An 89,665-nucleotide genomic window follows, 5' to 3' on the forward strand; every position below is an offset into this window, starting at 1 on the left:
ATCCAGCAGACATGATGAATCAGATATTCTCGCCGATGGGAATCCCTCGCGATTCCGTCAGGTCAGATTATGCTCTAACCTGACAGGCCGGTCGATCGCGAAATTCTTGGAAGAAATCTTGGCGAATAGAATGCATCGTTGAGATCGGAACCGTTGTTGAAGTGCCACGTTCAACCGACGGGGGACGGCCTTCAACAGGAGAAGTTCATGCGTAACATTCTGATCGCTCTGGCTGCAGTGTCCGCACTGGCGACACCGAACCTCGCGCAATCGGCGACCGCTACGACGACTGGAACGTATATCACCGCCAAGCCTACCGATATTCTGAGCTACAACCTGATCGGGCTTAATATCGTAAATGGCGCGAACGAGACCGTCGGGGAAATCAAGGATCTCCTCATCTCCGATGGCACGCTTGCCGGCTACATCGTTTCGGTGGGCGGCTTCCTCGGCATTGGAGAGCACTACGTGATCGTTTCGCCGGCTGCTGTGAAGGTCAATTACTCCGAGAACGACAAAAAGTGGGCGGCCACCATGGACGCCACCAAGGACCAGCTAAAGGCTGCGCCGGAGTTCAAGTACGAAGGCCGTTGGAGCAAGTAGGCTTTTCCTGCGGCACCGGACGCACATTCTGGACCCTGCGGCTCGATCAGAAAATCCGCATCATGGTTCTCAGTCCAACCTGTCTTTGCGCGGCCGCTCACAGTCATTCCCGGTTGCGAACGAGACACATCGACAAGGAGACCTTTTATGACAACGGCCAAGAAGAAATCATCTGAAAAGAAAAGCGAAGCAATGCGCTTGGCGGAGACGACCGACGTATCGCCGAAGCAGGCTGACGATCTCATTCGCAAGCACGGCGGTGACAAGAAGAAGGTTGAAAAGGAAGCCAAGAATTTCAAGGCCGAAGGATAGGCTCTAGCGCGCACCTTGGCCCACTGCAGCGTCACCTGCGAATGACCGCCTTGATCGCGGCCGCGTGGTTCTCTTCATTTCCATCGAACGCGTTCTTGGCCTGATGGCTGCCTGCAGGAATCCGATCCGAGCCGTGCTTTCCGCTCGCCGGCCTCGTTACACCGGAACACGAAGCACCCAAGCGCGTTTCTGTTCAGCAGCCGGTTGGGCTGTACTGGAGAACTATCACATGAGCTTGGGCACAATCCTTATCATCATCTTGATCCTTGCATTGCTGGGCGGATTCAGCGGCCTGGGAGGCGGTCCGTTCTACGGGACTGGCTATTATGGCGGAGGCGGTCTTGGGCTGTTGCTGATTATCATAATTATCCTCGTGGTCCTGGGCCGCATCTGACCGGCAGCGCCCAGCGGGCGGCATAGGTGGCGAGTGGAAACGCACCCCGGGCGCATGTTTGGCCCGGGGAACAAAGCAGACCACGGAAAGCCGCAACGGGACGCTGGCGGGCCACAAGCGCAAGCCTGGCGGGACGAGGAGAAGTGATGAACAATGAGCTTGTAGAGGCGCCAGTCCCCCGCAAGGGCATGCCAAGTCCCCGGCTAGACGAGGCCGAATTCAAGAGCCGGTACCGGGAGCAATTTTTCGATCCGGCGTTTCAACCGCATGAGGCGGCAATCGATGCACTCGCCGAAGTCGCCTGGCAGGCCTACAGGGAGTCCAGGAAGAGTCCGGTCACCCGCAAGGCAGGCGCGGAATTTGCTGATCCTGATTACGACCTGTCGGTCGAATGGCTTTCCGCGCGTGATGCCATTCGCGATGCCCAGAAAAAATATGAGGACAGGGCGCGAACGCCGACCATCCTCATCGTCAACGGATCGTCGCGCAGTGAGCATACCTGTCCGGGCGAAATGTCGAAAAGCTTCCGGTTGGCCGAAATCGCAAGGTCAACCATCCAAAACGAAGCCCGGCTGGACGCCGAGATTTTGGATTTGTCTCGGCTCGCTTCAGAATATGGCCGCAACATTCACCCGTGCAAGGCATGTTTCTCGACCGCGGCGGCGCTGTGCCATTGGCCTTGTTCATGCTATCCCAATCACTCTCTCGGCCAGACCCAGGACTGGATGAACGACATCTATCCGCTTTGGGTCGCCGCGCACGGTGTCATGGTCATCACGCCAGTGAATTGGTACCAGGTTTCCTCGCCCGTGAAGCTCATGATGGACCGGCTTGTGTGTGCGGACGGAGGCAACCCCGACCCAACGCTCACGCACGGCAAGGATGCTACCGAGGCAAAGAAGGTCGAGATGAGCGGCTGGGACTACCCGCGCCATCTTGCGGGCCGGCTGTTTTCCGTCGTGGTCCACGGCGATGTCGAAGGCGTGGAAAATGTGCGACGGTCATTGTCCGATTGGCTCTGCTTCATGAGACTTTCGCCGGCGGGAGCCTATGCCGAACTTGATCGTTATATCGGCTATTGGAAGCCGTACGCGACCAGCCATCAGGAACTCGATGCCAACGAGGCTGTGCAAGAAGAGGTACGCAATGCCGCGCGAGCCCTCGCCGAGGCCGTCGCGGAGCGCAGGGCCGGCCGACTGAAGCCGATCGGTTCGAACCTCAAAAATCCGCACCCTAAATGACTTGCGGACATCCAGAGCAAATCGGGGCGCCTTTCGTCCGGTGTCCTGCTGCCGCCAGTGCCTTGGGGCACGGTTCTCAAGCAACCAGATCGGTGGCCGCACACCTGCACGAAAACAGGCCATTGAGCCACGCGGCACGCTATCTTGGCTCGTTATTCATGCTCAGATAGGTGGGATCGAATTCGGCGATCCCTGCCAGCCGGTCCCAGTCCGAAATCGTCACCGTGTGATTTGACCAGGCGACGACTTCTAGCCGCTTTAGGGAAGCGATCACCCGGTTCATGTGCACAACAGACAGGCCCAACACATCGGCCATCTCGGCTTGCGAGAGAGGCAGGCTGAAGCTCATGCCCTCAGTACGATTGACCACGCGCAGCCGCACGAAGAGCTCGCAGATCAGATGAGCGAGGTGCGAAGTCTTGGATCGCCGTCCCATCGCCACGATCCACTCGCGGTGGATCGCGCCATCAATGAGCGTGTCCAGCCACAAAAGGCGCGTCAGGTGAGGAGCCCGTTCGGTAAGCATCTTCAGCTTGCTGTGGTCGGCAAAGGCCACGCGGCAAGGCGAAAGGGCGACAATGCCGTGGTCCATGGTTTTTAGGAGAAATGCATGAAGATCGACAAAGTCACCGGTCACCTGCAATGAAGTGAACTGACGTCCGCCGTTCTCCAGCACTTTATAGCGCGCGGCAAAGCCATCCAATATCAAGGTGCTGTAGGCGGGGCGGGATCCGGCCGCAACGATATCCTGGCCGACGGCGAAGTCCCGACCCGTGGACATGATGCCGGCCAGGAGGGTCTTTTCCTCATTGGAAAGGTCGTCATGTTGGCCGAGCTGCAGATAAAGGGGGTCAAGCATCATCTTAGCCTCGATCGAACGCATAGGCCGCTGATGCGGATCGGGCACAACGGATGGGCGGGAGCTGCAAGGCGCCCCTCAGTTAGAGATACCACATTCTTCGAAGCTGCGCGTCTTCAAATGCTTGTCCCAGACGGCGCAGGACGGAGCACGCTCGGTTCGGGCTTACGGGAACTTTTCGGGACGCCCGACGTTCGCGGCACCATGACAATTTTCTATTTTGACGTGGAAGAGAATGGCAACCTGGCGCGAGACCGGCACGGCATTGATTGCGCTGATTTCGATCATGCCAAGAAAGAAGCCATCCGAGCGATTGTGGACATGACGCGCGATGCCTTACCGGGGATCATCACGAACTGCGAGTGACGGTCCGTGATAGGTCCGGAGCCGTAGTGGTTGGAGTTGCGCTTAATTTCGATGCAGGGGGCGCTGATCGGCGGTGATGCGGGAGCAATGTTACGAGACGAAGTGCATGCGCCGACGCTGGTGTCGGCCCGATCCTGCCGGGCCGGTGCCGTATCGTATTCTTGCTATTTATCGCCCTTCGTTTTCAGCGCGTCGCCCAAATCCCGCTTGTCGGGATCCTGCAGGTTTTCGCCGCTGGCATCGCGATCGATATCGGGGTCATCCTTTGCCGGGCGATATCCGCGAGGGCGGTTTTCCGGCGGGCCTTCCCAGCGCGATTTCTCATTCGTGGTGCCTTGCGCAGCGTTACGCGAGCCTGTCATGACCAAGCCTCCTTCGTCGTGGTGTTCGGGCATGTCCTTGAGCTGATCCTTCGTCCATGTCGTGACGGCGTGCACTTCTCCGTCTTCGTCACGCATGAAGTCCAATTGGCTGGCAGGAACAGCGACAGGTTTGGCGCGCCGATGCCCAGAAAGCCGCCGACATCGATGACGATTTCGGTTGCCGGGCCGGTACCATGGACGTGCGAGACGGAACCGATTTTCTCGTCGTTGGGACCGTAAATGGCGGCGTCTTCGAGAATTGTCGGCGTCAATTCGCTGGCGGTGAGCCGGACGTGATTGGTGTGATCCATCGTCATGCCTCCTCACGGGGTTATTTTTCGTAATCCCGTGAATGGTCATCCGTTCCATCCGAAATGCAGGAAACGTTCATCGGTCACCGAGGCCGTTATGAACCAGATGACGTCACGCGCCACACCGTATTGCCGACATCGTCCGCTATGAGCAGTGCGCCGGACTTGTCGATCGCCACACCAACCGGCCGCCCTCTCGCTTCGCCCTTCTCGTTCAGAAAACCCGTGACGACGTCCTGCGCCACTCCATTTGGGTGACCGCCGCTGAACGGCACGAAGACAACCTTGTAGCCATTGAAGCGAGCGCGGTCCCAACTGCCGTGCTCGCCGATGAAGGCGCCCCCGCGATAGGATTGCGGCAGGCTGGTCCCGGTGTAGAAAGCCAGTCCAAGCGGCGCGACATGGGAACTCAACGCGTAGTCGGGCGGAATTGCCTTTGCAACCAGATCCGGCCGCTGCGGCATGACGCGCGGGTCGACATGTTGTCCGTAATAGCTGTAGGGCCAGCCATAGAACGCACCATCCTTCACCGATGTCAGGTAATCCGGAACCAGATTCGGGCCGAGTTCGTCCCGTTCGTTGATGACCGCCCAGAGCGCTCCGCTCTCAGGCTCAAGCGACAGACCATTGGGATTGCGCAGTCCGCTGGCGAAGATACGCGAACGTCCCGTCGCCCGGTCGACTTCCCAGATCGCGGCGCGATCCTTCTCGGCCTGGATGCCGTTTTCGGTGATGTTGCTGTTCGAACCGACGCCGACATAAAGCAGCGAGCCGTCGCGGCTGGCGACCAGGCTTTTCGTCCAATGGTGATCGATCGGTCCGCCCGGCAACTCCGTCACTACCGTCCCCGGCGCTGTGATCTTGGTGTCGCCCGGCTGATAGGGATAACGCAAGATCGCGTCGGTGTCGGCGACGTAGAGATCGTTGCCCACCAGCGCCACGCCGAATGGCGAGTTCAGATGGTCGAGGAATACGCCCTGATACTCCGGCACGCCGTCGCCATTGGCGTCGCGCAATAAGGTGATGCGATTGCTCGGACCGCTGTCGCCGCCCGAGGTCGTTATCGATTCGATCCAGCCCATCACCAGATCCTTTGGCCGTTTGATCGATGGCGCGGGCGGCGCCTTGGATTCCACGACCAGAATGTCGCCATTGGGCAGCACATAAAGCGAGCGCGGGTGCTGAAGCCCCTTGGCCAGCGCCTTGATCTGCAACCCTTGGGCTACGGTTGGTTTCTCGTCGTTCTTCCATCCCACCACGGAGGCAAGATGCATCGGCGGGAACAGATACTGGTTTATGTCAGGCAGTTTCGGGTTCGCACCGATCTGCGTGCTCGGGTCGGTGTTGTCGTCGCTGCAGCCGGCGACACCGAAGGCAGTGGCGCACAGAAGCGCCACCGTCGTCAATCTGAAGGTTCGATCAAAGTGTCTCATCGGCCACTCCTACGTGATGGCGATAGACCAGGGCCCAGCCGAGCCAGCCTGTAACAATCAGGATAAGTACGACCAGTGTCGACAGGATCAGCCCTGTTGGCACGACCGAGGTCCAGGCGTCGCGCGTGTGCACGAGCATGTTGAAGAACGCCAGGATGAGTGCGACGAGATTGCCGGCCATGTGCAGCCAGGCGACCGGTTGTGCCCGTATCTCGCCCTCGCCGATGAAATCGACGAGGCCTGCAATGCCCGCCAGAATGCCGACAATGACACCGACGGTGACAAGCCAGGCCGAGAAGTCGGCCCACATCATCTCTGCCGTCCGCCAGTAGGTTATGTCCGTGAGAAACGTTCCGACGAAGCAGGCTATCGGGATCGTGACCAGCATTGGATGAATTGGATGGCCGGAAATTCTGGCCGTCGATCTCGGGTTTTCCCTGTCCATTTTGGAATTCCTTCCCACCAGCTGGTGCTCGGAAAACAACCAGACGATTGTGAGAAAGTTCCCCTGGGATTTGCCCAGTCACTGGAAGGTGAATGAGGCCACTGGAAGGTGAAATGAGGCCTTGCCGGATCAACGGCTAGCTAGGCTCCTACCCAGTTGGTGGCCTCTTTGAATCGCGCCTGCGTCTGGCTACATATTGCTCGCCGGTCGGGATGGTGGCCGTGGGCGGTAGGATGGCACTTGGCGTGGCTTTACCGGGACATCGGAGAGCGAGTTTCGGATCGGCCTGACAGGTTTTGGTGAAGCAGCAACACGCCGGCGCAACATAGCGGCCGACAATCTCTCAAGCAGTTCTCTAACTTCCATCGGACTCATCTCCTCCCGAGAGAGCCGCCCGCCAGATGTTACTTATCACTTGAAACCGACGCCCGCATTTAATTTTGACATATCGGGCCTTCGGCCGCGTCGCCAGCGTTTTGTCGCTTGCGACAGGGCGAGCGCATCCGTTTCCCGGGCACGCCGCTGCGTTGCGACCATTTGACTTGTTGGAGACTGATGGGGTCAAAAACTTGTGACAGCCGGCGTAGCGCCGGAACCATCCCTATGACGCGCCGTTAGCTCACACGCGCGTTTCAGCAAATTCGGCGAGGGGATGCCGCAGGTTTTTTCCAAGAGCGCCAATGGTGTCGCCCGCTTCGTGATTTGGGCCATATGCGCAGCGTTGCTTCTAGCCATCGTGATCGGCATCGCCATGCCGCGCTCAGGTTTCGTGACCGGCGTGGGCCAGGCCGTGGCTCAACCCATCCCGTTCAGCCACAAGCACCATGTCGGCCAACTCGGACTCGACTGCCGGTACTGTCACAATGACGTCGAGACCTCGTCATCGGCCGGGCTGCCGGCCACCGAAGTCTGCATGACGTGCCATTCGCAGCTGTTCACCAACGCCGATATGCTGGCGCCGGTGCGGGCGAGCCTGGCATCAGGGCATCCGCTCGAATGGCAGCGCGTCAACAGCGTTCCCGACTTCGTTTACTTCAATCATTCGATTCACATCGCCAAGGGCGTCGCCTGCGAGACATGCCATGGCGAGGTCGACGATATGCCGCTGACCGCGCGGGCGCATTCGCTGAGCATGGGCTGGTGCCTCGATTGCCATCGCGATCCCCAGCCTAATCTGCGGCCACCGCAGGACGTGTTCCTGATGCATTGGAAACCGCCTGACGACATCGCGCAGATCAGGCGCTCACTGATCAGCGTGCTCGACATCCACCCCGAAACGATGACGGATTGCTATGTCTGCCATCGCTGATATCAGGCCAATTCCGATCGCCGGGATCGCCGCCTTGCGCGAGCAACTTTCGAACGGCCATGACGTGTGGCGGAGCCCCGACGAGATTGCCCGCACAGCTGAATTCCTGCGCTTCGTCGAAGCCGAATTCCCGGCATTGGCCGACCGCCCCCCAAGCCGCATCAACCGGCGCACGATGCTGAAAGTGATGGGCGCTTCGCTGTCGCTTGCCGGGCTTACCGCCTGCAGCGAGGCGCGGAGCATCGTTCCCTATGTGCGTCAGCCTGAAAATGTCGTTCCCGGCAAGCCACGCTATTATGCAACGACGCTTTCAAGCGACGGCTTCGGCATCGGCGCCGTCGTGGAAAGCCATGAGGGACGCCCGACCAAGGTCGAGGGAAATCCCGACCACCCAGCCTCGCGCGGTGCCACCGATGCCATCATGCAGGCGGCTGTGCTCACCCTGTTTGATCCCGACCGCTCCCGCACGCCGCTGAAAGATGGCGAGCCGGCGGCCTACGGCGACTTCCTCAGGGATATGGCGGCGCTCGCTTCCAGGCTGGCTGGGTCGGGCGGCCTGGGCGCGGCCCTGCTGATGGAAGCAACGACATCGCCGACAGCGAAGGTCCAGGTCGAAGCCCTGCGGGCACAATATCCGCGGTTGAAGATCTTCCGTCACGATCCACTTGCAACGACTGCTGGCGCGCAGGCATCGATGGCACTGTTCGGTAAAGCGTTGATGCCCGTCTACCGTTTCGACCGCGCGGAGACGATCTTCAGCCTCGACGCGGATTTCCTCGGGGAGGGGCCTGGCCGGCTTGCCTATGCGCGCGATTTCGCCGCGCGGCGGCGGGTGCGCGCGCCAAACGACAGCATGAGCCGGCTCTATGCGGTGGAATCGACGCCGACCATCACAGGAGCGGCCGCCGACCATCGTCTCGCAATGCGGCCGAGCGAAATCGAGGCTGTTGCAGCTGCACTGGATGCTGTGCTGGGCGATCAAGCGAATTCGACGCCTTCTATTGTCGATCCTGCATGGATGGCGGCGCTGACGCAGGATTTGCAGGGGGCGGGCGCCAAGGCGCTGGTCGTGCCCGGCGCGCATCAAAGCGCCTTCGCGCATGCCTGCGCTCTTGCAGCCAATGCAAAGCTTGGCTCCCTCGGCAACACGGTGGAATTCATCGAGTCGCCGGATGAGGTTCGCTCCGACGGCGATCTGGCAGCACTCCGCAGCGCGATCGCCGACCACTCGATCGATACGGTGGTGGTGCTCGGCGCAAACCCGTTGCACACCGCGCCGTCCGATCTCGACGTCCATCAATTGTTCTCCGAATTGAAGCTGCTCATCCACTTCGGCCTTTACAGGGACGAAACGGCACTTCATGCCCACTGGCATGTGCCGGCCGCGCATGAGCTGGAAAGCTGGAGCGACAGTCGTGCCTATGATGGCGTCGCCTCGATCGTGCAGCCGCTTATCGAGCCGCTTTTCGGCGGCAAGACCATTCACGAGATTCTCGCTGCTCTCAGTGGCCGCTTCGATGCCGATGCGCTGGCGCTGGTCCGCCAGACCTGGAAAGCCCTCGACGACACCGCCTGGCGCAAGGCCCTGCGCGACGGCCTTGTGCCGGACAGCGCGTCCAAGCCAGTGCCGGTCACAATGGCGCCGGATCTGGGCGGGTTGCAGCACCACCCGGTGACCGCGAACGGCTTCGATATCCGTTTCGTTGCCGATCCATGGCTTCGCGACGGGCGTTACGCCAATGCCTCATGGCTGCAGGAACTACCGCGCCCGCTGACCAAGCTCGTCTGGGGCAATGCCGCCTTGATCTCGCCTGCGAGCGCCGAACGGCTGAAGCTCGAGAACGGTGGGATCATAAACATCGCACGAGGTAGCGCGAACATCGATGCGCCGATCTGGATCACGCCGGGGCATCCGGATGACACGGTGACGCTTTCCCTGGGCTTCGGCCGCAAGGTCGGTTCGGTGGCAGCGCTGGCTCATGGCTACGATGCATTTCAGTTGCGCACGAGCTTTGCGGAATGGGTCGCCACCGGCGCCACGGTAACTCCGCGCGAGAGCAAGGCGGAGCTTATCACCACACAGCACCACCAGGCGATGGAAGGCCGCGCCATCGTCCGGCACGCTTCGCTCGACGGTTTCCGCGAGAACCCGGGCTTTGTCCGTGACGGCGTTCCGCGCGCGCCGACGGAGTCGCTCTACCCCGACTGGAACTATGACGAAGAAGCCTGGGCCATGGCGATCGACCTGTCGGCCTGCATCGGCTGCATGGCCTGCGTATCCGCCTGCCAGTCCGAGAACAACATCGCGACTGTTGGTCCTGACGAATGCGCGCGCGGCCACGAGATGCACTGGCTGCGGATCGATCGTTACTATTCCGGCCCGGTCGATGCGCCTGATGTGTTCTTCCAGCCGGTGCCCTGTATGCATTGCGAGAAAGCGCCGTGCGAGGTGGTCTGTCCAGTCAACGCGACCGTGCACACCCATGACGGCTTGAACGCGCAGATCTACAACAGGTGCATCGGCACGCGCTATTGTTCGCAGAATTGTCCGTACAAGGTGCGGCGCTTCAACTTCCTCGATCATCAATCCTTCGACAAGGACGAGGCCGGCCCCGAGCAGGCCGTGCACAATCCGAATGTCAGCGTGCGCTCGCGCGGCGTGATGGAAAAATGCACCTATTGCGTCCAGCGGATCAGCGCCAGGCGCATCCAGGCACAGATCGAAAACCGCGACATTGCCGATGGCGAGGTCGTGACGGCCTGCCAGCAGGCCTGCCCGACACGAGCCATAAGCTTCGGCGACCAGAACAAGAAGGCCTCCAAGGTCGTCCAGGAGAAGAGCGCGCCGCATAATTATGCGCTGCTCGAAGAGCTCAACACCAGACCGCGCACCACCTATCTCGGCAAGATCAGGAACAGCAACCCCAAGCTTGTTCAGCCGGGCGAGAAGGCCGATGGCTGAGGTGGCCGCCAGGAGCACGGCCGTGCTGCGCGGCCGTCATGATTTTCCCGAAATCAGCGGGCGCATCGGCGCGATCGTGCTGGATGGCCGGCTGCCGCGCCATTTCTGGACAGCGTTCTTCTTCTGCTTTCTCCTGGTGCTCGTCTTCCTTTACTCCATCACCTACCTGATCTCGGTCGGCGTCGGCGCCTATGGCATCGACATCCCTGTCGCCTGGGGCACGATGATCTCGAATTTCGTCTGGTGGATCGGCATCGGTCATGCCGGCACATTGATTTCGGCCGTGCTGCTGTTGCTGCGCCAGCCATGGCGTGCCTCGATCAACCGCTTCGCCGAGGCAATGACGCTGTTTGCGGTCGCCATGGCCGGTCTTTTTCCGATCCTGCATCTGGGACGGCCTTGGTTCTTCTACTGGCTGCTGCCTTTGCCCAACACGCATATGCATTGGCCGCAGTGGCGAAGTCCGCTGGTGTGGGATTTCGCGGCCATCTCTACCTACGCCATCGTCTCTCTGCTCTTCTGGTACATGGGGCTGCTGCCCGACCTTGCCGTGCTGCGCGACAGGGCGAAGTCGCGCGCCGGGCAGCTCTTCTACGGCATACTGGCGCTTGGCTGGCGCGGCTCCGCCTTCCACTGGGCGCGCTATCAGACGGTCTATTTCCTGATGGCGGCATTGGCCACGCCCCTGGTCGTTTCGGTGCATTCGATCGTCGCGCTTGATTTCACCTTCGCCATCACGCCCGGCTATCACTCGACGATCTTCCCGCCCTATTTCGTCGCCGGCGCCTTGCTGTCCGGTTTCGCCATGGTGCTCACCATCGCCATTCCGCTGCGCTGGGCTTTTTCGGTCGAGGACCTTATCACGCTCAAGCACATGGACAATGCCGGCAAGCTGATGATCGCCGCGGGCATGATCGTCATCTACGGCTACGCGTCGGAAGCCTTCTTCGCCTGGTATTCGGGCGAGCCTTACGAGCGCGCGATGATGTGGCAGCGCGCCTTCGGCCCCTACGCGCCGCTGTTCTGGGTGATGTTGGCCTGCAATTGCGGCGCGCTGCAATTGCTCTGGTTCCGGCGCGTGCGCCTCAACATGCCGCTGCTGTTCGCGATCGCGCTGGTCATCAACATCGGCATGTGGCTCGAGCGCTACATCATCGTCGTCACTGGGCCGAGCCGTGATTATCTACCATCGTCATGGGGCGAGCAGTCGTTGACCTGGCTCGATTTCGGCATCCTGTTCGGTTCGGTCGGCACCTTCTTCGCGCTCGTCTTCCTGTTCATCCGCATTCTCCCTGCCATCACCATCTTCGAGGTCGAGGAACTGGCCGAGGAAAAGGGACAGGCGACATGAGCCTGCACGGCATCATCGGGGTGTTCGCCGATCCCGAAGCGCTGATCGAAGCGGCACGCACGATGCGCGCGCGTGGCTACCGGCGCATGGATGCCTTCTCGCCCTTCCCGGTGCGCGGGCTGGCCGAAATACTCGGCATGCCGAAATCGCGCCTGCCCTGGGTCGTTCTTGGCGGCGGGATTCTGGGCGCGGTTTTGGTCTACGCACTGATCCTCTACTCGGTCGAGATCGACTATCCCGTCAATGTCGGCGGCCGGCCGTTGCATTCCTGGCCGGCCTTCACCGTCATCGCCTTCGAGGCTGCGATACTGGGAGCGGCCCTGGCCGGTTTTGTCGGCATGCTGAGCGCCAACCGGCTGCCGCGATACTACCATCCAGTGTTCAACGCCGGCAGCTTCAGCTATGCGCGCGGTGGCAAGTTCTACCTCTTCATCGAGGTCGCCGACCCGAAATTCCGCAAGGGGGTGACCAAAGGCCAACTGACGCGGCTGGGCGCGCAAAGCGTCGAGGAGGTGGAAGCGTGAAGGCGCGGTTCGCCCTGCTTCTGGCTGCCATGCTCATCGCCGGCTGCCGCCAGGATATGGAAGACCAGCCGCGCTACAATCCGCTCGCGAAAAGTGACCAATTCGCCGACGGCATGTCGGCGCGAATGCCGGCCAAGGGGACGGTCGCGCGCGACGCCGATCTCTCGCCGGTGCCCGATACTTTCCCCTATCCGATCACGATGGCGCTGCTGCAACGCGGGCGGCAGCGTTTCGACATCTTCTGTTCGCCTTGCCATGGCCGCACCGGCGACGGCCACGGCATGATCGTCCAGCGCGGTTTTCCGGCGCCGCCTTCCTATCATCAGGACGCCCTGCGCAAAGCGACCGACAGACACATCTACGATGTCATCACGGACGGCTATGGCGCGATGTATTCTTATGCCGCGCGTGTGGCGCCTGCCGATCGCTGGGCGATCGTCGCCTATGTCAGGGCCTTGCAGTATTCGCGGGACGCGCCCGTTGCCGGGCTTCCCGAAAGCCTGCGCGCCCGGCTCGAGGCGGAGGCGGCGCGATGATGCGGCTTGCCGTCGATCGTTACACAGGGTTCGCGCTGGCCGCCGCGGCAGCAGGATTGCTGTCCTGCGTGGCAGAAGGGGTTGCCGATGTCCGGGCGATGCTGGCTGCCTGGCTCACCACGGCACTTTTCCTGATCGGCTTGCCGCTTGGCGCGCTGACCATATTGATGGTGCACGGGCTGACCGGCGGGCGATGGGGCGAGGCGGTCCGCCAGCCGCTGCGCGCGCTGGTGGCGACACTGCCGCTGGGCCTGCTTTTTCTCCTGCCGGTGCTGTTCCGGCTCGACCTCGTCTTTCCCTGGGCAAGCACCGATGGGGCAGCGCTGTCCGAGACGGTGCGCGAGAAACTGGCCTATCTGAACGTCCCGTTTTTCCTGCTGCGTTTCGTGGTCTGTGCCGCGATCTGGCTTTCGTTGGCGTGGCTCGTGCTCGGCTGGACGGCGGAGGACGAAAGCAGCGATCGTCGGGATGCGGGCAAAGGTTGCGCCGTCGGGCTGATTGTCCATGGTGTGGCGGTTACGGTCTTCGCCATCGACTGGATGCTGTCGCTCGAGCCGGAGTTCACCTCGACCATCTATGCCTTCCTGGAAGCAGCCTCGGAAGTCGTGGGCGCCTTCACCCTTGCCATGATCATGCTTGCGGCAAAGCGCGCCATAGAGATCCTGCCTGGCGGCGAGGAGGACGTTGCACTGAGCGAAGACGTTGCCAACATGGCGTTCGGCTTCATGCTGATGTGGGCCTATCTCGCCTTCATGCAGTGGCTGGTGATCTGGGGCGGCGACCTGCCGGAGGAGATCCACTGGTATGTCATCCGCAGCAGTCATGGCTGGCAGTATCTGCTCTGGCTTCTGATCGCGGGTCAGTTCGCCCTGCCGCTGGCCGCTTTCCTTAGCCGGGATGTAAAGCGCAGCCATGCAGGTCTGCTCAGGCTCGCCGGCATCGTGCTTGCCGGCCACTTCATCGATATTTTCTGGCGGATCCGGCCGGCGCTTTTCAATGGCGGTGCGCAGGAGCTTTGGTGCGATCTGGCAGCGATGGCGGGTGCCGGCGGACTCTGGCTGGCGCTGTTGTTCTTCTTGGCTAAGCGACCCGACGTGATCGCTCTCTGGCGGCTGAGGCCTGCACATGGCTAAGGTCGCCCGCCATCCCGAAAACCGCGATGTCTGGCCGCGCGCGCTGCTCTGCTTTGGTGCCGGGCTGCTGTTGTTTTTGGCCGTAGCTGCAATCGCCATCAGGCTCGTCTTCGACACATCGCCATTTTGGCCGTCGCCTGGCGCTGCGACATTGTCCAATCAGGCAAGTCCGGCGTTGCAGCCGGCGCCGGAAAGCGACCTCGCCGGTTTCCGAGCGCAAGAGGATCGGGAATTGCAGGAACTTGGCTGGGTCGATCGCGCCGCCGGCATTGCCCGCATTCCGATCGACGAGGCGATGTCGGCGCTCGTCAGCCATGGCCTGCCCGATTGGGGTCAGCAGGCGGCAACGACCGGCGGCGGCAATTGCCCATTGCTTGCAGAGGGCGTGCCGCGCACGCCGCAGGCGGATCGCTGCCGTGGATCGGCATCGCACAATGGCGGGGCGGTTCCATGAAGGGTTGGCTCGTCGCGCTGGGTCTGCTCATCGCCATGCCGGCCATCGCGGCCGAGCGCCCGAGCTTTGATCCGCAAATCGGCGCGCAACTCGATCTTGGCCGGACGCTTCGCGATGTGGCCGGGAAACAGCGAACGCTCGGCGAAACGCTCGGCGGGCGCCCCGCGCTGCTTATCTTCGGCTATGACAAATGCCCCAATCTTTGCGGCGTCACCCAACAAGCGGTTGCCTCGGACCTGAAGAAGATATCGCTCAGTCCGGCTAGCTACCGAGCGCTGTTCGTCTCCATCGATGCTGCCGAAACAACCGGCGATGCCGCCGACGTGCAGGCCGCGATCGCGCCTGTAGCTGGCGATGGACTGTCTTCGTGGCGGTTCCTCACCAGTGCTGACGGCGCCGGCGCGGCTCTTGCCGCGCAAGCCGGCATTGCCTTCGACCGACGCGCCGGCATCGACCAGTTCGTCCATCCGATCGCCATCATTGCGTTGACGCCGGCAGGCCGCATAGCGCAGGTGCTGCCGGCGCTGACCTTCACGCCCCGCGATCTCGAACTGGCACTGGTCGAGGCGTCCGCGGGCAAGCTTGGCTCGATCGCCGACCATGTCTTTTTGCTTTGTGCCGGCTTCGACGCGTCGAAAGGTCAATACACGCCGGCGATCTGGGCTGCCCTGAAGGTGGCAGGCATCGCGACGGTTCTTGGGCTCGCAATGACGATCCTGCTGCTGATGCGCGGGAGGCGCGCATGAGCTTCGGCATCCCGTTTTTTCCGCAGCAAGCGTCGTCCGCCGCGGGCAGCGTCGATGTGCTGTTCTATACGTTGCTCGCCTTTGCCATCGCGCTTGGTCTCTCGCTCACCTTTCTCGTGGTCGGCTATGCCGTCAAATACCGCGTCGGTTCGCCTGCCGATCGTACCGGGGAGCGAGCGCGCAGCCTGCCACTGGAATTGACCTGGACCGTCGCCAGCCTGGTCATCGCCTTCATCTTTTTCGGCTGGGGCGCCGTGCTGTTTGTCCGCCGCGACCATCCGCCGCCGAATGCCATCGAGATCGCCGGTCTCGGCAAGCAATGGATGTGGGAGTTTCGCCATCCTGGCGGCCAGCGGGAGATCAACGAATTGCACGTGCCGGTCGGCAGAGCCGTGGTGGTGTCCCTGGCATCGCAGGATGTCATCCACTCGTTTTTTGTTCCCGCCTTCAGGGTCAAGCAGGACGCCGTGCCGGGGCGCACCACCCATGTCTGGTTCATCGCCACGGAACCAGGCCGTTACCATCTGTTCTGCGCCCAATATTGCGGCACGCAGCACTCCGAGATGGGCGGCTGGGTGACCGCGATGGCGCCGGAGCAGTATGCCTCCTGGCTGGAGAACCAAGGCGAGGGGGAAACGCTGGCAGCGAGCGGCGAAAAGCTGTTCCGGGCGCTTGGCTGTTCGGGCTGCCACGGCAATTCGAGCAAGGTCAGGGCGCCTTCGCTAGCGGGTATTTTCGGCCGGCCCGTGGCGTTGGCCAACCAGCAGACGGTGATCGCCGACGAACGCTATCTGCGCGATTCCATCCTTGTCCCCAACAAGGAGATCGCCGCCGGCTATGAACCGGTGATGCCGAGTTTCGACGGGTTGGTCGACGAAGGGGAACTGCAGATGCTGCTCGCCTATCTCAAGTCGCTTTCACCTCGGGAGCGGGTAAAAAACGAGGCAGTACGATGAGCGTTTCCGCAGCGGCCGCAAGCTATCTGGGCGAAGGCAGTGGCCCGCGCGCCTGGTTGCTGACGACGGACCACAAGCGGGTGGCCTGGCTCTACCTCGTTTCGCTGACCGCTTTCTTCTTCCTTGGCGGCGCCTTCGCCGTCCTGATCCGCATCGAACTTGCGACGCCGGCCGGCGATCTCGTCTCCGATGATGTCTACAACAGGTTGTTTTCGCTGCACGGCATCATCATGGTCTGGTTCTTCCTGGTGCCGTCGATCCCAGCGACGCTCGGCAATTTCCTGCTGCCGCTGATGATCGGCGCGCGCGATCTTGCCTTCCCGCGCCTCAATCTTGCCAGCTGGTATGTGTTCATTTTTGGCAGCTTCTTCGCCCTGTTCTCCGTCGTTGCCGGCGGCGTCGATACTGGCTGGACCTTCTACACGCCGCTGTCGACGCTCTATGCCAACGGGTTCGTCTCGTCCGCCGCCCTTGGCGTCTTCATCGTCGGGTTTTCGACGATCATGACCGGCATCAATTTCATCGTCACCGTGCACACGCTGCGCGCGCCGGGCCTCACCTGGTTCCGGCTGCCGATCTTCGTCTGGACGATGTATGCGACGGCCCTGGTGATGGTGCTGGCGACGCCGGTCCTTGCCGCGTCGCTGATCCTGATCGTTCTGGAGCGCGTCTTCGGCATCGGCATCTTCAACCCCAGGCTTGGTGGCGATCCGCTGCTGTTTCAGCACCTGTTCTGGTTCTACTCGCATCCGGCGGTCTACATCATGATCCTGCCCGGCATGGGTGTCGTGTCGGAAGTGTTGCCCTGCTTCAGCCGCCGGCCGCTGTTCGGCTACAAGGCGGTCGCCCTGTCCTCAATGGCGATTGCCGTCTTCGGCTTCCTGGTCTGGGGCCATCATATGTTCGTCAGCGGGCAATCGGCCTATGCCGGCGTGGTGTTTTCGTTCCTGTCCTTCTGCGTCGCCATCCCTTCCGCGATCAAGGTTTTCAACTGGAGCCTGACATTGCGCAAGGGTGAGATCAGCTTCGAGACCTCGATGCTCTATGCGCTGTTTTTCCTGGCGCTGTTCACTTTCGGCGGCCTGGCCGGCCTGTTTCTGGCGGCTCTCGCCATCGATGTGCACGTGCACGACACCTACTTCGTCGTCGCCCATTTCCACTACATCATGGTCGGCGGCATGGTGACCGCCTATATGGCCGGCCTGCATTTCTGGTGGCCGAAGCTCACTGGCCGCATGTATTCAGAGACCTGGGGACGCATCGCGGCGACAGTCACGTTTCTCGGCTTCAACCTCACCTTCTTCCCGCAATACATGCTGGGTTTCCTCGGCATGCCGCGGCGCTACCACATCTACCCGCCGGAGTTCCAATTCTGGCACGTGCTGTCGTCGGCGGGCGCCGTGGTGCTGGCTATCGGCTATCTCTTGCCTCTGTTCTATCTCACCTGGTCGCTGTTCCGCGGCGCGCGGGCCCCGGACAATCCATGGCAGGCGACCGGCTTGGAGTGGCAGACGAGTTCGCCGCCGCCGCCGCACAATTTCGAGACGATGCCCGTGGTGACGCGGCCGGCTTACGCCTACGACATGAAGGGGCTGGAGCACGAACGCTTCAGCCCGCATCTGGAGGCGGGCCAGTGAGTAGCCAGACGCAGAGCATCGCCTTCGACAATGCATCTCGCAAGAAGGCAGCCGACACCTTGGCCATGTGGGTGTTCATCGGCTCCGAGGCGATGCTCTTCGGTGCCATTTTCCTGGTTTTTCTCATCGCGCATATGAATTATGGCGCCGCCTTCGCTGCGGCGTCCAAACGTCTGTCATTGCCGCTTGGCACGTTGAACACAGCCATATTGATCACCAGCAGCTTTACCATGGCGTTGGCGCATATGTATTCGGCGGGCGGTCGCTGGCGTGCGGCAATCTGGTCGCTGGCGGCGACCTCTCTGCTCGGACTTGGTTTCCTGGCCGTCAAGGCGGTCGAATACAGCAAGGAGTTCAGCGAGGGGCTGGCGCCAGTTCTCGGCGCGCCGTTCAGCTATAACGGACCGGATCCCGTTCACGCCGAATTCTTCTTCGGCCTCTATTTCGCGATGACCTTCCTGCATGCCCTGCATCTGATTGCGGGCATTCTCGCTATCGCCGGCGTGCTTGCGTTGTGGTCTCATGCCAATCCAGCCGGCAGGGCTCGCCGGATCCAAGCCGTCGGTCTTTACTGGCATTTCGTCGACATCGTCTGGGTCTTCCTGTTTCCGATCCTCTATCTGATCAACCGGGGATGACGGAACGATGGGCGAACTTCGAAAACTTTCCTTTGCTTATGGCGGACTTCTGACCCTGCTGGGACTGACCGTCGGTTCGTCCTTTCTCGATCTCGGCGGGTTCAATTCCGCCATCAACCTCGCAATAGCAGCCGCCAAGACAGCGGTGATCGCGCTGCTGTTCATGCATTTGACAAGCAAAGGTCTTCCGAGGCTCGTCGTCGCGGCTGTCGGGCTGTGGCTGGTAATTCTGTTTGGGCTGACTTTGGTCGGGCAATAGGCGCGAGTATGAGCCGGGACCATATCGGCGGCAACTTCACGCCATCCCGTGCGTTGGGGCTGGAAACGCAGGGATTTGCCCGATGTCACTTACCGCCTTTGCTCTCAACTGCACTTTGAAAAACTCTGGCGACACCGAGAAATCATCGACCGACCGGCTGCTGGCGGATTTGCTGGCGGCGATGGTACCGCACGGCGTGAAGGGCGAGATCGTCCGCGCGCTCGATCATGACATCAAGCCGGGTGTGCTGTCGGACATGGGCAAGGATGACGACTGGCCAAAACTACGCAGGAAGATCATCGATGCCGATATCTTCATTCTTGGCCTGCCGATTTGGCTCGGCCAGCCGTCGAGCGTCGCCAAGCGTGTTCTCGAACGCATGGACGCATTTCTGTCCGAGACCGACAACAGAAGCCGGATGCCGGCAGGCGGCAAGGTGGCGCTGGTTGCGATCGTCGGCAACGAGGATGGCGCACATGCTTGCCATGCTGCTTGTTTCCAGGCGCTGAACGATGTCGGTTTCACGGTCCCCGCCAATGGCGGCATCTATTGGGTTGGTGAGGCGATGGGCGACATCAACTATGTCGACCTGCCGGGGACGCCGGAGGCCGTCGTCGAGATGATCGAGATGGCCGCGTCGAACGCGGCCCATCTGGCCAAGCTGCTCAAGGCCGAAAATTATCCGGGAGTGGCGGCTGAACTCGCCCCGCTCGCGGCGAATGCCGTCCGCAGCGGAAATGGCGGCGCGGCCAGACAAACAGCTCTGGCCGGCCTTGCCCTTCATTCCTCGTCGAACCGCCCTTCCTGGTCACGTCCGATCGCGCGTTCCTCGTCGTCATCCGGCAAGGCTTCATCGCTGTTCTGGTAGGCGTTGTCGTCATCTTCCTCCGGCAACTCGCCGTCCTTCTCGATGTCGGACGGCTCGTCATCATCGTCCGACACGCTGTCGGGAAGAATCTTTGCGCCTTTAATGGCATCCCAGTCCTGTTGCGCGATTGACGGAGCGTCGGTCTGGTCCGTTTCGGCTCGTTTGTCGCGAGGGTCTATCTTCATCCTCCAATCCTGCGCCTTTCGGTGCTTGCCCCGGCGCCTTGCGCCGGGGCAAAATCAGGCATCACGCGGCTTGCTGCAACGCACGCTCATTGACGCCGCCCTCGCCAAGTTCGGTCAAGGCTTCGTCGGTCGCCACCTCCTCTTCCAACGTCTGGTTGAGGAGCTGGACGATATCCTTCTTGCCGAGCTGCTCGGCCCAGGCGATCAGCGTGCCATAGCGGGCGATCTCATAGTGCTCCACGGCCTGTGCGGCGCCCACGAGGCCGGCGTCAAGCGCCGGAGCGCCGCCATAATCCTCGAGGATCTCCGCCCCCTCCTCGAGAATGCCGTCAATGGCCGGGCATGTCTTGCCCCGCGCCGGCTTGTCGAGGAGGTCGAATATCTGCTCGAGACGATCGACCTGGCCCTCGGTTTCCGTCCGGTGCTTTTCGAACGCGGCCGCCACCTCTTCGGCCCCGGCGCCCTTGGCCATTTTCGGCAGCGCTTTCAGTATTTTCTTTTCGGCGTAGTAGATGTCCTTGAGGCCATCGAGGAACAGTGTCTCAAGCCCTTTCGTTTCCGCTTTCGTCGCTCTCTTGGCAGTCGCCATGATTGGTCTCCCATGGATTGTGTTGAGGCCTTCACCTGGCGGGTGAAGTCCTTCGTTAACCTGCGACTGTGCGGGTTGTTCCGGCTCAAATCACAAAGAGACGCAACGGCTGTTAGTCTTCGACGAGAACGCGAGAAGGTCGGGCTGTTTGCTTTCAAACGCCGGGTCGCGTGGCGAATTCTTCGGAGAGAATGCGCAGACCTTCCTCGTATTTGGCGGTCGAGCCGCCCGTTTGGCGGACCTGCCATAGATTGTCGTTGAGGTCCGCCCGTTTGACCGGCAATGCCAATCTGTTCGACGCGGCCCTGCGCACGAAAGCGGCGTCGTCCTCGCCATCCCGTTTCGTCAATGCGTCGACGGCCGAAACAATCGCAGGACTAAAGCCTGCCTCCTCCAGGTGGTGCGGTGTCCAGCCTTCGCCCTTTTCCAGGACATCGTGTAGGTACGCGATGATCTTCTGATCGAGCGTTTCGACCGCATCCGCAACGCGCCTGCAATGTTCGATATACGGCCGCCCGGTCTTGTCGGTCTGCGCCTTGTGCGCTTCCTCGGCGATTTTCGCCGCTCGAAAAAGCATGCTCATCTCTGCCTCCATCAATCGATCTGTTCGAACGTGCACTGCCGCGGGGATTTGTCCGGCCGCCACCGCAACAGCTTGGTTCCATGCCGGAACCGATTGCCGGTGACATGGTCGAACCGGACCTCGACGACAAGTTCCGGCCGCAGCGCCTCCCGCTCGCCGCTGCGCTCCGTACTCCAGCGGCTCGGGCCGCCCGGCGCTTTCCCGGTAAAGCCAGGACCGCCGCGCAGCTTTTCGAGCTTTCTGGTGAGCCCGGCCCGGTCGTCCCTGGCGATCGTCGATGTGAAGCCGACATGGTCGAGCTCGCCTTGGTCATTGTAAAGGCCGAGCAGAAGTGAGCCGACCTCGCTGCTGTTGGTCAGATAGCGGAACCCGCCGACCACGCAGTCGGCCGTGCGCAGCCGTTTCACCTTGACCATTGCGCGTTCGCCCGGTCGGTAGGGCTCAGCGCGCGGTTTTGCGACAACGCCGTCAGTCGAGCCGTGGCTGGTTTCTTGCAGCCAACGCGCGGCGACTGTTGCATCGGTGGTGCAGGGCGACAGCCGCAATGCGGCGCGCGCCGCCCCGGCTATGAAGTCTTGGAGGACAGCGCGTCGCTCTGTCAGCGGATGGTCGAGCAAGATCTTGCCGCCCGGCGCGACCAGAATGTCGAACACGATGAACCGGGCAGGGGTTTCCACGCTCAGTTTGCGGATTCGGCTCTCGGCCGGATGCAAGCGCATTTGCAGCGCGTCGAAGGAAGGACGTCCGTCGATTTCGATCGTGATTTCACCATCGACAACGAAATCGTGGGCTTCGATCTCGCCGAGCATCGCCACCAGCTCCGGAAAATACCGGCCAAGCGGCTTTCCCGATTTCGCGCGCAGATCGACGGTCTCCGCGTTTTTAAAAGCAAGGCAGCGAAAGCCATCCCATTTCGGCTCGTATTGCCAAGCGCCGTTATCGCGTGGAAGCGTATCGGCAGCCTTGGCCTCCATTGGAGGCGTATCCTGAGGCAGGGCAAACAGGTTTTTGACGGCTACTACCATCGCTCTTCCGTGTCGTGGTGCGGCAGATCGATCCCGCAGCAGATCCATCCTAGCCGTTGGCCTGATCCGTAATTGTAATGTGGTGTGAGATCCGAGGGATCATCGAACGTTCCGACATGCAGGGCAATTTCACTCGGCGACGCGTCATAAGCCAATGTGATGGGAGACCCGCAATCGCGGCAAAAACCTCTTTGCGCGATCGGCGATGACCGGCGGTGGAATGGCTTGTCCTTGAGCCACCAAAGGCTGGCCGAGGGCACCCAGCCCAGCACCGCGAAGGCGCTGCCGGTCGCGCGGCGGCACATATCGCAATGGCAGTAATGGACGCGTGGCTGGGATGTGACGCGGTAACGAATGTTGCCGCATAGACATCCCCCACTTCGTTCCGCACCTGTCATTTGGATCCTGCCGTTCCGAGCGTCACTGCAGCTGAACGTCCGACGCAGGATGTGGTTTCGACGAGAGGAACGAGTTCGAACGCATAGCGTTGTCCGGCACCAACCCAAGCTGGAGCGCCGGATTTGAACAGGGTTTTGCTATCGCGCGCAGAGCGACCTGCCGCCAATTTCGTATTGCGCAGGTGGATTGCGGATTTTTTCGAAATCAGTGTGCCTTGATGTCGGCGCCGGGCTTGGCATACGGCCCCTTGGGCGACCGATGTGTCCATCTCTGTGTCGACATGCAGCGGCTGTTCGCGGAACCCTCGCAATGGGCAACGCCGTGGATTTCCCGCGTCCTTCCTCGCATCGTCGAGCTTGTTGAAAGACGAGCTGCCGAGACGATCTTCACCCGTTTCCTGCCGGCCCAAAAACCGGGGCATGGTGTCGGTTCATGGAAACGCTACTATGAACGGTGGGCGTCAATGACGATCGACCACGTCGGCCCCGAAATGATCAAGCTCCTGCCCGAACTGGCGATCCATTGTCCGCCAGCGGTCGTCGTCGACAAGCACGTCTATTCGCCATGGCCGGAGGGCAATCTTCAAGCGCTGCTTTCAAAGCGCCGGATCGATACGCTCGTCGTAACCGGCGGCGAGACGGATGTCTGCGTCCTGGCCACAGTCCTTGGCGCGATCGACATCGGCTATCGCGTCGTGCTGGTAACAGATGCGCTGTGCAGCTCTTCCGATGCGACGCACGATGCGCTCATGACAGTCTATCACCAGAGGTTCGCACAGCAGGTTGAAACCGTCGAGATGGAAACGGTCTTGTCGAGTTGGAGTTGAAACTCCAGGGCCTATGCCGACGCGTCCAGATCGATCAGGCGATGCCGAGTTGATATTCCCCGTTTTGAATTGCCGGTGACGTCGCTGTCAGGACGACGCCGCGATCTCGGAGGCGAAGTCGCGGTAAGACCGCAGGGAGCGTCCCAGGAGCTTGGTGAGGCGTTCGACGTCGCCCGCATTGGGCACCATGCCTTCGGTGATGAAGCGCTCGGCCATCAGGCGCATATCCAGCGCCATCCAACTCGGCATGAACTGGCGAAAGTTCTGCTCGAAGCCGGCGGTATCGTTACCGGGGAAGGCGATCGTGCGGCCTAGCACTTCGGTCCAGATGGCAGCGACGTCTTCGCCGGTCAGCGTGTCGGGACCGACGACGTTGATACGATCGAGTGGGAGCGGCATGGAGGCCTTTTCCCGGCGGACCAGCTCGATCGCCGCAATCTCGCCGACGTCACGTATATCGACCATCGCCAGGCCCTTGCTGCCGATCGGCATTGGGTAAATGCCGTGGCCGGTGATCACGTCCTTGATGGCGACGTCGTTGTTGATGAAGTAGGCTGGGCGCAGGATCGTGGCGTTGAGGCCCATCTGCTCGATCATCCGCTCAACGCCGAACTTACCCGCGAAGTGGGGCACGTTCGCATAGAGGTCACTATGGATCACCGAGAGGTAGACGATCCGCTCGATGCCGGCTTCACGAGCCACGTTGAGGGCAACCAGCGCCTGTGTGAACTCGTCGGCAACCACGCCGTTGACCAGGAACAGCGTCGAGACGCCGGATATCGCACTGCGCAGCGAATCGACGTCGAGCAGATCGCCCCGCACGACGGTGACGCCCGCTGGGACCTTGGCCTTTGCGGGATCGCGGACAAGTGCTCGCACGTCGGCACCGCGCCCGACGAGTTGTGCGACGACTTGGCTGCCGACATTGCCGGTGGCGCCGATGACGAGGATGGTCATGAGACTTCTCCGTGTTGGGTTTGATTGACGTTCTGAATATGAGTGCTCCACCGCTTGCTGTGCTGGAAGGCCTACTGACTGATGCGGTCACACGTTCCCCGGCGCAGGCAATGTTGCTTCCCGGCCGGGGGCGCCCCTCAAGGTAAGAGAATCGGATTTGGACCAATCCTGCGAGTGCTGTAGTCCGCGTGCGCCTGCGCCGCCTCCGCCAGCCGGTAGCGATGAAGCTCGATTTCCCCGAAGATGCCGTCCCTCCACTGATCAAAGACTTCGGTGGCCGCCTGGGCCAGCATTGAGCCTTTCACGATGGCGGCGGCGCTCGCCTGGCCGAGTTTGACGTCGCGCACGGCGAGTGCCTGCTGATCGATGTCCGGAGGGCCTGAAGAAGCGCCGATGGTGAAAATCGCTCCGCCATTCCGAACCGCGCCAGCCGAGGCCGCAAACGTTGCCCTGCCCACGAATTCGTAGACGACGTCGACGCCTTTGGGTGCGATGGCGCGAATGCGGTCAGGAAGGTTGGCTTGATCGGACGCGAGGGCATGATCCGCGTCGGCCGAAATGCGCCCAAGTTTGGCGCTTGAGCCAACGGCGATGACGGTCGCGCCCAACGCTTTGGCCCAGCGCGCGACCAACGAGCCGACGCCACCCGTTGCGCCCTGAACCAGGATCGTGTCGCCCGGCCGCACTTCATGCAGCCTTTTGACGGCCAGCCAGGCCGTTATGCCTTTCGTCAGTAATCCCGCCGCGATTTCGGCAGGCACGTCGTCCGGCAGATGCACAAGAGGCGCGACGTCGATAAGCCGCTCGCTGGCATAGGCACCGGGAGCAAAGAAATAGGCAATTCGATCGCCGACCTTGAAGCCCTCCGTCTCTGGGCCCGTCTGCGCGACAACGCCGGCGGCCTCGACTCCGGGTACGAAGGGTAACTCCGTTCGAAAGGCTCCCGAACGGAACATCGTGTCGATGAAATTCACGCCGATTGCGTCCTGACGAAGCTTGACCTGACCTCGACCCGGGGCACCGACCGCATCCTCCTCGAGAACGAGAACCGACGGGTCTCCAGTGCGGCGTATACGGATTACAGCAGACATGGCGTTTGTCCTTGTGATCTCGATTTCCTATCAAGACAGGTGGCCCAGTTCCCGCAGACCGGTCATCCAGTCCTCGGTGTGCCAGGTGCGAACGATCTTGCCGTTCTCGATTTCGTGGATATCGACAGCTTGGATCTTCAGCGATTGGCCGGTTGCGGGCAGACCGGCAAAAGTCTGGCGCTGCGTTCCAGTGATGGTCGATCGCACGACGACTTTGTTTCCTTCTTGAATAACATCATCGATCTTGATGTCGAAATCGGGGAATGCTTCCACAAGCATCGCCATAGCCGCTTTCGCGGCTTCGGGACCGTGTGGAGTGCCCGGTGGCGAAGGGATGTCGACCCAGCTCGACGCCAGTATGCTCTCAAGCAGTTTTGCATCGTGGCGTGCAAACGCTTGGTACCATTGTGATGCGATGTGTTTCGGGTCGTTGGACAGGGGCGCCGCGCTCGCCTGAGCAGCGAGCAACGACCCTGCGATCAATGCGACAAGAGACCTCATGCCTTCCTTCTTCAGGCTCGCGGGAGCGGAGCGATCGCGCCCAACTGCTGCATGGCGGAGTAGAGGTTGGCGACGCCCCAGTGCTCGGTAATCTTGCCATTGACGACGCGCATCGCATCGACGGTCTCGAAGCTGACCTTCTTGCCGGTGCCGGCGACGCCGAGGAAGTTTCCCCGATGCGTGCCATGATATGTCTTGAAGGTGGTGACCACGTCACCGTCGATGCGCTGCCAATGGATTTCTGGCGTGAAATCCGGGAACGCATCGCGCAAGCGCTTGTAGAGGACGAGGACGCCGGCCTTGTCGCGGGTGCCGCCGGGCTGAGGTGTATGATCGAAGAAGTCGTCCGAAAAAAGTTCATTGAACAGAGCCCAATTCCCTCCGCCTTGCACCTCTTCGGTGTTACGGCGAACGATGTCCTTGGCACTGCGGTTGAGATTATCGGTCACTGGAATCTCCTCGGTTTAGCGTTCAGCGCTGTCACCGGCCACGACGTTTGCGCTGCTGCATGCAACATGCCGGGTCCGTCGATTTTCCGTAATTCGAATAATATCGAGCGATGACTTCGATCCGCTCGATAAGCTGAGCGCTACGAAGCGGTCACGCCGCCTGCCGCTTCAGGGGCTCAGGCCGCTCTGCCACGGCGCCAAAATAAGACGCTGAGGTCTCCCTGTGGACGTGAGATTCGAGGCCGAAGCACGTCACATGCCGGCGGCGTCAATCACCAAACAGCTTTCAGCCTATAGGCGCTATTCCGCGGGCGGGGATCGAAGCAAAGCGATCAGAGCGAGGCAGCCGACCGTGGAAAATCCGATCACGACAAAGCCGTCGATATAAGACAGCAGGTTGGATTGCGTTTGCACGACGCGTGCAAGAAGAGCCGCGGCCCGCGAATTGGCTTCAGCCGGCCCCACCGACCGGGCGGTGACCGCGGCCCTGTATTGGTCGAGCCGTTGGTCGGTGAGGTAGGAGCCAGCGGCTACGTGGAGGCCAATCAGGTTCGAATGGAACTGCTCGCGCACCCTGAGGAACGTTCCAATGAAGGCAACGCCGAGCTCCCCACCGAAGAGCCGGAACGTTTGCAGGAAAGCGCCGAAAGTAAAGGCGTCGCCGCGATAAATGTGTCTGGTGGCGAACCAGATCAGGGATATGAAACCAAGCGACTGGCCAATTGCCTGCACGATCTGGGACGGGAGGAAGTCGTCGCTTGCCCAATCCTGCGTGAGGCCAGTGGCCATGAAACACGCCACGCCGATCAGCACGAAACCCGCCGCGAGGGGAAGCCGGGCGTCGACATGCTTAAGCAGTTTGCCGACCAAGGGGGCAAGCACAAGCTGAGGGGCCGCGATCCATAACAGCACGTCGCCCGTCTGAAGCGATTTGAAGCCCTGCACCGTCGCCAGATATTGCGGAATGATCAGCGCCGTCGAAAGCAGGACAAACCTGAACGCGATCAAAAGCGCGGCCAGGATCGGAATGTTCCCGGATATGACGAAGCGCAGATTGATCAGCGGCTGATCATGGCGAAGCTCATGGATGACGAAGGCGATGACCAGCAGAAATCCGGCCAGGAGGAGCCCGCAAATCAGTCCCGAGTTCAGCCAATCGAGCCGGTTGCCTTGATCGAGCGCGGCATAGAGCAAGCTGAATCCGACACTGCAATAGCCAAGGCCGAACCAGTCGGCTCCGCGCAGGTAGTCGCGATTGATCGGCTCCCGTGGAATGCCAAACCAGACGCATAGCATCATCAGCGGCGTGGCTATGGCGTTCTGCCAGAATATCCACCGCCATGACAGATTCTCGATAAACCAGCCCTCGATCGAGGCTGAAATGTTCAGCGATAATTCGGTGTTCATCGCATAGGCGGCAATGCCGTAGACCGCCAGGTGCGCCGGCAGATTGCGCAGAACGAAGCTGAGCGTCAGTGGAATGAATGTTCCCGAAGCCAGTCCACCCAGAAAATAGAACGTGAGGAAGATGGGCAGGTTCGTGGCGTAAGGAATGAACACCGACAGGAGGGTAAAGACCGCGGTGGCCCCGAGAAGGACGCGCCGCACCCCGAAAGTGCCGCCGAGCCATACCGCGACCGGCCCCATCATCATCTGGCCGACGGTCAGCGCGGTGCTGATCCACGCGCCTTCGTCAACACCGGCGTGGAGGGCACCGCGAATGTCGGCAAGCCCGAAGGTTGTGATACGCCCGGCAAGCGTGGAAATAATCGAGCCGATCAGCACAGCGGGGATACCGATATAAGGCCGGGTGCAAACAGCCGGAGTGGACGATGCATTCCCGTGGGGTGCGAGAGACGGTGAGGTCGAGACCGATCGTGACAAGCCGAAGCTGACGTCCGTCATGGCAGGCCGTCCGCCGCTGCCCGGCCGCCTTCGCTTGTGCCGCCCGTGTCGACAGTCGCGGTCACCGACATCCCCGGACGCAGGAGTTCGAGCTGCGAACTGTCGTGATCGAGGACAATTTTCACCGGAATGCGCTGCACCACCTTGGTGAAATTGCCTGTCGCGTTGTCGGGTGGCAGCAGGCTGAATCTCGATCCGGTGGCGGGTGACCAGCTGTCGACACGGCCCTTTAGAACGACGCCGGGCACGCTGTCGATTGTCACCATTGCCAGCTGCCCGGCGCGGACACGCGTCAATTGCGTCTCCTTGTAGTTCGCCACCACCCACAGGTCGGGAAGTGGCACTATCGAGATCACCTGGGTGCCGATACCGACATATTGTCCAGGCCTTACCTGGCGCAGGCCCACCATTCCGTCGACGGGTGCGAGTATCCTGGTATGACTAAGATTGAAGCGCGCCAGCGCCAAAGCGGCCTGCTGGGCTTTCAGGGTCGCCTCGGCCTGCTGTTGCTGCGTATCGAGCACCTTCAACTGCTGGCGCTGTTGATCGAACTGCGCGTGGTTGAGATCAAGCGTCGCCGTGGCCCGGCTGTAGCTGTTCATCGCCTGCTCCGCGGCTTGATGCGAGACGGCGTCCGTGGTGAGAAGAGACTGATAGCGCTTCGAATCCCGCTCGTAGCGCCACACATCCGATTCTGTTGCGGCGATGGTGGCTTCCGCCTGACGAATGAAGGCCTGTTGCAGGATCTTCTGATTTTCGATGTTGGCGATCGCCGCCTTGCCGGCCTCGACATTCGCTTCGGACTGATCCACCAGCGCGCTGTAGTCATCGTCTTCGATCTGGACGAGAAGGTCGCCCGCCTTCACGCGCTGGAAATCCTTGACCGCAACCGAGCGCACATAGCCGCTCACCCTGGCCGCAAGCGGCGTTATGTCCGATTCAAGATACGCGTCGTCGGTGCTCTGTGTCCTGGCGGAGCCGGTCCAGGCGTTCCAATTCATGGTGAAAAGGAACACCAGGCCTGCGGCCAGCAAGAGGACGGCAATGCGAAGGGGCAGAGTTTTGCTGCTGGCAGGCATTGGCAAGTGGACCATCACCACATTTTCAGGATGATGAACTGATCATTGGTCGAGTCGGTCTTCTCGTGCAGTTTGGCGACTTGCGCGGCAGTGACCGCCGGCACGTGATTGCCCCAGCCATTGCGGACGAAGGCAAGCACGTCTGTTGACCCCGGGGAAATGCCTCTCCGCTCGGGTCGAGGCGGCATGGAGTGGAAATGAGAGGACGGCCTCAGAGCACCGAAAGAAGCCCTCCGTCCACGAAAAGCGCAATGCCGGTGATGTAGCTCGACAGATCCGAGCCCAGGAAGGCGACAGCGTCACCGATCTCGGAGGGTTGACCAAGGCGGCGCAGCGGGGTGCGTTTGCGAAAGCCTTCGGCCGCTTCTGCAATGCCAGGGCTCGTTCGCAGCAGCACCGTGTCGATGGTCCCCGGCGCCACAGCGTTCACGCGGATACCATCGGGGCCGAGCGCATCCGCCAGGGATTTCGCCATCAGGACGACACCACCCTTGCTGGTGGAATACGCGACGGTGATCCCGGCCCCGTTGATTCCGCCCATGCTGGCCATCAGCACGATGCTACCGCGCTTGCCCTTGGCCTTCATCTGACGCGCTGCTGCTTGCGATCCAAACAGCACGCCGTCGAGATTCACCGACATCAGCCGTCGGTAGTCATCCTCCGCCACGTCGGGTCCGTCTGCCTTCAGCGTGATTCCCGCGTTGGCGACCATGACGTCAACGCCGCCGAACGTACCGGCCGCGTCAAGCAACGCATCATTGTCTGCCCGCTTGCTGACGTCGGCTTTCACGAAAAGACTGGACACGCCCAGCTTTTCGATCTCGACCGCGGTTGGCGCGCCACCCTCGCGTGGTGTCTCGGTTACATCGGAGACAATCACGGCCTTTGCGCCGTGTTCTGCCGCCTTGAGGGCAATTGCTCGGCCAATGCCGCTTGAGGCGCCGGTGACGACAACCACCTTGCCCTTCAATATGTCGCTCATACAATTCTCCTGGGTTCCTTGCTTGATAGCCGTTGACTTGCCTTGGAATGCCTTGAAGGCATTGGCTTCCGGATTGGCGGTGAGCTGCTCCTGGAATTTCGCAAATCCGCAACTTCCCAGTGCTCGGCGAGCTTGCCGTCTGCGATTTGGTAGAATTGAAACGCCGCGAAATCGAAGCGGTTACCCGTCGCTTTATACTCGCCGAAATCGTTCACTTGAGTGCCGCTGACCCAGTTCATCACCGCCGCCCGATGAACTTCCAGACGATTGTCGGCTCAGATGAGATACCGAGGATGACGCTCGGATATCTCCAGGATTGTCACAGTCGTCGCTCGCGAACAGCCAGATGAGGTCGCGAGCGACGTTCGACGCCGCATGGCTGCTTGCCGAGCGTGGCGCTCATGTCGCGGTGGGTGTGGATTCATCGCAAGGCACAAATCCGAAGTTCACCCACCCATCGACCCAGATGCTCCCGCCAATTTCTGCAGCTCGGACCCATACCACGCAGAGATGGCGCGGTACTCAGTTCCCTGAGGGGTCTTCCAATCGCGAAACCACTCATCAATCATTGCCCGCGAGGTGTTAGGTATAGCGCCGGCCTGAATTAGACGTCTTATGGCAGTCTCATGAGCTACCTGGGAAAGGCCGCCCACGGCGTCCACGATGAACATCGCCTCATAGCCATCGCGGAGGGCATCGATGATTTGATATGCGAGACAGATTTCCGTCCAGAGTGCTGCGAAGACCAAGCGCTTCCGGCCTGTTTTTTCGACGGCGGAGCGAATATTGACGTCTTCCCACGCGTCCATAGTCGAACGATCGATAGCAGTTGTTCCGGGTAACTCGTCCGCGATGGCCTGAACCGTGGGGCTGTTTACTTTGCCGCCAACTCCCACAGTACTTAGAATTACCGGTACGCCAAATGCCTTCGCGGCCCTGATCAGGAATCTGACATTCAGTTCGATAAGCGCCGAACTCGTTTCAGATCGGACAGCTCTGAGCATTTCGGGTTGGTAGTCAACCAGCAACAGGGCACATTCAGCAAACTTCCATACTCCTTTTGAAGGAGGTTCCTGTGCCTGAGCAAAGGAGGCGGAACTGAGTGATGCTCCAACTGTGACCAGCGATGCTCCAGCCATGGCCCCGGCGCCGCGGAGGATTTCTCGCCTGCTCGTCGACTTGGACATGACGTCATTTTCGTTCATCGATGCGCTCCACAGGGGGATCGGATCATGACCTTGCTCCGGTGTTGGTTGCATCTCTAGGATTTGCCGCAGTTATCGCTCGCGAACAGCCAGATAAGGTCGCGAGCGACGTTCGACGTAATCGACAAGCCATCCGCTCAGGCGATCGATGCTTCCGCCCGCCACCACGATGCGGCGTCCGCTACGCGAACTATTCGAGTTGATCGAACTCGCATGTCAAAACTATGCGGCTGTTCCAGAGCGCCGGCTGCTGACATTCACTCTCCATCCGGCGCGCCATCGTGGCTGCGACCGTCAGGAGGAGGATGGCTCATGGTCGACCCCGCAACGCCCGCGATACCAATGCGCGTCGGCAAATCCGAACGAAATGGGATGACCGACATCGCAGCGCTGATTGGCCGGATTTTTATCAGCGGCGTTTTCATCATCTCGGGCATCGGCAAGATTGGCGCGCCGACTGCAACCATGGCCTTCATCAGTTCCGTCGGTCTGCCGTTTCCGCAGTTGGGGCTAACGATAGGGATCTTGGTCGAGACAGTCGTTACGGCGGCATTTTTGGTCGGCTACCGCACGCGTATGATGGCCGCAATTATTGTAGTCTATTGCTTCGCCACCGCCATCTTCTTCCATAACGCCTGGTCTGATGTGAATCAGTTGATGCATTTTTGGAAAAACATGACCATGGCCGGCGGTTTGATGCAGGTCATAGCCTTCGGCGCGGGTCGCTATAGCCTCGATGCATTTCGCACCTAGAAGTTTGGCGGCGCGACCGGTTCGCCGAACTCAATCGAGGCGAGCCACCTTTGAGGAGGCTAGTTGTTTAGTCACTGCACCCCATGTCGTCGCGAGTATGCTCGTGTCGTAAAACGATGGGAGCGGCGGCGTCAGTCGATGCAAAGGCCGGCAAAGTGCCACCATTCATGCCATGCGATTGGCGCACGAACTGATTGATCAGGAACGACGCGGCGGGACCAGGAGGCATGTCCGTTCGGTGAATCGCAAAGAAGCGATAATGGCCGCCTTTGAAATCCGGCATGTCCAGCAGCACGAGCCTGCCGGAGGCGAGGTCCTCAACGATCATCGGTTCTGGCATCGTACCCCAGCCAATGCCTTCGCGAAGCAGCATGTGTTTGGTGGCAAGATCCGCTACACGCCAAGTTTGGGTGGCTATGACGCCGAGATCCGAACCTGCGGTCAGCGGCGAGCGATCGGTAAGGACCAACTGAACATGATGGCGCCCGGCGCCGACTGCGTTGACGCCCAGTGCCAGCGGATGAGAGGGCGCGGCGACCGGAACAAGGTGAACACAGCCGACACCGATGCGCTCCAGGCCGTCGATTTCGACGTCGGGAGGGCCGCGAACGCCGATCATCGAAGTCCGATCGAGGACGAGTTGGGTCACGGCGCCAAGAGCCTCGGCTCTCAGCCGGAGCGGGACCGTGGGGAACTCATCGTGGAAATTCCTCAGGGCTTCAACCACGCGGGCGGCGGGTAGCATCACGTCCAGGGCGACGTGAACTTCTGATTCGATGCCTTGATGAAGGCCCTTGGCCTTCGCGCGTAATCGGTTGAAGCCCAATGCCACGTCGCGGGCCGCCGTCAGCAACGCGCGGCCATCGCTGGTGAGCTGGGGGCGGCGGGTGGAATCTCGCTCGAAAAGCATGACGCCCAGTTGCGCCTCCAGATTGGTGATTGTGTAACTGATGACGGACGTCGCCCGGTTTAGCTGCCGCGCTGCTCCGGCGAAACTGCCCACGTCGACAACCGCGAGAAACACCCGCAATTGGTCGAAAGTAGGCGTCCCCGGATCAGACATGTCGATTTCCTCCCAACGCACGAATGAGCATTTGCTAATCAATCGGGCAAATACTCGCATTTTGGCGTACAGAGTCAACCGGGCCTGGTTTGCAGGGTCCATAACAAAGCTCGATAAGGAAATGACGAAATGACGCAAGCAATGTCGGGTCCGGCGCGATTGGCCGCGCCCTCGCAATTCAGTTCGCCAAGCACCGAATCGAGGTCATGCTGGCCAACAGCCGCCGCCCCTCCACCCTGACGGATTTGGCCGGCACGAGCGTCAGGCCAGTTGCAGCGAGCGAGGCGATTTCCGCGGGCGTAGTCTTGGCCATTCCGTTTGGGGCAATTCCGCTTGTCACGCAGGGCGGGACTGCGAACGGCGTCGACTGGAGTGGGCGATTGGATCGAGGCCAGCAACGCGGTCGCGAGGTGCCAGCGTTCAAGCCCGCTGACCTACCTCGGGGACGCCTCTGTCCTCGACATCCTGGTTGAAGGGCGGCACCTCCCCCAGGCGGTTCCAGTAACGAGCGGGCTGTGACCGTCTGGGAGTTGGTCCTCGTCTCCCAGCCGGCTGGGAGAATATGCAAAGGCAATATGGACTTACCCGAAACGCGAATTCCATCGATTCAGGGCCGCGCGCCGATCAAGACGGAATTGGCGTCCGAGTGCCGTATCGCCCATTAGGTCGAACCCGTGAACGGCCCCGGGATAGACATGGCATTCTACGGATACTCCCGCTCGCGAAGCGCGCATGACGAAGTTCACACCCTCTTCAAGGAAGAGATCCAGGGCGCCGATGGCCAGGAACAGGGGCGGGAAGTCGTCAAGACTTCTGGTCAGGCTCGGAGAAAAATAGCCCACCCGATCGTCATCTGCCGAATAGGCTCCTTTCATAGCCGACCACCCGAAGCGATTGTCTTGCGCTGTCCAGACAAATCCGCCGGTCGTCGGATTGGGCTGAACGTCGTGGTCGGACCCCGTCCGACAATCAAGCATCGGATAGATCAGCATGGCGCCTGCCGGTAGAAACTCCTTTCGATCGCGTGCCAGAAGTGTCGTCGCTGCGGCCAGTCCCCCGCCAGCGCTGTCTCCCATGATAGTGATCCGTCGCGGGTCCACGCCGAGCGAAGCTGAATTTTCGAAGAGCCAGCGAAGCCCGGCATAGCAATCCTCGATCGGGCCGGGGAATGGCGTCTCTGGTGCCAGCCTGTACTCCACCGACACCACAACCACCGTATTCTCTATCGCCATTTGCCAATTCAGACCGTCGATCGAGGCCGCGGAACCTAAGACATAACCGCCGCCATGAATGTTCAGGATTGCTGGCTTTTGTCCCGCACCAGGCGGCGCATAAATGCGCAGTTGAACAGGAGGCGCTCCGTTCATGCCCGCGGTGACAGCGAGCCGAGGCTGCTCGAGCGCCATGCCCTGTTGCTCGAAGTACTGTTGCGCGGTTGCTCGCGCGTCTGCGAGACTGGCGGCGCTAAGACCGACGCTGGGCCCATTTGCGAGAAACGGACGCAGTTCAGGGTCAACCAGACTCTCTCCGTTCATGTTCAAAAAACCTCTCACTAAGAGGCGCAATGGTAACGTCGCCAATCGCTTCAGCCAGCCCGATAGCATCGAACGCCGTGTTCCATGCTTCCGGCATGTGAGTTGCTTCGCCTTCGAATTCCTGCGGCCGCAGCGGCGAAATCGAGCGACCGACCACCTTTGAACCGCAGATGGGACGGGATTCGCCGCTTCGCTACATGCCTACCGGATAGAACGTCGTCATCGACGGAATCTGGCTGGCATGGGAGGCCTCATCCAAGTCAGTGTCGATCAAGATCCGGCAGCCGAAAGGTAAGATCAGAGGATAGGTAACGGCGGTTTCGTGTGACCTTTGCTGACCGTTCCAGATCGCAGTCGAGGGATTTGACCATGATGGATGATTTCGATGGCAAAGTGGTCTTGGTGACCGGTGCAGGCTCAGGCATCGGACGCGAAGCGGCGTTGGAGTTTGCTGCTCGTGGCGGCTTTGTTTTTGGCGCGGACCTGAACGAGCAAGGCCTTGCAGAGACCCGGCGCCTTATTTTGGGGGCAGGCGGCAGAGCGGAAGTCGGCCGCGTCGATGTATCCTCGGAGGATGATGTTTCGGCCTTTGTCGCGCGCATCGATGCTGAAGCGGGCCGTCTGGACGCCGCTTTCAACAATGCAGGAATTACCGGTGGCGCGCACCGGATCGAGGATTATCCCACGGATGACTTCGACCGCGTTCTACGGATCAACCTCCGAAGCGTCCTTCTCTGCATGAAGCATGAGCTACCGCTGCTGAAGCGGAGCGGCGGCGGTGTCATCTGCAATACGGCTTCGGTCGCCGCGCTTACCGGCCCCGGCGGAATGTGCGCCTACGCAGCATCAAAACACGGCATTCATGGGCTGACACGAGTCGCGGCGATGGAGAACGCCGCACATGGAATTCGAGTGAATGCCCTCGCGCCGGGTTGGACCGAGACGCCGATGGTCATCACCGCAAGTGCTCAGAATCCATCCTTCGCTGCGCAGACGACCAACGCGATTCCCGCCAAGCGAGGCGGTAAGCCAAGCGAAATCGCACAAGCCGCCGTTTGGTTGTGCTCAAGTGCGTCAAGCTACGTATTCGGGCAAATGTTGATCGTTGATGGAGGCATGACCATCGGTGGATTCGAGTTCTAATCTCGAAACTTTGCTCCTTCGAGAATGACACCGAAAAAAGGAGACTGGATGATGCGCGCTGACGTCCACTGTCTCTCGGTTGAGCCGGAGGGCATGACAGACCTGTCTCGGGATTATCAGTCGCTTCTCATAACGACGGGCGGAGACGTCGTTTTGGTGGACGCCCCCGAGCCGCTTGTTCAGGACATCGAGCCCGCCGCAAGTGACGTGACGGACGAGCCGATAAGACACTGATCTACTCTCACGGGCGCCAGTCGGCGCAGTGCGCATAGGAGGCGATGAGTTCGCGGATGCGAGGCGATCTGCGTTTTTTGGGTAATACAAATTGAAAATTTCGCCCTCATGTTTCACAACAGGCCGGTAGACCGGGGATGGTTTTGCAGCCTGCGGGTCGCTCACGGTCCTCGACGCGAGAATTCTAGAGACGTTCAACAATGACCCAGCACGCACAAAACGCTCGAATTCTCATGTACAGCCACGATACGTTCGGGCTCGGCCACTTGCAGCGCTGCCGAACGATCGCGCATTCGCTGGTCGAGGATTTCCGCGGACTTCAGGTGCTTATCATTTCGGGTGCGACTATCGCCGGCGCCTTCGACTACCGCGCCCGTGTCGACTTCGTGAAGATCCCCAGCGTCATCAAACTCCGCAACGGCGAATACACCTCGCTGGAAAAGGATATCGATCTGCATGAGACGCTAAGGATGCGCCAGTCGATCATCCGCCACACAGCCGAGACCTTCCGGCCGGACATCTTCATCGTCGACAAGGAACCGCTCGGCCTGCGCGGCGAGATCGAGGACACGCTGTCCTACCTCAAGACGCGGGGCACCACGCTCGTGCTTGGCCTGCGCGAGGTGATGGATGCGCCGCATCTGCTCGAGGCGGAGTGGGCGCGCAGGGATGTGATGCGCAAGATAGGCCTGTTCTACGACAAGGTCTGGGCCTATGGTCCGCCGGATTTCTATGATCCGCTGACCGGCCTGGACGTGCCGCCGGCTGTCAGGGCAAAGATGAGCTTCGTCGGTTTCCTGCAGCGGAGCCTGCCGCGGAACGAGTTACCCGGCCACCGGCCCGAGGGCGACTATATCCTCGTCACCACCGGTGGCGGTGGTGACGGCGCCGAACTGATCCACGACGTCATCGATGCCTACCAGCAGGATCCGCAATTGCAGCACAGGGCGCTGATCGTGCTTGGCCCCTACATGCCGGCGCGCAAGCGCAACAAACTGCTCAAGAAGGGGTCCAGGATCCCCTACATCAAGATCATCGAGTTCGACAACCGCATGGAAGACTTGATTGCCGGTGCCAAGGCGGTCGTGGCGATGGGCGGTTATAACACCTATTGCGAGATCCTGTCTTTCGACAAGCCGGCGCTGATCGTGCCGCGCGTCGAGCCCCGTGAGGAACAACTGATCCGCGCTCGGCGCGCGGCCGAACTCGGCCTCATCGAGATGCTCTTGCCGGAAGAAGCCAAGGATTCCCAGCGGTTTGCCGATGCACTGATGGTGCTGCCGGACCGGCCCCGCCCATCACAGAGCAATCCGCATCTGACACTGGAAGGGCTGCCCCATATTTCCGCAATCGTCGCGGAACTGCTCGACCGGCGGGCCGGCCATCACCTTTCGGTCATTGAAGGAATGAACTGAGTTGCGATATCGCAAGATCGTCGTGGTTCTGAAGGGCTATCCGCGGCTGTCTGAAACCTTCATCGCGCAGGAACTGCTCGGTCTGGAGCGTGCGGGGTTCGACCTGATACTCGTCGCGCTCAGGCGGCCGACCGACGCAAAACGCCACCCCGTGCATGACGAGATCAAAGCGCCCGTCCATTATCTGCCGGAATATCTGCATGAAGAGCCACTGCGTGTGGCCCGCTCGCTGTTCGCCCATCTGCTGCGGCCGGGCTTCTGGCGCGCGCTCGGATCGCTAGCCACCGATATCCGCCACGACTTTACGCGCAACCGCGCGCGCCGCTTCGGGCAAGCGCTCGTTCTAGCGGCCGAATGGCCGGAAGACGCGGAATGGTTGCATGCGCATTTCGCGCACACGCCGGCATCGGTGACGCGCTATGCCAGCCAGCTTCGCAGCCTGCCATGGAGCTGCTCAGCCCATGCCAAGGACATCTGGACTTCGGCGGACTGGGATCTGGCTGGCAAGCTTTCCTCGGCGCGCTGGACGGTCACCTGCACGAAAACCGGTTTTGACCGTCTGAAAGAACTCGCTAACGGCAAATCGTCGGTGCATCTGAGCTACCATGGGCTCGACCTTGATCGCTTCGGCAGTTTCGGCGAAGCGCGAAAACAGTATGACGGCTCGGCGCCGGACGAACCCGTCATCATTCTGAGTGTCGGGCGCGCCGTTGAAAAGAAAGGTTACGACACCTTGCTGGAGGCTCTTGCTCTCTTGCCTGGCGATTTGTCGTGGCGTTTCGAGCATATCGGCAACGGCGAGGAACTGGAACGGCTCAGGGCGCTGTCGCAGAAGCTCGGACTGGATGGTCGGATCTCCTGGAAAGGCGCGCTTGCGCAGGAGGAGGTGCTCGAGCACTACCGCCGTGCCGACATCTTCGCCCTGGCTTGCAGGATCACCGCAAACGGCGACCGGGACGGTCTGCCGAACGTTCTGGTGGAGGCGGCCAGCCAGGGGCTTGCCTGCGTGTCGACCGATATTTCCGGCGTGCCGGAGCTTTTATCGCCTGACGAAACCGGGCTGCTGGTTCCGACGGAAGATCCAATTGCCCTGGCAAAGGCGCTGGAGCGCCTGATCCGTGATCCCGTGCTGCGCGCCCGCCTCGGCGACGCCGCGGAGCGGCGCGTGCGCGGCAATTTCGATCATATGGCAAGCATTGGACAGCTCAAGGAACTGTTCGAGCGTGAGTGGCGGGCCGCCGATTGAAGCGCGTCTTCCTTTATGTCCAGCACCTGCTCGGTATCGGCCATCTCGCGCGCTCCAGCCGCATCGCGGCGGCTCTGGTCGATGATGGGTTCGACGTAACCGTCGTGACTGGCGGAGCGCCGATCGCGGGGTTTCCGGGACCGGGGATAAAATCTGTAACCCTGCCACCTGTCACCTCCGGTGATAAAGGATTTTCCGGACTGGTCGACCTGCAGGGCAAACCCATCGACGATGATCTCAAGAAGCGGCGTTCAGAGATGCTGCTGCAGGCATTCCGGGATTGCAGGCCTGATATCGTCATTGTCGAGGCGTTTCCCTTTGGACGCCGTCAGATGCGTTTCGAACTCTTGCCGCTGATCGAGGCCATCGTCGCGACGTCGCCCAGACCGTTGCTGGCGACGTCCGTCCGTGACATCCTTCAGGAGCGCGTCAAGCCTGGCCGAAACGAGGAGACAGTCGATCTCGTCAACAGCCATTTCGACCTTGTCATGATCCACGGCGATCCGGCTTTCGCAACCCTCGACAAGACATTTCCGCTGGCTGGGGCGATCAGGGCCGAAGTGGCTTACACAGGGCTCGTCGCCGCGCCGCCGTCGCCCGCGGCCTCCGAGCGCTTCGATATTGTGGTGTCGGTTGGCGGCGGGGCTGCCGGAAAGAGCCTTGTCAGATCCACCGTCGCAGCGGCGCGGAATGCCGAGGACGGTTGGAAATGGTGCCTGATCACCGGCCCAAACCTGCCGAAAGACGAATTCGACGCGATCGCACGCGATGTCACGCCGGACTTGTCCATCTTCCGGTTCCGCGAGGATTTCGCCAGCCTGCTAACCGGCGCCCGCCTGTCAGTCTCGCAGGCGGGTTACAACACGGTCTGCGATGTCCTGCGCGCGGGTTGTCGCTCCCTGCTCGTTCCGTTTGCAGCCGGCGGTGAAACCGAGCAGACGGTTCGCGCCCTGATGCTCGAAGAACTCGGCCTTGCGACGGTGCTGATGGAAAAGGACCTAACGCCTGAAGGTTTGGCGCAAGCGATCGAACAGGCGCTCTTGGCACCGACGCCAACCGCGCATCGTCTCGATCTCGAAGGGGCGCGTCACTCGGCGCAAATCCTGCGCGAGCGGTATCGAACATGGTCCCTGAAAATGGAGCCTGGTTTCGGAAAAGTACACGATGAAACAGGCGATTGGTCCTGACGCGCGTCGCGTGAGATTCGTGCGACGCGCCTCAAGCCCTTGTTTTTATGCGGGTCGTCCCAAAACCGCCACGCACTCTTGGGCGAAATGCATTACATTTTAAACCGTTCCAATCAGCATGAAGCGCGTATAATTTTTTGTCGGTAGTTCGCCGGCGAACCGCACCTCCCGCAGCGCCGCCATTGCTGCGAAGGCTGCAAGTGAAGCCACGCAGTTGATGTGCGTAGGCTCGCTGAAATAATCGTTGGATTGCAGCAGCACATTCGTACCCCGCGGAAGCAGGGTAAGCCATGCGCGCAGATCGGCTATGTGTTCGCAGCTGGTGTTGACTATCAGGTCGGCCTCCCCGGCCGCATAGTCGAGGGCGTACATATCCGCCGTCAACGCCTGGAAACGGTCGCCGGCATCCCGGTTGAGGGTCCGGGCGACTGAAGCGACTTCGGAATCGATGTCGATGCTATCGACCGCCGCGATGTCGAAACGGGCGTCGTTGAAAAGCATTGCCGGCAGTATGCCGTACCATCCACCCACGACCCATACGCGCCCAAACCGGCCACCGCAGCTTTCGAATAGCCTGTCGAGCGCCCACATCTTGCAGGCGACCTGCTTGTGGTTGAAGGCGTTGGCGATATCGGCGTTCGGATGCTTGGTGATGACGCGCGCCAGCCCTGCCACGAGAGGGTGGTTGACATAGGCGGCAATCCCCCGCGTGAGGTCCAGGGCCTGCTCGTGCCCGTCCATGCCGGCATTGCGTGGTTGCGTGACATCCATCATAGTTGTCTTCTATGTTGGGATTTGGGGCGACACAACGCAATCTTGCCTCCAGTAATGCTGTTTGGTTCGCGGACGTGACTGTGCCGCAAGCCGCTTCGCCCTTGGCCGGTGCCGGAGAGAGCCTGTTGCATCTGTTCGGACCATCGGCGTCCGCCGGCGGCAGGACAATCCCCGGGCCTCGCTTGGCGGCGAAGACATCGCCGATAACGCCGCTCGCCAACAGGTGCTTTTACATCCGTCCGTCCAACTGAAGGCCCACAGTCGCATATGGAACCCAGCCTAGCCCGCTATATCTGGACGCACACCAAGAAGCAGCAGGTCTGGATATTGATCATCGTCCTGCTTTCGATGATCCCGTATTTCATGTCCTTTGACTTGCCGAAGCTGATCGTCAACGGCCCGATCCAAGGTCGCGGCTTCGAGCAACCGGGCGCGACACGGTCATTCATGAGGCTACATTATAACCTGCCGTTCATTGGCGACGTTCAGTTCTTCTCCGGTTTTCAGCTCGACCGCAAGGAGACGCTGTTTGCCCTGAGCCTCGTGTTCCTCCTTCTGGTCATCATCAACGGCCTGTTCAAACTTTACATCAACACCTACAAGGGCCGCCTCGGCGAACGCATGCTGCGGCGTATCCGCTTCGATCTGGTCGATCTCGTGCTGCGGTTTCCGCCGCGTTACTTCAAGCGGGTGAAATCCGCCGAAGTGGCGACCATGGTGAAGGACGAGGTGGAGCCGCTGGGCGGCTTCATCGGCGACGCCTTCCTGCAGCCGGTACTGCTGGGCGGCCAGGCACTGACGGCCATGCTGTTCATCATGGTCCAGAACGCCTGGCTCGGAATGATAGCGGTCGTGATCGTGGTGATCCAGATCGTGCTCATCCCGCGAATGCGGCGGCGGCTGATCGTGCTCGGGCGCCGGCGACAGCTGACGGCGCGTGCGCTTTCGGGCCGGGTAGGCGAAATCGTCGACGGCATCGGCGCGGTTCATATCCACGACACATCAAACTACGAGCGCGCCGACATCGCTGCCCGGCTTGGGCTTATCTTCAAGATACGCTTCGATCTTTACCAATGGAAATTCATGGTGAAGTTCCTCAACAATATTCTCGCGCAGTTCACGCCCTTTCTGTTCTACATGATCGGCGGATATCTGGTGATCGAGGGGCGGCTGGATGTCGGCCAGCTCGTGGCGGTGATCAGCGCCTACAAGGACCTGCCCGGACCGATGAAGGAACTGATCGACTGGGATCAGGACCGGCAGGATGTCCAGGTCAAGTATCAGCAGGTCGTTGAACAGTTCACCGTCGAGGGTGTCATTGCGCCGAGAATCGAGGCATTGACGATCGAAGATCCACCTCCGATGACCAGCCCGCTGTCGGCGGTCAGTCTGTCCATGGCGGACGATGGCGGTGCAATGCTCCTCGACCGTATCTCGCTCCAGATCAACCCGGATGAGACGGTGGCGCTGGTCAGTACCGCAACGGGTGGGGCGGAGGCGCTGGCAGAAGCCTTCGCGCGGCTGGACTGGCCGGACGGCGGAAGGGTCGCCTCGGGCGCCGACGACCTGCTTGAACTCCCCGAAGCGGTGACCGGCCGGCGCATGTCCTATGCCTCGTCGGATGTTTTTCTGTTCCAGGCAAGCCTCCGCGACAACCTGCTCTACGGGTTGAAGCATGCGCCGCTGACATCGGTGACCTATGAGGGTACCGCGGCCGACCAGCGCCGCTGGGATATCGAGGAGGCGCGCCGGTCGGGCAATCCGGATATCGATATCCACAGCGACTGGATCGACTATGCTTCCGCCGGCGCCACCGGCCCGCACGACCTCTTTGAATCCGTGCGCCGGGTGCTCGACGCGGTTGTTCTGTCGCGCGACATTCTGGATCTTGGCTTGCGCTCTTCGGCCGACCTCACGCGTCACAAGGGGTTTGCCGGGCGGATCGTGGAACTGCGTGCGACGTTGCGAACCCGGCTGGAACGTGAAGGCCTGAGCGGCCTGGTGGTTCCTTTCGAACCGGGCGCCTACAACAAGGAAGCAACGATCGGTCAAAACCTGCTCTTCGGCGCCGCCGCCGGCCCCGAACTGGCCGACCGGGCTCTTGCGGCCAATCCGTATTTCGCTTCCGTGCTGAGGCAAGCCGGCCTCGACCGCACACTCTACGAAATGGGCATGGAGATCGCCGAGCAGGCGATCGAACTGTTTGCCGACCTGCCGCCCGATCACCAGTTCTTCCAGCAGCTCGCCTTCATGAGCGCCGAAGAGATACCCGCCTACGAAACCTTGCTGCAACGGCTCAAGAACCGTCCCTATGAGACGGTTTCGGAGGCCGACCGCGCCATGATCGTCACCCTGAGCTTTGCCTATATCGAGCCCCGGCACCGCTTCGGCCTGCTGAGCGACGAGATGATGAGCAAGATCGTCGCCGCGCGCAACCTGTTCTATGAAAACCTGCCGCCCGAGTTGCAAAATGCGGTCGAACGGTACGATCCTGCCAAATACATTGCCGCGGCTACCGTCATGGACAATGTCCTGTTCGGCCGTGTGGGCAACAATCATCCCGACGCGCCGGACCGCATACGCTCCATCGTCTATGACATTCTTGACGAACTGGGACTTTATGCCGAACTTTTGAATGTCGGCCTGGACTTCAACGTCGGCTCCGGCGGCAGGCGTCTGACCAGTGGCCAGCGACAAAAGCTCGACGTTGCCCGGGCCCTGCTCAAGCGTCCCGATTTTCTTATTCTCAACCGGCCGCTGTCGGCGCTCGACCAGCGTGTGCAGGACAAGGTGCTGCGAAACGTGATCGAGGAAGCCAGACGCGACGGCCGTTCGCCGGCAATCGTGTGCGTCGTGACGAATCCGGCAATGGCAACGATGTTCGATCGCGTCGTCGTGTTCGACTCGGGTCGTTTGGTGGAAGACGGAACTCACGAGACACTTTTGGCAGGAAACGGTATTTTCAAGGAGCTGCTGTCATAGAGCATTTGCACATTCATATCGTTCCGCCGGTGGGAACTTGCCGCAAGGTCAAGGGATTTAGGTTCTGGCCTGTCGGGCACGCCACCTCCGCAGGGTTGGTTTCGCAATGCGGAAACAGAATTGATTCCATCTGGGTGCCGGTTGATCTAGTCTCGCAGACGTGAATTTGGGAAGGTTGCGACGATGCTGCTCAAGGATGAGGTTGGGATGCTGCAACGCGTCCCCTTGTTCTCCGGCATAGAGCCGACAAAGCTCAAGCTGCTTGCGTTCACATCCGACCGCGTCAGCTACGGCGCCGGCCAGATCCTTTTCCGGCAGGGCGATGAAGGGGACGCCGCCTATGTCATCCTTTCAGGCCGGGCGGATATTCTGGTCGATTCCGACAGCGGGCCGATAAAGGTTGCCGAAATGGTGCCAAATTCGATTGTTGGCGAGATCGCCATATTGTGCAACAGTTCTCGCACTGCCACCGTCAGAGCCGCGAGTCCGCTGGAGGTCCTAAGAATCCGCAAGGATCATTTCCTGAGGCTTATGAAGGAGTACCCGGAAATGACCATCGAGATATTGCGGGTTCTTGCCGATCGCCTAAGCCATACGACCGCGGATCTGATCGACGCACGAAGCGCCAAGTAACGAGTGACGTGCGCTTAATCCTGGCCATCGAGACGGTACTGGCTGCCATCTGCGACTGGACTGCGAAGGGGTAGCATGGACGACGACGTTTTCCTGGTCAGGTTTTGGGGTGTGCGCGGCAGCATTGCGGTATCGGGGCCAGAATTCTCTCGCTATGGCGGCAATACGATCTGCGTTGAGATGCGATGCGGCAAGCATACGCTTCTGTTCGACGCGGGCTCCGGCCTGCGGCCTGCCGGCGGGGTACTTCGGGCGTCGGGCGTGACCGATTTCGACCTGTTCTTCACCCATTGCCACTACGATCACATCATCGGGCTGCCGGCTTTCAAGCCGATATACGACCCGAGCGTCAAGATTACGCTTTGGTCCGGACATCTCGCAGGACGCATGACGACCCGGCAGATGGTCGATGCGTTCATACGGCCGCCGTGGTTTCCGGTGAAGCTCGATATCTGCAAGGCAAGCCTCGACTGCCGCGATTTCGTATCCGGAGACGTGCTTAGGCCGCGCGAAGGGGTGGTGGTGCGGACCGGCAGTCTCACCCACCCGGGCGGCTGCATAGGCTACCGGGTCGAATGGGGCGGCCGCGTCGTGGCGATGATCACGGACACCGAGCATCAGCCGGACAAACTCGACCAGGCGGTGCTCGACCTGATCGAAAATGCCGACCTCGTCATTTACGATTGCACTTACACCGAGGAGGAAATGGAACGCCGCCGCGGCAACGGGCACTCGACATGGCAACAGGGCGTCAAGCTCTGCGAGGCGGCCGGTGCGCGGGGGCTTGCGTTGTTTCATCACGATCCGTCACGCACCGACGAGGAACTGGACGAGATGGAGAAACTGGCCAAGGACAGGTTTGCCGGCGCCTTTGCTGCGCGGGATGGCCAGACGCTTGAATTTCCAGTCTTATCGCACAACGGAAGCTGAGCTATTTTCCTTTGCCGGGGCCGCGCCCGATCAATGTGCTGATCGGAAGCCATGCACAGGCCTCGGCCTGTGCGGTGACTGCGAACAGCCGTTCGAGGAAAAGCCAGGCCGATTCATCATGGGCGAGATGGTGGGTAAGCAGGCCGACCGGTTCGCCGCCGTCGAATGCATGCTGCAATTGCGCGATGATAGCCTGAACCAATAGGCCATGATCGCGGCAACCGCGCGTGCCATGCCAATCCATGATGTCGACATTGCTGTTGACGACCGCCAGCGAAGCCGGCTTCGGCGGCCCATAGACCGACAATGCCGCAAATCCTATCGATCCAAGGTCGGATATCAAGCCGGCGTCGATCCTGTTCCAGGGTGGCACCAGCATCGGAACGGCACGCGCGCCATGCAGGCCGGTTACGCGCGACAGCCCGCGAGCCAGATCATCGAGCACCACCCCGCGTGGCCGATGTGGGCCGAGCTCCTGCTTTTTCTGATTCTCGGGCGCATGATTTCGGTGCGCCCAGCCATGGATGGCGACCGTGGCATGCGGCGTCTTGTCAAGCCGGCCGACAAGCTTCCCGTCGGTCAGGGCCGGAATGACGGCCAGGGTGACCGGAACCGCGAATTCACCGGTGAGGTCGAGCAGCCGATCAAGCGCGGGCGTCGGATCCACGGCGTCATCGTCGCGCAGCCACAACTCTACCTTACGGTCCGCCCGTTGCCGGGACGCCAGTTCTTCCACCAAGGGGTCCCAGATCGAATCGGACATCATGAAACCGGGATCCCCGCAAGAAGTTCGGCCAGACGCGCCGCCGCGGCACCGAGGGAGCGCTCTTCGAGGATGAAACGCCTGGCTTCCGTGGCCATGATGGTTCTTTCGTCGTTGCGGGTCAGGAGCCTTTCAATGGCGGAAGCGAACGCCTTCACATCGCCCGGCGGGATGAGAAATCCGGCCTGGCCATCCCGTACGACCTCCGGCACGCCGGCGATGTCCTGAGCCACCACCGGAAGGCCGGCGGCCTGTGCTTCAAGATAGGCAACGCCATAGGCCTCGCCGAAACCCGGCCAGACGTAAATTCCCCCACTGTAGAGGACATCCGGCACGGCGGCGGGCTCAATCGCGCCAAGCCATTCGATACGGTCGACGGGCAAGCCGGCGAATTGCGCTTTGACCTCTTCACGGGCAGGCCCGTCCCCGACGACCGATAGCGTCCAGGGCAGGTGGCCAATCGAACCGAGCGCTTGCGCCAGCATGCGATAGCTTTCGACTTTGTCGCCCGGGCGCATCATGGCGACGGTGACGAGGCGCGTCGGACAACCCCGTGCCGGCGCTTCCCGGAATACCGATGTGTCGATGAAGGGCGAAAGCATGCCGAGCGCGGCGCCGGGTATCGCATCTGCCAGTCCCTGACGGTCCCTTTGCGTGAAGCAGATGTTCAGCGCCGCCTGTTCGACGGCTCGCGCCACCAACGCTTGCGTGTCGGCCCACAAACCGGCGTTGCGCCGCCTCGAATAGGAAGCTTCCGCTGTCACATAAGGGACAGCAAGGGTCGACGCCAGCTCGGGCCCGATCAGGTCGGGCGCCTTGTAATAGGGATGATAGGAGAACCAGAGATCGGGCCTGCCGTCACGATCCCAAAGCTTTGTCAGCCGCACGGCTTCCTCTCGGGCCTCGATCTTGAACGCATCGAAACTTTTCGGCTCCGGTTCGCGTAGATAGAAGCGTAATTCGGATGCCAGTTCGACGGTATGCCCTCCATGCTCCAGCGCCTTGACCAGCGCCCGTGCCATCTGGCGGTCGCCGGATGCAACGGGATGATTGGGTGACTTCAGCGGCGCGTGGAAGGCAATTCGCATCGCCGGACCCTATCATCGGAAAGCCGGCGCAAGTCAATTTCGAAGCACGATCCACTTCACCTTCAAGCAGTGGAATGTGCTATCTGATGCTCATGGAAACAGCTGCCGCGTCCGACCCGTTTGTCGCTTCTCTGCCGGTCTTCGCGAAGTTCGAAAGCGCTGCCTATACCGACAATTATCGGCCTCTCCCCGATGGCTGGGCTCTGGCCACCGCCGACATCGTCGGCTCGACCAAGGCGATCGAGGCTGGGCGCTATAAAACCGTCAATATGGCCGGCGCCAGCGTCATTTCGGCGCTGCTCAATGCGCTGGGTCGGCAAGACCTTCCCTTTGTCTTCGGCGGCGACGGCGCGCTCGTGGCGTTTCCCGGCTCGGCGCTGGAGATCACCCGCAACGCGCTGGCGGCTGTTCAGAGATGGGTGGCGGACGAACTGGACCTCACCTTGCGTGCCGCAATCGTGCCGATAAAGGATATAAGAGCGCAAGGCCTTGACGTTCGCGTGGCGAGGTTCCAGGCCTCCGAAGCGGTCTTCTATGCCATGTTCGCCGGCGGTGGCGGCAGTTGGGCGGAAACCGAGATGAAAGCAGGGCGCTACCGCATCGATCCCGCGCCGGCCGGCGCTCGGCCCGATCTGACCGGCCTCTCCTGCCGCTGGAACCCGATCGAAGCCCGGCATGGCGAAATCGTCTCGATCATAGCTGTACCGGGGCCGTCGCGCGACTTGCGCGGTTTTCAGCTTCTGGCCTCCGATATCATCGCCCTTACCGGCAGGCAGGAACGCGATGGCCACCCGGTGCCGCCGAACGGGCCGAGCTACAGTTTTCCGCCCGCCGGTCTCGATATCGAGGCGCGGGCGATGGCGCCGGCAGGATGGCGGTGGCTACCGAAGCTGTGGATATTGTTCTTGATGACGCTCACGGCGGTCAGCGATCGATATGGCTGGACGATCGGCAGTTTCGATCCGAAGATCTATAAACGCGACGTGGCCAGCAATTCGGATTTCCGGAAGTTCGACGACGGCTTGAAGATGACGGTCGACGTTGACGCGGATGTGTCGCAACGGATCGAGAACCGGCTGAAACAGGCGGAAGAGGCGGGCATCTGCAACTATGGCCTGCACCGCCAGAAATCGGCCTTGATGACATGCCTCGTCGCCTCGCCGCTGCAGCGCGATCACCTTCATTTCATCGATGGCGCGGCCGGCGGCTATGCGATGGCTGCCGCAAGCCTGAAGGCGAAGGTGCTGGTTTGATGACGGCTTGCGGAAATCGATCTTCCGCAATATGCCTCGGCCATTGTTCTTAGGACGAAGTGAGGTTCTCGGGACCAAGTGAGCCTCTCCATAGGAACGGACAGCCTGTCCGAATTGACGGGAAAGCAGATTTTTGGACGCCTCACAATCGATATATGACCGACTTCTGAACCGGATTTCGACGCGCGCCGCGCAAGTCGGCGTAATCGGACTGGGCTATGTCGGCTTGCCGCTGGCGGTTGCGGTCGCACGCGCCGGCTTCCCGGTTTCCGGTTTCGACATCGAAGCCCGGAAGGTCGAGAGCCTGAACAACGGCCGATCCTACATCGAGGCGGTAACGTCGACAGCCCTTGCCAGCCAGGTGGCGAGCGGACGGTTCCGCGCCACTGCGGATTTTGCCGAGCTGGCCGTCTGCGATGTCATCATCATCTGCGTTCCGACACCGCTGACGAAACACCGTGAGCCGGATCTCTCTTTTGTCAGGAACACGGCAGGCACGATCGCGAAACATCTGCGTCTCGGCCAGATGATCGTGCTGGAATCGACCACCTATCCCGGCACCACCGACGATGTGATCAAGCCGATACTGGAAGAAACCGGCTTGCAGTCGAAGACAGACTTCTTCCTCGGCTTCTCGCCCGAACGCGAGGATCCCGGCAATCGCAGCTTTGAAGTCGCGACGATCCCCAAGGTCGTGGCGGGCGACGGCATGGAAGCGGCGACGCTCGTGCAGGCTTTCTACCAAAGCGTGGTCAAGACCGTCGTTCCGGTTTCCACCACGGCGACCGCCGAGGCGGTCAAGCTGACGGAAAACATCTTCCGCTCGGTCAACATAGCTCTCGTCAACGAGCTGAAAGTCGTGCTCGGCGCGATGGGCATCGACATTTGGGAGGTGATCGAGGCGGCAAAGAGCAAGCCCTTCGGCTACATGCCTTTCTATCCTGGCCCCGGACTTGGCGGGCACTGCGTTCCGATCGATCCGTTCTACCTGACGTGGAAGGCGCGCGAGTACGAACTGCCGACCCGCTTCATCGAGCTGGCGGCAGAGATCAACACGGCCATGCCGCGTCATGTGGTCGATGAACTGGCGAAGGCGCTGGACCGGCGCTGCGGCAAGGCGCTCAGCCGCTCCCGCATTCTCATCATCGGGCTCGCCTATAAGAAGAATGTGCCTGACATCCGTGAAAGTCCCTCATTGCGGCTCATTGAACTCATCGAGGAGTGGGGCGGCAAGGCGGAATTCCACGACCCGCATGTTACCGAGATCCCGACCACACGGGAGCATATGGCGATCAAGGGGCGCCGCTCGGTCGAATTGACAGAGACGGCCTTGAAGGATTTCGATGCTGTCGTCATCGCAACCGACCACGACGCGATCGACTATCAGACGATCGCTGATCATGCCCTTCTGATCGTCGACACACGCAATGTTTTTGGCCGCCTCGCGCTGGCCCGAGAGACGGTGGTGAAAGCCTGAGGGCGTCTTAGCCGGCGAATTTTTTGCCCGATGTCGGGATAGTGATTGCACTCCGCCGGCAGCTTCGCCACATATGCCACGGGATAGGTGCAGTACGCCTGCTCCTGGCCGCAAGGACAGTCATCCGGGAAATTCTTCGCCGCTTTTGCCGCCGTAGTCGGCCCTGTTGACTTCGAGGGTCTTATCTTTGGGTCGTTGGCGGACTGTGATATGGCGGATCAAAGCATAATGGGTTCGTTTTCGACAGGTTTCGAGATAGCATGAGCACAGCACAAGCAGAAATCTCCACTATTCTCATGGATAAGGTTGCCGATTGGCTGACCCAGTCGGCGCTGGCGGGCAACGACCTGGAAACGTTGATAAAAGGCTTTTGCGAACGGCTGGCTGCTGCCGGCCTGCCGTTGAAGCGGGTGCATTTGAGCTTTTCGATGCTTCATCCGCTTTATGACGCGCTTGGCTTCACCTGGCTTCGCGGCCAGGGCATGGAAGTGGAAGGCTTTCGCAACAAGGCCGGCGCGCCGTCCGACAGATTTCTGACCAGCCCATACTATTATCTGCTCAGCAATAAGCTCGAGCATCTGCGACGTCGGCTCGACCCTTCGGTGCCGTCGGAGTTTCCTGTTTTCGATGAACTCAGGCTTATGGGCATCACCGATTACATGGCTTTCGTCCATCCCTTCAGCGGCAACGCCAGTCAGGGCATGCTGGGGTCTTGGTCCACCGACAGTGCCGCGGGCTTCAGCGACAGCATGATTTCGGCGCTGCTGCGCATCCAGAGCCATCTCGCGATCGCAACCAAGATGGCGGTGCTCACCAAGCTCGCCGACAACATGATGACCACTTATCTCGGCGGCGACGCCGGCAGGCGCGTGCTTGACGGTCAGATCAGGCGAGGCGAGGGCGATACAATCCGGGCCGCACTGGTGATGGCCGATATGCGTGGGTCGTCTAGGCTTGCCGAAACCTCGGGCCGCGAAATCTATATTGATACGCTGAACCAATTTTTCGACGCCGTTGCTGCACCTTTCAATCGCAGAGGTGGGCAGATCATGAGTTTCATAGGTGACGGCTTCATTGCCGTCTACCCTTGCGAAAGACACCGCTCGCAGTCCGAGGTCGCCTGCCAAGCCGCTCTTGCGGCCGCGCACAAGGCCTCCGCGCGCATGATGGATCTCAATCTGCGCAGAAAGGAGCGAGGGTTGAGCGACATACAGTTTGGTATCGGCCTGCATATCGGTAATGTGATGTTCGGCAATGTCGGGCTTACCGACCGGCTCACATTCTCTGTCTTCGGCTCGGCTGTAAACGAGGTCCAGCGCCTCCAGACCCTGACCAAGAAATATCCGCACAGCGTTCTCGCCAGCGAAGACTTCGCCGGCTACTGCGGCGCCAACAGTTGGTTGACGCTCGGCAAGGAGCAGTTGCCGGGCATCAAGCATAAGCTGACGGTGCTTGCCCCCGATCTGTCGGGTGCTCTTGCGCTCGATGAGGACGGTGCGCTGGAGACGATTTACGACCGAATGTCGGACGCCGAGCAGGTCATGCTGCTTCATCGCGATGCCGCGCGGGTGTCGACGGGTGACACCAGGAAGATCCAGTAGCCGCACTCTGATCCGAACGCCTTTGGCATGCAGTCCGGTCACGGTTCCGCCAGGGAACTGGCGATCGTTTCGAATCCAAGTTGCTCTAGGCTGGCAATGCGATAGTCTCGTTTACTGGCCCTGCCGCCCGGCAGGCCGCCAGAGTGGGCCTGGTGCGCATGAATTCGGGTGTTGATCTGCTGCGGATCGAAGATGTTGGCATCTCTTTTGCCATTATCGGTGGGCCGTTGCGTGCCGTCAGGCGCGCGAATCTTCGTGTCCTGCCCGGCAGGGTTACCGCGCTTGTGGGCGAGTCAGGTTCCGGAAAATCGGTTCTCAGCCAGGCAGTGATGGGCATTTTGCCGAACACTGCCCATGTTCGCGGCCGTATCCTGTTTTCCGATCCTGAAAAGCCGGGCACGACGCAGGATATCCTGCAGATGTCGCGTGATGGACCCGAAATCCGGGCGTTGAGAGGCAGCCGTATCGGCAAGATCTTTCAGGAGCCGATGACATCGCTGTCGCCGCTGCACACGATCGGCAACCAGGTCAGCGAATCCCTGCAAATTCATACGCCTCTAGCTCGGGCGGAGCGCAAGGCGCGGACCGAGGAAATGCTCAGCCTTGTCGGCTTTCCCAATCCCAAGCGCGCCTACGACATGTATCCCTTTGAACTTTCAGGAGGATTGCGTCAACGCGCCATGATCGCCATGGCTCTTATCTGCAGGCCCGCCCTGTTGATCGCCGATGAGCCGACGACCGCGCTGGACGTCACCATCCAGGCGCAAATCCTGCAATTGCTGCGCGGGCTTCAGACCAAGCTGAACATGGCGATGCTGCTGATCACGCACGACCTCGGCGTGGTCGCCAATGTCGCCGACGAGGTGGTGGTCATGTACCATGGCGAGATCATGGAAGCGGGACCTGTCGAGGCGATATTCCGCCGCCCGGGTCACCCTTACCTGAAGGGTCTGATGGCAGCCGTTCCGCATTTTGACCTGAAGCCCGGCGAAAGACTGAAGGCGCTTCGCGAGGTGCCGGTGAATGTCGGGAACCTGCTCGGCAAGCAGCCGGCGCCGGCATCGAAAGGGCCGGACGACATCCTATTGTCGGTGAGGGACCTGAAAAAGGTCTTCACCATCCGCAAGTCCGGATGGTTCGGCGGGGATCATCAAACCTCTGTTCGCGCCGTGGACGGTGTGAGCTTCGATATCAGGCGGGGAGAGTGCTTGGGTCTGGTCGGCGAAAGCGGCTCCGGCAAAACCACCGTCAGCAAGATTCTCATGCGGGCCGTCACCCCCAGCGGCGGCTCTGTGACCTTCAACGGCCGCAATGGGCCGATCGACGTCTTAAAGGCAGAGGAGGACGCGTTGCGCACACTGCGCGCGAAAATCCAGATGATCTTCCAGGACCCGGTTTCGTCGCTTTCACCCCGCATGACGGTGGAGAACATTTTGAGCGAGCCGCTGGAAATCCATCAACGTGGCAATGCCGCGTCCCGACTCGCCACGGTCAAGAGCCTGATGCAGGCAATCGGGCTCGATCCGCGCTTCATCAAGCGCTATCCGCACAGTTTCTCCGGCGGGCAGCGTCAGCGTATCGGCATCGCGCGCGCGTTGGCGCTGGGGCCTGAACTCCTGATCTGCGACGAGCCGGTTTCGGCGCTCGATGTCTCTGTCCAGGCGCAGATCCTGAACCTTCTGAAGGACCTGCAGAAGGAACTGGGCCTGACCTATCTGTTCATATCCCACAACCTGGCGGTGGTGGACTACATGGCGGACCGCATCGCGGTGATGTGCGGCGGGCGTATCGTCGAGCTTGCGCCGCGCGAAATTCTGCTCAGGAAACCGGTCCACCCCTACACGCGCTCACTGGTCGCCGCGGTGCCTTTCCCCGATCTCGACAGGCCGATGGATTTCAAGACGCTGAAGCTCGGCGGCGCGTCCGACACCAGCGCTTGGGGACCGCAATTCCGCGACGAGGGCGAGGAGAATACGCTGTCGCCGCTCGATCTTGGCGGCGGCCATCTCGTGCTGGCCCGTCGTTCGGCCGATGTCAGCGAGCTGCGCCATTGATCAGCCGGCGCACCGTCCTTGGACTCATGGCTTCGGCGTTTCTGCCGAGCACGTCGCGCGCCGGCGATCTGGAGCCGGAATTTCTTCAGCCCCAGCTGAAGGCCAAGGCGCTGCCGGTACTTGCCGAACGCTTGCCCAAGAGCCCGCGCGCGCTGAATCTCGCCGCGATGGGCCGGCAGCCCGGCCAGTATGGCGGCACGCTGCGCACGATCATCGGTAGCCAGAAAGACATCCGGCTGATGACGATCTATGGATATGCTCGCTTGGTCGGCTATGACGAAAAGCTTGAACTGCAAGCCGACATTCTCGAAAGTTTCAACGTATCGGATGGTCGCGTCTTCACTTTCAAGATACGGGAAGGACATAAATGGTCTGACGGCAGTCTGCTGACGCCGGAGGATTTTCGCTATTGCTGGGAAGATGTCTGGCTGAACAAAGAGCTTTCGCAAGGCGGGCTCCCCCCGGCCCTGATGGCCGACGGCAAGCCGCCACGCTTCGAGATCGTCGATCCGTTAACGGTCCGCTATAGTTGGGACGCGCCCAATCCCGATTTCCTGCCCAAGCTCGCCGCTGCTTCGCCGCTATCGCTTGTCCTGCCGGCCGCCTATCTCAAGCAGTTCCACAGAAAATACCAGGATCCATTCCGGCTAGCCGGCCTGATGAAGGAGAACCGGGCCAAGAAATGGACGCTCCTGCATATCCGGATGTCGCGCCAATATCGCCCGGAGAACCCGGAACTGCCGACGCTCGATCCCTGGCAGAACCGGACGAAGCCGCCGGCTGAGCAGTTCGTCTTCGAGCGAAATCCGTTCTTCCATCGAATGGATGAGAATGGCCGGCAATTGCCCTATATTGACAGGATTGTCATGAATGTCAGTTCGTCGGAGATCATTTCAGCCAAGACCGGTGCGGGCGAGAGCGACCTGCAATGCATGGGAATTGACTTCACCGATTATGCCTTCCTGAGGGATGCGGAGAAGCGCTATCCGGTGAAGATGCATCTCTGGAAACGCACACAGGGCTCGCGGCTGGCGCTGCTGCCCAATCTGAATTGTTCCGACCAGGTGTGGCGTGGCCTTCTTCGTGACGTGCGCGTGCGCCGCGCACTTTCGCTCGCCGTGGACAGGCGCGAGATCAATATGGCCGTGTTCTACGGATTGGCGCAGGAAAGTGCCGATACGGTCTTGCCTGAAAGCCCGCTCTACCGGCCGGAATTCGCGAAGGCCTGGGTCGCCCATGATCCTGACCTGGCCAATGCCCTGCTCGACGAGGTCGGGCTTCAGACGCATGACGATGACGGCCTGCGGATACTTCCCGATGGACGCCCGGCGCAGATCATAGTGGAAACAGCCGGCGAAAGTACGCTGGAAACCGACGCGCTCGAGCTCATCACCGATCACTGGCGCAAGATCGGCATCGCCCTGTTCATCCGGACTTCGCAGCGCGACATATTCCGCAGCCGCGCGCTTGGCGGCCAGATCATGATGTCGATATGGTCGGGCATCGACAATGGCGTGCCGACCGCCGACATGAACCCGTACCAGTTGGCCCCCACCACCGACGACCAGTTGCAATGGCCGCTCTGGGGGGCCCACTACTTGTCTCACGGCACGCTCGGTGAAGCGCCCGATCTTCCAGCTGTGGTCGACTTGATGGCTCTGCTGAAGCGCTGGAACGCATCGACCGAAGCCACGGAACGCGCCGAAATCTGGAATTCGATGCTGTCGATCTACACTGACCAGGTGTTTTCGATCGGCACGGTGAACGGAACGTCTCAGCCGATTCTGGCGTCCTCGCGGCTGCGCAATCTGCCTGACAAGGCGCTCTACGGCTACGACCCGACAGCATATTTCGGTGTCTACATGCCGGATGCATTCTGGCTTGGAGAGTCCTGAGCGTGCTTCGATATATTGTCTGGCGCATCGCCGTAATGGTTCCAACGCTGCTTGTCATATCGGCGCTGGTGTTCACGATCATCGAACTCCCCCCCGGCGACTATTTCGACAGCTACGTTGCCGAGCTTAAGGCTCAAGGCGAAGCGGTGGATTCCGACCGCATCGATATGATGCGGAAGGAATATGGTTTCGACAAGCCGCCGATCGTTCGCTACTTCTACTGGGTAGGCGGGATGCTGCATGGCGATTTCGGTTATTCCTTCGAATATGAGCTGCCGGTTCGCGACGTCGTCGGGGACCGAATGTGGCTCACCGTGCTGGTCTCGTTCGTCACGATCATCTTCACCTGGCTCATCGCCTTTCCGATCGGCATGTACTCCGCCACGCATCAATACAGCTGGGGCGACTACGGCCTGACTTTCTTCGGCCTTCTCGGCCTCGCCATTCCGAACTTCATGTTGGCGCTGATCCTGATGTATTTCGCCAACATCTGGTTCGGCACGTCCATCGGCCATCTTATGGACCAGCAATATCTCGGCGAGCCCATGAGCTGGGCCAAGGCGAAGTCGATCCTCGCCCATCTCTGGATCCCGGTCTTGATCATCGGCACCGGGGGCACGGCCAGCATGATCCGGCGGCTACGCGCCAATCTGCTCGATGAACTACACAAGCAATATGTCGTGACCGCGCGCGCTAAAGGCCTTCATCCCTTCAAGGCGCTGGTCAAATATCCGCTGCGCATGGCGCTCAATTTCTTCATTTCAGACATCGGCTCAATCCTGCCGGCCATCATCTCCGGTGCCGAAATCACGGCGATCGTGCTGTCTTTGGAAACGACCGGGCCGATGCTGATCAAGGCGCTGCAAAGCCAGGACATGTATCTGGCAGGATCGTTCCTGATGTTCCTCGCCTTCCTGACGGTCATCGGCGTTTTGATTTCCGACCTGGCGCTGGCGCTGCTCGATCCACGAATTCGTTTGCAGGGCGGCAGCACCAAATGAACACGCAATCCCCGCTGCCTGCTCCGGGTGCCCCTCTGCAACACTACGTTTCCATAGAGCCCTTTGACCTGCAGTCGGTCGAGGCGATGACTCCGGAGCAGTCGAAGGTCTTTCAGGCGTCGCAGTTGCGGCTGATGTGGTGGAAATTCCGACGGCACCGGCTTGCCCTTATGTCAGGCATATTCCTGGCGGCGCTTTATTTCAGCATACTGATCTGCGAGTTCCTGGCACCCTACAATCTGCACACGCGCAACATGGACTATATCTATTCGCCGCCGCAGCGGGTGCACCTGTTCCACAACGGCCAGTTCATCGGGCCGTTCGTCTACGGCCGCCAGATGATGCTGGACATGGACACGCTCAAGCGGAACTACGTCGACAAACAGGATGATGTTCAGCGGATCCGTTTCTTCTGCAAGGGCGACAGTTACCGGTTCTGGGGCATGATCGAAGGTGACAGGCATTTTGTTTGCCCTGCCGAAAACGGCCAACTCTTTCTGGCCGGCACTGACAGGCTGGGCCGCGATGTGTTCTCGCGCATCATCTATGGCGCACGCATTTCACTGACAATCGGCCTCGTCGGCATCAGTTTCAGCTTCCTGCTCGGCATAGTCATCGGAGGACTGGCCGGCTATCACGGCGGCATCTTCGACCTGATCGTGCAACGGATAATCGAAGTTCTGCAATCGATCCCCAGCATTCCGCTATGGCTGGCTCTGGCGGCGATCATGCCGATAACCTGGAGTCCGATCCTGATCTATTTCGGCATCACCGTCATCCTCGGGCTGCTCCACTGGACCGGACTGGCGCGGGCCGTGCGTTCAAAGCTTCTAGCCTTGCGTGAGGAGGATTACGTTCTGGCCGCGCAGTTGATGGGCGCCAGCAGCAGCCGCATTATCCGGCGGCACCTCATTCCCGGCTTCATATCGCATCTGATCGCGACGGCGACGATCTCCATACCCGGAATGATCCTGGGCGAGACGGCGCTGAGCTTCCTCGGGCTCGGCCTGAGGGCGCCGACAACCAGCTGGGGCATCCTGCTAACCGAGGCGCGCAGCGTCAATGTGATCGCGTTCTATCCATGGCTGCTTTTGCCAATGCTCCCCGTCATTCTCGTCATCCTGGCGTTCAACTTCCTCGGCGACGGCTTGCGGGACGCCGCGGACCCCTACAAGTGACATCGCTATTCCGCCGCGCGCCGCGCCGCCACCCCCACCGGTATGATCCTTGTAGGCAGCCTGTTCGGTTCATTGCAGTGTTCGTCGTTCGCCTCTATATGCGGCGAGGCTCGATCCGGGTTTAATACGTCGCGCCCGGCTTTCACCCGCGAACCGTTCCGGTCGCGGGCATTGCCGATTTTTTGAGCTGGTTCAGGACACACTAACGCATATGAGTCGCCTCGAGAGTTTCATCCGCAGGATGACCGCACAGCGCGACATTCTCGATCAGGTCTGCGCGGAGGTGGCCAAGATCGAGGGTCCCGTGCTCGAACTCGGCTTGGGCAATGGCCGGACGTACCACCACCTGCGCGAGCGCCTGCCCGGACGCCGGATCGTGGCGTTCGACCGCGCGCTAGCCGCGCACTCCAGTTCAATTCCCGAAGCTGAAAACCTCGTGCTCGGCGAAATACGTGAGACGGCGGGCAGGTTCATTGGCATTGACGCCGCTCTTGTCCATGCCGACATCGGCACCGGCTATCAAGATCGCGATGCGGTGACCGCTACCTGGCTTCCCGATCTGACCGCACGCCTGCTTCGCGTCGGCGGCATCGCGGTCAGCGGCACGCCGCTCGATCACCCGCTGTTGCAACGCCTCATGCCGCCGCCTTCGGTGCCGGCCGATCGGTATTTTATCTGCAGGCGCGTGTAAGGACCGAGGCGACCCAAGCCCTCAGGGGATCGTGTATATCGCTATTTCTCGCTCAATACCGCGCAGCGAGACCTCGTGGGGCACGGGCGTCAGCGCGTTTCTGTGCAACAGATCGGCGGTGAGAGTGTCGTCGACCACCGCACGAGTGGCGAAGATCGCCTGTGCATTGGCAAGGTTCTGCACCCGTGAGGCTATGTTGACCGTCTGGCCGAAATAGTCCTGTCGCTCGTTCATGGACACGGCGATGCAGGGACCGGCATGGACTCCGATCTTGAGCAGCAGGTCCTCGCGCCCGCTCTTTTCGTTGAGCCCACGCATGGCTTCGCGAATCCTGAGGGCCGCGGCAATCGCACGATCAGGCGTCGCGAAGGTCGCCATCACCGCATCACCGATCGTCTTCACCACCGCGCCTGCCTCGGCCGCGACGATCTCGTGCAGAACCTGGAAATGCTCGCGCACCAGATCGAAGGCCGAAAGATCGCCCACCCGCTCGTAAAGCGCGGTCGATCCGCGCAGGTCGGTGAACAGGAAGGTCAGGCTGGTGATCTTCAGGCGCTGGTCGATGTCGAGCGTGTCCGCGCGGTAGAGATCGCGGAACGTCTGGTTGGTGAGCAGGCGCTTGGCGGTGAGGAAGGGCCGGCGTTTGCCGAGCAAATCATGCAATGCCTTGCCGGCGATGAAGACCGTCGGCAGCACGCGGGTGTCGGTCCTGTTTTCCAGCGAAATGCGCAACGGGCCGGGTTGCATCTCCAGCGTCTGGCTCTGGACATGATCGCGGTCGAAGACCAAAGAAAGGCTGCGGCGCTCCTTTGTTGGTTCACCCTTCCCGTCGATGAACTGCACTGAATGGGTGACCGGCTCGAAGACGATTACGAATTCGGGCGGCAGCTGTACCGGCAGAACCGCCTTTTCACCGGGCGCAAGCTCGATATCCTCCAGTGAGATCTCTTCCATCTTTTTCGCGAAATCCTCATCCGGCAGATCGACGCCGGACGCCCAGTAGATCTGGCGGAAATATTCCATCAACGGCAGCTCGTGTGGGTTGTGGGCGGCAATCCTGCGTATGCGGGGACTGACGGTGAATGTCACCTCGACCATCTCGTCGAGCGTCGGCGAATATCCCTCGGAACACAGCGTGCAGGTGTATTCGTCCTTCTGCAGGGTCTTCAGCGTGGCGTTGGTGTCGAGCACGCCGCCGCAGCCGGGGCACAGGACGTTCCAGGAAATGTCGAAGATGCCCACCCGCGCCGCATGCAGAAAGGCGCTTATGGCGCGCTCCTCGTCGAGGCCATGCTTGCTGGCGAAGGCTGGCGCATTGATGCGGCAAAGTTCGCGGTCTCCTGCCTCGGCGATGGTTCGCTCAATCGCGTCGATTGCCCTCGGATCGACATCGGTCGATTGCCGCAGAAGCGAAAACAGATCCTGAGCTTCGTTCATGGTGCAGGCTCCGGAAAATGCGCCCCAAGGCGTGTTGACCAGACCGCCCTTTGGTCCGAGTGTTCCATTTTACTTCGAAATGGACCGTACCGCCATTCGAATAGATAAGCTTGGTGACAGTTCAATTCCGTGCGGCGGATTTCACTGGCCACAAGCGGCACCACACTGCATCAGCGGCGTCTTCAAACTCTACGCCATCTAACGGTATCTTGGCGCAATCGGCATCATGGATTGCAGAGACGGCTGGATTTTCAGGTGAAGTCCGGTACATCGTGGCGGGCCGATTGCCTTTGCCGGAACGCCATGACCAGCACGACCTCGCCATCCTCCGAGAAAATCGAGCCGCTGCTCCGATCCGTCCGGCCAAGCGATGCGGAGGCGCTTTGCGCCATCTTCAACATGCCGGGCTTCCGCTGGGGCACGTTCAGGATGCCCTTCGAGAGGGTGGAGCAGATGGAGCGGCGCATCGCCAAGTCCGGCCAGGAAACCACCTGGATCGTTGCGGAGTTGGACGGCAAGGTCGTCGGCCATGGCAGCTTGGTCGTGCAGGGTTCGCCGCGCCGTTCGCATATCGGCGAGATCAATATCGGCCTCGACGATGCCTTTGTCGGCAAGGGCATCGGCTCTGCCATACTTGGCGCGCTGCTTGACGTGGCCGACAACTGGAGGGCCCTGAAGCGGATCGAATTGGCCGTCTATGCCGACAACGAACCGGCTATCCGTCTCTACACAAGCCACGGCTTCGAGGTCGAAGGTCGGCATGTGAAGGCCGGTTTTACCGACGGGCAGTACCACGACCTCCTGAGCATGGCCCGGCTGCGGTTCTAGGCCTCGCTGTTTCCCTTGGCGTTTGCACCACAAGCGGCTAGACGGGACCAATGACCGCCGCCTTTGACCGAACCCTTACGCCTCCGGCGGAAATTCTGGCTGTGCTGTCGCTGCTCTGCCCGGAAGTCGTGCGTGACATCGAGCTGAACTGGAATGCACCGGTTTCCGACTATGCCCGCCATCTGTGGCGGCCGGTGGCAAGGCCTGCATCCGGCCCGGCGATCGCTGCCCGCTCGATCCTGCGTGAAGTCCTGCATCAGCGCCTCGGTGCGGTCATGCAACCTGAGGAGGCCGGCAAGGTCCTCGAAGAGTTCGAGCACAGACCGGTGATTCAGTCCGGCCTGCATTGCCTGCTTCTGATGGACCGGATCACCTTCGATGCCCTGCTGCTTGCCTGGCTCGGCGCGGTCGAAAACGGACTGTCCGCGTTTGTCGGCTTCATGGGAACGACGATGACCATGGAGACGATTGGCCGGGAGGGGCCGGGATGGCTCGATGTCGGCGACGCCAAGGTCAACCTGTTTGGCATGGGGCGCCACAAACTGTGCCGCAAAAGCGCCTGCGTGGCCGGTCCCGTCTCCCTCAACAAGCGCGGGCTCGAAGCGGTGGGCGATGAAACGGATGCCAGCCGCTGGCTGGGCACACTGCTTGCCAGTCAGGACAAGGTGTTTGGAACCGCCGCCGATGCACTGACAGCCCTCAACGAGGATCTGTTCGCCAATTGGGACCGTTCTGGCATGGCCCTGCCGGTTTTCATCAACGATCGGCTCGCCGGCGCTGCCATGGCGCGGCATCTGGAATCCGACGGCAACCTTCTTTCCAGGCTGCTCATCGAGCCCGCAAGACGCCAGCGTCTCGACCATGCCTTGCAAGAGGCCGCATCGAGCCCGTTTGGCAGATTCCTGCCCAATGCGACGGACTATTTCTGGGGCATCCGCGAGGAGCGCGTGCGCAAGCTCGTCCTCGACAACGGGAGACTGGTCGAGCCTGACAGGCCGAATGGCCTTTGCATCCCGTTCGAGCGGCCGCATCTCAGGCAGGCGCTGCTGGACGGCGTGCTGCTGCCGAACTTGTTCCTGATGTTCCTCGTTCTTGCCATATTGCCGCGCGTGCGGGTTGTGGGCGGCCTGAGACAGATTGGTTATGTAGCGCTTTTCCACTCGATCCTGCTGGCCGTGCTGGATGAAAACGCGCCGGAAGAGCGCGATCTGGCTGCGGAACTGCAGGTTCGGGAAAATGCCTGGGGCATGGGGGTCATCGATGAAAAGATCTCGGTCCGCGAGCAGCTTGCCGGCCTGCCGGAAGGGGCGCTCTTCCCGGACCTGCTCCGGCAATACCGTTTGCGGACATTCGCCGAGACGACCGACGACCTTAAACTGGTTCGCGAAAACCCCCGATGGCGCAAGGTCGGCCGGGCAGTGATACCTGAGCCTCAAGGCCTCATCCGGACATGACCTCGCCGGTCACTGCACGATTCCGGCCTTGCGCAGCCCGTCCACCACGAGCTCGAAATCGGCAGGGTTCTTGTAGGGCAAGATCTTGCGGCGGTATTCCAGCGAATAGTCGGGATTGACGCGGAGTACCTCCTGCCATGCCGCACGGGCCTCGTCGAAACGGCCCAGATGGCCGTAGCTGGCGGCTAGAAGCGCGCGCGAGACGTCGCTGATGGGATTGCGGCTCAACCGCTGCTGCAACAAGTCGACGGCCGTTTCGTACTTTTCCAGCTGAAACCATGCCAACGCCTGGAAATGCAGGAGCACGTCCGGAAAATAGGGGTTCAAGGCCGCGCCGCGCTCGAACCACTGTAGCGCCTCCTCGGATCTACCCGAATAGTGGAGCGCCTCGCCCAGGCTTACGTGCGCTTCGGCGAAGTTCGGATTGAGGACTATCGCGCGCTCAGCCTCGCTGATGGCTCCGTCGTGCCGACGTGTGTAAAGGTAGACCAGACCGAGCGCCCAATGTGCCAAGGGGTCGCCATCATCCACTGCTACGGCCCGCGTCGCAATCTCGGCAGCTTGCTCCATCGATCTCGGCGGCGAGGCACTCCACCTGTTCAAATAGTCGAGCCCATGAGTGAGAGCCAGAAAGGCGTGCGCCGAAGCGAAATTCGGGTCCAGTTCCACGGCACGTTTCAGAACGTCACGGGCGGCAATATTCGTTTCCTTCGTCAGCCGGTGCCACAGCTCCCGGCCTCGCAGGAAACAATCATAAGCCTCCACATTGTGGGTGTGCTCGGGCGCCAGCCGCTGCCGGTCGCCATCCGCCAAATTGACCGCGAGCGCGCCGACGATGTGCTGCGTCACGTCATCCTGCACTGCGAAGATATCGGTCAGGTCGCGATCGAACCGCTCCGCCCAAAGATGGCCGCCCGAGGTTGCATCGATGAGCTGCGCGGTGATGCGCACCCTGTTGCCCGACTTGCGTACGCTGCCCTCCAGCACGTGCCGGACGCCGAGCTTCGTGCCCACCTCCTGCACATGGACGTTCTGGCCCTTGAAGGTGAACGACGAATTGCGGGCTACGACGAACAGCTGCGACAGCTTCGACAGCGCCGTAATGATATCTTCCGAGATACCGTCGGCGAAGTAATCCTGCTCGGCGTCGCCGCTCATGTTGGCGAACGGCAGGACGGCGATCGACAGCTTCGGCGGCGCTGCCGCCGCAGGCCGGACCGCCGCGGTATCCGAAGTCGCGGGCACCTTGGCCCCGGCGGTGCCGACCTGCAGCGAATAGACCCGGATGGGCTCGGCGATGTTCTTGAGCTTGGTGTCGCCGAGATCGTTGACGGAGAGATCGAGCCTCGCCTTGACCTGGCGATAGGCATCTTCTGACAGGCAAATGGCGCCCGGCGCCGCGACGCCCTCCAGGCGCGAGGCGATGTTGACGCCGTCGCCCATCAGATCGCCGTCGCTTTCCTCGACGACGTCACCCAGATGGATGCCGATCCGGAACTCGATACGGCGGTCCTGCGACACGCCGGCATTGCGCTCGACCATGCCGTTCTGCACCTCGACGGCACAGCGCACGGCGTCTACCACGCTGCGAAACTCGACCAGCGCCCCATCGCCTGTGCGCTTGATGACGCGCCCGTTGTGCACGGCGATAGTCGGATCGATCAGGTCGCTACGCAGTGTCCGCAGCCTCGCCAACGTACGATCTTCGTCCGCGCTTGCGAGTCTGCTGTATCCGACCACATCCGCAGCCAGGATTGCGACTAGCCTACGATTCTCGTTCATGGGTCCGTTTCCTCATCTCCACGATAGCAGGAACACGGAGGCAGGAGGGAACTTTCGCAAAAACGGCGGCCACGCAGCCGCCCGATGCGCAGCGCTCCGTTGCCGGATCCACACGGATCGTTCGATGCCCATTTGCGCTGCCGCTTGCCGGCCGACGGCGATCGGTTCATCCTTGTGAGACCGTGGCGGTGTGTACGCAGCGAGATCATGCCGTCACGGCCCCTAGCGAGGTCTGTTCCATGGACTGTTCGGGCTGCGGTTTCGAGATTGAGGGCGGTTACGCCTTCTGTCCGAGGTGTGGCAGGCGCCAGCCCGTGCCATGCGCCAGTTGCGGCTATCCCTGTGCGCCTGATTTCGAGTTCTGTCCGAAATGTGGGGCAAGCGTTGGTGCGCACGCAAAAGCCGTCGAACGGCCTGGCCCGACACCAAGCCGGACCATTGTGCCGCCTTCTCGAACCCCGTCGCTGCTTTCGAACATCGAAAGCGAAGAAGGGCTGCATCCTGTCTCCGACGCCGATCGCCGGACGGTGACGGTGCTGTTCGCCGACCTTTGCGGCTTCACGACACTCAGTGAGCAGCTCGACCCCGAGGTCATGCAAACGCTGCAGAACGAATTGTTCAAGGAATTGACGGCGGCCGTGCGAAACTTTGGTGGTTTCGTCGACAAATTCATCGGCGATGCACTGCTCGCTTTGTTCGGTGCACCGGTCGCGCATGAGGACGATCCCGAACGTGCGCTTCGCGCCGCTCTCGACATGATCGCCCGGACGGCGCGGCTCGGCGAAAGCGCCCCTCACTCCGGCTCGCCTCTGTTGCTCCACATCGGCATAAACACGGGTCCGGTCGTCACCGGCGGATTGGGCATCGGCACCGCCAAATCCTACTCGGTGACCGGCGACACCGTGAATACGGCGCAACGACTGCAATCGCTGGCCGCACCGGGTGAGGTGCTGGTAGGCGAGCTCACTCACAGGTTGACCCGGCATGCTTTCTCTTACGAGTCGCTGGGTGATGTCGTGTTTCGCGGCAAGGCTGGCAGCGTGCTCGTCCATCGACTGGATGCACCGCTTGCGGCGCCGCGTGCAGCACGTGGGCTCGAGGCGCTCGGCCTCAGTGCGCCGATGATAGGTCGTGGTGCGGAGCTCGATAGAATGCTGGCGAGCCTCGACCAGGCGTGTGGCGGCTCGGCCCAACTTGTCCGCCTCGTCGGAGAAGCCGGTATCGGGAAATCGCGGCTGGTGCAGGAGTTCGTGGCCCGCGTCGGCGACGAGGATCGTTTTCGCAGCGTCGCCGTACGGCGGGTCACATGCTCACCGCTGGGCGAACAATCATTTGGCGCTTTGGGCGCAGTGGTGCGCAGCGCTGCCGGGATGATGCAAAACGACAGTGGGGACGAAATGCGCGGCAAGCTCGCAGGCTTGCTTGGCGATCTCGGCCTGCAGGGCGAGGAGGCGAAGCGGCTGATGCCTTTGCTCTACCATGTGCTTGGCCTTGGCGACCCCGATGCCACCTTGCAGCATGTCGAGCCAGAGCAGTTGCGGCGGCAAATTCTCTACGCAGTCCGCACAATCATCGAACGGCGGCTTGCGTTGTCGCCGCTGTTGATTGTCGTCGAAGACCTGCACTGGGCCGACGCCGTGTCGCTCGAGGCGCTACGTTTCGTAATGGACAGGTTGGAACGTACGCGCTTGATGTTGCTGGTCACGCATCGTCCGGCATCGGACCACGGCCAGCTCGACTCAAGTCGGGTCAGTCACACAGCGCTCAGGCTTTCGCCGCTCAACAACAATGACGGACGCACCCTGCTGGCGGCGCTTTTCGGCGAGAGCTGGGTAAACTCCGCAGGCGGGCTTCTCGACCAGATCCTCGAGCGCGCGGGCGGCAACCCCCTTTTCGTAGAGGAGATCGTTCGCGGCCTTGTCGATCGCGGTGTACTGATGCGCGATGGTCAGCAATGGCGGACTGTGGCAGGCGAAGTCGCAACCGGCATTCCCGCCACTATCCAGGCAATGTTGCTTGCTCGCGTCGACCGGCTGCCTCAAGAGGTGCGCCGGTTGGCCCAGGAAGCCGCGGTAATCGGCCCGCGCTTCGATGCCACACTTCTGAGATCCGTGACCGCCGACCCCGGCAAGCTGGAAACCGGCTGCGAACTGCTTTGCGATGCGGAAATCATTGAGGAAGTTGCCGGATCAGGCTCGGTCTCGTCGCAAAGCTACCGCTTTACGCAAACGTTGCTGCAGGACGTGATTTACCAGAATCTGCTCCTGCAACGCCGGACCGACATCCACGGGCGAGTCGGTGCTGCCTTGGAGCAACTTTGCGGCGACAAGCCGGAACGGCTCGAGGATTTGACCGTGCTCGGTCATCATTTCGCACAGAGCGCCGAGCGGGAGAAGGGCGCGCACTACCTGCAGGCAGCGGGCGATCGCGCCCGCATGATATATGCCAACGACGACGCCCTTCGTTTCTACGAGCGAGCGCTGACTGCGCTGGGCACGACCGGGCAGGCACCGCTCAAACTGGCTATTGCAGAGTGCATTGCCGATTTGAGCGGCCCGCTAGGCCGCCGCGAGATCGCGCACCACCACTACGAGACGGTGTTGCAGGCATATCGCGAGTCGGCCAACCATATCGCTTCGGCACGAGTTTTGCGTAAGATCGGTCGGCTGCTCTGGGACGTCGGCAAGCGGGACAACGCAGAATCCCGCTATGCTGAAGCGGCAGCGCTCCTCGATGGGGCGGATGCCCCGGTCGAGCAGGCGCATCTCTGGCAAGAACGTGGCCGACAGGCGTTCCGTGGCGGAGATAACGCTCTCGCGGCAAAATGGGCAGACGCGGCGCTGGATTGCGTACGCGATCTGACAACGGAGCATGTCTCCGAGGCAGGGCGCGATGCCACTCTTGTGACCGCCGAGGCACTCAATACCAAGGCTGTTGCGTTGGCTCGCCTTGGGCGAAACCATGAAGCCGTGCGTCAGGTTGAGCGTAGCATTGAATTGGCCGAAGCCGCCGGCCTGCCGGGCGCGGCCTGCCGCGGCTATACCAATCTCGGCGTGCTTTATACGACCATCGATCCGGCACAGGCGATGGAGGTCTGTCGGCGCGGTCTTGAAGTGGCGCGTCGTATTGGTGATTTGGGTTTCCAGGCGCGCCTCCTCGCCAATCTGGCGGTCGCTTGTTGTACTTTCACGGATCGCTGTCCGACGGAGGGCGTGCCCGCTGCCGAGAAGGCCATCGAGATCGACCGGGCGCTCGACCAGCGTGAGCACCTGCCGGTGCCGTTGATCGTGCTTGGGCAGATCCACCAGTGCAACAGCCGCCCGGAGCTGGCGGTTGGGTTGTTCCACGAAGCACTGGACGTAGCCCGCGAAACGGGCGACCCCCAACTGCTGTTTCCGTGCTATGATGGCCTCGCAACGCTTAATCTCGACCTCGACAATCTGATCGAGGCCGAACGCTACTTTTCCCTGGCGCAGGGTATATGCGCCCAGCACGGGCTCGACCCGGAAGCGCTTGTGGTGCTGCCTTTTCTCGACTAGCCGGGGTTGGAGGTTGCAAATGTCCGCGCAGAGTGACTTGGTGCCGCTTCAACCGGGCGACCGTGCGCCGAATGTTGTACTCGACGCCATTACCCAGGAAGGCAAGATCGCGCTGGACGACTTTCGCGGACAAAAACCCGTGCTGGTCGGCCTGTTTCGAGGTCTGCATTGTGCGTTTTGCCGGCGCCATATCGCCGCCCAGGCGCGGCTCGATCCGGAGCTGCGTGAAAAGGGCGTCGGGAGCCTGACGGTGGTCAACACGCCCATCGAGCGGGCACGTCTCTATTTCCGCTACCACCCGATGCCGAACCTGCTCGCGGCCTCCGACCCTGAGCGCGCTTCACATCGTGCCTTTGGACTGCCCAATCTCGAATTCACCCAAGACGAAACGAGCTGGCCCTACAAGGTTTCGATGGCAACGGCGATGGCTATGCGGGTCGATATGCCAGGCGAGATGCCCGGTCCAATGGATCCTTTTGCAGCCAGCTCATTCCTCGACAAGAAGGACCATTACGAAGTGACCGAAGCCGACGAGCAGATGATGGCAACGGGACACGGACAACTGATCGGTCAGTTCCTGCTGGACCGGCAGGGCATCGTTCGCTGGAGCTTCACGGAGGTTCCAGAGGGTGGGCGATACATGTTCGGGGCGCCAAGCCCGCGGGAGCTGATGTCAGCGGTGTCCCAAGTCGCCCAATAGACTTGTGAACGCGGTAAACGGCGGGACCTGAACAAAGCTGAAGCAATTCAGACGTTGGCCTCGACAAGCCGGACTGTACGGCTCATTCGAGTGCGGCCTCCAGAATGGCGACAAAGTCATCGAGCGAGCGGTCGCCGCGAATCTCGATGCGGGGAAGGTCGATTGGATCGCAATCGAGGTCCGCCGGCCCGTGCCTGCCGCCGAAGCCGGTTCGATAGCCGCACGCCCTGGCCAGCCGGCCAAGCCGCCGGTCGGTGACAGAGAAAGGCGCCGCGAACGTCGTCGTTGGCCGGCCGGTCCATCGCTCGACGAACATGCGTGAGCGCAAAAGTTCGGCGGCCAGGTCGGAGCTCGACAGACCGTCGATGGCGCGATGCGTCGCCATATGGCCTCCGAAGAACGCACCTTCGCCGGCGAGGCGCCGCACCGTCCCGGCGTCCATGAGCGGCGTCGGTGGACCGCAGTCGGCATCCCACTTGGCACTTCCCCCACCAAATCCGTCACCAGGAACACTTCCGCGGTCAGGTCGTTCCCGCGCAAGATCGGCCAGGCATGGTCGGCAAAGTTCTGGAAGCCGTCATCGAACGTGATCAGCACCGGACGGCCAACGAAAGGGTGACGGTTGGCGATGAACTATTCCAGTTGCTCGGACATGATCGCGTGAAAGCCATTGGCGCGCAGCCACCACGATCGAAACCAAGGGATGATGCGCCACGCCGTCTTACCCGCGCCTGGTTCGGAGGTAGAACAGGAGTCCCGACACATAGCCGGCGATTTCCTTCGTCGACCCATCGTCCGCCAGGAACATCGGTACCACACCGCCTACGGTAGCATTGCCCTGGATCATCGAGCTTTCGTTTTTTCGGCAAGAGTCGGCGAATGTTAAAAACGGATGACGGCATCGGACGGCAGCACAGCCCTGTCAAGATCGGGGCGAATTGGAGGCAGGCAAGAAAGACTTGAAGACAGGCTGGAATGGCAAGCACTCATGTCCGACGGCGTAGAGCTGAGATCGATGCGCCCGTGCATTTCCGCCCGCGCTTTCTTCACCGCTCGGGTGAGGATCATCTGGTCTTCGCCACACCAGCCGCTCTGTCAATATCCGCCGACGACCGGCAATATCTCGCCGGTGATGTAGCTCGAGCAGTGCGGCGAGGCGAGGAACACATAGGCGGGCGCGAGTTCTTCCGGTTGCGCCGGTCGTTTCATCGGCGTGTCGGCGCCAAACTTCGCCACATCATCTGCTTCCTTGTCCGCTGGATTGAGCGGCGTCCATACCGGACCCGGCGCCACGGCGTTCACTCGTATACCCTTGCCGATCAGGCTGCCGGAGAGCGCTCGCGTAAAGGCATGGATGCCGCCCTTGGTCATGGAATAGTCGACCAGCGCCTTCGAGCCCTCGATACCCGTGACCGAGCCGGTGTTGATGATGGCCGAGCCGGGTTTCATGTGCGGCACGGCCTCCTGAGCCATATGAAAATAGCCGTAGAGATTGGTCTTCAGCGTGGTGTCGAAATGCTCTTCGGTCAGTTCGCTGAAATCCTGGGAGTGAATCTGGAAAGCCGCATTATTGACCAACACGTCGATCCGCCCGAATTTTTCAACCGTCTCCGCCACCGCCCTCTGGCAATGTTCGCGCTTGCTGACATCGGCCTTCACCAGGATGCAGCTTGCGCCCTCCTTCTCGACAGCCTCCTTTGTCTCTTGGGCGTCCTTGTCCTCCGCCAGGTAGACGATCGCAATGTCGGCGCCTTCTCGGGCAAACAAAACCGCTACAGAACGGCCGATGCCGGAATCGCCACCTGTGATCAAGGCGACTTTGCCGTCGAGTTTTTTCGATCCGAGGTAGTAGGGCGCGTCGTAAAGCGGAGCGGGCTCGATCGCCCACTCATGCCCAGGCTTTGGCTGGTGCTGCTCGGGGAAGGGCGGTTCGGGGTAATTTCGCGCGCCTGCCTGCATGGCGCCTTGCTGTTTGGCTTTGGGTCTCGATTTGTCCTTTGCATCGATGCTGCGCTGGATGTGGCGCTGCTTGGCCGCCTCGCCGGCGATTTCCGATTTCATCCGCATGGCTGTCTCCTGATCTGGAGAACGAACAACTCCCGTCAGACAAAAAGGTTTACGCCGCTCGCATCATTTCCTTTATCGGTCGCTGCTGTCGGCCGCATCGGAGCTGCGGCTCCCTTGTCACCTGTTTAGCTGAAACGGCTGGCGCGGAAGGTTGCGAGCATTGGGTGTGGATTGCCCGAGACGATCTCGCGGGCGAGCAACTCGCCGACAATCAGTCCGAGCGTGGCGCCGCTGTGGCTGAAGGCAACGTGGAGACCAGGGACGGTCTCGAGTTCTCCAAGCACCGGCTCGCCGTCGCGGGGGATAGGCTTCGGGCCGACGGCGTAGGCGGCGAGCTGGAGACGCGGATTGCCGTCGAGCACTGCACTGGCTTCGTCGAGCAGTCCCTGGACGGTCCTGTCGTGCACGGTGTAGGTGCCGTCCGAGTTGGCGACGACCTCTTCCTCCGACCATGCCGAATCCAAAACAAGCGCACCATCGGGCGTTGGCCGCACCGCCACCCGCGGCGTGTTCAGAACGGCACGAAGGTCGGTCTTGATCGGTTGGGTTTTCAGGAGCAGCGAAATCGGCGTGGCGTCGGGGACATGAACGCCAATCTCGGCGAGCGCGGCTGGAGTGGCTGGTCCAACGGCAAGCAGCACTGAATCTGCCTTTAGCGGCTCGCCACCAGCGGTGACGACGCCGCGAGCGCGGCCCCCCATAATATCAATCCGCACGCGTCCGGCATCCTCGACAAGCTTGCCGCCCTTGGCGCGGAATTCCTTGAGCAGCCGATCGATCAGAGCGGGCAAGTCGACCCATCCCTCGCCAGGATTGAAGATCGCGCCCTGTGGACTGATCGCACCGGTATTCACACCGGGCGTCACGGCGGCAACTTCCGCCGGGCTGAGCAACAGGGCGTCATAGCCGATATCCTGCTCCAGTTGGCAGATCGAGACGATCTGGTTTGTGTTCTCGTCCGCATCCCAAGTCAGGCCGCCGTCGAAGCGGAGCCACGATGCCGTTTCCGGCTTTGTGGCAGCCAGCGTGCGATAGCGGTCGATGCCAGCGAGCCTCAAGCGATGATAGGCGGTGTCGGCGCGCCGCGCCGAGTTCAGCCAGGAAAGTGAACGGCCCGAGGCCCCATTGGCCGGCGCACCATCGTTCACGATCGTCACGTCGAGGCCAAGACGAGCAAGATGCAGAGCGGAGGAGACACCAAAGATGCCTGCGCCGACGACGATCACCTGGCGCGGCTTTGAGGATGCGGTCATGGAGAGTTCCTTCTACGCGGAAGAGGAATGGGAATGCCGACATTGGGCGAAGAACGGTAGGTCTAGTAATCCTTCAGCTTCTTCATGTAGCGCCGGCCCTCAAGCATCGGCCGGTCGCGCAGATCGGCCAGCTTGTAGGCAAACCGCCATAGAGTGTCGAAGAAGACCAGGGGCACGAGATAGGGCTTGATCCGATCTGCCATGCCCATGAGGTCGAGTTCCGTTGCGTCCACAAGCAGGATGTTCTCACGGCTGCCATATTGGAAAAGAAAGTCGCGCGCGCGCTCAGTGAGGCGCCGCGTCTCGTCCAGCCCCAACATCACAATGAAGCCTGCATCCTCGTCCACCACCTCGAAAGGCCCGTGGAAGAACTCGTTGGCATGTATGGCCTGCGAATCGTACCACTGCATCTCCATCAGGACGCAGATTGCGTACGAATAGGCCGCGCCATAGCTGGCACCGCTGGCGAGAGTATAGATTGCCTTGCGCGGCGCGAAACGGGGTGCAAAGGCCTGAAACCGGTCGGCATAGATCCGGTGCGCACGATCGATCGCCGGCTGGAGATGGCCGAGGCTGATCAGCAGGTCGGCGGTCAGTCCGGCATTCTCTCGATCGTCGATCAGGCCAGCGAGCACCATGTAGAGCACTCCGTAGTTGCTGTAGGCTGAATCGATTGTTTTGCCGGTCGTGTAGGAAGCCTGGTAGGCGACCGGGTGGTCGACCGCCCCAGCAAGCGGCGATGTTTGGTCGAGTGTCATGCCGATCGTCGTGGCGCCTCGATCCCGCGCATGATTGGCAGCACGCACCGTTTCCCTAGTGGTTCCGGTCTGCGAGCAAAGGACAACGAGCGTATCGGGTCCCAAGCGCCGTGGATCACGGCAGACGAACTCATCCGCATTGTAGATGTCGCAGGCCATCGTGCCGCTGTGACGGTCGACGAAGTATTTTCCTGCCATCATGATGGAGAGCGAGCCGCCGCACGCCACGAGAAATAGATGCGAAAACCGCCTGCCCGCCGTGGCGGCCAGGGCGCGTTCTACATCGGCGGGCAGTGCGGAAATCATGAGCATCCTCGTCTCGTTCGGAAAGCTTGAGGCCGGCGCACAATTGACAAACAGCAGTCATTGTGTGAACGTTCTCATATTCATAAACCGAAAGTTCCGCCATGGTCAAGATTGCCGCGATGGGCGATAACGTTGTCGATTGCTATATTGCCCGGGGCGAGATGTATCCTGGCGGCAACTGCCTCAATGTGTCGGTCAATATCAGCCGCTTCGGCGGGCAGACGGCATATGTCGGAGCGATCGGCGGAGACCGCGCCGGGGACCTGATCCACACCGCGCTGTCATCGGAGCGCGTCGACGTCAGTCGGCTGCGCCGCCTCGACGGGCCCACCGCCTACTGCCTCATAGGTCACCACAATGCCGATCGGATTTTCCTGACCTTCGATCTCGGCGTGTCGATGTTCACGCCGAACCGAGAAGATCTCGATTTTCTCTCGGGCTTTCAGGCCACCCACATCGGTCAGTCTAGCGGGCTCGATGCATGGATACCGGAGATTGCCAATAAATCGCTGGTTTCTTATGATTTTTCGACACGTCGGGAACCGGAGCATCGCCATTCGATCGGACGCTACTGCTATCTGGCCTCGGTGTCGGGTGACGGTCTCGATGACAAGGAATCGGACGCAATTGCATCCGAATTGCTTGCATGTGGTTCCAAATGGGTCCTTGTCACGCGTGGTCGGGCCGGTGCGCTGCTTCGCAGCCACTCCGTCTCCTGCCGCGTCCCGGCGCGACTGGTCGAACCGGTCGACACGCTGGGCGCGGGCGACACCTTCATCGCCCGAACGCTATTCGGCCTTCTTAAGCAAGAGGCACCTCGGGACATTCTCGGCCAAGCCGCCGAGGCAGCGGCGGCTACATGCCAGTACTACGGGGCGGTCGGCCATGCGGCGGCGATCGATATAGGCGTGGTCACGTCCGAAATCCTGCTCCGAGCGCAGCGCCTACAAGACGGAACGGTGTAGTTGCCGGGTTCTCCATGACAATTGACGTAAAGAATTTCCGATGCTAACGTGAGAACGTTCTCATCATGAAACCAGGCGTCGCCTGAGAGCGTCGGTCCGTGGATGAGAGCTCAAGTGGGATCGCAGGCCGAGTACGGCTATCAATGAGAGGAGAAGACATGCAAACGAATTCGAGCAGGCGTCGGCTGATCAAATGTGGTCTGGCCGCGACCATTGCGCTGGTGACCGGATTTGGAACTTTGGTCGCGTCAACGCAGTCAAAGGCGGCCGACAATCCCTACAACCTCATTGATCCTTCGGCGATCAGTGTCGGGACGATGGGCGATGCAAAACCTTATGTCTTCACCGACGCCAATGGCAATTTCACGGGGTTCGACGCGGAACTGTTCCGTGACGTGGCCCACCGGCTCGGTTTCAAGGACGAGCAGGTCGTTTTCACCGGCCAGGAATTCTCGGCGCTGCTGCCCTCCGTTGCCAACGGCCGTTTCGACGTGGCCGTTGCCGCCATCGGCACGACCGCGGAGCGCAAGAAGACCGTGGATTTCAGCGACGGCTACCTCGCTGGCTACCTGTCGATCATCTCGGCCGATCCGGCACTGACCAGCAATGAGAGCACCGCCGGAAAGCGCATCGGCGTGATCCAGGGTACACTGCAGGAAATCTATGCCGAGAAGAACCTGAAGGGTGACATCGTCAAATTTCCCGACAACAACACCGCGGTAGCTGCACTCAACAACGGAACGATCGATGGCCATTTCACCGACTACGAGTCGGCCAAGCAGTATGTCGAGCGCTATAAAAACCTCAAGATAACGATGAACGTGCCATCCTTCGATGCGCCGGCGGGCTTCGTCGTAAAAAAGGGCAATGACACCTTTCGCGAGGCGCTGAATAAGGCGCTGCATGCGGCCATGGACGACGGCACCTGGAAACGGCTGCACGAAAAGTGGTTCCCAGGCACCCCGATGCCGGACCAGTATCTGCCCAAGAAGTAGTCCGCAGGGCGTCTTTCATCGATGCTTTTCGGCCGGGCTCGTGAGCGATGTGCCCGGCCGCATTTCTGGTGGGATTGAATATGAGCTGGCTCGATACATTCACGCGCAGCTTCCTGGACTTCCAGGCGATGGTGGACGTCCTGCCCAACATGATCATGGTGGGTCTGAAAAACACCTTGATCCTGGCGATCGCGTCGACCCTGTTCGGCACGCTGATCGGAATGGTGCTCGCCGTGATGGGGATCTCCGAAAGCTGGCCGCTGAAGCTCATTGCACGATTTTATACCGACATCTTTCGCGGGCTGCCCGCCATCGTTACGATCCTGATCATTGGCCAAGGGTTTGCCCGGCTGGGCCGCGACTTGTTCGGTCCGTCACCTTATCCTTTGGGCATTCTGGCGCTCAGCCTGATTGCCGGGGCCTATATCGGAGAAATCTTTCGCTCAGGGATTCAGAGCGTCGAACGCGGGCAACTCGACGCCACGCGTACTCTTGGCATGACGTATGGCCAAGGCATGAGGCTGGTGGTTATTCCGCAAGGCATCCGCCGCGTGCTGCCGGCACTGGTCAACCAGTTCATCGGCAACGTCAAGGATTCCAGCCTTGTCTACTTCCTCGGGCTTCTCGCTTCGGAACGCGAACTGTTCCGGGTGGGGCAAGATCAGGCCGTCCTAACCGGCAACCTCTCCCCGCTGTTGCTGGCGGGCATATTCTACCTGGTGATCACGGTGCCTTTGACCCACCTTGTCAACTATATCGATGCGCGCATGCGCGTCGGCAAGCGCATCGTCGCTGTGCAGAGCGGGCTCAAGGAAGTCGCCGAGCTTGCCGAAGCGGGCAGGCCGGACGTTGCGAAGTCGTCCGCGGCGGCGACGACGCGTTTCAAGGGCGGCGGCATTGAAGTCAAAAACATAGATATGGCCTATGGCAACCTTCAGGTCCTGCATGACGTCAGTCTGAAAGTAGAGCCAGGGACTGTCACCTGCCTCATCGGGCCATCCGGGTCGGGCAAATCAACGTTGCTGCGATGCCTGAACCGGCTCGTCGAATGTCGCGCGGGCGACATTCTGCTCGATGGCGAAAGCATTCATAGGTCGACGCCTGACCAGCTTCGCCGGCGCGTCGGCATGGTTTTCCAGCAGTTCAATCTGTTTCCCGACCGCAGCGCGCTCGCCAATATCACTTTGGCACTGCGCAAGGTCAAAGGCGTGTCGCGCGAAAAGGCCGACCGCTTGGCCCAGGAACGACTCCAGGAGGTCGGGCTGCTGGAACGCAAGGATCACCGGCCGGCCAATCTTTCGGGCGGACAACAGCAGCGGGTGGCTATTGCGCGGGCGTTGGCGCTCGAACCTGAAGTCATGCTTTTCGATGAGGTCACCAGCGCCCTTGATCCGGAACTGGTGAAAGGCGTTCTGAATTTGATGGCAGACCTTGGGCAAAGGGGAATGACCATGGTCGTGGTCACGCACGAGATGAATTTCGCTCGCAAGGTCGCGAACCAGGTTGTGTTCATGGATGAGGGCCGGATCGTCGAAGCAGGGCGGCCGCAGGATCTTTTCGACAATCCGCAGAGCCCACGCCTTCGGCGCTTTCTGTCTGAGGTGTTGTGATTGCAATGATGTGCGCAACTTCGGGTGAGGTGGTTTTCAACCTTGCGGGACAGGGTCTGCTGCCGCTAGCTCGTCTCTTCACGATGCACCCATGGGCGGCAAGGCTTGGTGAGTGACTTCAAGATCATCAAAAAACCCAACCATCATCGAGGTCGCTCGCCGGGCCGGGGTGAGTTCCGCCACGGCAGGGCGCGTACTTGGTGATTACGGCTACAGCAGCCCCGAAGTTCAGGAGAAAGTGCGCGCCGCCGCCGCCGCGCTGGGCTATCGCCCCAACCGCCTGGCCAAAGGTTTAATCACCGGCAAGACGCAGACCATCGGGGTTGTGGTCGGCGACATCGAAAGCCCATTCTATGCCAGCGTGCTGCGCGGAATAGGGGATGTCGCGCGTAGCGGCGGCTTCGGTGTCATCGTTACGAACAGTGACGAAAATCCCGAACTCGAACGAGAGGCGGTTCAGCTCCTGTTGGAAAAGCAGGTCGACGGACTAATCGTCTCATCGACCTTTGTGGACGAGCCGGATCATCTGCGGGAGGCCGTCGCGGCCCGCTGTCCCGTCGTGCAGTTCGATCGCATCGCGGCGGGTCTGGAAACCGATTCAGTCGTGGTCGACAACGTTTCTGCAACGCGCAGCGGCATCGCGACGATGCTCGCGGCCGGCCACGGCCGCATCGCCATACTGGCGGAACTCGGGCCCGGCCAGCGCGATGATGTCGGCTCCTTTGTGGCAAACACCGATCTCTCCAGCTCTGATGTTCGCTATCATCATCCAAGCTGGCAAAGGCTATTGGGTTATTTGGAAGCCCATCGTGCCGCAGGCATCAAGCCGGATCTGCGATTGATCCGCCGCGTGGCGGTTTATTCGAGCGAGGCAGCCCGCAAGGAGGCGCTCGACCTATTGACGATGCGCAATGCCCCGTCTGCCCTGTTTACCGCCGATGGTGTCATGTCGACTGGGGTTTTGGAGGCGACTTCCGCACTGAAACTTGCGATTCCGGGAGACGTATCGTTGCTTTGCTTCGACGATCTCGACTGGATGCAGTTCGTGGCCCAAGGCATCACCGCCATAGCGCAGCCGGCGCATCTGATTGGAGCGGCAGCCGCGGAACTCCTCTTGAAGAGGCTGACCGAGACCATGATACCTTTCGAGCACCGTATCTTGACGGCCCGTCTGGTGGAGCGCAGTTCGATCGCCGTCTATACCGCATAATCCGCCCTCGCGTCCGACGAGCATGGTGAATTCGTGCGCCGCGCCCTCGACCGGAATCCAGGAAAAGCACCGGGCCATCCCCGGCGCACTGGCGCTGCTCGGGCTCGAGCCGAAGGACATCGACGTCGTCGTCAACTCGCATTTCCATTTCGACCATTGCGGCGGCCACAAGTATTTTCCGCATGCCAAGAAGATCTGCCATCGCACGGAGGTGCCGGAGGCCTGCAATCCGCAGCCTTTCGAGCATCTCGGCTATTCCGACCTGAGCTTCTCGGCGGAGCTGCGGAGGCGCGTGGCGCGACCGCGCAACTGCTGGAGGGCACACGCGCGCCACCTTCGAGGGGATCGAAGGCGACGTCGAACTCGCTAAGGGCGTCAAGCTGATCTCGACGCCCGGCCATTCGATCGGCCATTACAGCCTGCTGGTCGAGTTTCCCAGCGCAAGCCGATCATGTTCACCATCGACGCCGCCTATACCCAGAAATGCCTCGAGACGCTGTGCCAGGCGGCTTTCCACATCGACCGGTCGCCGGCGTCAATTCGATGCGCAAGGTCAAGAAGCCGGCCGAGGATCACGGCGCCGAGCTGATGTATTCGCACGACATGGACAACTTCAAGATCTACAAAACCGGCACGCAGTTCTACGGCTGACCGCCGTCAATCGGAGACAAGACCATGCGCTATCTCGAACACGCCGATCCGGTCATCACCCTGACCACGGGGCCGGTGAACGCCTACGCGGAAGTGCTGCGCGGCCTCAGCCGCACGGTGCTCTACGATTACGACCCGGCATTCCAGCTCTTCTACGAGAAGGTGGTCGACAAGGCGCAAGAGGCGATGCGGCTGTCGAACAAGCCCGTCATCCTGCATGGCGAGCCGGTGCTGGGCCTGGAAGCGGCGGCAGCGTCGCTGATCACGCCCGACGACGTCGTGCTCAACCTTGCCTCGGGTGTCTACGGCAAGGGGTTCGGCTATTGGGCAAAACGCTACTCGCCGCATCTGCTTGAGATCGAGGTGCCCTACAACGAGGCGATCGACCCGCAGGCGGTCGCCGACATGCTGAAGGCGCATCCGGAAATCACGATCGTTGCCGTCTGCCATCACGACACGCCATCGGGCACCATCAATTCGATCGACGCCATCGGCGCGCTGGTTTCGGCGCATGGTGGTTATCTCATCGTCGACGCCGTCTCGTCCTTCGGTGGCATGAAGACGCATCCGGAGGACTGCAAGGCCGACATCTATGTCACCGGCCCGAACAAATGCCTGGGAGCACCTCCCGGCCTGACGATGATGGGCATCAGCGAGCGCGCCTGGGTCAAGATGAAGGCCAATCCCCTGGCACCACGCGCGTCGATGTTGAGCATCGTCGACTGGGAGAATGCCTGGTCGCGCGAGAAGCCGTTCCCGTTCACGCCATCGGTCTCCCAAATCAACGGGCTCGATGTGGCGCTCGACCTCTATCTCAACGAGGGGCCGGAGGCCGTGTGGGCGCGCCACACGCTGACGGCAAGGGCCATGCGCGCGGGCGTCGCCGCCATGGGCCTGTCGATCTGGGCGATCAACGACAAGATTGCGTCGCCGACCACGACCGCTGTCCGGATACCGGATGGCGTCGACGAGAAGGCGCTTCGCCAGGCCGCGCGCGCTCGCTACGGCGTGGTGTTTTCGTCAGGTCGCGGCGAAACGCTGAGGAAGCTGACGCGCATCGGCCATATGGGCCCGACCGCGCAGCCGATCTATGCAATCGCGGCGTTGACGGCGCTGGGCGGCGCCATGAACGCGGCCGGCCAGAAGCTTGCGGTCGGCAAGGGCATCGACGCGGCGCTGGCCGTGATCGACGCCGACGCCTGAGCACAAATCAGATTGCACATTGAGGGAGACATTTCATGACTGAACGGCTTGCGGGAAAGACGGCCCTGGTGACGGGCGCCGCGCAAGGCATCGGCAAGGCGATCGCGGCGCGGCTGGCAGCCGACGGCGCGACCGTCATCATCAGCGACATCAACGCAGACGGCGCCAAGGCGGCGGCCGCCACGATCGGCGGCAAGACGAAGGCGATCGCCGCCGACATTTCCGATCCCGGATCGGTCAAGGCCCTGTTTGCCGAGATACAGGCGCTGACCGGCGGCATCGATATGGGCTAGGTCTTAGTTTGCCGGCCGAAATGGTTTCGCGAGCGAGGCTGGAAAATGCAGTGCAAGCATTTGACGATTTCGCGAAATAAGGACCAATACGACGATCGTCGCCAGATACGGCAGGGCCGACAACAGTTCGGACGGCACCTCCAGTCCCAGCGCCTGTCCCTGCAGCTGGAGGATGGTCATGCCGCCGAACAGCCATGCGCCAAGCAAGACGCGGACCGGCCGCCATGTGGCGAAGACCACCAGTGCCAGCGCGATCCAGCCTTTGCCGGCGGTCATGTTCTCGACCCATAGGGGCGTGTACGCGACCGAAAGATAAGCACCGGCCAGGCCGGCCATCGCGCCACCGAACAGCACCGCCATATAGCGTATCCTGATCACGGGATAGCCGATCGCATGGGACGTCTGTGGCGACTCGCCGATCGTGCGCAGAACGAGGCCGGCTTTTGTGCGGTAGAGAAACCAGCTTATGGCGACGAACATCAGCAGGGCCAGGTAGACCATCGGGTCGAAGCGGAAAAGCAGCGGCCCGACCAGCGGCAGGTCGGACAGAACCGGGATGCTGACGCCGTGCAGCGCTTCGATCGGTTCGCTGCCGAAGCCGCGCCCGAGGAAGGCGGACACGCCGGAGCCGAAAATCGCCAGCGCCAGACCGGCCGCATATTGGTTGGTCAGGAAAGTCAGCGCCAGCACGCCGAACAGCAGCGATGCGGCGGCGCCTGCCAACGCACCGGCAAGGATCGCGACCGGCATGGAATAGCCCGCGGTGACGGCCCAGAAGGCGAGGGCGGCGCCCATCAGCATCATGCCTTCTATGCCGAGATTGAGCACGCCGGACTTCTCGACCACGAGCTCGCCAAGCGCTGCGAATATCAGCGGCGTGGCGGCGATGATGGTGCCGGTGAAGATGGCGATGAAGAGATCCATCAGGCTGTCTCCTGCGCAAACCGAAATTCACTCATCGTGCCATCTCGAGTGCATGCGCATCTCGGGCCGGCCGTACCAGGCGAACGCGGTAAAAAATGAAGAAATCGGCGGCGAGCAGGAAGAACAGCAGGATGCCCTGAAAAATGCGCGTCAGCGCCGAGGGCAGGCCAAGCGTCATCTGCACGCCTTCGCCTCCCAGGAAAAGCAGCGACATCAGCAGCCCGCCCAACACAATGCCGAAGGCGTTCAACCGTCCGATGAAGGCGACGATGATGGCGGCAAATCCGTAGCCCGGCGAAATCTGCGGTGAGAGCTGACCGAGCGGTCCGGCGGCTTCCGCCATGCCGGCGACGCCGGCCGCGGCACCTCCCGCCAGAAGGCCGATCCACACCGCGGAGGACTCGCGAAAGCCTGCATAGCGCGCGGCAAGGGGGGCCGCGCCGCTGACCGACATCTTATAGCCGAGGAAACTGCGGTCCGTGAACAGCCACATCAGAAACACAGCCACGATGGTGACGAAGATCGAAGGATTGAGCCGATAGGCCGGATCGAAGGATCCGAACATCGCCGCCGCCGGCAGCAGCGCGGTTTGCGGATAGTTGAAGCCTGCCGGATCGCGCCACGGTCCATGCACGAGGTAGGACAGGAACAGCGTCGCGATATAGGTCATCATCAGCGTGACCAGGATCTCATTGGTGTTCATGCGCGCGCGCAGAAAGGCCGGGATCGCGGCCCATGCCATGCCGGCCCCCATGCCGGCCACGAACATCAGCGGCAACAGCAGCGCGCTCTCCGGGTTCGGCCAGAACAGTCCGACGCCGCTGGCGGCAACCGCGCCCATGGTGAACTGGCCTTCGGCGCCGATGTTCCAGACATTGGCACGGAAGCCGACCGCCAGCCCGCAAGCGATCAGGATCAGCGGCGAAGCCTTGAGCAGCCATTCGGACAAGCCGTTCATCGAGTTCAGCGGCTCGACGAAGAAGGCATAGAGCGTCAGCAGCGGATCGTGCCCGAGGGAGGCGAAAAAGATCGAGCCGACGGCCAGCGTCAAAACCGCCGCCACAAGCGGCGCGGCGATGCGCATCGGTGCGGAAGGCTCGGGTCTTTGTTCAATCCTGAAGCGCAACGTCGCTACTCCCACCTGCCATCGTATCCATGCTCATCGTTCTGCCAGTCATCAGCAGTCCGATCTCTTCACGATCGGTCGTCTTGCGCATCAGCGGTGGTGAAACCCGTCCTTGGCAGATGACCAGAAGCCGGTCGCAAATCTCGAACAGCTCATCAAGTTCCTCCGACACGACGAGCACCGCCGCGCCGGCGCGGCTGAGGTCGAGGATGGTCTGGCGGATGAAGGCGCTTGCACCGACGTCGACACCCCAGGTCGGTTGCGAAACAATAAGAAGTTTCGGCGCCAGCGCGATCTCGCGCCCGACAATGAATTTCTGCAGATTGCCGCCGGACAGGCTCTGCGCGGTCGCTCCCGGGCCGCTGGCCTTGACCTTGAACCTGTCGATGATGCCGGCGGCGAAACCACTGGCCTTGCGCCGGTTGACCAATCCGTTGCGGACGGTGCCGAAGCGATGAGCGGTCAGCACCGTGTTTTCCCATAATGTGTGCGATGGCACCGCACCCCGCCCAAGCCGCTCCTCCGGAACGAAGGCCAGGCCGAGCTTGCGGCGTTCGTCGGGACGCAGGCGGGCGGCAGCCGTCCCGCCAATCCTGATCGCATCGCGTTGCTCATGCGTGCGTTCGCCGCTGAGCAGGGCAATCAGCTCGGCCTGGCCATTCCCCGAGACCCCCGCCAGGCCGACGATCTCGCCGCCATGCACGGCGAAGGACACGTCCTCCAGGTCAACGCCGAAATGGTCCCCTGCTTTCGCCGACAGGTTCCTGACTTCCAGCACCGGCTTCTCGGTTGGGACAGAGGGGTTGACATGCATTTCCGGCAGCTTCGAGCCGACCATCATGCGGGCGAGCTCGAGCGATGTCGTTTCCTTTGGACGAGCGGTTCCGGTGACCTTGCCGTCCCGCAGCACCGTGGCGGTGTCGCAGAGCTCCTGCACCTCGTCGAGCTTGTGGCTGATATAGACGATGCTGCACCCCTCGGCCGCGAGCTGCCGGAGCGTCTCGAACAGCTTGACCACGGCCTGCGGCGTCAGCACGGATGTCGGCTCGTCGAGGATCAGAAGCTTCGGCGCCTGCAGCAGGCAACGCACGATTTCGACACGCTGGCGCTCGCCAACCGAGAGATCGTGCACCTGGCGGTGTGGGTCGATCGGCATGCCGTAACGCAGCGAAAGCTCGCGGATCTTGTCGGCAAGCGAGGGCAAGTTAAAGGCGCTGCTTGTCGAGAGCGCTATGTTCTCGACCACCGAGACGGATTCGAACAGCGCGAAGTGCTGGTAGACCATTTCGATGCCGAGCGCGCGCGACATCGCCGGATTGTGCGCGGTGATCGGATTGCCGTCGCAAAAAATCTCGCCGGAATCGGCTTGTGCCGCGCCATAGATGATTTTCATCAGCGTCGATTTGCCGGCGCCGTTTTCACCGAGCACGGCGTGGATCTCGCCGGGCTGGATCGACAGCGAGACGTCGTCGTTGGCGATGACGCCCGGATAGCGCTTGCAGACGTTGCGCAATTCTAGTCGCGGATGCATGGCGGGTCCTGCCGTGGCGTGAAGCGAGGTTGGACGGGAACCAGGCAAGGAGACGCCGAAGGTCAGGCTTCGGCGTCTCCCGGCTCTGCGATGGCGATCAGCTCAGCTTGCCGATCATCCCCTTGACGAACCAGTTCATGCCGCGAATGTCGTCGTCGGTCAAAACCGATCCCGCCGCAACCTTGACCTTGCCGTCCTGGTCCTTCAACTCGCCGGCATAAGGATGCACCTTGCCGCTGCCGATGTCGGCTTCGAGCTGCTTGAGCTTGGCCTTGGTGTCGGCTGGCATGCCGTCATTGTAGGGCGCCATCTTCACGACGCCGGCGGCCAGTCCGTCCCAACGCACTTCCGGCTTCCAGCTGCCGGCGGCGACAGCCTTGGCGGCACCAACATAGTCGCTGGTCCAGTCCAGCACGAAGGAGGTCAGCTGCTTGCCCGAGCCGAACTTGGCCATGTCGCTGGCATAGCCGATCGACCAGGCGCCGCCTTCGCCGGCAACCTGGACGCCTGTCGCGGTATCGGTCATCGAACAGATAACGTCGCAGCCTTGCGAAAGCAGCGTCTTGGCCGCCTCCTTCTCCTTGCCCGGATCGAACCAGGAATTGAGGAAAATGGCGTTGCAGGTGGCGTTCGGGTTGACGCTTTGCGCGCCGAGCAGGAGTGCATTGGCGGGGCCGACAATGTCGGGGATCGGAAAGCCGCCGATGAAGCCGATCTTGCCCGATTTCGACATATAGCCGCCCGCCGCTCCGGCGACGAAGGTGCCTTCGTAGTACTTGGCCTCGAAGGTTCCGAGATTGGCGAGATGGACGATGCCCGAGCAATGTTCGAAGGCGATCTTGGGGAAGCGCGGCGCCACCTTCTGCATCGGCGTGCCGTGCGAGAAGCTGGTGCCGAAGATCAGTTGGTTGCCGGCGCTGGCGAGCTCGCGGAAGATGCGCTCCGCGTCCTGTGGCATGAAGATGTTGTCTATGACGGTCAGGGCGACCTTGTCGCCGAATTGCGACTTGATCGCGTCGACGCCAAGACTGTGCTGCTTGGTCCAGCCGATCTCCGCAACCGGCGAGACATAGACGACGCCGATCTTGAGCACCTCCTGGGCCCGCGCGATGGTGCTCAGTCCTCCAGCGCCGATCGCGGCGCCGATCGCGCCGCTGTATTTGAGGAATCCGCGTCTTGTCAGGTCGTTCATGTTGGTAACCCTCTGTTGGTTTTTTTGGTTGATGCCCGGCTTGTCGATGCCCGGTCTGTTTTGGGGAGATGGACGTGCACGTGCCCCGCGCTGTCGCCATTTCCGGATGTCCTTGCTGGCTTCCTTGAGGGAACCAAGGTCGCCCCATCGGCCTTGCCGTCAAGGTAAGGCGCCAGCGCCTCGGCCGGCGTCATCTCCGCAAACACCTCACGGTCCATGATGTAGCCGCGCACCACGGTGCGGTGATGCGTGTCGATCAGGTCCATGGCCTGTTTCAGGCGGCCCTTTTCCAGGAGGTCGACGACCCGCGAATGGTCGTCGAGCAGATTGCAATAGTCGAAATCCGCGGTGATGAGCGAGCGCAGCAGCGTCGTGCGGCGCACGAGCTGTGCATGGATTTCCTGCATCACCTTGTTGCGGCTGAGACGTACGAAAACGATATGGAATTCCTGCCCGAGCACATCCGCCAACGCATCGTTGCCGGCGGCAACCGCCTGGCGCTGACGTTCGACATGCTGGCGCAATTCCGCCCATCCGGCCGGGCCAAGGCGGTCGCTGAGCTGGGCGGCCACGCCCTGCTCGACAAGCGTCAGGGCGTCGTAGATTTCCATCGCCTCCTGCATGCTCGGCTTGGCGACGAAGGCGCCGCGATTGCGCTCGATCTGGGCCAGTCCGTCGTCGGCAAGCCGTATCAAGGCCTGGCGTACCACGATGCGGCTGACGTCGAATATTTCCGCGAGCTCGCGCTCGCCGAGCTTGCATCCCGGAACCAGACGGTGATCGATGATGGCGCGTGTCAGTGTGTCCGCGATCGTCTGGGAACGGCTGGTCAAGGCGCGGCTCTCCGCCATTTCGAGGACATGATCAGCAGGCTTTCCGTGTGACGACGTGCCTCTTTGGGATACGTCATATCCCGGGTTCAGAATTTCATGTATCGGAAGTCAATCACAGAAATCTGTCAACACAAAAAACAAATTTGGCCGACAAAAAATTATTGATTGATATCCAATCTTGTGATTTCGTCATGTCGAAACGCCGGGCTAGGTTCATGGTGAAGGGCTAGCCGAGTTGGGAGGGAGGCCGATGGCAACCCGCTGCGTCGATCGAGAGCTTCTGAACGACTGGCATATCGTCGCCGACCAGGAATCGCTCAGCCAGGATACGCCATTTCGGACACGTCTGCTGGGGGTCGACCTCGTGGTGTGCAGGCATCGCGACAGGACTGATGTCGTGCGCACCGATACGGGCGCCGCGCTGAGGAGCGCTGAACGCTACGGCTTCATCTGGGCATGTCTGGACAAGCCCTGGCGCGACATCATCTACATTCCCGAGGCCGACGAGGCCGACCGCCATCTCGTCAGTGGCGGGTCGATCGCGGTCAAGGTGTCCGGCCTTCGGGCCGTCGAGAATTTTCTCGACATGGGCCATTTCCCCTTCATTCACACCGGCTGGCTTGGCGAAGAGCCGCATACGGAGGTGGCCCCCTACAAGGTGGAAATCACCGCCCAGGACGAGGTACTGGCGACCGAATGCAAATTCTATCAGCCAATCGCCTCGCCGACCGCCAAGGAAGGATTTGTCGTCGACTACATCTACAAGGTGATCCGGCCCTATACGGTGGCGCTTTACAAGAGCAATCCGATCCAGAAGGACCGGCTCGATGTGATCACTCTGTTCGTGCAGCCGGTCGACGAGGAGAACTGCATCGCCCATCCCTATCTTTGCTATCTCAAGGAAGGCATGGCGGCGGCAACGGTGCGCAGCTTCATGCAGCTCATCTTCGCCCAGGACAAGCCGATCCTGGAAAACCAGGTACCCAAGCGCCTGCCGCTTGATCCGCGCGCCGAAACGCCGATCCGAGCAGATGCCGTCTCGGTTTCATATCGGCGCTGGCTGCGCGATCGGGCCGTCACCTATGGCGCCATACCGGCACAAGCCTGATGACGTCCAACGCCATTCAAAGGTAACACGATGACAAAATGCTCCGATCCTGTGATTCTCAATCTCTGGCATCCTGTCGGTGCGGTCGCCGAGGCCGCTCCTGGAGTTATCCAAGAAACAGTTTTGCTTGAGGAACGCCTCAGTTTCGCAGTCGAGGCGAATGGAGAGCCCGTTGTCTGGCGCTCGCGGCCGGATCTGCGTTGGGCCGATCAGGTTCCGAGCGTCGACAGGCTTCCGGCAAGGAGCGCCTATGGCTACGTCTGGACCTCGCTTGGGTCGCCGCCAGCCGATCTGTTCCCGATCCCCGAATATGGCGAGCCGGATCGCCGCAAGCTCAACGCGGCAACCTTTGGCGTCAATGTCTCGGCGCCTCGCGCCATCGAAAATTTTCTCGACATGGGCCACTTTCCCTATGTGCACACCGACATTCTCGGCGTCGAACCGCATACCGAAGTGAAGGAATACGATGTCGAAATTTCGGTGGATCGTGACGAGATCCTGGCTACCCGTTGCCGCTTCTTCCAGCCGATGGCTTCGACTGCTTCCGATGGCGGCGCCGACGTGGATTACGTCTATCGCGTACCGCACCCCTATTGCTCGGTGCTCTACAAATCGAGTCCGGTCGACGAGGCCCGGCGCGACGTGATCGCCATCTTCCTGCAGCCGGTCGATCAGGAGCATGTACGTGCGCACATGCTGCTTTGCGTGCTCGACGAGGACAATGAAGACAAGGTGATCAAGCGCTTCCAGCAGACGATCTTCGGCCAGGACAAGCCGATCCTCGAGAACCAGGTGCCGAAACGCCTGCCGCTCGATCCGCGCGCCGAAACCCCGATCCGTGCCGACAAGTCCGCCATCGCATACCGACGCTGGCTGAGCCAGAAGGGCGTGACCTACGGGGTCATTCCGGCCGCGGCCTGACAAGACTTTTTTGGAGACGACGAATGCTGGAAGTAGCCAAGAGCCAGTGGCATCCGATCGCTGCCGCCCATGACCTGCCCTACCGCCATGTTTTCCACGGCCAATTGCTCGGCCGGGAATTCGCGGTCTGGCGTGCCGATGACGGCTACGTCAACATCTGGGAGAACCGCTGCCTGCATCGCGGCGTCAGGTTGTCGATCGGCATCAATGACGGCCGCGAGCTGAAATGCCAGTACCATGGCTGGCGTTATTCGAACCGCACAGCCGGCTGCACCTATATCCCCGCACATCCGGCCGACGCGCCGGCCCGCACCATCACCAACCACACCTTTCCGGCAGTCGAGCGCTATGGCCTGGTCTGGTCGTCCGAAGAGCCGCGCGGCGAAGTGCCTGCCATCGCCAGCCTCCCCGAGGGCAAGCTTCTTGCATTGCGTGGAATTCCGGTCAACGCGCCGGCCGACCGGGTCGTTGAACGGCTGAAGGCCTACCGCTTTCAGCCGAATGGGGCGATCGATGGCGATGGTGGCGAAACCCTGGTCGAGGCCGCTCAGGATTTTGCCGTGGCGCTGCATTCGCGCGATGGCAACGCGCAGACGCATGGTGTCTTCTTTGTTCAGCCGGTCGATTCCAACCGCTCGGTCATCCGCGGCGTGCTCGATCAGGATGCCGAGGGGGCTGCGCGCATCGCCATCCTGCGCTACCACAATGAACGGCTGTCGAAACTGCGCGACGAGGCGGAGCGCGAGGCGGCGAACGCGTTGCCGCCCGCGCCGCTCGAACCGGTCTATGAAAGGGTGTCGGCCGAGCTTGCCGAAATGCCGGAACTGACCACGCATGGCCGCAGGGCGGCGCTGCGCGTCACGGTGGCGAGGAAATGGCAGGCCGCTGATGGGATCGCGGGTTTCGAGCTTCGCCCGATCAAGGGCCTTCTGCCCACTTTCCAGCCCGGCGCGCATATCGACGTACACATGCCAAATGGCGAGGTCCGCCAATATTCGATTACCAACGGGCCGGGCGAGACCGACAGTTTCGTCATCGGCGTCAAGCTGGAGCGGGATTCGAAGGGCGGTTCGAAATGCATGCACGAGACTGTTCGCGAGGGCGATGTGCTGGCGATTTCGGAGCCGCGCAACAACTTCCCGCTGCGCCGCGACTCCATCAGGACGATTTTCGTCGCCGGCGGCATCGGCATCACGCCGCTGCTCGCCATGGCGCAGGCGCTGAAGAACCAGGACCTGACGCATGAGCTGCATTATTTTGTGCAAGGCGAAGAGCATCTCGCTTTTGCCGACCGGCTGAAGCAACTCGGCGATGCGCTCAAGCCGCATCTCGGGCTGTCACCGGATGCGACCGGCGCCGAACTTCGACAGATTCTCGGCGGTTACCGGAACGGCATGCATCTCTACATCTGCGGCCCCGGGCCGATGCTGGAAGCCGCGCGCAAGATCGCGGCCGAGCAAGGCTGGCCGGATACGGCAGTGCATTTCGAGTACTTCAAGAACACCAACAAGATCGACGACAGCTCGAGCTTCGAGATCGCTTTGGCGCGGTCCTGCGTCACGCTGCAAGTACCGGCCGGCAAGACGATCATGCAGGTCATGCGCGAAAACGGCATCGAGGTGCCGTCATCTTGCGAGCAGGGCGCCTGCGGCACCTGCGTGGCGACGGTGATCGAAGGTGAGCCCGACCATCAGGACGTCTATCTCAACGACGCCGAGAGGAAAGCAGGGACCAAGATCATGACCTGCGTGTCGCGAGCGAAGTCCGCGCGTCTCGTGCTGGACATCTAGGGGGTGCCGATGATCACGCTTTACGACTACGAACTTTCTGGCAATTGCTACAAATTGCGCTTGCTGATGAGTTTCCTCGGCATTGAGTACAGAACCGTGCCGGTGGACTTCTATCCGGGCCGCGAGCACAAGTCGGAATGGTTCCTGAAGCTCAATCCGCTCGGGCAACTGCCAGTCATCGAGGATGGTGGACTGATCCTGCGCGACGCCCAGGCAATCCTGGTCTATCTCGCATCGAAATACGATCGGTCCGGCACTTGGTACCCGCGAGACAATCCGGACTTGCTTGGCGAAGTCAGCCAGTGGCTGGCTTTTGCCGACGGTATCACCGCAACGGCGTCTGCCGCCCGCCTGCATGATGCGCTGTTCTACGTTTTCGACATCGATGCCGCGCGCGCCGGAGCGCATCGGCTATTCCGCATCCTCGACGAGCATCTATGGTTCAGCGAGCAGCAAGGCCGCAACTGGATCTGCCCGGCTGGTCATCCGACCATCGCCGATATTGCCTGCTTCCCCTACATCATCCTGTCGGAGGAGGGGGGCATCCCGCGCCAGGATTATCCGGCGATCCGCCGCTGGTGCGATCGCGTCAAGCGCATCAAAGGATTTACCGTTATGTCGGGCGTGTTCCCGGCAGGACCTGCCAGGGCCGCAGCATAATCATTTTCAGAAGAGTCCGGGCACGGCCTGGCAAATGAAGTTTGGGGAGATGGAAGAATGAAAACGCGCGCCGCTGTCGCCGTCGCCGCCGGAAAGCCGCTGGAGATCATGGAGGTCGACCTCGACGGTCCTCAGCCCGGCGAGGTGCTGGTCGAGAT

At 61.2% G+C, this 89,665-nt stretch carries 82 protein-coding genes and 4 pseudogenes; 50 read left to right on the forward strand and 36 right to left on the reverse strand.

The annotated features are described in order from the left end of the window. The first annotated feature begins 207 nt into the window (after positions 1–207). From FJ934_RS14845 to FJ934_RS14855, 4 genes are all read left to right on the forward strand, one after another. On the forward strand, positions 208–603 hold the full coding sequence (locus tag FJ934_RS14845; protein ID WP_140610359.1) for a PRC-barrel domain-containing protein: 396 nt from the start codon (positions 208–210) through the stop codon (positions 601–603). A 147-nt stretch (positions 604–750) separates the two neighbouring features. Then, the gene (locus tag FJ934_RS28010; protein ID WP_181165629.1) at positions 751–915 is read left to right on the forward strand and encodes a hypothetical protein; all 165 of its coding nucleotides are present in this window, start codon (positions 751–753) and stop codon (positions 913–915) included. A gap of 229 nt (positions 916–1,144) precedes the next feature. Beyond that, positions 1,145–1,309 (forward strand): DUF3309 family protein, encoded by a 165-nt coding sequence (locus FJ934_RS14850; protein ID WP_140610360.1) that lies wholly within the window; start codon positions 1,145–1,147, stop codon positions 1,307–1,309. Between the two features lie 146 nt (positions 1,310–1,455). Further along, positions 1,456–2,550: a flavodoxin family protein gene (locus FJ934_RS14855; protein ID WP_246671515.1), complete on the forward strand. Its 1,095-nt coding sequence runs from the start codon at positions 1,456–1,458 to the stop codon at positions 2,548–2,550. A gap of 139 nt (positions 2,551–2,689) precedes the next feature. On the opposite strand, the gene FJ934_RS14860 is transcribed toward FJ934_RS14855, so the two are convergent. Next, positions 2,690–3,409, reverse strand: a complete 720-nt coding sequence (locus FJ934_RS14860) for a Crp/Fnr family transcriptional regulator (protein WP_140610425.1) — start codon at positions 3,407–3,409, stop codon at positions 2,690–2,692. A 204-nt stretch (positions 3,410–3,613) separates the two neighbouring features. Here FJ934_RS14860 and FJ934_RS28015 point away from each other — a divergent pair, with 204 nt between their 5' ends. Then, a complete protein-coding gene (locus FJ934_RS28015) occupies positions 3,614–3,775 on the forward strand; it encodes a hypothetical protein (protein ID WP_181165630.1) in 162 nt (53 codons plus the stop codon). Positions 3,776–3,939: 164 nt separating this feature from the next. On the opposite strand, the gene FJ934_RS14865 is transcribed toward FJ934_RS28015, so the two are convergent. The 4 genes and pseudogenes from FJ934_RS14865 to FJ934_RS14880 all read right to left on the reverse strand — a co-directional run bounded on the left by FJ934_RS14865 (position 3,940) and on the right by FJ934_RS14880 (position 6,326). Then, a complete protein-coding gene (locus FJ934_RS14865; RefSeq protein WP_181165633.1) occupies positions 3,940–4,143 on the reverse strand; it encodes a hypothetical protein in 204 nt (67 codons plus the stop codon). A 9-nt stretch (positions 4,144–4,152) separates the two neighbouring features. Continuing rightward, positions 4,153–4,448 (reverse strand): annotated as a pseudogene (locus tag FJ934_RS14870) (PRC-barrel domain-containing protein); the annotation flags it as partial. Positions 4,449–4,543: 95 nt separating this feature from the next. Beyond that, positions 4,544–5,881, reverse strand: coding sequence for a sorbosone dehydrogenase family protein (locus FJ934_RS14875; protein WP_140610361.1), 1,338 nt, complete (start codon positions 5,879–5,881; stop codon positions 4,544–4,546). Further along, complete coding sequence (locus FJ934_RS14880) at positions 5,868–6,326, reverse strand: DUF2231 domain-containing protein (protein WP_140610362.1); 459 nt, start codon at positions 6,324–6,326, stop codon at positions 5,868–5,870. The genes FJ934_RS14875 and FJ934_RS14880 overlap by 14 nt, the downstream gene beginning before the upstream one ends. Before the next feature lie 652 nt (positions 6,327–6,978). Between FJ934_RS14880 and FJ934_RS14885 the strand changes: the two genes are divergently transcribed. The 13 genes and pseudogenes from FJ934_RS14885 to FJ934_RS14945 all read left to right on the forward strand — a co-directional run. Beyond that, the gene (locus FJ934_RS14885; RefSeq protein WP_140610363.1) at positions 6,979–7,635 is read left to right on the forward strand and encodes a cytochrome c3 family protein; all 657 of its coding nucleotides are present in this window, start codon (positions 6,979–6,981) and stop codon (positions 7,633–7,635) included. After that, positions 7,619–10,597, forward strand: a complete 2,979-nt coding sequence (locus FJ934_RS14890; RefSeq protein WP_140610364.1) for a TAT-variant-translocated molybdopterin oxidoreductase — start codon at positions 7,619–7,621, stop codon at positions 10,595–10,597. Before FJ934_RS14885 ends, FJ934_RS14890 begins: the two co-directional genes overlap by 17 nt. Continuing rightward, complete coding sequence (gene nrfD / locus FJ934_RS14895; protein WP_140610365.1) at positions 10,590–11,948, forward strand: NrfD/PsrC family molybdoenzyme membrane anchor subunit; 1,359 nt, start codon at positions 10,590–10,592, stop codon at positions 11,946–11,948. Before FJ934_RS14890 ends, nrfD begins: the two co-directional genes overlap by 8 nt. Further along, on the forward strand, positions 11,945–12,472 hold the full coding sequence (locus FJ934_RS14900; RefSeq protein ID WP_140610366.1) for a DUF3341 domain-containing protein: 528 nt from the start codon (positions 11,945–11,947) through the stop codon (positions 12,470–12,472). The genes nrfD and FJ934_RS14900 overlap by 4 nt, the downstream gene beginning before the upstream one ends. After that, positions 12,469–13,008: a cytochrome c gene (locus FJ934_RS14905; protein ID WP_226890366.1), complete on the forward strand. Its 540-nt coding sequence runs from the start codon at positions 12,469–12,471 to the stop codon at positions 13,006–13,008. The genes FJ934_RS14900 and FJ934_RS14905 overlap by 4 nt, the downstream gene beginning before the upstream one ends. Then, positions 13,005–14,141, forward strand: coding sequence for a hypothetical protein (locus FJ934_RS14910; protein ID WP_140610367.1), 1,137 nt, complete (start codon positions 13,005–13,007; stop codon positions 14,139–14,141). Before FJ934_RS14905 ends, FJ934_RS14910 begins: the two co-directional genes overlap by 4 nt. Then, positions 14,134–14,595: a hypothetical protein gene (locus FJ934_RS14915; protein WP_140610368.1), complete on the forward strand. Its 462-nt coding sequence runs from the start codon at positions 14,134–14,136 to the stop codon at positions 14,593–14,595. The genes FJ934_RS14910 and FJ934_RS14915 overlap by 8 nt, the downstream gene beginning before the upstream one ends. Beyond that, entirely contained in the window at positions 14,592–15,341 is a 750-nt protein-coding gene (locus tag FJ934_RS14920; RefSeq protein WP_140610369.1) for an SCO family protein, read from the forward strand. Before FJ934_RS14915 ends, FJ934_RS14920 begins: the two co-directional genes overlap by 4 nt. Further along, a complete protein-coding gene (gene coxB, locus FJ934_RS14925; protein ID WP_140610370.1) occupies positions 15,338–16,297 on the forward strand; it encodes a cytochrome c oxidase subunit II in 960 nt (319 codons plus the stop codon). The genes FJ934_RS14920 and coxB overlap by 4 nt, the downstream gene beginning before the upstream one ends. Continuing rightward, positions 16,294–17,934, forward strand: a complete 1,641-nt coding sequence (gene ctaD / locus FJ934_RS14930) for a cytochrome c oxidase subunit I (RefSeq protein ID WP_140610371.1) — start codon at positions 16,294–16,296, stop codon at positions 17,932–17,934. Before coxB ends, ctaD begins: the two co-directional genes overlap by 4 nt. After that, positions 17,931–18,572 carry a cytochrome c oxidase subunit 3 gene (locus tag FJ934_RS14935; RefSeq protein WP_140610372.1) on the forward strand — a complete coding sequence of 214 codons (642 nt, stop codon included), beginning with the start codon at positions 17,931–17,933 and terminating at the stop codon, positions 18,570–18,572. Before ctaD ends, FJ934_RS14935 begins: the two co-directional genes overlap by 4 nt. A 7-nt stretch (positions 18,573–18,579) precedes the next feature. Then, a complete protein-coding gene (locus FJ934_RS14940; protein WP_140610373.1) occupies positions 18,580–18,831 on the forward strand; it encodes a cytochrome C oxidase subunit IV family protein in 252 nt (83 codons plus the stop codon). 82 nt (positions 18,832–18,913) lie between these two features. Continuing rightward, positions 18,914–19,522: pseudogene (locus FJ934_RS14945) on the forward strand (NAD(P)H-dependent oxidoreductase); the annotation flags it as partial. Positions 19,523–19,611: 89 nt separating this feature from the next. On the opposite strand, the gene FJ934_RS14950 reads toward FJ934_RS14945, so the two are convergent. The 4 genes from FJ934_RS14950 to FJ934_RS14965 all read right to left on the reverse strand — a co-directional run bounded on the left by FJ934_RS14950 (position 19,612) and on the right by FJ934_RS14965 (position 22,081). Beyond that, positions 19,612–19,884: a hypothetical protein gene (locus FJ934_RS14950; RefSeq protein WP_246671516.1), complete on the reverse strand. Its 273-nt coding sequence runs from the start codon at positions 19,882–19,884 to the stop codon at positions 19,612–19,614. A gap of 61 nt (positions 19,885–19,945) precedes the next feature. Next, positions 19,946–20,473, reverse strand: a complete 528-nt coding sequence (locus tag FJ934_RS14955) for a ferritin-like domain-containing protein (protein ID WP_140610375.1) — start codon at positions 20,471–20,473, stop codon at positions 19,946–19,948. 154 nt (positions 20,474–20,627) lie between these two features. Further along, the gene (locus FJ934_RS14960; RefSeq protein ID WP_140610429.1) at positions 20,628–21,056 is read right to left on the reverse strand and encodes an HD domain-containing protein; all 429 of its coding nucleotides are present in this window, start codon (positions 21,054–21,056) and stop codon (positions 20,628–20,630) included. Between the two features lie 11 nt (positions 21,057–21,067). After that, the gene (locus FJ934_RS14965; protein WP_140610430.1) at positions 21,068–22,081 is read right to left on the reverse strand and encodes an ATP-dependent DNA ligase; all 1,014 of its coding nucleotides are present in this window, start codon (positions 22,079–22,081) and stop codon (positions 21,068–21,070) included. 616 nt (positions 22,082–22,697) lie between these two features. On the opposite strand from FJ934_RS14965, the gene FJ934_RS14975 reads away from it, so the two are divergent. After that, the gene (locus FJ934_RS14975) at positions 22,698–23,306 is read left to right on the forward strand and encodes an isochorismatase family cysteine hydrolase (RefSeq protein ID WP_140610431.1); all 609 of its coding nucleotides are present in this window, start codon (positions 22,698–22,700) and stop codon (positions 23,304–23,306) included. 87 nt (positions 23,307–23,393) lie between these two features. On the opposite strand, the gene FJ934_RS14980 is transcribed toward FJ934_RS14975, so the two are convergent. From FJ934_RS14980 to FJ934_RS15020, 10 genes are all read right to left on the reverse strand, one after another. Then, complete coding sequence (locus FJ934_RS14980; protein ID WP_140610377.1) at positions 23,394–24,263, reverse strand: NmrA/HSCARG family protein; 870 nt, start codon at positions 24,261–24,263, stop codon at positions 23,394–23,396. A 137-nt stretch (positions 24,264–24,400) separates the two neighbouring features. Beyond that, complete coding sequence (locus FJ934_RS14985; RefSeq protein WP_140610378.1) at positions 24,401–25,354, reverse strand: zinc-binding dehydrogenase; 954 nt, start codon at positions 25,352–25,354, stop codon at positions 24,401–24,403. A 30-nt stretch (positions 25,355–25,384) separates the two neighbouring features. Then, positions 25,385–25,855, reverse strand: a complete 471-nt coding sequence (locus tag FJ934_RS14990; RefSeq protein ID WP_140610379.1) for an ester cyclase — start codon at positions 25,853–25,855, stop codon at positions 25,385–25,387. A gap of 11 nt (positions 25,856–25,866) precedes the next feature. Further along, the gene (locus tag FJ934_RS14995) at positions 25,867–26,304 is read right to left on the reverse strand and encodes an ester cyclase (RefSeq protein ID WP_140610380.1); all 438 of its coding nucleotides are present in this window, start codon (positions 26,302–26,304) and stop codon (positions 25,867–25,869) included. 300 nt (positions 26,305–26,604) lie between these two features. Next, positions 26,605–28,209 (reverse strand): MFS transporter, encoded by a 1,605-nt coding sequence (locus FJ934_RS15000; RefSeq protein WP_140610381.1) that lies wholly within the window; start codon positions 28,207–28,209, stop codon positions 26,605–26,607. After that, on the reverse strand, positions 28,206–29,303 hold the full coding sequence (locus tag FJ934_RS15005) for an HlyD family secretion protein (protein ID WP_140610382.1): 1,098 nt from the start codon (positions 29,301–29,303) through the stop codon (positions 28,206–28,208). The genes FJ934_RS15000 and FJ934_RS15005 overlap by 4 nt, the downstream gene beginning before the upstream one ends. Continuing rightward, on the reverse strand, positions 29,303–29,428 hold the full coding sequence (locus tag FJ934_RS28670) for a hypothetical protein (RefSeq protein WP_281407612.1): 126 nt from the start codon (positions 29,426–29,428) through the stop codon (positions 29,303–29,305). The genes FJ934_RS15005 and FJ934_RS28670 overlap by 1 nt, the downstream gene beginning before the upstream one ends. Positions 29,429–29,499: 71 nt before the next feature. Beyond that, positions 29,500–30,270 carry an SDR family oxidoreductase gene (locus tag FJ934_RS15010; RefSeq protein WP_140610383.1) on the reverse strand — a complete coding sequence of 257 codons (771 nt, stop codon included), beginning with the start codon at positions 30,268–30,270 and terminating at the stop codon, positions 29,500–29,502. Further along, positions 30,267–30,509, reverse strand: coding sequence for an ester cyclase (locus tag FJ934_RS15015; RefSeq protein ID WP_140610384.1), 243 nt, complete (start codon positions 30,507–30,509; stop codon positions 30,267–30,269). The genes FJ934_RS15010 and FJ934_RS15015 overlap by 4 nt, the downstream gene beginning before the upstream one ends. A 207-nt stretch (positions 30,510–30,716) precedes the next feature. After that, on the reverse strand, positions 30,717–31,475 hold the full coding sequence (locus FJ934_RS15020; RefSeq protein WP_181165631.1) for an isochorismatase family protein: 759 nt from the start codon (positions 31,473–31,475) through the stop codon (positions 30,717–30,719). A 312-nt stretch (positions 31,476–31,787) separates the two neighbouring features. On the opposite strand from FJ934_RS15020, the gene FJ934_RS15025 reads away from it, so the two are divergent. Then, positions 31,788–32,228, forward strand: coding sequence for a DoxX family protein (locus FJ934_RS15025; protein WP_210241962.1), 441 nt, complete (start codon positions 31,788–31,790; stop codon positions 32,226–32,228). 67 nt (positions 32,229–32,295) lie between these two features. Here the strand turns inward: FJ934_RS15025 and FJ934_RS15030 are convergent, their stop codons facing one another. Together FJ934_RS15030 and FJ934_RS15040 are read right to left on the reverse strand one after the other, a co-directional pair. Then, entirely contained in the window at positions 32,296–33,291 is a 996-nt protein-coding gene (locus tag FJ934_RS15030) for a LysR family transcriptional regulator (RefSeq protein ID WP_140610433.1), read from the reverse strand. 581 nt (positions 33,292–33,872) lie between these two features. Then, a complete protein-coding gene (locus FJ934_RS15040) occupies positions 33,873–34,826 on the reverse strand; it encodes an alpha/beta hydrolase (RefSeq protein WP_140610435.1) in 954 nt (317 codons plus the stop codon). 369 nt (positions 34,827–35,195) lie between these two features. On the opposite strand from FJ934_RS15040, the gene FJ934_RS15045 reads away from it, so the two are divergent. The 4 genes from FJ934_RS15045 to FJ934_RS15060 all read left to right on the forward strand — a co-directional run bounded on the left by FJ934_RS15045 (position 35,196) and on the right by FJ934_RS15060 (position 40,051). Next, the gene (locus FJ934_RS15045; RefSeq protein WP_140610386.1) at positions 35,196–35,969 is read left to right on the forward strand and encodes an SDR family oxidoreductase; all 774 of its coding nucleotides are present in this window, start codon (positions 35,196–35,198) and stop codon (positions 35,967–35,969) included. A gap of 434 nt (positions 35,970–36,403) precedes the next feature. Further along, on the forward strand, positions 36,404–37,618 hold the full coding sequence (locus tag FJ934_RS15050) for a glycosyltransferase family protein (protein ID WP_140610387.1): 1,215 nt from the start codon (positions 36,404–36,406) through the stop codon (positions 37,616–37,618). Position 37,619: 1 nt separating this feature from the next. Continuing rightward, the gene (locus FJ934_RS15055) at positions 37,620–38,864 is read left to right on the forward strand and encodes a glycosyltransferase (protein ID WP_140610388.1); all 1,245 of its coding nucleotides are present in this window, start codon (positions 37,620–37,622) and stop codon (positions 38,862–38,864) included. Then, a complete protein-coding gene (locus FJ934_RS15060) occupies positions 38,861–40,051 on the forward strand; it encodes a glycosyltransferase family protein (protein WP_246671518.1) in 1,191 nt (396 codons plus the stop codon). The genes FJ934_RS15055 and FJ934_RS15060 overlap by 4 nt, the downstream gene beginning before the upstream one ends. 99 nt (positions 40,052–40,150) lie before the next feature. On the opposite strand, the gene FJ934_RS15065 is transcribed toward FJ934_RS15060, so the two are convergent. Then, a complete protein-coding gene (locus FJ934_RS15065; protein ID WP_140610436.1) occupies positions 40,151–40,822 on the reverse strand; it encodes a class I SAM-dependent methyltransferase in 672 nt (223 codons plus the stop codon). A gap of 270 nt (positions 40,823–41,092) precedes the next feature. Between FJ934_RS15065 and FJ934_RS15070 the strand changes: the two genes are divergently transcribed. The 3 genes from FJ934_RS15070 to FJ934_RS15080 all read left to right on the forward strand — a co-directional run bounded on the left by FJ934_RS15070 (position 41,093) and on the right by FJ934_RS15080 (position 45,370). Next, on the forward strand, positions 41,093–43,807 hold the full coding sequence (locus tag FJ934_RS15070; protein ID WP_140610390.1) for an ABC transporter ATP-binding protein: 2,715 nt from the start codon (positions 41,093–41,095) through the stop codon (positions 43,805–43,807). Positions 43,808–43,990: 183 nt separating this feature from the next. Further along, a complete protein-coding gene (locus FJ934_RS15075) occupies positions 43,991–44,440 on the forward strand; it encodes a cyclic nucleotide-binding domain-containing protein (RefSeq protein ID WP_140610391.1) in 450 nt (149 codons plus the stop codon). A 75-nt stretch (positions 44,441–44,515) separates the two neighbouring features. After that, positions 44,516–45,370 carry an MBL fold metallo-hydrolase gene (locus tag FJ934_RS15080; RefSeq protein ID WP_140610392.1) on the forward strand — a complete coding sequence of 285 codons (855 nt, stop codon included), beginning with the start codon at positions 44,516–44,518 and terminating at the stop codon, positions 45,368–45,370. A gap of 1 nt (position 45,371) precedes the next feature. Here FJ934_RS15080 and FJ934_RS15085 read toward each other — a convergent pair whose 3' ends face one another. After that, a complete protein-coding gene (locus FJ934_RS15085) occupies positions 45,372–46,136 on the reverse strand; it encodes a polysaccharide deacetylase family protein (protein ID WP_140610393.1) in 765 nt (254 codons plus the stop codon). Then, positions 46,133–47,221, reverse strand: a complete 1,089-nt coding sequence (locus FJ934_RS15090) for a glycosyltransferase family 4 protein (RefSeq protein ID WP_140610394.1) — start codon at positions 47,219–47,221, stop codon at positions 46,133–46,135. The genes FJ934_RS15085 and FJ934_RS15090 overlap by 4 nt, the downstream gene beginning before the upstream one ends. A 92-nt stretch (positions 47,222–47,313) precedes the next feature. Between FJ934_RS15090 and FJ934_RS15095 the strand changes: the two genes are divergently transcribed. The 8 genes from FJ934_RS15095 to FJ934_RS15130 all read left to right on the forward strand — a co-directional run bounded on the left by FJ934_RS15095 (position 47,314) and on the right by FJ934_RS15130 (position 58,371). Continuing rightward, positions 47,314–48,474, forward strand: a complete 1,161-nt coding sequence (locus FJ934_RS15095) for a DUF3095 domain-containing protein (RefSeq protein ID WP_140610437.1) — start codon at positions 47,314–47,316, stop codon at positions 48,472–48,474. A 133-nt stretch (positions 48,475–48,607) separates the two neighbouring features. Then, complete coding sequence (locus tag FJ934_RS15100) at positions 48,608–49,951, forward strand: nucleotide sugar dehydrogenase (RefSeq protein WP_140610395.1); 1,344 nt, start codon at positions 48,608–48,610, stop codon at positions 49,949–49,951. A 260-nt stretch (positions 49,952–50,211) separates the two neighbouring features. Further along, entirely contained in the window at positions 50,212–51,552 is a 1,341-nt protein-coding gene (locus FJ934_RS15105; RefSeq protein WP_140610396.1) for an adenylate/guanylate cyclase domain-containing protein, read from the forward strand. A gap of 158 nt (positions 51,553–51,710) precedes the next feature. Next, the gene (locus FJ934_RS15110; protein ID WP_140610397.1) at positions 51,711–53,606 is read left to right on the forward strand and encodes an ABC transporter ATP-binding protein; all 1,896 of its coding nucleotides are present in this window, start codon (positions 51,711–51,713) and stop codon (positions 53,604–53,606) included. Further along, entirely contained in the window at positions 53,603–55,501 is a 1,899-nt protein-coding gene (locus tag FJ934_RS15115) for an ABC transporter substrate-binding protein (RefSeq protein ID WP_140610398.1), read from the forward strand. Before FJ934_RS15110 ends, FJ934_RS15115 begins: the two co-directional genes overlap by 4 nt. Positions 55,502–55,503: 2 nt before the next feature. Continuing rightward, positions 55,504–56,502 (forward strand): ABC transporter permease, encoded by a 999-nt coding sequence (locus FJ934_RS15120; protein ID WP_140610399.1) that lies wholly within the window; start codon positions 55,504–55,506, stop codon positions 56,500–56,502. Then, positions 56,499–57,680, forward strand: a complete 1,182-nt coding sequence (locus tag FJ934_RS15125) for an ABC transporter permease (protein WP_140610400.1) — start codon at positions 56,499–56,501, stop codon at positions 57,678–57,680. The genes FJ934_RS15120 and FJ934_RS15125 overlap by 4 nt, the downstream gene beginning before the upstream one ends. A gap of 211 nt (positions 57,681–57,891) precedes the next feature. After that, on the forward strand, positions 57,892–58,371 hold the full coding sequence (locus tag FJ934_RS15130) for a class I SAM-dependent methyltransferase (protein ID WP_140610401.1): 480 nt from the start codon (positions 57,892–57,894) through the stop codon (positions 58,369–58,371). A gap of 21 nt (positions 58,372–58,392) precedes the next feature. On the opposite strand, the gene FJ934_RS15135 is transcribed toward FJ934_RS15130, so the two are convergent. Beyond that, positions 58,393–59,808 (reverse strand): adenylate/guanylate cyclase domain-containing protein, encoded by a 1,416-nt coding sequence (locus FJ934_RS15135; protein ID WP_140610402.1) that lies wholly within the window; start codon positions 59,806–59,808, stop codon positions 58,393–58,395. 303 nt (positions 59,809–60,111) lie between these two features. Between FJ934_RS15135 and FJ934_RS15140 the strand changes: the two genes are divergently transcribed. Continuing rightward, positions 60,112–60,636 carry a GNAT family N-acetyltransferase gene (locus FJ934_RS15140; protein WP_140610403.1) on the forward strand — a complete coding sequence of 175 codons (525 nt, stop codon included), beginning with the start codon at positions 60,112–60,114 and terminating at the stop codon, positions 60,634–60,636. Between the two features lie 50 nt (positions 60,637–60,686). Next, complete coding sequence (locus FJ934_RS15145; RefSeq protein WP_140610404.1) at positions 60,687–62,090, forward strand: hypothetical protein; 1,404 nt, start codon at positions 60,687–60,689, stop codon at positions 62,088–62,090. Between the two features lie 9 nt (positions 62,091–62,099). On the opposite strand, the gene FJ934_RS15150 is transcribed toward FJ934_RS15145, so the two are convergent. Continuing rightward, positions 62,100–63,872 (reverse strand): adenylate/guanylate cyclase domain-containing protein, encoded by a 1,773-nt coding sequence (locus FJ934_RS15150; protein WP_140610405.1) that lies wholly within the window; start codon positions 63,870–63,872, stop codon positions 62,100–62,102. Positions 63,873–64,111: 239 nt separating this feature from the next. Here FJ934_RS15150 and FJ934_RS15155 point away from each other — a divergent pair, with 239 nt between their 5' ends. Beyond that, a complete protein-coding gene (locus FJ934_RS15155) occupies positions 64,112–67,411 on the forward strand; it encodes an adenylate/guanylate cyclase domain-containing protein (protein ID WP_140610406.1) in 3,300 nt (1,099 codons plus the stop codon). A 19-nt stretch (positions 67,412–67,430) separates the two neighbouring features. Then, entirely contained in the window at positions 67,431–68,111 is a 681-nt protein-coding gene (locus FJ934_RS15160) for a redoxin domain-containing protein (RefSeq protein ID WP_140610407.1), read from the forward strand. A gap of 82 nt (positions 68,112–68,193) precedes the next feature. On the opposite strand, the gene FJ934_RS28400 is transcribed toward FJ934_RS15160, so the two are convergent. From FJ934_RS28400 to FJ934_RS15180, 5 genes and pseudogenes are all read right to left on the reverse strand, one after another. Further along, positions 68,194–68,553 (reverse strand): polysaccharide deacetylase family protein, encoded by a 360-nt coding sequence (locus FJ934_RS28400; RefSeq protein WP_246671519.1) that lies wholly within the window; start codon positions 68,551–68,553, stop codon positions 68,194–68,196. An 86-nt stretch (positions 68,554–68,639) separates the two neighbouring features. Further along, positions 68,640–68,708 (reverse strand): annotated as a pseudogene (locus tag FJ934_RS28405) (hypothetical protein); the annotation flags it as partial. A gap of 498 nt (positions 68,709–69,206) precedes the next feature. Next, on the reverse strand, positions 69,207–70,178 hold the full coding sequence (locus FJ934_RS15170; RefSeq protein WP_140610408.1) for an SDR family oxidoreductase: 972 nt from the start codon (positions 70,176–70,178) through the stop codon (positions 69,207–69,209). A gap of 125 nt (positions 70,179–70,303) precedes the next feature. Continuing rightward, positions 70,304–71,431, reverse strand: coding sequence for an FAD-binding oxidoreductase (locus FJ934_RS15175; RefSeq protein WP_140610409.1), 1,128 nt, complete (start codon positions 71,429–71,431; stop codon positions 70,304–70,306). A 62-nt stretch (positions 71,432–71,493) separates the two neighbouring features. Further along, positions 71,494–72,501, reverse strand: coding sequence for an SIS domain-containing protein (locus FJ934_RS15180; RefSeq protein ID WP_246671520.1), 1,008 nt, complete (start codon positions 72,499–72,501; stop codon positions 71,494–71,496). Between the two features lie 95 nt (positions 72,502–72,596). On the opposite strand from FJ934_RS15180, the gene FJ934_RS15185 reads away from it, so the two are divergent. The 7 genes and pseudogenes from FJ934_RS15185 (at position 72,597) to FJ934_RS15215 (ending at position 79,422) form a co-directional block, all read left to right on the forward strand. After that, positions 72,597–73,460 (forward strand): PfkB family carbohydrate kinase, encoded by an 864-nt coding sequence (locus FJ934_RS15185; RefSeq protein WP_140610410.1) that lies wholly within the window; start codon positions 72,597–72,599, stop codon positions 73,458–73,460. Positions 73,461–73,618: 158 nt separating this feature from the next. Continuing rightward, positions 73,619–74,455 carry an ABC transporter substrate-binding protein gene (locus tag FJ934_RS15190; protein WP_140610411.1) on the forward strand — a complete coding sequence of 279 codons (837 nt, stop codon included), beginning with the start codon at positions 73,619–73,621 and terminating at the stop codon, positions 74,453–74,455. Positions 74,456–74,535: 80 nt separating this feature from the next. Continuing rightward, on the forward strand, positions 74,536–76,065 hold the full coding sequence (locus tag FJ934_RS28675) for an amino acid ABC transporter permease/ATP-binding protein (protein ID WP_140610412.1): 1,530 nt from the start codon (positions 74,536–74,538) through the stop codon (positions 76,063–76,065). 112 nt (positions 76,066–76,177) lie between these two features. Beyond that, positions 76,178–77,275, forward strand: coding sequence for a LacI family DNA-binding transcriptional regulator (locus tag FJ934_RS15200; protein ID WP_140610413.1), 1,098 nt, complete (start codon positions 76,178–76,180; stop codon positions 77,273–77,275). Between the two features lie 55 nt (positions 77,276–77,330). After that, positions 77,331–77,926 (forward strand): annotated as a pseudogene (locus FJ934_RS15205) (N-acyl homoserine lactonase family protein); the annotation flags it as partial. Between the two features lie 24 nt (positions 77,927–77,950). After that, positions 77,951–79,129 (forward strand): alanine--glyoxylate aminotransferase family protein, encoded by a 1,179-nt coding sequence (locus FJ934_RS15210; RefSeq protein WP_140610414.1) that lies wholly within the window; start codon positions 77,951–77,953, stop codon positions 79,127–79,129. Between the two features lie 35 nt (positions 79,130–79,164). Then, positions 79,165–79,422, forward strand: a complete 258-nt coding sequence (locus FJ934_RS15215; RefSeq protein ID WP_246671521.1) for an SDR family NAD(P)-dependent oxidoreductase — start codon at positions 79,165–79,167, stop codon at positions 79,420–79,422. A gap of 3 nt (positions 79,423–79,425) precedes the next feature. On the opposite strand, the gene FJ934_RS15220 is transcribed toward FJ934_RS15215, so the two are convergent. The 5 genes from FJ934_RS15220 to FJ934_RS15240 form a co-directional block, all read right to left on the reverse strand. After that, complete coding sequence (locus FJ934_RS15220; RefSeq protein WP_140610415.1) at positions 79,426–80,346, reverse strand: ABC transporter permease; 921 nt, start codon at positions 80,344–80,346, stop codon at positions 79,426–79,428. A gap of 31 nt (positions 80,347–80,377) precedes the next feature. Then, positions 80,378–81,472: an ABC transporter permease gene (locus tag FJ934_RS15225; RefSeq protein ID WP_140610416.1), complete on the reverse strand. Its 1,095-nt coding sequence runs from the start codon at positions 81,470–81,472 to the stop codon at positions 80,378–80,380. Continuing rightward, complete coding sequence (locus FJ934_RS15230) at positions 81,456–83,003, reverse strand: ABC transporter ATP-binding protein (RefSeq protein ID WP_140610417.1); 1,548 nt, start codon at positions 83,001–83,003, stop codon at positions 81,456–81,458. Before FJ934_RS15230 ends, FJ934_RS15225 begins: the two co-directional genes overlap by 17 nt. Before the next feature lie 97 nt (positions 83,004–83,100). Then, the gene (locus FJ934_RS15235) at positions 83,101–84,195 is read right to left on the reverse strand and encodes a BMP family ABC transporter substrate-binding protein (protein WP_140610418.1); all 1,095 of its coding nucleotides are present in this window, start codon (positions 84,193–84,195) and stop codon (positions 83,101–83,103) included. After that, positions 84,192–85,028 (reverse strand): GntR family transcriptional regulator, encoded by an 837-nt coding sequence (locus FJ934_RS15240; protein WP_140610419.1) that lies wholly within the window; start codon positions 85,026–85,028, stop codon positions 84,192–84,194. Before FJ934_RS15240 ends, FJ934_RS15235 begins: the two co-directional genes overlap by 4 nt. 250 nt (positions 85,029–85,278) lie before the next feature. On the opposite strand from FJ934_RS15240, the gene FJ934_RS15245 reads away from it, so the two are divergent. The 4 genes from FJ934_RS15245 to FJ934_RS15260 are packed head-to-tail and all read left to right on the forward strand — an operon-like array spanning position 85,279 to position 89,507. Then, a complete protein-coding gene (locus tag FJ934_RS15245; protein ID WP_140610420.1) occupies positions 85,279–86,136 on the forward strand; it encodes an aromatic ring-hydroxylating dioxygenase subunit alpha in 858 nt (285 codons plus the stop codon). A gap of 30 nt (positions 86,137–86,166) precedes the next feature. Next, positions 86,167–87,057, forward strand: a complete 891-nt coding sequence (locus FJ934_RS15250; protein ID WP_140610421.1) for an aromatic ring-hydroxylating dioxygenase subunit alpha — start codon at positions 86,167–86,169, stop codon at positions 87,055–87,057. 23 nt (positions 87,058–87,080) lie between these two features. Further along, positions 87,081–88,847: a Rieske 2Fe-2S domain-containing protein gene (locus tag FJ934_RS15255; RefSeq protein WP_140610422.1), complete on the forward strand. Its 1,767-nt coding sequence runs from the start codon at positions 87,081–87,083 to the stop codon at positions 88,845–88,847. 9 nt (positions 88,848–88,856) lie between these two features. Further along, on the forward strand, positions 88,857–89,507 hold the full coding sequence (locus tag FJ934_RS15260; RefSeq protein WP_140610423.1) for a glutathione S-transferase: 651 nt from the start codon (positions 88,857–88,859) through the stop codon (positions 89,505–89,507). The last annotated feature ends 158 nt before the right edge of the window (positions 89,508–89,665 follow it).

This window comes from Mesorhizobium sp. B2-4-12 (assembly GCF_006441575.1).
GTDB lineage: Bacteria > Pseudomonadota > Alphaproteobacteria > Rhizobiales > Rhizobiaceae > Mesorhizobium.

Bases quoted from the DNA above. Each gene is read 5' to 3' on its own strand.
- FJ934_RS14845 (WP_140610359.1), top strand. From the start codon at position 208: ATGCGTAACATTCTGATCGCTCTGGCTGCAGTGTCCGCACTGGCGACA.
- FJ934_RS28010 (WP_181165629.1), top strand. From the start codon at position 751: ATGACAACGGCCAAGAAGAAATCATCTGAAAAGAAAAGCGAAGCAATG.
- FJ934_RS14850 (WP_140610360.1), top strand. From the start codon at position 1,145: ATGAGCTTGGGCACAATCCTTATCATCATCTTGATCCTTGCATTGCTG.
- FJ934_RS14855 (WP_246671515.1), top strand. From the start codon at position 1,456: ATGAACAATGAGCTTGTAGAGGCGCCAGTCCCCCGCAAGGGCATGCCA.
- FJ934_RS14860 (WP_140610425.1), bottom strand. From the start codon at position 3,409: ATGCTTGACCCCCTTTATCTGCAGCTCGGCCAACATGACGACCTTTCC.
- FJ934_RS28015 (WP_181165630.1), top strand. From the start codon at position 3,614: ATGACAATTTTCTATTTTGACGTGGAAGAGAATGGCAACCTGGCGCGA.
- FJ934_RS14875 (WP_140610361.1), bottom strand. From the start codon at position 5,881: ATGAGACACTTTGATCGAACCTTCAGATTGACGACGGTGGCGCTTCTG.
- FJ934_RS14880 (WP_140610362.1), bottom strand. From the start codon at position 6,326: ATGGACAGGGAAAACCCGAGATCGACGGCCAGAATTTCCGGCCATCCA.
- FJ934_RS14885 (WP_140610363.1), top strand. From the start codon at position 6,979: ATGCCGCAGGTTTTTTCCAAGAGCGCCAATGGTGTCGCCCGCTTCGTG.
- FJ934_RS14890 (WP_140610364.1), top strand. From the start codon at position 7,619: ATGTCTGCCATCGCTGATATCAGGCCAATTCCGATCGCCGGGATCGCC.
- nrfD (WP_140610365.1), top strand. From the start codon at position 10,590: ATGGCTGAGGTGGCCGCCAGGAGCACGGCCGTGCTGCGCGGCCGTCAT.
- FJ934_RS14900 (WP_140610366.1), top strand. From the start codon at position 11,945: ATGAGCCTGCACGGCATCATCGGGGTGTTCGCCGATCCCGAAGCGCTG.
- FJ934_RS14910 (WP_140610367.1), top strand. From the start codon at position 13,005: ATGATGCGGCTTGCCGTCGATCGTTACACAGGGTTCGCGCTGGCCGCC.
- FJ934_RS14915 (WP_140610368.1), top strand. From the start codon at position 14,134: ATGGCTAAGGTCGCCCGCCATCCCGAAAACCGCGATGTCTGGCCGCGC.
- FJ934_RS14920 (WP_140610369.1), top strand. From the start codon at position 14,592: ATGAAGGGTTGGCTCGTCGCGCTGGGTCTGCTCATCGCCATGCCGGCC.
- coxB (WP_140610370.1), top strand. From the start codon at position 15,338: ATGAGCTTCGGCATCCCGTTTTTTCCGCAGCAAGCGTCGTCCGCCGCG.
- ctaD (WP_140610371.1), top strand. From the start codon at position 16,294: ATGAGCGTTTCCGCAGCGGCCGCAAGCTATCTGGGCGAAGGCAGTGGC.
- FJ934_RS14940 (WP_140610373.1), top strand. From the start codon at position 18,580: ATGGGCGAACTTCGAAAACTTTCCTTTGCTTATGGCGGACTTCTGACC.
- FJ934_RS14950 (WP_246671516.1), bottom strand. From the start codon at position 19,884: ATGAAGATAGACCCTCGCGACAAACGAGCCGAAACGGACCAGACCGAC.
- FJ934_RS14955 (WP_140610375.1), bottom strand. From the start codon at position 20,473: ATGGCGACTGCCAAGAGAGCGACGAAAGCGGAAACGAAAGGGCTTGAG.
- FJ934_RS14960 (WP_140610429.1), bottom strand. From the start codon at position 21,056: ATGAGCATGCTTTTTCGAGCGGCGAAAATCGCCGAGGAAGCGCACAAG.
- FJ934_RS14965 (WP_140610430.1), bottom strand. From the start codon at position 22,081: ATGGTAGTAGCCGTCAAAAACCTGTTTGCCCTGCCTCAGGATACGCCT.
- FJ934_RS14975 (WP_140610431.1), top strand. From the start codon at position 22,698: ATGTCGGCGCCGGGCTTGGCATACGGCCCCTTGGGCGACCGATGTGTC.
- FJ934_RS14980 (WP_140610377.1), bottom strand. From the start codon at position 24,263: ATGACCATCCTCGTCATCGGCGCCACCGGCAATGTCGGCAGCCAAGTC.
- FJ934_RS14985 (WP_140610378.1), bottom strand. From the start codon at position 25,354: ATGTCTGCTGTAATCCGTATACGCCGCACTGGAGACCCGTCGGTTCTC.
- FJ934_RS14990 (WP_140610379.1), bottom strand. From the start codon at position 25,855: ATGAGGTCTCTTGTCGCATTGATCGCAGGGTCGTTGCTCGCTGCTCAG.
- FJ934_RS15000 (WP_140610381.1), bottom strand. From the start codon at position 28,209: ATGACGGACGTCAGCTTCGGCTTGTCACGATCGGTCTCGACCTCACCG.
- FJ934_RS15005 (WP_140610382.1), bottom strand. From the start codon at position 29,303: ATGGTCCACTTGCCAATGCCTGCCAGCAGCAAAACTCTGCCCCTTCGC.
- FJ934_RS15010 (WP_140610383.1), bottom strand. From the start codon at position 30,270: ATGAGCGACATATTGAAGGGCAAGGTGGTTGTCGTCACCGGCGCCTCA.
- FJ934_RS15015 (WP_140610384.1), bottom strand. From the start codon at position 30,509: ATGAACTGGGTCAGCGGCACTCAAGTGAACGATTTCGGCGAGTATAAA.
- FJ934_RS15020 (WP_181165631.1), bottom strand. From the start codon at position 31,475: ATGAACGAAAATGACGTCATGTCCAAGTCGACGAGCAGGCGAGAAATC.
- FJ934_RS15025 (WP_210241962.1), top strand. From the start codon at position 31,788: ATGGTCGACCCCGCAACGCCCGCGATACCAATGCGCGTCGGCAAATCC.
- FJ934_RS15030 (WP_140610433.1), bottom strand. From the start codon at position 33,291: ATGTCTGATCCGGGGACGCCTACTTTCGACCAATTGCGGGTGTTTCTC.
- FJ934_RS15040 (WP_140610435.1), bottom strand. From the start codon at position 34,826: ATGAACGGAGAGAGTCTGGTTGACCCTGAACTGCGTCCGTTTCTCGCA.
- FJ934_RS15045 (WP_140610386.1), top strand. From the start codon at position 35,196: ATGATGGATGATTTCGATGGCAAAGTGGTCTTGGTGACCGGTGCAGGC.
- FJ934_RS15050 (WP_140610387.1), top strand. From the start codon at position 36,404: ATGACCCAGCACGCACAAAACGCTCGAATTCTCATGTACAGCCACGAT.
- FJ934_RS15065 (WP_140610436.1), bottom strand. From the start codon at position 40,822: ATGGATGTCACGCAACCACGCAATGCCGGCATGGACGGGCACGAGCAG.
- FJ934_RS15070 (WP_140610390.1), top strand. From the start codon at position 41,093: ATGGAACCCAGCCTAGCCCGCTATATCTGGACGCACACCAAGAAGCAG.
- FJ934_RS15075 (WP_140610391.1), top strand. From the start codon at position 43,991: ATGCTGCTCAAGGATGAGGTTGGGATGCTGCAACGCGTCCCCTTGTTC.
- FJ934_RS15080 (WP_140610392.1), top strand. From the start codon at position 44,516: ATGGACGACGACGTTTTCCTGGTCAGGTTTTGGGGTGTGCGCGGCAGC.
- FJ934_RS15085 (WP_140610393.1), bottom strand. From the start codon at position 46,136: ATGATGTCCGATTCGATCTGGGACCCCTTGGTGGAAGAACTGGCGTCC.
- FJ934_RS15090 (WP_140610394.1), bottom strand. From the start codon at position 47,221: ATGCGAATTGCCTTCCACGCGCCGCTGAAGTCACCCAATCATCCCGTT.
- FJ934_RS15095 (WP_140610437.1), top strand. From the start codon at position 47,314: ATGGAAACAGCTGCCGCGTCCGACCCGTTTGTCGCTTCTCTGCCGGTC.
- FJ934_RS15105 (WP_140610396.1), top strand. From the start codon at position 50,212: ATGAGCACAGCACAAGCAGAAATCTCCACTATTCTCATGGATAAGGTT.
- FJ934_RS15110 (WP_140610397.1), top strand. From the start codon at position 51,711: ATGAATTCGGGTGTTGATCTGCTGCGGATCGAAGATGTTGGCATCTCT.
- FJ934_RS15125 (WP_140610400.1), top strand. From the start codon at position 56,499: ATGAACACGCAATCCCCGCTGCCTGCTCCGGGTGCCCCTCTGCAACAC.
- FJ934_RS15130 (WP_140610401.1), top strand. From the start codon at position 57,892: ATGAGTCGCCTCGAGAGTTTCATCCGCAGGATGACCGCACAGCGCGAC.
- FJ934_RS15135 (WP_140610402.1), bottom strand. From the start codon at position 59,808: ATGAACGAAGCTCAGGATCTGTTTTCGCTTCTGCGGCAATCGACCGAT.
- FJ934_RS15140 (WP_140610403.1), top strand. From the start codon at position 60,112: ATGACCAGCACGACCTCGCCATCCTCCGAGAAAATCGAGCCGCTGCTC.
- FJ934_RS15145 (WP_140610404.1), top strand. From the start codon at position 60,687: ATGACCGCCGCCTTTGACCGAACCCTTACGCCTCCGGCGGAAATTCTG.
- FJ934_RS15150 (WP_140610405.1), bottom strand. From the start codon at position 63,872: ATGAACGAGAATCGTAGGCTAGTCGCAATCCTGGCTGCGGATGTGGTC.
- FJ934_RS15155 (WP_140610406.1), top strand. From the start codon at position 64,112: ATGGACTGTTCGGGCTGCGGTTTCGAGATTGAGGGCGGTTACGCCTTC.
- FJ934_RS15160 (WP_140610407.1), top strand. From the start codon at position 67,431: ATGTCCGCGCAGAGTGACTTGGTGCCGCTTCAACCGGGCGACCGTGCG.
- FJ934_RS28400 (WP_246671519.1), bottom strand. From the start codon at position 68,553: ATGGACGCCGGGACGGTGCGGCGCCTCGCCGGCGAAGGTGCGTTCTTC.
- FJ934_RS15170 (WP_140610408.1), bottom strand. From the start codon at position 70,178: ATGCGGATGAAATCGGAAATCGCCGGCGAGGCGGCCAAGCAGCGCCAC.
- FJ934_RS15175 (WP_140610409.1), bottom strand. From the start codon at position 71,431: ATGACCGCATCCTCAAAGCCGCGCCAGGTGATCGTCGTCGGCGCAGGC.
- FJ934_RS15180 (WP_246671520.1), bottom strand. From the start codon at position 72,501: ATGCTCATGATTTCCGCACTGCCCGCCGATGTAGAACGCGCCCTGGCC.
- FJ934_RS15185 (WP_140610410.1), top strand. From the start codon at position 72,597: ATGGTCAAGATTGCCGCGATGGGCGATAACGTTGTCGATTGCTATATT.
- FJ934_RS15190 (WP_140610411.1), top strand. From the start codon at position 73,619: ATGCAAACGAATTCGAGCAGGCGTCGGCTGATCAAATGTGGTCTGGCC.
- FJ934_RS28675 (WP_140610412.1), top strand. From the start codon at position 74,536: ATGAGCTGGCTCGATACATTCACGCGCAGCTTCCTGGACTTCCAGGCG.
- FJ934_RS15210 (WP_140610414.1), top strand. From the start codon at position 77,951: ATGCGCTATCTCGAACACGCCGATCCGGTCATCACCCTGACCACGGGG.
- FJ934_RS15215 (WP_246671521.1), top strand. From the start codon at position 79,165: ATGACTGAACGGCTTGCGGGAAAGACGGCCCTGGTGACGGGCGCCGCG.
- FJ934_RS15220 (WP_140610415.1), bottom strand. From the start codon at position 80,346: ATGGATCTCTTCATCGCCATCTTCACCGGCACCATCATCGCCGCCACG.
- FJ934_RS15230 (WP_140610417.1), bottom strand. From the start codon at position 83,003: ATGCATCCGCGACTAGAATTGCGCAACGTCTGCAAGCGCTATCCGGGC.
- FJ934_RS15235 (WP_140610418.1), bottom strand. From the start codon at position 84,195: ATGAACGACCTGACAAGACGCGGATTCCTCAAATACAGCGGCGCGATC.
- FJ934_RS15245 (WP_140610420.1), top strand. From the start codon at position 85,279: ATGGCAACCCGCTGCGTCGATCGAGAGCTTCTGAACGACTGGCATATC.
- FJ934_RS15250 (WP_140610421.1), top strand. From the start codon at position 86,167: ATGACAAAATGCTCCGATCCTGTGATTCTCAATCTCTGGCATCCTGTC.
- FJ934_RS15255 (WP_140610422.1), top strand. From the start codon at position 87,081: ATGCTGGAAGTAGCCAAGAGCCAGTGGCATCCGATCGCTGCCGCCCAT.
- FJ934_RS15260 (WP_140610423.1), top strand. From the start codon at position 88,857: ATGATCACGCTTTACGACTACGAACTTTCTGGCAATTGCTACAAATTG.